Origin of the sequence: Herminiimonas fonticola (assembly GCF_003293745.1) — a bacterium.
Lineage (GTDB): Bacteria > Pseudomonadota > Gammaproteobacteria > Burkholderiales > Burkholderiaceae_D > Oxalicibacterium > Oxalicibacterium fonticola.
This window is the reverse complement of record NZ_PTLZ01000001.1, coordinates 688023-803365: the sequence shown is the minus strand read 5'-3', so window position 1 is coordinate 803365 and position 115343 is coordinate 688023. Positions and strand designations below refer to the sequence as shown.

Below are 115343 nucleotides of genomic sequence, written 5' to 3'. Positions count from 1 at the left end.
ATCAAGGCGGCTGGCGGCGGCGGCGGACGCGGCATGCGCGTAGTGCATACCGAAGCGGCATTGTTGAATGCAGTAACCATGACAAAAACGGAAGCCGGCGCTGCATTCGGTAATCCAGAAGTCTATATGGAGAAGTACCTGGAAAATCCGCGTCACGTGGAAATTCAGATTCTGGCTGACGAACACAAGAACGCAGTATGGCTGGGTGAGCGCGATTGCTCCATGCAACGTCGCCATCAAAAAGTACTGGAAGAAGCACCAGCGCCAGGCATTCCACGCAAAACCATAGAACGCATAGGCGATCGTTGCGCCGAAGCCTGCCGCAAAATGGGTTATCGCGGCGCAGGTACGTTTGAATTCCTGTACGAAAACGGCGAGTTCTATTTCATCGAAATGAATACCCGCGTACAGGTTGAACATCCGGTCACAGAAATGATTACCGGCATCGATATCGTGCAAGAACAGATACGCATCGCCGCCGGCGAAAAATTGCGCTATCGCCAACGCGATATCGTATTGAACGGCCATGCAATCGAATGCCGTATCAATGCCGAAGATCCATTCAAGTTCACGCCATCACCAGGCAAGATCGTTTCATGGCATGCGCCAGGTGGCCCAGGCATACGCGTCGACTCGCACGCTTACGCTGGTTACTACGTACCGCCAAACTACGACTCGATGGTAGGCAAAGTTATTTCTTATGGCGCGACGCGCGAACAAGCAATCAAGCGCATGCAAATTGCCTTGTCTGAAATGGTGGTCGAGGGCATTCTCACCAACATTCCTTTGCATCGCGAATTGATGGTGGATGCACGCTTCATCGAAGGCGGCACCAACATTCACTACCTTGAACAAAAACTGGCGGAAAAACCGGACTTGTCGAAAAAAGGATAATCGACGGACGCAAGCTCCTCGATTTCACTTAAGGTAATACGCCGGACTGGGGCCGTAACGACAGCGAATCTGTTGTTACGGCCCACATCAATTACAATCCATCATCCCGCCGAGTCAGGCATCCAGCCAATATAATAGGCTGGCCAAGTAATTCATTGAGGTATTCATGAGCTGGACCGAAATTGTCATCGAAGTCGCCCGTACGCATGCGGAATCCTTGTCCGATGCATTGATGGACGCCGGTGCATTATCGGTCTCGGTAGAAGATGCCGATTTCGGCACGGACGCTGAACAACCGCTGTTTGGCGAACCCGGTATGGAACCCAAAGAAGCCGCGTGGGAAAACAGCCGCGTCGTCGCATTAACCTCAGCCGACGCAGATCAAACCGCAATCGTCGCTGCTGCCGCCAGTACTGTTGGACTGACAGCGAGCGATGTGAAATTCACCTTGCGAAAGGTCGAAGATCAGGATTGGGTACGCTTGACCCAATCGCAGTTCGAACCTATTCATATCGGCAAAAATATCTGGGTTGTACCTAGCTGGCATGACGCCCCCGATCCAGATGCACTAGTGCTGGAACTCGACCCTGGCCTCGCCTTCGGCACCGGCAGCCATCCGACTACGCGCCTATGCATGGAATGGCTGGAAGCGAATGCGCCTGTAGATTTGACCGTGCTCGATTATGGTTGCGGCTCTGGCATTCTGGCAATGGTTGCCAAAAAACTGGGCGCAGAAAAAGTCATAGGCATAGACATCGATCCGCAAGCAATTGAATCCGCCGTATTCAATACGGAACGCAATCATTGCGATGTCGCATATTATGTACCGGATGAATTTGCAGAATCCGGTCACGCGCACACTTTCGATGTCGTCGTCGCCAACATCCTCGCCAACCCATTAAAACTGATGGCGCCTATGCTGGCCGGACGCGTCAATCCTGGCGGACAACTGGTCTTATCCGGCGTACTGGCCACACAAGTTGACGAAGTCGCCGCAGCTTACGCGCCTTTCATAGCATTGACGGTGTGGGCAGAGCACGAAGGCTGGGTTGCATTGGCAGGTCGTTCATCTGCCGCACAATCGTCAGACAGCAACTAGCAAACGCCATGGCACTCGCGACGCAATGTCCCCACTGCCAAACGACGTTCCGCGTCGTACATGACCAATTGAAGTTGCGCGCAGGCTTGGTACGCTGTGGCCACTGCAAGGAAATCTTCAACGGCATCGAACATTTGCTGCCGCCACCGGATGCAGAGTCGACCGAAAAAATTTCAAGCGCGGTTGAGCCTGCTGTCGTCGCCACTCATCCCAATGAATTCGTCGCTGAACAAACAGTAGAAGAGCCTTCGCTTGCTACCGCTGCAGACGAACCAACATCATCTGCAGCCACCGTAGTTGTAGAAGATGACATTGAGGCAGAGGCGAACCGCACTCCTAGTGACCAGATTGACTTCGACATTCCCGATTCATTCGAACCCGAAATCGATAGTGAACCGCAGCAGTCGGTGGAACCAGAAACAAGTAAACGCGAAGATCCTTTACAGCGCATGACGCTGGTCGATTTCACGCGTGAATATCCGGAAGAAAACGACAGCACCGAACAAAAAAATACAGGCGAGCGGGAACTCAGCAACGCAGAAGATAGACCAACTTTCGATCCGCACAGCAAGGATGAGCTGGACGAGGCTATCGAAGACTTGCAACGCAAACCCTGGCGCAGCAACAAAAAATCGGCCAAGGCAAAAACCAGACGCATTCAAGCAGAGCCAGAATCGATTGAAGACGATGAGCCCACCTTCGTCAAACGCGGTCGCCGCATACAACGGCTGGACAAAAAGCTGCGCATCGCAATCGGCATCGCCTGCTTTATTCTCTTGATTGCCGCGCTGGTACAAGCCACATATTTATTCCGCAATCAGATCGCCGGCATGTTCCCGCAAGCCAAACCATTCCTCACTCAGCTGTGTGATGCGCTTGCCTGCAGCATAGAATTGCCGACGCAAATTACTGCGGTTTCGATCGAATCCAGCGAGTTGCAAACTCTTGCCGAAAACAAGGATACGTTTGTACTCACTACACTGCTGCGCAATTACAGTGACACTCTACAAGCATGGCCGCATATAGAACTGACTCTGAACGATGCAAACGAAAAGCCGCTCTTGCGCCGCGTCTTCAAACCTGGCGATTATCTGACCGAGAGTGAAGTACGCAAGGGATTTGCCGCAAGTAGCGAACACAGCGTCAAACTGTCTTTTGAACTGGCGCAAATCAAGGCATCTGGTTATCGCGTCTACTTGTTTTATCCTTGAGCATCCAATCTGCTTGCAGATATGAGCGCTAATGCAAGATCACTTTTCATATTTTGGCCCACGCCAACGATCACCGTGCCAATCAGGCGCAGTGTATGATTGCGACCAATTTCCCATTCCCATTTACTTCTATAAATTAAGTCCATGAAATCACTCATCTGCGGCTCCCTCGCCTTCGATACAATCATGTCGTTCCAAAGCCGTTTTTCTGAAGCCTTGCTGGCGGACCAACTGCATAAAATCAATGTGTGCTTTTTTGTGCCGGAAATGCGCCGTGAGTTTGGCGGCTGTGCCGGCAATATCGCGTATAACCTGAAGCTGCTCGGCGGCGACCCAGTCATCATGGCGACCATCGGTCAGGATGGAGCAAGCTATCGCGCACATCTGGAAAAACTGCAGATTTCGCAGCAATGTATCAAAACGATCGATACTTCCTATACCGGCCAGGCCTTCATCACGACCGATACTGACAGCAACCAGATCACGGCGTTTCACCCAGGCGCGATGACATTCGCGCACGAGAATACGGTTGCACAAGCTGGTGAGGTCGCAATCGCCATCATTGCACCGGATGGCCGCGATGGCATGCTGCAGCATGCACAACAATGCGCAGACTTGAACGTGCCGTTCATCTTCGACCCGGGCCAGGGTTTGCCTATGTTTAACGGCGACGAACTGAAACAGTTCATTGACCTGGCAACCTATGTTGCTGTGAATGATTACGAAGCAGAGTTATTGACCGAGCGCACCGGCTTGTCGCTGGCACAAATTGCAGAACGCGTCACCGCACTGGTGGTCACGCGTGGTGAACAAGGTGCAGACATTTTCACCGGTGGTGAACACCTCGCGATTCCATGCGTAAAAGTAGGTAAGGTTGTGGATCCAACCGGTTGCGGCGATGCATTCCGCGCCGGCATGTTGTTCGGCTTGACGAACAATCTGGATTGGGCGACGACTGGACGTTTGGCAAGTTTGATGGGCTCAATCAAGATTACCCATCAGGGCCCGCAAAATCACGTCTTTTCACGCGTCGAAATTGAAGACCGTTTCCACCAAGCCTTCGGCTATCGCTTCTAAGATTGGTTCTAGGATGTCATCCTGCTGGCGGCACTCAGCCGTCAGCAGAGACCCTCGAAATTCTTACAGCAGTGACGCAACGATAGTCGTCACTAGTTCAATCGCAATTCGCAGCAATATCAAGGCTACCAGCGGCGACAAATCGATAGTTCCCAGCAGCGGTACTATCCGGCGCAAAGGCCGCATCAGCGGATCATTCAGGGCACGTACAAACGGTGCCAATGGTGCATGTGGATTGACCCAGCTGAAAATTACTTCTATCAGCAACAAGCCTATCAAACCGTACAACGCCCACTGACAAATACGCAGAACCGTCAACAGCAAAATCGCATGCGGCGCAAAAGCACCGCGCAACCAAACTTCAAATGCCGTGGCGACCAATGCCACCAGGAACGCGCCTATCAAACTGGCCCAATCGTAACCGCCTGCGCCCGGCAATATGCGTCGTAGCGGCCGTACCAGCCAATCCGTCAATTGATACGTAAATTGCGCAATCTCCATCGGAGGACGCACGCGGACCGCCTGCATCCAGAATCTGAGTAACAAGGCGCCCGCCAGCACGATGGCGACGGTATCGATAATCAGTGCAAATATACTGTCCAGCACAAAGACTCCTTCAAAAAAAAAACCGCTGTGCGACGTAAGCCACACAGCGGATTGTGCCCGAATTTAATCAGGCTCACCCAAGCGAACCTGGATTTACGGACGTGTGCCCGTTGGAAACGGCCAAGCCGCTGCCGGGTTCAATACCGTTTTTACCGCAGGTGCTGCGACTGCTGCAGGTTTAGCTGCAGGCTTTTTAGGCGCTGCTTTTTTAGCGGCAGGCTTCTTAGCTACTGCTTTTTTAGCAACCGGCTTTTTAGGCGCTGCTTTTTTAGCTGCAGGCTTCTTGGCTGCTGCTTTTTTAGCGACGACCTTCTTTACCGCTTTTTTAGCTGCAGGGTTTTTGGCTGCTGCTTTTTTGGCGGCAGGTTTTTTAGCTGCTGCTTTTTTTACGACTTTTTTTACCGCTTTTTTAGCGACCGGTTTTTTAGCGACGACTTTCTTTACCGCTTTTTTAGCAACTGCTTTTTTTACCGCTTTTTTAACTACTTTTTTAGCGACGACTTTCTTTACCGCTTTTTTAGCAACTGCTTTTTTTACCGCTTTTTTAGCGACGACTTTCTTTACCGCTTTTTTAGCAACTGCTTTTTTCGCTACTGGCTTCTTGGCGACTGCCTTTTTAGCCACTGGCTTTTTAGCTGCTGCTTTTTTAGCGACAGGTTTTTTAGCTACTGCTTTTTTGGCGGCCGGTTTCTTGGCTGCTGGTTTTTTTGCTGCTGTTGCCATTTTGTTTCTCCTTCACGTGATGGAAAAAATCAAGCTTCTATTGGAAACCCGCCGACCCCATCGCGATGGGACTGGCGGATTATTCATCGGCACAAGCGTACTCTTGCTTGCGCTAATGAATTTGGCACCAGCTGAACTGCTGCATCCCCTCACTTATGCAGCACTTCAGCCTTACATGGCTAGGTATTTCCCGTAGCACTGCTACGGCTATAGCCAAAAAAAACGCCAGCACTCGTGCCGGCATTGGAATTCTGTTTCAGAAAAAACAAACCTTTTTTAAAAGAAAAAGCCGCCACACCTGACTGAATCAGGTGGTGCGGCTTGAGCAGATGAGATCTTATAGGTCTTCTACTGTTCATTAAATTTGGTTGTTGCCTTTCCTGTTTTTGCAGTCTGGTGATTCATATTTATGCGACTGCACATTTAAGGTTCTGCTCAACTTGCTTATTCCCAGTTGAGCGCGCCACCTGTCTGGTATTCGATGACACGTGTCTCAAAAAAGTTGCGCTCTTTTTTCAGATCGATCATTTCGCTCATCCAAGGGAAAGGGTTTTCCTCTTGTTCGAACATCGGTTCCAAACCGATTTGTTGCGCACGACGATTTGCGATAAATCTCAAATAGCCTTTGAACATCGGAGCATTCAGTCCAAGCACTCCACGCGGCATTGTATCCTCTGCGTAACGATATTCCAACTCTACTGCGCGTAAAAACAACGCTTTGATCTCTTCGCGAAATTGCGGCGTCCACAAATGCGGATTTTCGAGCTTGATTGTGTTGATCAAATCGATCCCGAAATTGCAGTGCATCGATTCATCGCGCAGGATGTATTGATACTGTTCTGCTGCACCCATCATTTTATTTTGACGACCGAGCGCGAGGATTTGCGCGAAGCCGACATAGAAGAACAAGCCTTCCATCAAGCACGCAAATACGATCAGCGAACGCAATAATGTTTGATCAGTCTCAACTGTGCCGGTTTTAAATTGCGGATCGGTCAGGACTTCGATAAACGGAATCAGGAATTGATCCTTGTCGCGTATCGATTCGATTTCGTTGTAGGCGTTGAAGATCTCACCTTCGTCCAGACCCAGCGACTCGACGATGTACTGGTATGCATGCGTGTGAATCGCTTCTTCAAATGCCTGGCGCAACAGGTACTGGCGGCATTCAGGCGCAGTAATGTGGCGGTAAGTACCGAGCACGATATTGTTGGCAGCCAGAGAATCGGCGGTGACGAAAAAGCCCAGATTGCGCTTCACCAGACGACGTTCGTCTTCGGTCAGGCCGTTCGGATTTTTCCACAGCTCGATGTCGCGCTGCATGTTGATCTCTTGCGGCATCCAGTGGTTTGCGCAACCGGCCAGATATTTGTCCCATGCCCATTTGTATTTAAACGGCACCAGCTGATTAACGTCTGTCTGGCCATTGATGATGCGCTTGTCAGCCGCATCCATGCGGCGTGTTGGATCAATTGCAGCGGCTGGCTTTGCCATCAACGCAGGATTCAGGGCGACATCTTGATGTGCCTGTACGCGTTGCGCTGCTGCGTCGCGAACTTGTTGCAGTGCTGGTTGCAATGCCGGCTGCGGTGCTACTGGCTTTGCTTCTTCATCCCAACTTAGCATGATGTATTTCCTTAATATTTATATATGGCGATAGTGCAGATGTTGCCGAAAACTTTAATGCCGACAAAACCTTATACAGCTTTGTCAGCATTATGCAATTCAAGTTCAGTGCAACATCGTGAATGTCATTTGTAGCTAGTGTATGCCAATGTCTGAATAGACGATTATTGGCAGGCTTCGCACTCTTCGAATCCGGCATCACCTGGACGCAGCATGCAAGCTGGGCCGTCCGTTTCAGCTGCAGATGCACTTGCAGCATTGCCTGCTCCCGAATCCACTGCATTCAGTGCACCTGTTTTGGAGGTCGATTTCTCGGTATGCGTTGCACCCATGGTACGCAGGTAGTACGTGGTTTTCAAACCGCGCAACCATGCCAGCTTGTAGGTATCGTCGAGTTTTTTGCCTGATGCACCTGCCATGTAAATGTTCAGCGATTGTGCCTGATCTATCCATTTTTGACGGCGTGACGCGGCTTCCACCAACCACGAAGGTTCAACTTCGAACGCCGTTGCATAGATATCACGCAGATCTTGTGGAATACGATCGATCTTTGCCAGGCTGCCATCGAAGTATTTCAGATCGGAGATCATGACTTCGTCCCACAAGCCACGTGCTTTCAAATCACGGACCAGATATTCATTGATCTCGGTAAATTCGCCGGACAGGTTCGATTTGACGTACAGATTCTGGTAAGTCGGTTCGATACAAGCCGAGACGCCGATAATGTTGGAAATCGTCGCGGTCGGTGCGATTGCTACGCAGTTGGAATTGCGCATGCCGAATTCCTTGATGCGCGCGCGCAACGGTGCCCAGTCAAAGGTTTCACTGTAATCCGCTTCCAGATATTTGGCGCCACGTTCTTCAGCCAGCAACTTCAGCGAATCTTGCGGCAGGATGCCACGGTCCCACAAGGAACCTTTGTACGAGCTGTAACGGCCGCGCTCTTCCGCCAGTTCTGTCGATGCGTAGTAAGCATAGTAGCAAACTGCTTCCATCGAATTATCGGCAAATTGCACTGCATCGTTCGATGCATATGGAATGCGCATCATGTGCAGACAATCCTGGAAGCCCATGATACCAAGGCCGACTGGACGGTGACGCAGGTTCGAGTCACGCGCTTTTTTGACGGCGTAATAGTTGATGTCAATCACGTTATCCAGCATGCGCATCGCGGTGCGGATGGTTTTTTGCAGCTTGACGTGATCCAGCTTGCCGTCTTTCATATGGGCAGGCATGTTGATCGAACCCAGATTGCAGACTGCGATTTCCGAATCGTTGGTGTTGAGTGTGATCTCGGTGCACAGATTCGAGCTGTGAACGACGCCGACGTGTTGTTGCGGTGAACGGATATTGCAAGGATCTTTGAATGTGATCCATGGATGGCCGGTTTCGAACAACATCGACAGCATTTTGCGCCACAGATCCAGCGCTTGTACTTTCTTGAACAGCTTCAATTCGCCGCGCGCTGCCTTGGCTTCGTAGCCGGTGTACGCTTCTTCAAATGCCTTGCCGACTTTGTCATGCAAGTCTGGCGCATCGGATGGCGAGAACAAGGTCCACTCGCCTTTTTCCATCACGCGCTTCATGAACAGATCAGGAATCCAGTTTGCGGTGTTCATGTCATGCGTACGACGGCGATCATCGCCAGTGTTTTTACGCAGATCGAGGAATTCCTCGATGTCCATATGCCAGGTTTCCAGGTAGGCGCAAACTGCACCTTTGCGTTTGCCGCCTTGATTAACCGCAACTGCGGTGTCGTTGACGACTTTCAGGAAAGGCACTACGCCTTGCGAACGACCGTTGGTGCCTTTGATATGTGCGCCCAGCGAACGAACTGGGGTCCAGTCATTGCCCAGACCGCCGGCGTATTTCGCCAGCAATGCGTTTTCCTTGATCGCTTCATAGATACCGTCCAGATCATCGGCCACCGTCGTCAAATAGCATGACGACAATTGCGAACGCAAGGTACCGGAGTTGAACAAGGTCGGGGTCGAGCTCATGAAGTCAAACGAGGACAACAGGTTGTAGAACTCGATCGCACGTTCTTCGCGGTTGATTTCACCCAGCGCCAACCCCATCGCGACGCGCATGTAAAACGCTTGCGGCATTTCGATACGGGTATCGCTGATGTGCAGGAAGTAGCGGTCATACAGAGTTTGCAAGCCAAGGTAGCCGAATTGCAGATCGCGCTCAGGTACCAGCGCTTCGCCGAGTTTTTTCAGATCGAATTGACCGAGCTTGGCATCCAGCAGATCTGCCTGAATACCTTTTTTGATGAATTTCGGGAAGTATTCCAGATACGCTTCAGGCGCATCGGCTTGTGCAACTTCCTTGCCAAATACTTCTTTACGGATGGTGTGCATCAGCAAACGCGCGGTCACTGTTGTATACGCAGGATCTTTTTCCATCAGCGCGCGCGCAGCCAGGATGGCGGACTTGTGCAATTCTTCAACCGGCACACCGTCGTACAGATTCTTGACTGTTTCACGCAGGATCGCTTCAGAATCAACGTGCTTTTCAAAACCGATACATGCCGCACCGATCAAATCACGCACCTGATTCATATCCAGCGGACGACGTTGACCATCTTCGATCACGTGCAATTGGTTAGACTCAACGACAGGCTTGGCGGCTTGCTGCTGCGCACGCTCTTCCATACGTTTGGCGCGATACAACACATAAGCGCGCGCAACATCGTGTTCGCCCGAACGCATCAGGGACAGCTCAACCTGATCCTGAATATCTTCAATGTGGAAGGTGCCGCCAGCTGGCTGGCGACGTACCAAAGCGTTCACCACGTTTGCGGTTAACTGTTCAACCAGTTCGCGCACACGTGCAGATGCTGCGCCTTGGCCACCGTTAACTGCCAAAAATGCCTTGGTAACAGCGATGGAGATTTTCGATGGTTCGAAGCTGACCACTGCGCCGTTGCGGCGGATGATGCGGTGATCACTCAGACCGACCGCGTGAGTGCCGGAAGTCGATGGAGCAACCGCGAGAGGCGCGATGTTGCCGATTTCTGTAGCCGATTTAGCCGAAATTTCTTGCGTAGAGAGCATTACAACTCCTTTAAAAACTATTGCAGGCGGTTTTGCCGTGCTGGTTGTAAGAGGTAAACCTGTTATTACTGGTTTTGCGTAAGGTATTTTTTATGGAAGGCATCTGCCCAACGCAGATATCTACGTTACGTCTGCACCGACTCTATTTATTTATGTTGAAAGACATCTGCTCAGGGCTCCCTATTAATATGTATATACGGACAAATTATGGTGAAGCAACAACTGAACAGATTTAAGGGGCGGATCGACAAAACCCACTACATCTAGTGCGGAAATTTTGATCTACACTAATTCTAGTGCGGGATAGTCAGGGATGCAATCACTTTCGTGAGAGTTTCAGATATATTTTTTTATATGAATATATGGGATTGCAATGGTGCATTTTTTAACCTAAATAGAACTGCAAATCACCATCAGTGCTCACTGTTTGCACTGATTCCGAGCGCACTTTATGGTAGCGCTCCTGATAATCTGCCCAGTTAAAAAATGGACCTGGATCGGTTTTTCGACCAGGAGCAATCTGCTCATGACCGGCCACATGCCGCAAGGGATAAGCCTGCTTCAAGGCATTGGTCAGCAAGGCAAGAGCCGCATATTGGGCAGGTTCGAACGGTTCAAAGTCGCTACCTTCCAACTCAATCCCGATCGAAAAATCATTGCAACGTTCTTGTCCGCAAAACGAAGAAGCGCCAGCGTGCCATGCTCTATCGTTGGCTGACACAAATTGCATCACCATGCCATCGCGCCGAATCAGAAAATGCGCCGACACCCGCAAAGGCCTCAATTGATCGAAATACGGATCCGCATCGTAATCCAGCTGATTCAAAAACAGGTCGGCGATAAATGGACCGCCAAACTGTCCAGGCGGCAGACTGATGTTATGAATTACCAACAAGGCAATTTCTGTTTCCTCAGCTCGCAGATCGAAATTGGGTGACGGCATGCGCACGACATCCGATGCCCAGCCGTTTGCAGCTATCTGAAACGGCGAGCTTGTGATGTCAGAAGTTTTGTTATTCCGGTGCATTGATGTCCAGCCGCTGCATACGGTAGCGCAGTTGACGGAAGCTGATGCCCAGCAATTCTGCGGCTTGCGTCCGGTTGAATCGGGTTTTTGCCAATGCGCGCCGAATGATTTCGCGCTCCACATCGTCGAGGTGATCGGGCAGGGATTGCGGTAACTCATCTGCCAGTGGCGGCAGAATCATTTCTTCAGTTTCTATAAGAACCGGCACCATCAAGGTCTCTTCCGCAGGCGGCGATGGCGCAAAAATCTTGATCGATGGTGATGCTTTCAGCGCCAGATCAGTCACTTCAATCACGCCATCGTTGGCAAATGCCAATGCACGCTCAAGGATGTTTTCCAGTTCACGTACATTGCCGGGGAATGAATAACTGCGTAGCGCATCCAGAGCCGCGGGTGCCAACACCGTCTGCTGCCCACCGCCGAGTCGCGTCAGAATCGCCTGCGCCAGCAAACCGATATCATCCAGTCGTTCGCGCAAGGGCGGTAAACTCAACTCGATGACATTCAATCGATAATACAAATCCTGACGGAACGTTCCCTTGCCTACGCAATCGTGCAAATTCTGATGCGTCGCACTAATAATACGAACGTCGACCTGTTCTTCGACCGTTGCACCGACTTTACGTACGCGCCGTTCCTGGATAGCCCGCAGCAATTTGACTTGCATCGCGAAGGGCAAATCGGCCACCTCATCCAGTAATAAAGTGCCGCCATTGGCCGCCTGGAAAAAACCATCTCTATCATCCACAGCGCCAGTAAATGCCCCTTTGCGATAACCGAAAAATTCCGCTTCCATCAAGGCTTCCGGAATGGCACCGCAATTGACAGCAACAAAAGGTTTGTCGTTACGCGCGCTCTGCGCATGAATGTCACGGGCGGCCAATTCCTTGCCGCTACCTGATTCGCCGCTGATTGCGACTGGTGCCATGCTGCGGGCCAGCCGGGTAATTTGTGCGCGCAAATCCTGCATGGCTTCCGACTGCCCCATCAGACGCAAGGCTGTCGGAACTATCGCTTTTTGACTGGATTTGTCGCTGCTGTCGTTTTGACTGATGCGCAAGGCCGAACGTACCATTACACGCAGTTGTTCCAGCCCGACCGGTTTGGATAGGTAATCGAAAGCACCCGCCTTCAATGCCACGACCGCATTGTCGGCGCTGCCGAAAGCAGTAATCACGGCAATCGGAGTGTTCTTGTACTGTGCCGTCACTTCGTGCACCAACTCTATCCCCAATCCATCCGGCAAGCGCATGTCTGTCAATACCAATGCATATTTTGTCTTGGCCAGATAATCGCGCGCGACTGCCAGTGTCGGCGCGCTATCAATATCCAGTCCCATCTTGACGAGCGTAATCTCCAGCAGTTCCCGCAGGTCTGCTTCATCGTCAACAATCAAAATACGAGGAGAACTCATAGCACGCGGATTTTAGGATTCATGGACGGTCAAATGCAATCAAATGTTTTCATTATTAGCAAAGGTAATGACGAAGCGTCCGGCTGGCGCACCCTTCTCATCATCGCTTCGATATTCATAATTCAGCAAAGCGCCATTATTCAAGCATAATTCACGCGCCAGATAGAGCCCCAGGCCGGTCCCCTTACTGGATGTCGTGTAGAACGGCTCAAACAAATGGGCCCGCACGGCAGACGTAATTTGCGGACCGTCGTCCTGTACGTGCAACTCAGGTCTATGTCCGATTCCGGACACGATATAAACACGAATGCTACCTGGCATACCGCTCGCGTAGCGTAACGCATTTGTCAGCAAGTTCAAGACGATTTCGCGCAAATGCAGGGGATCGAAACGCACTTTGTATGGCTTCACATTGCCGATCGCGATCATGCCTGACTGCACGGCGTGCATCTCCTGCAATTCGCTCAAAACGTCATCAAACAATACGCCCAAACAAAGCGGCTCGTGATATTGATGCGCCTTGCGCGACAACTTCAAGATATCCTCAATCATGCGATTCAGGCGTGCCACGTTATCGCTGATGATGGCGAGCAAACGCTGCTGACTTGCATCCGGTGCGTCTTCACTCAACAGTGAGGCAGCGTGCCCGATCGCCGATAAGGGATTACGCACTTCATGCGCAATGCTGGCGGTCAACCGTCCCATGGATGCCAGCTTGAGCTGCTGCGCACGATTTTCAATTTCGGTTACATCCTGCAGGAAGATCACAACCCGCTCTTCCTGCACACCTTCCGCATCGACTTTTGCGAAACGCAATTTCAAATGCGTAATCAACTCGCGACGTCCACCCAAAATCGTCGTACTGCCTTGCAAGGTCAAATCATCGCCCTGCTTGATCAAAACAAAGGTCGGCATATTCGCCTGTGTCGGCGTCCGCAAATCGTCATGTCCAGCCCACGTCTGATAGGCGTCCGCTATCGGTCGCAACCACGCCATGTCGGATAATTTTCCATAAGCTTTTTCATGGGGAAAAGTCAGTCCGAGCATATGCGCCGCAGCAGGATTACTGATTAATACACGTCCCTTGCGGTCGACTACGAGGATGCCATCTTCCATATCCGCAATGATGAGACGATTGATCGACTGCTGAATATGCAAGGCTTTGCCCCGCCCCAGCGCCAGCGATTCCTGCTTGATCAAACGGGCGGCAAGGCGGTTGATTGCAAAAATAATGATGAAAAATGCTGCGCCGTACAGACCGACTTGCGAGGACGACACATCCGAATTTTCATTCAGTAGCTGATAGCCACTGTCCAGCAGCAAGATAAAAGTTACGACGGAAACAAAAAACAGCGAGAGGATCAGCGGCGCAAGAATTGCCCCGCCTGCCAATGGGAATAGATACAGAATCGCCAAACCGCTTTTGATCCCACCGGCGGATAAATACAGAAACGAGATCGCACTTATATCAACCGATATTTGTACCACCAACTGCATCATGAAACGGCGGCGCCAGTACAGCGATAGCAGGACAAATATGAATGCCGTGATTAAATAGGCAATACAGATTTCCCAGAATTGCTGTTTGTGAGGTAATAGCTTCGCCGCAGTTAAACCAAAGTAAGCCAGCAAAACCGCCACGATCAAGGTTCGTGTAAACGCGAACGTCTGCAGCGTGCGCCAGAACGTTGCTTGCGCGCTGTCAAAAACCGCCTTGGTTTGCTTCATGAATTAACGAACAACATGCTGAGCGCGATGCTCGATACTGCAAAACGCCGTATTTGAAGAATCATATACGGCCTCGGAGGCTGGAAAATAAGTCTTGCAATGAGCGCAACTCAACATTGCTTCTGCACTTTCAAGCGGTGCTTGAGGGGTCTTTGGAGAATCCACTTTGGTCGAAGATTTTTTACTGCGGAGTATCCAGATGACCGCAAAGATAATGCCGGCCCACAACAACAGTTTCATGCAAGTCCTCTATGCAAGACCACTTCCAGCACGAAGCGACTGCCTACGTATGCAAGCAACAAGGTCGCGAAGCCGGTCAGCGTAAAACTAAGGGCCGTCTTGCCGCGCCAGCCACGCCATTTACGTCCAGCCAGCAAGATGCCAAACAAGAGCCAGGACAACATCGTGAAGATGGTTTTATGCTCCCACTTGAACGCTTGCCCAAACAATTCTTCGGAAAAAATGACACCGGATAAAACGGTCAAAGTCAACAGGAAGAACCCAAACCCGATCAGACGAAACAGTAATTTTTCCATCGTCAGCAAAGCCGGCAGGCGATCAATCGCCATGGCAAACAAACCGGTTTTTTGTACATTCAGCCGCGTATGCAGTTTGGATTCTTGCAGCGCCATCAAAATCGCATGAAAGGCAGCAATCGTCAGCGTGCTGTATGCCAACATCGCAATCGCAATATGCCACGGGAAAAGTATCGAGCGACCATTCAGCTCAATCACGCTACCAGGAAAAACCATAGGTAGCAAAACGCTAACCGCAGCACATGGCAGCACCAAAATGCGCAGGCCATCCAGCGTAAAGTTGCGATTTTCCAGCCAGTAGGCCGCGACAGAAATCCACAAAGTCCCCGACAGCATGATCGCAAAACCCATGCGCAAAGAGTTAGATGTAACCGCATCGGCCCACAAGGCACCGCCGTGCAACAGCCATCCAATCAAGGTGCCGATCGAAATTGCCATGCGCTTTTTCGATGGCAAACACGCGCACACCGCATAGAACAAGGCCGCCAGAATAAAAAGATATATATACATCGTTTAAGTTTACACCATGTAATTCGGGCTTCCCACCGCGGAAATCAGCATCGCTGCTTTCTATTTAGCTAGCAATCCAGATGTGCTTTGCGTCACGGATTTTGCCGAATTTCAATCGAATCTCGATCAGCATCTTGCCATTCGGCAGAAAATTATTCCTGCGACATTACCATTAGCCGGAGAAAAACGCTTATAGAAGATGTGCGTACGGATATTTATGCTAAAACCCATTTCCCAGAACAAGCGTGAGAGCACGGTCATCTGGCACAGCATCGGTTAAAATGAGGCCTGTCTGCGCCATCCGTTGCAGGTGCGTCACTTTCACCGCAACCAGTTTTCACCATACATTCAAAATACCCATGCTCGACAATCTCACACAACGCCTAGCCAAAGCCGTCAAAACCATGCGCGGAGAAGCGCGCCTGACGGAAGCGAATACCGCAGAAATGCTGCGCGAAGTTCGTCTGGCCCTGCTCGAAGCCGACGTTGCGCTCCCTGCCGTGCGCGAGTTCATCAGTCGCGTCAAAGAAAAAGCGATGGGCGAAGATGTCATCGGTTCACTCTCGCCAGGTCAGGCGCTGGTCGGTGTTGTACAACGCGAACTGGCTGCCATTATGGGCGCCGATCTCGGCCCTGAAGCCTCTCAACTCAACTTCGCGACCCAGCCACCGGCAATTATCTTGATGGCAGGCTTGCAAGGCGCGGGTAAAACCACCACCGTCGGTAAGCTGGCGAAGTATCTGCGCGAACAAAAGAAGAAAAAAGTCCTGACTGTTTCCGCCGACGTCTATCGTCCGGCCGCGATTGGCCAGTTGAAAACGGTTACCGAACAAGTCGGTGCAGACTTCTTCCCTACCGAGCCGACCGACAAACCGGTCGACATTGCACTGGCCGCACTGGATTACGCCAAGCGGCATTATCACGACGTCCTGATCATCGATACGGCAGGTCGTCTCGGCATCGATGAAGCAATGATGCAGGAAATTTCGGCCATCCACGCTGCGGTCAAGCCTATAGAAACCCTGTTCGTCGTCGATGCGATGCTCGGGCAGGATGCAATCAACACCGCCAAAGCTTTCAGCGATGCGCTGCCGCTGACCGGTATCGTTCTGACCAAACTGGACGGCGATTCACGCGGCGGTGCGGCGTTATCGGTACGTCACATCACCGGCAAACCGATCAAGTTCGCCGGCGTCGCAGAGAAACTGGATGGCCTCGAAGCCTTTGATCCAGTCCGCATGGCCGATCGTATTCTCGGCATGGGCGACATCCTGGCGCTGGTCGAAGAAGCCCGCAAAGGCGTCGACATGGAAGCGGCCGAGGGGCTGGCGAAAAAAATCAAGGTCGGCGGAAAATTCGACTTGAACGACTTCAAATCGCAGCTCGCGCAAATGAAAAAAATGGGCGGCATGTCCAATCTGATGGACAAACTGCCGGCGCAACTGCAACAGGCAGCCAATGGTGCCAACATGGGTATGGCCGACAAACAGGTGATCCGCATGGAAGGCATTATCAACTCGATGACACCTCAGGAACGTGCCAAACCCGAGTTGATTAAAGCATCGCGCAAGCGCCGCATCGCTACCGGCGCCGGTGTTCATGTGCAAGAAGTCAACCGCATGCTGGCCCAATTCGACCAAATGCAAACCATGATGAAGAAGCTTAAAGGCGGCAACATGATGAAAATGATGCGCGGCATGAAGGGCATGATGCCCGGCATGCGCTGATTTTCAGCCGCATCAAATAAAAGCCCGGCTGATGCCGGGCTTTTTCATTGTGCGGCACTTCAATGGTGCAGATCATTTACGGCCGCATTCAAAACAAGAAAGAAAAATCCATTTTCTGGACTTCGACTTGTGAAAAATCGCATGCATTTGCAGACCAAATGCGATTCGAATTTGAAGCGATAGAACGCAATAAAGCATTTGCCGTTTTCCCTCTGTGATGCCTGCGTGGCGCGCAACCTACAAATACCGCATGAAACACTCAAAAAACACTTGCACAGCAAGAAAAACCACACCACTATTAGCGGTGCGTGAAGTGGCGCAATTTCCCAACACAATGTGAAGGAGGTTTGACGATGGCAACAGCCAAAAAACCAGCAGCCAAAAAACCGGCCGCTAAGAAACCAGTAGCAAAAAAAGTAGTCGCGAAAAAAGCAGCGCCAGCTAAAAAAGCAGCGCCAGCAAAAAAAGTAGCCGCTAAAAAACCAGCAGCGAAAAAAGTCGCAGTAAAAAAACCGGCAGCAAAAAAAGTAGCCGCTAAAAAACCAGCGACTGCACGCAAGCCTAACGCTGCGTTCATGAAACCAGTAACACCGTCCGCAGTTCTGGCCGCTGTTATCGGTGCATCGCCAGCACCTCGCACTGAAGTAACTAAAAAAGTGTGGGAATACATCAAGAAGTTCAAACTGCAAAACCCAGAAAACAAACGCATGATCGATGCGGATGACAAACTGAAAGCAGTCTTTGGTGGGAAGAAACAAGTATCGATGTTTGAGATGACAAAACTCATCTCCGGTCACTTGAAATAATTTTTTCAGGTACCAAACAAAAACGCCCGCATCGCGCGGGCGTTTTTGTTTCTGCTGCAAGTAGTCGTTTGGGATTTTGCTTCTATCTTGTTGACGCCTTAATTTCAAACACCCTACTGCGATTTCATCCTGAGCCAAACTTATGGATCAGGGATGATGCTCCCAATTTTTCCAGGATGCCAATACAGAATTCGGATATTCGGCACGACCACGACTGCCGTTGTATCTACCCAGAGCAAGAAATAAATCGCCCTTCTCCATATCCAGATACATACGCAAGATGGAACAGCCAAAACGTAAATTGGTTTGCATATGGAACAGCTTGCTGCGATCGCCATCGCCAATCACACGCGTCCAGAATGGCATGACCTGCATATAGCCATGCGCACCTACAGGCGACACTGCATATTTGCGAAAAGCTGATTCGACTTGTATCAAGCCCAACACCAGAGCTGGATCGAGCCCGGCACGCCGCGCTTCATACCAGACTGTACGCAGAAACTCGATACGCACCTGTCTGTCTGAAATACGCTTGGCAAGTCGATCCGACATATCACCCAGCCATTGCAGATAAGCGAGACGTTCCTTGATATCGACAAATTGGGGAATCGGTGGTCGCGGATCGGAAATCGCACGCGATAAAGCCATGCGCACCGAATCTGCCATTGCCTCTTCTTTTTGATTGCCGGCAAAAACCGTCGGAGCATTCGTCAACAAAAACACACTGGCTATCAATAGGCAACCAAACGACAAGGATGCGAACAACGAAGTTTGTCGCTTCCTCATCTCGACGCCAGGCGGTCGAACGACAATATTTTGCATCGCCAGCGGCATCAAAACAATCACGCAGCTAATTTCGCTTTGACGAAGGCCAACATTTCATCCAGCGCCACTGCAGTTGCTTCCGTATCGCGACGACCTTGGTATTCCAGTTTGCCTTCCTTCAATCCGCGGTCACCGATCACGATGCGATGCGGCGCACCAATCAGCTCCCAATCGGCAAACATTGCACCTGGACGTTCACCGCGATCATCCAGGATCACGTCAACGCCGGCTGCCTGCAAGGCTTCATACAACTTCTCGGTTTCGACCTTGACGCTTTCGCTGCGGTCGTAACCCATAGGACACAACACCACTTCAAACGGTGCCAGCGCAGCCGGCCAGATGATGCCCTTGTCGTCAAAATTCTGTTCGATCGCAGCGCCGACTATCCGCGTTACACCGATGCCATAGCAACCCATTTGTATCAATTGCGGCTTGCCGTTTTCATCGAGATAAGTCGCTTTCATCGACTCGGAATAAGCCGTGCCCAATTGGAACACGTGGCCGACTTCAATCCCGCGCTGAATTGCCAGCACGCCTTTGCCATCCGGCGACGCATCACCTTCGACCACATTACGAATATCGAGGACGGTTGCTTCCGGCAAGTCACGTCCCCAATTCACTCCGGTGAAATGGAAGTCGACTTCATTCGCACCGCAGACAAAATCACTCATGGCCGCAACGGTACGATCTACAACTACCGTGACCGGCTTCTTGGTATTGACAGGGCCAAGGTAACCTGGCGTTGCACCGAACCATTCAACGATTTCTGCTTCGTTGGCAAAACGATAGTCGGTCAGGCCTGGAATTTTTGCGGTTTTTACTTCGTTCAATTCATGATCGCCGCGCAACAACAATAACCAGACTTCTTTATTGACTACGCCCTTCTCTTCTTTTTCTACCGTCAACACGATGGACTTGACGGTTTGCGTCAATGGCAATTTCAGCAAGTCTGCCACGTCTTCGCATTTGGATTTCCCCGGCGTCGCTGTCTTGGTCAAGGCTTGCGTCGCTGCACCGCGTGGCGTCGCTGGCGCTATCGCTTCTGCCGCTTCCATATTGGCCGCATAGTCAGACGTTGGGCAGTAGACAATTGCATCCTCGCCGGTATCGGCAATCACGTGGAATTCGTGTGAACCGGAACCGCCAATGGCACCGTTATCCGCCGCTACCGCACGGAACTGCAAGCCGAAACGATTGAAAATCTTGACGTAGGCATCGAACATGATTTGATACGAACGCTTCAAACCTTCCACATCGCGATCGAAAGAGTAGGCATCCTTCATCGTGAATTCACGGCCGCGCATCAAACCGAAGCGCGGACGGCGTTCGTCACGGAACTTAGTCTGGATATGATAAAAATTAAGGGGCAACTGACGGTAGGATTTGATCTCGGTACGCACCACGTCGGTCACGACTTCTTCCGATGTAGGTTGAATCGCATAGTCGCGACCGTGGCGGTCTTTGACGCGCATCAGTTCCGGTCCCATCTTGTCCCAACGACCAGTCTCTTGCCAGAGCTCGGCAGGTTGCACGAGTGGCATCAATAATTCAATGCCGTTGGCGCGGTTCATTTCTTCCCGCACGATCGCTTCCACCTTGCGGATCACGCGCAAACCGATAGGCATGTAAGTGTAGATGCCAGAACCGAGGCGCTTGATCATGCCGGCGCGCATCATCAGTTTATGGCTGACGATTTCTGCGTCGGAAGGGGCTTCTTTAAGAGTGGAAATGAAAAAACGGGATGCGCGCATGACGATGAATTCTTTTTAAAAAGAGAGAAGGTTATAATCAACTCAATTTTAAAGGATTAGCTGGCTGATGCACTCACTCTTCGCACAATTGATTACTGTCTCCGTTGTTCGCACGCCATCGTGCGCACGACGGTATGAGGCCGTATAAAACCAATTCTCGATTGAGGGTAGCTTAGCCGCAGAAAGTTTGAGGTGCACTATGCTGGATCGTGAAGGCTTTCGCCCAAACGTCGGCATTATTTTGATCAACGCCCAAAATGAAGTGTGGTGGGGCAAACGGGTGCGCGAGCACTCGTGGCAATTCCCACAGGGCGGAATCAAATTCGGCGAAACACCCGAACAGGCAATGTTCCGCGAGCTGGAAGAAGAAGTCGGCTTGCGGGCGGAGCACGTCAAAATTATCGGCCGCACGCGCGACTGGTTGCGCTATGAAGTCCCGGATCATTTTATCAAACGGGAAATTCGGGGCCATTACAAAGGCCAGAAGCAAATCTGGTTTTTGCTGCGCATGGTCGGCCGCGATTGCGACGTCAATTTACGCATGACTGAACATCCTGAATTCGACGCGTGGCGCTGGCATGACTATTGGGTCCCGCTCGATGTCGTTATCGAATTCAAACGCGATGTCTATCAACGTGCGCTGCAAGAGCTTTCCCGCTTCTTGTCACGCCCGGCACATCCCGGCCCCATCCATAATACGGCTCGCTACCTGCGCCAAACGCATTCATCGCGCAAATCAGACGAACCACTTACCGAAAAGATCAAGTCTGACAATGAATAAGTCCTCTCTTCTCTCACACAAACTCACGCAAATGCTGCTCGGGCTAACCCTGTTAGCTATGGCGCAGATTTCTATTGCGCAACAATTGGAGTGGAATAAAAACTTCAATGATGAGGAAGTCAAACCATGGGAAGAAATCCAGGCAGAATTACCACCCGCCCCCAAGGATGAAAATCTGCTGCCTTTCTACGTCGGGCCAACTGCGACGCAGAAATTTGCAATAGATGCCAAATCACTGTCTATAGGTAAAGATGGCGTAGTCCGCTACACGCTGGTCGCGGTCAGTCCGGGCGGCGCAAAAAACATTAGTTATGAAGGTATACGCTGCGCGTCGTTTGAAAAGAAAATCTATGCGCTTGGACGCGACGATGGCACGTGGGCTCGCTCACGCCGTGATCAGTGGGAAGGCATCGTGCGCAGCAAAGTGAATCGCCAGCATGCCGCGCTGTCGCAGGATTATTTCTGCAGCAATCTGACTATCATGGGGAATGAGAAGGACATGTTGCAGCGTATCAAGTCTGGGAAAACCCTGACAGACGATCTGCTGCACGAATAGGCAAGAATCTATTCTGGAAAAACAAAATTAGCCGACTGCAGATAAAACCGCCTGGCATCCTTGCGTCACGGAACGTGGCGCAAGATTTACAGCAAAACCAGATTGTCGCGGTGTATCAGTTCCGGCTCCTCAACAAAACCCAGAATAGATAAAATATCCGTCGACGGCTTGCGCATGATGCGGCGCGCTTCCGAACTTGTGTAGTTGGTAATGCCGCGTGCGATTGCATGGCCCGATGGATCGACACAGGTAATCACATCGCCGCGCCCGAAACTGCCAGACACCTCGATCACGCCGATAGGCAACAGCGATTTTCCTTCTGTCGTTAATTTCAGCACGGCCCCCTGATCAAGCACGATCTTGCCTGCCGTGTGCAAATGATCCGCCATCCATTGCTTGCGTGCTGTCAGTTGCGCGGTTTGCGCAGTCAATTGTGTGCCTATCGCTTCGCCTGCAGCCAGTCGCGTCAACACCTGTTCTTCACGTCCCCATGCAATGATCGTATGTGCACCAGACAATGCCGCCCGCTTGGCAGCCAGTATTTTCGTCAGCATGCCACCACGGCCAAGGCTGCTACCAGCGCCACCTGCCATCGCTTCCAGCGCGACATCGCCGGCCTGCGCTTCATGAATGAAAGTAGCATGCGGATCTTTGCGCGGATCGGCGCTGAACAAGCCGCGTTGATCAGTCAGAATGACCAAAACATCGGCTTCAATCAGATTAGCCACCAATGCACCCAGCGTATCGTTATCGCCGAACTTGATTTCATCGGTGACGACAGTATCATTTTCATTGATGATCGGTACTACGCCTAGCTGCAGCAGTGTAAACAAGGTCGAACGTGCATTCAGATAGCGCTCACGATCCGCCAGATCAGCGTGCGTCAGCAGAATTTGTGCAGTTTGCACCTGATGCTGACGGAAGCTGGTTTCGTAAATTTGTGCGAGGCCCATTTGCCCTACCGCAGCGCAAGCTTGCAACTCATGAATGCCGGTCGGCCGCTTGTCAAAGCCAAGGCGTTGCATGCCTTCGGCAATCGCACCTGAACTGACCAGCACTACTTCCTTGCCTAGCGCTCGTAATTGAACGATCTGCTCTGCCCATTTTTGAATCGCAGCAGTATCTAGCCCCTTGCCGTCATTGGTGACGAGCGAAGAACCGACCTTGATGATGATGCGTTTGGCTGATTGAATGGCAGAGCTCATGCTTTGTAATCCGGCATTGTTTTGGTTTTTGATGCCGGATTGCCGCTGCCGGCAATCCGTTTAACTCTATTGCTTCAGTCTATGATTTTGAAACGCGGATCATCTGGATCGATCGAATCGATCAGGCGCGCTTCTTCGCTGATATCCGTTTCTTCTGCACGCTGCTCTGCCTGGCGCTGCACCGCGATGTAATCATAAATCTCGGTGACCATCTCAGAACAACCGTCACGCGTCAGGGCAGAAATCTCAAATACCGGGCCTTTCCAGCCGAAGCGTTTAATAAAATCTTTGACGCGTTTGACGCGCTCCTCATCAGGAACCATGTCGAGCTTGTTCAAGACCAGCCAACGCGGCTTGTCGAACAGTGACTCATCGTATTTTTTCAACTCCTTGACGATGGCCTTGGCTTCTTTTACCGGGTCGACATTATCGAACGGCGCCAGATCAACGATATGCAGCAACAAACGTGTGCGCTGCAGATGGCGCAGGAATTGAATTCCCAAACCCGCACCATCGGATGCACCTTCGATCAAACCAGGAATATCAGCAATCACGAAACTCTTTTCGTGACTGACGCGTACCACGCCCAAATTTGGATGCAACGTCGTAAATGGGTAATCGGCAATTTTCGGCCGCGCATTTGAAACAGCAGAAATGAAGGTGGATTTACCCGCATTCGGCATGCCGAGTAAACCGATATCGGCGAGCACTTTCAGCTCAAGCCGCAGTTCACGTCGTTCGCCTTCTTTGCCTTCGGATTTCTGCCGTGGCGCACGATTGGTCGACGATTTGAAATGAATATTGCCCCAGCCGCCTTCACCGCCTTTGGCGATCAAGACTTCTTGACCGTGTTCGGTCAAATCGGCAATCAGTTCACCATCATTGTTATCAATGATTAATGTACCAACCGGCATGCGTAACTTGATATCGTCTGCGCCTTTGCCGTAGCAATCAGCACCGCGACCGTTTTCACCGTCTTTTGCCTTGTGCATTTTTGAATAGCGAAAATCCACCAGCGTGTTGATGTTGCGATCAGCCACGGCCCAGATGCTGCCGCCCTTGCCGCCATCACCGCCGTCAGGTCCGCCGAACGGCCTGAATTTTTCCCGACAAAAGGAGGCGACGCCGTTGCCGCCGTCACCAGCAATGACTTCGATTTTTGCTTCGTCGATAAACTTCATAATTGTGCCGCCATAAAACTAAAAAGGCTCTACCTGGGGCAGAGCCTTTCGATTGAAGGCTTTCGCCTTACCTTGCTTGCTTAAAAACTTAAGCAGGTACTACTGTAACGTAATGACGTTGCAATGCGCCTTTGGTAACGAATGCAACTTTGCCATCTGTCAGTGCGAACAAGGTGTGATCCTTGCCGATGCCGACGTTTTCGCCCGGGTGCATTTTGGTACCACGTTGGCGAACAATGATGCCGCCTGCGTTGATAGTCTGACCACCGTAGACTTTAACGCCCAGTCGTTTTGACTCTGAGTCACGACCATTTCGCGTAGTGCCGCCGCCTTTTTTATGTGCCATTTCTGACTCCTTGTATCTGTTTAGTCCGAATCAGCGGCTTAGCCGTTGATCGAAACGATCTGCAATTCGGTGTAATTTTGGCGATGGCCTTGGTGCTTCTGATAATGCTTACGGCGACGCATCTTGAAAATCGTGACCTTTTCGTGACGACCATGGGAGACAACCGTAGCAAGGACCGTAGCACCTTCAACCAGCGGAGCACCAAACTTAATGGTTTCTCCTGCGCCCAATGCGAGCACCTGATCAAGGGTGATTTCGGATCCAATGTCTGCCGGTATCTGTTCTACTTTAAATTTTTCACCAGCGACAACTTTATATTGTTTGCCACCGGTTTTTATGACCGCGTACATGTGAAACCTCATCAAATGATTTAAGGACTTTTCTCTCTTCGATTCGCCGGAGTTACTCAGACGGAATCGGGAAAACCTCCAATTATACATGGACTTACCACATCGGTCAAAGCGCTTAATCGTGCCCGTTTTACGCGCCCAAAAACATGTCTTTTAAGAAATAACCCGTTCCCTCGTTGCAACACGCGCTCGCTCGCTGCATTTGTCGTCGTATAATTCCCGCTCGTTCATGCTCATTCATCAGGCTTACACTTGGCTTCCGCTTCTACTTCTTCCGCACAAAACCTGCTCATACAACCTATCGCCGCAGATCTGAACGCAGTCGATACGGTAATACGCCAAAAACTCCACTCGGAAGTGGCACTGGTTAACCAGATTGCGGAATACATTATTAGCGCAGGCGGAAAACGCATACGTCCGGTGCTGGTTTTGCTGATAGCAAACGCTTACAGCTATCGCGGCACCGATCATCATCAATTGGCCGCAGTCGTGGAATTTATCCATACCGCCACTCTGTTGCATGACGATGTCGTCGATGAATCATCACTACGTCGCGGCCGCAAAACCGCCAATGCACTGTTCGGCAATGCTGCATCCGTGCTGGTGGGCGACTTCCTCTATTCGCGCGCTTTCCAGATGATGGTCTCGGTTGGCGACATTCGCATCATGCAGATTCTGGCGGATGCCACCAATGTGATTGCCGAAGGCGAAGTGCTGCAGTTGTTGAATATGCACGACCCAGATGTATCGGAAGAACGTTATACCCAAGTCATACGCTCCAAAACGGCCAAATTATTTGAAGCTGCAGCCCAATTAGGCGCATTGATTGCCGGCGCGTCCGATGAAGAAATCGAAGCCGCTGCAGAATATGGCCGCTCGCTCGGTACTGCATTCCAACTAATTGACGATGTACTGGATTACTCAGGTCAAGCCGACGATATCGGCAAAAATGTCGGTGACGATTTACGCGAAGGCAAAGCTACCCTGCCGCTGATTTACCTGATGGAACATGGCACCGCAGAACAGCGCGAACTGGTTCGCAATTGCATCGAAAATGGCGACGAACAGCATTTCGACGCGGTTCTGTTTGCCGTCACCACATCCGGCGCTCTGGATTACACCAAGCGCAAAGCCGAAGAAGCCGCAGCACGAGCAAGCGCATCCATCATTACTCTTCCCGACAGCCAGTTTAAAGATGCGCTGCTCAAACTGAGCACTTTTGCGGTTCATCGAAATCACTAACCCGCACTAATATTGCAAGCACAGACGTTTCCCGGACAAGGCGAACCTGAACCCGATACCAGTTTACGCTCTTAAAATGCTCATTTACGGCACCAACACATTCGCAATCGGAGTGCGACTCCTCCGCACTTAAGCCAAATGTTGCATTTTGTTGCTTAGAGAAGTAACAAGTCCTCCGATATCTTTACAAAACAGATGCTTAGAGGCATTATCTAACGCACCTTCGATGTTTCAATCGATCAATTCGACATAAATATAATGGCGGCAGTCCTCCCTAGTTCGGCGTCAAATAATGCGATGTCAGGTCTTGCGCGCGCATTGCTGCAGGCTGGTCAAATCACGCCACAGCAAGCCGACGCCACAGTCAAGCAAGCCGCTAGCGAAAAAATTGCATTCATAGACGCGCTACTCAAAGGCGAGATCATGAATCCTGCCAGACTGGCAGCATTTTGCTCCCAGACATTTGGCTATCCACTGCTCGATCTCGCAGCCTTCAATAGCGGTAATTTGCCTGACAAGATTATTGACATGAAGCTGATGCAAAGTCAGCGGGTCATTGCACTTGCCAAGCGTGGCAACAAGGTATTGATTGCGATTTCAGATCCGACCAATTCCCAGGCACTGGACCAAATCAAATTCCAGACCCAACTGACAGTCGAACCTATCATCGTAGATCACTCGACATTACTCAAATTAATAGAGAAACTCGGACACAGTGCTGAACAGGACTTGACCGAACTGATAGGCGATGACCTGGAAATCGATTTCGTTGAAGAAGATCTGGCGACCCCGACTGAAGGCGGCACCACCGATATCGATGATGCTCCGGTCGTTAAATTTCTTCAAAAAATCCTGGTCGATGCGATCAACCTTGGTGCTTCAGATCTTCACTTCGAACCCTTCGAAAAGTTCTATCGCATCCGTTTCCGCGTTGATGGCGTGTTGCGCGATATCGCACAACCGCCATTGGCCATCAAGGAAAAACTGGCATCTCGTATCAAGGTAATTTCAAAGCTGGACATCTCAGAAAAACGTGTGCCGCAAGATGGTCGCATGAAGCTCGTGATGTCGAAAACACGCTCCATCGATTTCCGTGTCAGCACCCTGCCTACGCTGTTCGGCGAAAAAATTGTCATGCGGATTCTGGACGGTTCGCAAGCCACAATGGGCATCGAGGCGCTAGGCTATGATCCGGATCAGAAGGAAACGCTGATGAATGCCATTCAGCGTCCGTACGGCATGGTGCTAGTCACTGGCCCAACCGGCTCCGGCAAAACCGTTTCTCTCTACACTTGTCTGAACATTCTGAACAAGCCGGGCATCAATATTTCAACGGCAGAAGATCCTGCCGAGATCAACCTGCCCGGTGTCAACCAAGTCAATGTGAACGACCGTGCAGGGCTTACTTTTCCGGTCGCATTGAAAGCTTTCCTGCGACAGGATCCAGACATCATCATGGTCGGCGAGATTCGCGACCTGGAAACCGCCGACATCGCAATCAAGGCGGCGCAAACCGGCCACATGGTCTTCTCGACCCTGCACACCAACGATGCACCAGCAACGCTTACACGCTTGATGAATATGGGCGTCGCCCCTTTCAATATTGCATCATCAGTCATATTGATTACAGCACAGCGCTTGGCTCGACGTCTATGCTCATGCAAACAGACTACGGTCATTCCGGACGAAGCCTTGCTGGAAGCGGGTTTTCACGAAGACGATCTGGATGGAACATGGCTGCCCTACAAACCTGTCGGCTGCGAACGTTGCAGCGGCAGCGGTTACAAAGGTAGGCTGGGCATCTATCAGATCATGCCGATCAGTGAAGAAATTGAACATATTATTTTGAGTCACGGCACATCACTGGAAATTGAAGCACAGGCAAAAAAAGATGGTGTTCTTACCTTGCGTGAATCAGGTCTGAGAAAAGTTAAACAGGGAATGACCAGTCTGGAAGAAATTCTGGGCTGTACCAACGAATAATAAAGAGGTCTAGGGATGGCAACTTCAGCACGTAAGGTTGGAAGCAGCACACTTGCCAAAGAGGCTGTTTTTGCTTGGGAAGGCAAGGACAAAGCAGGAAAAATCGTGCGCGGCGAATTGCGTGCCGGTGGCGAATCTGTAGTCAATGCAACGCTGCGTCGCCAAGGCGTACTGGTTACCAAAGTTAAAAAGAAAACCTATCGCAGCGGGAAAAAAGTCTCCGACAAGGACATCACCCTCTTCACTCGCCAACTGGCAACCATGATGAAGGCCGGTGTACCGCTGCTGCAATCTTTCGATATTGTTGCAAAAGGTAATGACAATCCATCCGTCTCTAAATTGATTCAGGACATTCGTGCGGATGTAGAAACAGGCACCAGCTTGAACCAGGCATTTAGGAAGTTTCCCTTATATTTCGATCCACTTTTTTGCAATCTGGTCGGTGCCGGTGAACAAGCCGGCATTCTGGAAGACTTGTTGACGCGACTTGCCATATACAAGGAAAAAACGCTCGCGATCAAGGCCAAGATCAAATCAGCAATGTTTTACCCGGTCGCTATTATGGCTGTCGCGTTTATCGTCACCGCCGTCATCATGATCTGGGTGGTACCTGCATTTAAGGAAGTATTCAAAAGTTTCGGTGCCGATCTGCCGGCACCGACCTTGATGGTGATGGCGATTTCCGACTTTTTCGTCTCGTATTGGTATCTTATTTTCGGACTGCTGTTTGCCGGCCTCTATCTGTTTTTCCAATCGTGGAAACGCTCATTGAAAATGCAGCGCACCATGGACAGACTGCTGCTGAAAGCACCTGTCTTCGGTGCAGTGATACGCAAGGCAACGATTGCACGCTGGACACGTACGCTCGCGACCATGTTCGCGGCAGGTGTGCCCTTGGTTGAATCTCTAGACTCTGTCGGTGGCGCTGCAGGCAATGCCGTGTATCTGGATGCCACGAAAAAAATTCAGAACGACGTCAGCACTGGTGTCAGCCTGACAGTTGCAATGCAAAATGCCGACGTATTCCCGAATATGGTCACGCAGATGGTGTCGATAGGCGAAGAATCAGGCTCGCTCGACAATATGCTCGGCAAGGTCGCAGATTTTTATGAAGATGAAGTTGATGAAGCTGTGGCTTCGCTGTCCAGCCTGATGGAGCCACTGATCATGGTAATTCTGGGCGTGCTGATCGGCGGTTTGGTCATCGCAATGTACCTGCCTATTTTCAAACTGGGTTCCGTGGTCTGATGATGGATTTACTTTGGTCTGCGCCTGCGGGTAGCGTATTGCCCACAATCGTTGCTGGCGTATTCGGATTGTTGATAGGTAGTTTTCTCAACGTTGTGATCCATCGCATCCCGAAAATGATGCAGCGCGAATCGGATAACTACGTTGCCCACGAAAGTGGAAAACCTTTGCCGCATGAAGATCGCTACGATTTGGTAATGCCGCGCTCGGCTTGCCCACAGTGTGGACACCAGATTACTGCGAAAGAAAATATTCCAGTCTTCAGCTATGCATTTTTGCGTGGGAAATGCATAGCGTGCAAAACTTATATCTCGATTCGCTACCCAATAGTTGAATTATTGACTGGCGTGTTGTCGGCTTTGCTGATCTGGCATTTCGGTAGCGGCTTGCTCGGCCTGTCTACTCTGATGTTCACTTATCTTCTGATCGCAATGACGTTTATCGATGCGGACACACAATTGCTGCCGGATGATTTGACCTTGCCTTTGTTGTGGCTAGGTTTGCTCATCAACCTGAACGGCACTTTCGTGCCCTTGCACGAAGCTGTGATTGGTGCAGCGGCAGGTTATTTGAGTTTGTGGGCGATTTACTGGCTGTTCAAGCTGGCAACGGGCAAAGAAGGCATGGGCTACGGCGATTTCAAGCTACTAGCCGCACTGGGTGCATGGCTGGGCTGGAAGATGTTGCCGGTCATCGTTTTACTATCCTCACTAGTCGGCGCAGTGATCGGGATTGCCTTGATCATGCTGGCAAAACGTGGCCGCGACATCCCGATTCCATTCGGCCCTTATCTCGCAGCGGCCGGCCTGCTGACTTTGTTTTACGGTAAACCGCTGGCACAAATGTATTTAGGCTTTTACTGAGAAGATGGTGGCTCAAGCATCTCAGCATCGATTTTCCATAGGCCTGACCGGCGGCATAGGTAGCGGCAAAAGCACGGTCGCCGACTTGTTTGCTGCGCACGGTGCTGCCGTGATCGATACCGATCTGATTGCACATCAACTGACAGCAGCAGAAGGCAGGGCAATCGAGCCGATCCGGCTTGCGTTCGGCGCCTCGTTCATTGCGCCTGACGGTGCCATGGATAGAGCCAAAATGCGTGCAACTGTCTTTGCCAATCCAGCCGAAAAAAAACGACTCGAAGCTATTCTTCACCCTTTGATCCGTACAGAAACCGAACATGCTGCAGCGCAAGCAGAAGGTGCTTATCTCTTGTTCGTCGTACCGTTGCTGGTCGAATCCGGCTTGTGGAAGCAAAGAGTATCGCGCGTCCTGACAATTGACTGCTCGGAAGAGACACAAATTCACCGTGTGATGCAGCGCAGTAATCTGACAGAACAACAAGTGCGCACCATCATGGCAGCGCAGGTATCACGTGCGACCAGACTTGCCGCGGCAGATGACATCATCGTCAACGATGGCGATACCGCAGCACTGATTCCGCAAGTACAGCGCCTGCATGATTTATATGTTTCATTGGCGCGCAGTGGTTGAACATCCACCGATGCGCACGGTCTATGATCATTAATATTCGCTGAAATTGCAGGAAATCCAGGCTTGCCAAAGCAGAGAGGCAAAACAAAATTGCACCTGTATTTGTAATTTGCCTCGGCTTCGTTCAGAATCACACAATTAGCTCGTATTGCCCGCTTTAAACTTTAAAGGGATGCCACTTTGATTGTCTACGAATACCCTTTCAACGAGCGTATTCGCACGTTGTTGCGGTTAGAAGACCTGTACGAGAAATTCGCTTTCTTCGTCGGTCACGAGCATCCGCAGCACCATCACGTCGCCCTCTCCACAATTTTCGAAATGCTGGAAGTAGCTGGTCGCGCCGATCTCAAATCAGATCTGCTGCAAGAACTGGAACGCCAGAAACAAACCCTGCTCGGATTCAAATCCAATCCCAATGTCGAAGCAGAGATGCTGGACGCGATCCTGTTCGACATCGAACGCATCAGTACGGCACTAGTAGCATCGCAAGGAAAAACCGGCCAGCACATCCGTGAAAATGAATGGTTGATGAGCATACGCGGCCGCACCATTATTCCAGGTGGCGCTTGTGAGTTCGACCTCCCATCCTATTACGCGTGGCAAAACGATAGCGCTGAACAGCGTCTGGCTGACATACACAAATGGTTTACACCGCTGGCACCATTGTTCGATGCGATCGGCATGATCTTGCGCCTGCTGCGCGAGTCCGGTCACCCGGTAAAAATGATTGCGCAAGCTGGCAGTTACCAGCAAATGTTGCAAGGCAAGGCTTACCAGATGCTGCGTCTGAATATCGATGAAAGTCTGGGTGCAATTCCCGAGATATCCGCCAACAAGTACATGTTGTGGATACGCTTTACATCCCAGGATGGCGATATGAAACCGAAAGCGTTTGAAGGCGATGTGCCGTTCGAACTGAGTTTGTGCAGTTTTTGATCAGATAGTTTTTATGGTTACGATAGTCAATTGCCCTACATGCGGCACCAAAGTGGAATGGTCGGAAATAAGCAAGTTCAGGCCTTTCTGTTCCAATCGTTGCAAGCAAATCGACTTGGGTGCCTGGGCTGAAGAGAAGTATGTGATCCCGGTCGTCAATCCGTTGGATGACCTCGACGAAGATGCACCATCACCGCCGCAACCCTGATAGCTTAGGCTAAATAAGCGCGACTAAACTGATGCAGTTGGATAACGCAATTTATCCAGCCATTCAATCAGGGGGATCGTAGCCGGCAACAATGGTTCGACGCCCACACTTCCCTGCCACGCAAACGCCTGATTTTCCAGACTTTGCGGCTCGCCCAGCCAATGCTGGCTGATGTAAAAATGCAGACGTACATGCGCATGTGGATAAACATGTTCGATACCACACCACGGTTCTGCAGAAACGACTTCTACGCCTAACTCTTCGACAAATTCGCGCTTCAGCGCATCGATGATGGCTTCCCCCGCTTCGACCTTGCCGCCCGGGAACTCCCAATAGCCGGCATAAGGCTTGCCATCCGGCCGCTGGCCGAGCAAGACATCGCCGTTCGGCTTCATCAAGATACCGACGGCGACATCAATAGGTGTGGATAGTGTTTCGGACATGCGGACAACCTAAACGAATGAGGGGATGGAGCAGATTAAAACGGCGCGCATGCAAACACCTTGCGCGCCATGTACATCACTTCGGCATTTTCCCGGCATGATCCTTGGCGAATTGCCATGCCACACGACCGGAGCGCGAGCCACGCTGCAAAGCCCACTGTAAAGCCTCGGTTCTGGCTTCTTCAATCTGCTGCGGATTGCAGCCGAAATATGTCAACCAATGCGCTGCGATATCCAGATAGTCATCCTGCTTAAACGGATAGAAGGTCACCCACAATCCAAAACGTTCGGACAGCGAGATTTTTTCTTCCACCGTTTCACCCGGATGCAGATCGCCGTTGTCGTCTGTTTTGTAGCCTGCATTGTCCGACATACGCTCCGGCAACAGATGACGACGATTCGACGTTGCATAGATCAGTACATTATCTGATTGCGCGGAAATACTACCGTCCAGTGCTACCTTCAAGGCCTTGTAGCCACCCTCGCCTTCTTCAAACGACAGATCGTCACAAAAAATGATGAAGCGCTCAGGCCGCCCGGAAACCAGATCCACGATATCCGCCAGATCACCCAGATCGTCCTTGTCGACTTCAATCAGGCGCAAACCTTGGTCTGCGAATTGGTTCAGGCAAGCCTTGATCAGGGATGATTTTCCGGTACCGCGTGCGCCGGTCAGCAGTACATTGTTTGCAGGTACACCATCAACGAACTGCTTGGTATTCTGTTCGATCTGCTGCTTTTGCAGTCCGATGTTATGCAGATCCGTCAACGCGATAGGCGATAAATGCGCAACCGGTTGCAAATAGCCACGACCGTCTTTCCCGCTGGATTTGCGCCAACGGAAGGCGATGCCGGCCTTCCAGTCCGGCGTAGCAACTGCAGGAGGCAAGATCGATTCCAGGCGACCGAGCAAGGCTTCGGCACGTGTTAAAAACTGTTCGAGTTGTGTCATTGTTATTCAGTGTAATTAATTTGATTTACCGCATGATTCATCAGCGTGGTTCAGCAGCGCACGCGCTGCGCATATCAAGATCGGTAATCGGCATTGATCGTTACATATTCATGCGACAGATCGCAGGTCCAGATGGTGGCGTCTGCATTGCCGCGACCGAGTTTGACGCGTACGGTAATTTCACTTTGCTTCATCACGCGCTGGCCGTCTTCTTCCTTGTAATCCGGATTGCGTCCACCGTTCTTGGCGACCCAGACATCATCCAGATACAGATTCAATTTGCTGACATCCAGATCGTCGACACCGGCATAACCGATAGCCGCGAGGATACGACCAAGATTTGGATCAGATGCAAAGAAAGCGGTTTTCACCAATGGCGAATGCGCGATCGAATAAGCAATCTTGCGACACTCTTCCACATCCTTGCCATCTTCCACCGTCACGGTAATGAATTTGGTCGCGCCTTCGCCATCGCGCACGATCATTTGCGCCAGCTCCTGCGACAGCCCAAGAACTGCTGCGGCCAGTGCCGTATATTCGGGAGTATCGATCGCATTGATTTCCAGCGGTGAGGTACCGGTGGCGATCACGATAAACGAATCGTTGGTCGATGTATCTCCATCGATAGTAATGCAGTTGAAAGAACGGTCCGCGACTTGCTTGACCATATGATCCAGCACCGGCTGCGCGACTTTGGCATCGGTTGCCATGAAGCCCAGCATGGTCGCCATATTCGGCTTGATCATGCCGGCGCCTTTACTCACGCCGGTCAGCGTAATCGTGTGGCCATTGATATTTACCTGGCGCGACGCCGCTTTCGGCTGCGTATCGGTGGTCATGATGGACAAGGCCGCGTTGTGCCAGTTATCCGATTTTAAATTCGAGATTGCTTGCGGCAAACCGGCTACCAAACGATCAACCGGCAACGGCTCGAGGATCACGCCCGTAGAAAACGGCAGGATTTGCGACGCATCGCAATCCAGCAATTTTGCCAATGCAGCGCAAGTGGCATTGGCATCTGCCAAGCCGGTTTCACCTGTGCCTGCATTTGCATTGCCGGTATTGATAACCAGTGCGCGTATCGGCGCTCCGGCTTTGCGATTGGCCAAATGTTCTTTGCAGACTTGAACCGGCGCAGCGCAAAAACGATTCTTCGTGAAGACACCCGTCACGGTGGCCGTTGGTGCCAGCTTCATTACCAGCACATCCTTGCGATTGGCCTTGCGTATCCCCGCTTCGGCATGACCGAGCTCGATACCGGCAACTGCAGTCAGATTTTCAGGAATGGGAAGAGGAAGATTGACGGCCATGGCAATTATTCTATGTAAGTTAAAGGGTGTTAAAAAATACTGTAAAGGTATGCTTGAAACAACACTGGAAAATCAGACGGATATTGTAAACGCTTGATGAGCATCCGATCAGATCGCCAGCTATCCTTTGCGAAAAAGCAAAAGGGCGGGGAATAACTCACCCCGCCCTTCATTTTTCAGTGCTTGATCACAGCTTAAGCGAGACGTCCATGACACTGCTTGTACTTCTTGCCGCTACCGCAAGGGCATGGATCATTACGGCCGACCTTGGGCACTTCATTCACTCGCGGATGCGCGCCAGCATCGCTAGCCTGTGCGGTTGGTGCCAGCAACTCTTCCGGTGCCGCATCAGGATCAAAATCCGCATGTTGGTAATGTACATTTTCAACTTGTGATTGCGACAGTTTTTCTTCTGCTGCGTCGATTTCTTCACGTGATTGAATACGCACTGTCATGACGGTCTTGACGACTTCGTCCTTGATCAAATTCAGCATTTGACCAAACAGCTCAAAGGCTTCGCGCTTGTATTCCTGCTTAGGATTTTTCTGTGCATAGCCGCGCAGATGAATACCCTGACGCAAATGATCCAGCGCAGCCAGATGTTCACGCCAGTGCGAATCAACTCCTTGCAGCATGACGCCGCGCTCAAAGCCGCCGAACGATTCCTTGCCGACGATGCCGACTTTCGCATCGTAGACAGCATCGGTCGCCTTCAGCAGACGCTCCAGCAACTCTTCGTCGGTAATATTTGGCTCTGCTTCCAGCGCCGCAACCAACGAGAAATCAACCTGCCACTCATTGCGTAACACATCGTCGAGTGCTTTCAAATCCCACTGCTCTTCCATCGATTGCTCAGGCACATAGGTGCGGAACAAATCGTTGAATACGCCTTGGCGCAAGGATGTGATCAACTCGGATACATCTTGCGTTGCCAGCAATTCATTACGCTGCTGATAGATTACTTTGCGCTGATCATTGGCGACGTCATCGTATTCCAGCAATTGCTTGCGAATATCGAAGTTGCGCGCTTCAACCTTCCGTTGCGCCGATTCGATGGAACGCGACACGATACCCGCTTCAATTGGTTCGCCTTCCGGCATTTTCAAACGGTCCATGATCGCTCGTACGCGGTCGCCGGCAAAAATGCGCAGCAAGGCATCATCCAGCGACAAGTAAAAACGTGACGAACCTGGATCGCCCTGACGACCAGAACGACCGCGCAATTGATTATCGACGCGACGCGATTCATGACGTTCGGTACCGATGATATGCAAACCGCCAGCAGTAACCACGTGATCGTGCAGCGACTGCCATTCATCGCGCAGTTTTTGCGCTTGTGCAGTCTTGTCGGCATCCGACAAATCGGGATTCGCTTCGATGATCTGTACTTGTTTGGCAACGTTGCCGCCCAAAACAATATCGGTACCACGACCGGCCATATTGGTTGCGATCGTGATCGCTTTAGGACGACCTGCTTGCGCAATGATTTCCGCTTCGCGTGCATGCTGCTTCGCGTTCAACACGTTATGCGGCAATTTGGCTTTATTTAAAATGCCGGACAACAATTCGGAATTTTCAATCGAGGTGGTACCAACCAATACCGGCTGACCGCGCTCGTAGCAATCCTGAATGTCCTTCAGCATCGCGCCGTATTTTTCGTCCGATGATTTATAGACTTGATCTTGGCGGTCTTTGCGCTGGTTCGGACGGTTCTGTGGAATGACGACGGTTTCCAGACCGTAGATTTCCTGGAATTCGTACGCTTCGGTATCTGCGGTACCGGTCATGCCGGACAGCTTGCTGTACATGCGGAAGTAGTTCTGGAATGTAATCGACGCCAGGGTCTGATTTTCATTCTGAATACGTACGCGTTCCTTGGCTTCCACCGCCTGATGCAAACCGTCAGACCAGCGACGACCCGTCATCAAGCGACCGGTAAACTCATCGACGATGACAACTTCATCGTTCTGCACCACGTAATGCTGATCCTTGTGGTACAGCGTATGCGCGCGCAATGCAGCGTACAAATGATGAATCAATGTGATGTTGGCGGCGTCGTACAGCGAAGCGCCTTCCGGCAGCAAACCCATGCGCGTCAGGATTTGTTCGGCTTTTTCATGACCAGCTTCGGTCAACAACACCTGATGGGATTTTTCATCCTTGGTGTAATCGCCAGGAACTTCTACCGTGCCTTTGCCATCTGGTGTTTCTTCACCAATTTGCAGAGTCAGCAGCGGCGGCACTTCATTGATCTTGTGATACAGCTCGGTGTGATTTTCTGCCTGGCCGGAAATGATCAGCGGCGTACGCGCTTCATCGATCAGGATCGAATCGACTTCATCGACGACGGCAAAGTGCAAATCGCGCTGCACCCGATCGGCCATGTCGTAGACCATATTGTCACGCAGATAATCGAACCCGAATTCGTTATTGGTGCCGTAGGTGATATCGGAATTGTAGGCTGCCTGCTTCGTGTCGTGATCCATCTGCGACAGGTTGATACCGGTGCTCAGGCCAAGCCAGCCGTACAAGGTGCCCATCCATTCGGCATCGCGCTGCGCCAGATAATCATTGACCGTCACGACGTGCACGCCTTTGCCGACCAGCGCATTCAGATAAGTCGGCAAGGTAGCCATCAGGGTTTTACCTTCGCCTGTGCCCATCTCTGCGATTTTTCCGTAATGTAGCGTCATACCGCCTATCAGCTGAACATCGAAGTGACGCATCTTCAAGACACGCTTACTCGCTTCGCGGCAAACAGCAAAAGCTTCCGGCAAAATGTCATCGATGTTTTCGCCCTTGGCGAGACGCTCCTTGAATTCCGGCGTCTTGGCTTGCAAAGCCTGATCCGATAATTGTTCCAGCGCCGGCTCGAAGGCATTGATTTCGCGAACGGTTTTTTGGTATTGCTTGAGTAAGCGCTGATTGCGGCTACCGAAAATCTGAGTCAGTAATGACATGCTTGGATTCTAAAAAAGGCGCCTTGAAACAATCAGATACAGCAACCACCACTTGGGCTGCATCAAATTGGGCTTGGGCTAAATTGTGGATTTTATCATGTGCTTTCCGGCATATTGGGCTTATCAGTCCGGAAACAATAGCTAGTTCATGAAAGCGGTACCAGATCTTGCAGGGCTATGACCTTTGTAATGCAAATTTGTTCTGGGGCAGACCTGTGCACCGCCCTATTCATCGAGAATAAAACGGGTACCGTTTCATGTTTCATTTATTTGCGTTACTTGCTTGCCAGCCTGGCCTGATTCGCGCCTGCCAGCAAGAACTTGTGTGGATCCTGCGCCACGCCTTTGATACGCACCTCAAAATGCAGATGAGGTCCGGTCGAACGACCAGTCGTTCCAATATCGGCAATATGCTGACCGCGTCGTACGATATCACCGACATGCATCAATAAACGCGAGGTATGCGCATAACGCGTAATCATGTCATTGCCGTGATCGATCTCCATCATATTGCCGTATTGGGGGTGAAATTCCGCCACCGTCACAACGCCACCCGCCGCCGCCATGATGGGCGTACCTATAGGTGCTGCAAAATCTATCCCCTCGTGCATCGTGCTGCGGCCCGAGAATGGATCAAGCCGGCGACCAAAAGTCGAGGCGTTATAACTGACGTTGACTGGCTGACTGGTAGGCAAAAGTTTGGATTTGATCTTGTCGCTCATCAGCGTGGACTCAACGACATTCATATAATCGGCTCGGCGCTCTACATCATGCGACATCGCATCGAGCAGCGCCTTGAATTCGGACATGGTCAGATCGCGGCTGCTGGTGCTATCCATAGGCTCGACACCGCCGCGCCCCGGCATTTCCTTGAAATTGAATTCAGTAGGTTTGACGCCAGCCAAACCTTGCACACGTTCGCCCAAGGCGTCCAAACGCATCAATTGCGCCTGCATTTCACCCACGCGGCGCGCCATCAAGGCGAGGTTTTCTTTCAGAAATTTGTCTTTTTGTGCGTCATCGCCTTGCGCCGCACTCGCGAACATTTCGCGGAATGGGGATGGCAGACTCGCTGCATTGCTGGATATAAAGTAGAACAACAGGGACGTGGTCAGCAGAACCGCCACGATAAAAGCGACGCCCCCCAGCATCAGATGCCGATGCGTCAAGGTGACGGATTTGGCATGGGTAAAACGTGGGTGCAACAAAATAATCTGCATCGCGACTCCCTTGCCTCGCCGGTTGACGACGAGGTGTGATAAGGTTTCATGACGATGCGTGCACCTTCATTTACCCCTTTCAAGCAAAGCTCTCCTTTCACTAAAACTGCGAAAGGTGCTGCGGAATTCTTACGTTCCCACGACAAGATGGCTGCACTTCTGCCATCCATCACTCGCATGGCCGCACTGCAAAAAGATTGTGCAGCGGCGCTTCCTACCATGTTTACGCACTGCGCCGTACTGCAGTTCGAGGCGGACCAGCTGGTTCTATCAGTACCGAACGCGGCGCTGGCTGCGAGACTGAAGCAACAATGTCCAAAACTACAAGAGCAATTGTTGCAGCGGGGATGGCAGGTTAATGCAATCCGCCTCAAAGTGCAAGTCAGCAAAATGCTTGTAAAATCAACAGCTTCCAAGCAATTGGTGCTGCCAACGGAAGCTGTTTCTGCGTTTAGCGAACTCAGCGATGCACTGGAAAACTCGCCGCGCAACGAGGCGCTGAAAAATGCACTCGGTGCATTGATGCAGCGTCGACGTACGGAAAAGTAAGCTTCGCGAGTCTGGTCAAATGAACCACACTCTTCGCGTTCAAATCTGACTTAGTTCAGGACCCATTCCAGATCAGCCTGACGCACATAATCTTTAGGTGCCGATTCGACCTTGTCGAAGGTAACGATCTCATAAGCATCCGGCTGTTCAAGCAAAGCGCGTACCAAAAGATTGTTCAGCATGTGACCTGATTTGTGGGCGTTATAACTGGCAATCAGCGGATAACCAACCAGATACAAATCACCAATTGCATCAAGTATCTTGTGTCGGACAAACTCATTGTCGTAACGCAAGCCATCGGTGTTAAGTATCCGATATTCATCCATCACGATCGCATTTTCCAGCGAACCGCCACGGATCAAACCCATGCCACGCAAGGTTTCCATATCCTGCATGAAACCGAAGGTGCGGGCACGCGCCACATCTTTGACATAGGACTCAAAACTAAAATCGATCTCGGTGGTCTGGCCCGTAGCATCGACGGCGGGATGATTGAATTCGATGAAGAACTTGAGTTTGAAGCCTTCGTACGGCTCAAGGCGCGCCCAGATTTCGCGGTCGCCACTGCCGTGACGTACTTCCACAGGCTTCTTGATGCGTATGAATTTTTTGGCCGCTTCCTGCTCCTGCAAACCGGCTTGTTGCAACAAGAAAACGAAGGAAGATGCAGAACCATCCATGATGGGCACTTCTTCGGCTGTCAGATCGACATATAGATTGTCGATACCAAGACCGGCGCAGGCCGACATTAGGTGCTCTACCGTTGAGACCTTGGCATCGCCCACCTGCAAGGTGGAAGCCATGCGAGTATCGCCGACTCGCAGCGCTTGCGCTGGCAGTTCCACCACAGGATCGAGATCGACGCGATAGAACACGATGCCGGTATCGATAGGGGCTGGGCGCAGCGTCAATTCCACTTTGGTGCCGGAATGCAGACCGACACCGACAGACTTGACTGTTTGTTGGATGGTACGTTGTTTTAACATCTGAGGATTATAGCAATCACGGAGAGAATTCGCGTGGCTATGGTGCTGGGGTTGCATTGAAAACAACAGGGAATTTTCCGGATGAGCGCGCAAGGAATGCTGCTCTGATACCGCGCTCCCTTCGATGAGTCTCAGCACGAAAAAATACCCATCAACCCAAAACCAAACCCATAAACAGCAAATGCCGCCCGGTCTCTCAACCAAGCGGCATTTTCTGAAACAGAAAAATTTAGATCTGTTCCAGCAATTTTTCTGCTGTCGATACTTCCAAGTGACCGCTGTCTTCAACGTTCAATTGTTTGACGACGCCGTCTTCAACCAGCATCGAATAACGTTGCGAACGCACACCCAGGCCGCCTTTGGTCAGATCGAATTCCAAACCCAAAGCCTTGGTGAATGTGCCGCTGCCGTCAGCGATGAAACGTACTTTGCCAGCTGCTTTTTGTTCACGGCCCCATGCACCCATGACGAAAGCATCGTTTACCGAGATGCACCAGATTTCATCAACGCCTTTGGCTTTGAACTGGTCCGCTGCCTTGATGTAGCCAGGAGCGTGCGTTTCGGAGCAGGTTGGCGTGAATGCGCCAGGAACTGCGAAAATTGCGATTTTTTTGCCTTTGGTTGCTTCGTGCACCATGACTTTGCTTGGGCCTACGGAGCAAGCTTCGCTTGCTACGTCGACGTATTCTGCGAGCCGCGCTTCTGGCAGCTGATCACCAATTTTGATTGTCATTGCGAATTCCTTTGATTGATTTTAACGGCAGTGCCGATTAGAAAACGCCGCGCACGTGGCGCGGCGTAGAAACCGAAGTATGCCTTGTTCTGTCCGTTTTTGCAGGTGGTTTGACAACTTTCGTCATGCCACCTGCAGATGGCGGTACAAAATCAGAGCATTAATTAATCGGCTTGTTTGCGGAGAAATGCAGGAATGTCGTAGGTTTCCATGCCGTTCTTTTCTAAAGCGCGCACCGTATCGGAAGCCGATTCACGACGCCATACTGCCGGCGCTTTCAAACCGTCAAACGCTGGTTGAGCGCTACCGTGGGTCATGCCCGCAGCCATACCGGTATTCGCCATCATAGGTTCATTGTGTGTGCCGGTACGCAACATTGGTGTTTGTACCAGTTGCACGCCTTTACGCGCACGACCCAAACCAGTCGCAACTACGGTAACGCGGATATCGTCGCCCATTTCATCGTCGTACGCGATACCTTGCGCAATCGATGCATCAGGTGCCGCGAACGCACGCACGGTTGCCATGACTTCCTTGATTTCTTTACCTTTGAGGCTGCGGCTGGCTGTAACGTTAACCAGTACGCCGCGCGCGCCGGACAAATCGATACCGTCGAGCAATGGCGAAGCAACTGCTTGTTCCGCTGCAATGCGTGCACGATCAACGCCATGCGCTGTTGCCGTACCCATCATGGCCTTGCCTTGTTCACCCATGATGGTTTTCACGTCATTGAAATCGACGTTGATATGACCAGGGACATTGATGATTTCTGCAATACCGGCAACGGCGTTGTTCAACACGTCGTCGGCGTGTTGCAGCCATTCGATCATGCTGTCGTCTTCATAGATCTCTTCCAGTTTTTCATTCAAGATGATGATCAACGAATCGACGTGCTGACCCAACGCTTCCAGACCTTCGTCGGCGATGTCCATGCATTTTTTGCCTTCGTACGAGAATGGCTTGGAAACCACAGCCACCGTCAACGCGCCTTGTTCACGCGCAATTTGCGCAATGATAGGTGCAGCACCGGTACCGGTACCGCCGCCCATGCCAGCTGCGATAAAGACCATGTGCGCGCCGCGCAATGCGTCTTCAATACGTGGGCGGGTTTCTTCCGCCAATTGACGACCAACTGCAGGCTTCATACCAGCGCCCAAACCAGTTTCACCGATTTGAATGACGTTATGCGCCTTCGACAATTGCAATGCTTGCGCGTCAGTATTGGCGACGATAAATTCAACACCGCTAACACCACGGTTGATCATGTGTTGTACAGCGTTGCCACCAGCACCACCAACGCCAACCACTTTGATCACGGTACCTTGCGTTACATTCTCGAGCATATCGATTTCCATGATTATTTCCTTAAAGAAGTTGCAGTTTCCAGTTGATAGGCATCACGCGGTGTGACGACTAGCAACTGCCAACTGCTGGTTAATACATAAATTAAATACGAAATTAAATAAACAAAACCAAATACAAAACTAAAAAACAAATACTTGAAGTTAAAACTGAGTTTAAAAATTACCCAGGAACCATTCCTTCATGCGACGGACAATAGCTGTCGCCGATCCATCCTGACGCGTGACGATGTGTCCGCGTAAATACTGCTTCTTCGCTTCCAACAACAAACCCAACACCGTTGCATAACGCGGACTACGTACTACATCTGCCAGTTGACCGTTGTATTCGGGCGTACCCAAACGCGCAGGCTTCAGGAAAATATCTTCTGCCAATTCCACCATGCCGGGCATCATCGCGGTACCGCCGGTCAAGACGATGCCGGATGACAGCACCTCTTCGTAACCGGATTCGCGCACGACTTGATGCACCAGAGAAAACAATTCTTCTATGCGCGGTTCGATCACCGCTGCCAGTGCCTGACGCGACAAGGTGCGCGTGCCGCGATCGCCCAAGCCTGGCACTTCCAGCGTTTCGCCCGGATCAGCCAGTACCTGCTTGGCCATGCCGTAGCGCAGCTTGATTTCTTCCGCTTCGGCAGTCGGTGTGCGCACAGCCATCGCGATATCGTTGGTGATCTGGTCGCCAGCGATAGGAATCACCGCCGTATGACGAATCGCCCCTTCGGTAAAGATCGCAACATCGGTAGTCCCGCCGCCGATATCGATCAAGACCACACCCAGTTCTTTTTCATCCGGCGTCAACACCGCATCGGCGGAAGCCATCGGCTGCAAAATCAGATCGGATACTTCCAGACCGCAGCGACGTATGCATTTAACGATGTTCTGCACTGCTGAAACTGCACCAGTGACGATGTGAACTTTCACCTCCAGTCGGATGCCGCTCATGCCGATTGGTTCGCGCACATCTTCCTGATTGTCGACAATAAATTCCTGCGGCACGGTATGCAGCAATTGCTGATCGGTCGGAATGTTGACTGCCTTCGCAGTTTCAATCACGCGTGCAACATCGGTTGCAGTAACTTCCTTGTCCTTGATCGCCACCATGCCGCTGGAATTGAAGCTGCGTATGTGATTGCCGGCGATGCCGGTATACACATTGCGTATCTTACAGTCGGCCATCAATTCGGCTTCTTCCAGTGCGCGCTGTATCGATTCGACTGTTGCCTCGATGTTGACGACCACGCCTTTTTTCAATCCCTTGGATTCGTGCTGGCCCAGGCCGATTACTTCATGGCGACCGTTAGGCATTACTTCCGCCACTACTGCCACCACTTTCGAGGTGCCGATGTCGAGGCCAACGATCAGATTTTTTGCGTCTTTTGTCATATTGTTCCGCTTACTTTTTTTTACTTTCTGATCCAGCAGTCAAACCTTGCGCCTTCAAGGCCAGACCGTTTGGATAACGCATGTCGATACTTTCAATCCTGTTCTGCAAACGTGCGACCAGTTGCGGATAAATCCCCACCAATCGATCGACACGTTCTTTTAACGTCGTACTGCTTTTTTCCCTGCCTAATTCCACCGTCACGCCATTACTCAACTTCACCGTCCACGCATAACGTCCGGACAGGTACAGCGCTTCGGCCGTTACATCCATAGGCGCAAACCATGTATTCAAATCATTCAAGCGCGCGATCACTTCTTTCTCGCTGCCCAAGGGGCCGTTGAAGGCCATCAGATCGGCATCTTCTTCCGCCTCAGCCAGATTGGCGGTGAATACATCGCCTTTGGTTGACAACAAACGTCCATCTTCACCCCAGGTACCAAGTGGAGAATGCTCTTCCAGCGTTACCGTCAACTGATTCGGCCACTCGCGACGCACGGTTGCCTTGCGTACCCAAGGTACCGATTCAAATGTCTGGCGAACGGTATCCAGGTTCGCAGTAAAAAAATTACCCTTGATGCGCGCCAATGCAGCGCTACGCACGGTTAAAGGATTGATATGGCGCAATTGCGCTTGCTCTGCACCTTCAATCCGTATCACTTTCAACGTGAAGTAAGGTCGCTGTGCGACCCACCACAAGCAGGCAGAAATCAGCGCGAGCGCAACCAGGCCGAATAAGGCATTGGCAGTTGCGTTCAACATTTTGATGTCTTGCCACATAGGTCTTCTATCGTCCTTACTTCTGCAACGGTTTGTGTTGCGATGGCTTCAATTCAAGTTTTGCCAAACGCAAAATCTCGATACACAAATCTTCATATTCAGTGCCGGCAACCTTGGCCGACATCGGCACCAGCGAATGGCTGGTCATGCCAGGTGACGTGTTTATTTCCAGCAGGAACAGCTCATTGTCTGATTCGCGAATCATGAAGTCGACGCGCGACCAGCCGGTGCAACCGACCGCATTGAACGCATTTACTGCCAATGCCTGGATCCTCTTGGTGAACGCATCATCCAGTGGTGCCGGACACAGGTATTGCGTGTCGTTGCTGAAATATTTGTGCTGATAATCGTAATTGCCTTGCGGTGCGCGAATTTCGACGATAGGCAAAGCGCGTGCATGGCGACCACTGCCAATTACCGGCACCGTCAGCTCGCGACCTTTTACAAACTGTTCGACCAGTACGACACGGTCATACTTGGCGCACAAATCGAAACCGGCTTGCATACCATTGGCGTCTTCCACCTTGGCGATACCAATCGTCGAACCTTCGTGCGGCGCTTTCAACATCAAAGGCAAACCAAACTCTTTTGCAATCGCCTGCAGCTGCTCGGCAGTGGTCGTTTCCGAATCAAGTACGGCAAACTTGGGCGTCGGCACATCGTGGCTCAGGCAGATACGCTTGGTCATGACCTTGTCCATCGCAATTGCAGATGCCATCACGCCAGGACCGGTATATGGAATGCCCAGTTGTTCCAGTGCGCCCTGCAAGGTACCGTCTTCACCATAGCTGCCGTGCAACGCGATAAAGACGCAGTCAAATTTTTCAGCAGCCAATTCCGCTAGGCTACGTTCAGCAGGATCGAAAGGATGCGCATCCACGCCTTTGCTTTGCAGCGCAGCCAATACGCCCTTGCCCGACATCAAGGACACTTCGCGCTCGGCAGAACGTCCGCCGAACAAGACGCCAACCTTACCGAATTCTGATTTCAAATTTGTCGTCATGATTAAACCTGATCCTGCAATTGCTTCAACTTGGCTGGTACGCCGCTGATCGATCCCGCACCCATCGTGATGACAACATCACGATCCCTGATGACATTCATGATCGTCGATGGCATATCAACGATTTCTTCTACAAACACTGGATCGACTTTGCCGGCCACGCGCAGGGCATGTGCCAAGGTTCGGCCGTCAGCAGCAACGATAGGTTGTTCGCCGGCTGCATAGACTTCGGCTAATACCAGCATGTCGGTCGTCGATAAAACCTTGACGAAGTCTTCGAACAAATCACGAGTACGCGTATAACGATGCGGCTGAAATGCCAGCACCAAACGACGTCCTGGATAAGCGCCGCGTGCGGCTGATATCGTCGCAGCTGTTTCTACTGGGTGATGACCGTAATCGTCCACCAGAGCAAACGAACCAGCAGGCTTACCGTTGACGTCCTGAATATTTATTTCGCCATAGCGTGTGAAGCGACGGCCCACACCGTTGAATTCAGTCAGCGCTTTTTGCGTCGCCTTGTCGCCCACACCGAGTTCACGTGCAATCGCAATCGCGGCGCAAGCGTTCTGCACGTTGTGCATGCCAGGTTGATTCAAACTCACATTCATAGGCGCGTAGCCGTCTTGAATTACCGTGAACTGCATGTGACCGTCGACTGCCTTCGCATCGATCGCGCGTACTTCTGCATCTTCGTGAAAACCGTAAGTCGTGATCAGCTTGGAAATACGCGGCATGATGGAGCGCACATTGGCATCATCGATACACAGCACGGCAACGCCGTAGAACGGCAGGCGCTGGGTAAACTCAACGAAGGCCGTTTTCAGTTTTTCAAAGTCGTGCTCATACGTTTCCATATGATCGGCATCGATATTGGTAATGACTTCGATCACTGGCGACAAATTCAGGAAGGACGCATCCGACTCGTCCGCTTCGGCGACGATGAATTCACCAGTACCCAACTTGGCGTTGGCACCCGCGCTATTCAACAAACCGCCGATGACGAAGGTTGGATCAAGACCGCCTTCGGCCAGTACGCTGGCAACCAGACTGGTCGTTGTGGTCTTGCCGTGCGTGCCGGCAATCGCAATACCGCGCTTCAAACGCATCAACTCTGCCAGCATCACGGCACGTGGCACGATAGGAATATGTTTTTCGCGCGCGGCGATTACTTCCGGATTGTCAGCCTGGACTGCGGTCGACGTAACGATCGCATCCGCATTTGCAATATTTTCTGCCGCATGACCGAGCGTGACTTTTGCGCCAAACTCAATCAGGCGTCGGGTCGCGGCATTGCTGCCCAGATCGGAACCCGAGATCGTATAACCAAGGTTCAGCAACACTTCGGCAATGCCGCTCATGCCGCTGCCGCCGATTCCCACGAAATGGATATTTTTGACTTTATGTTTCATACAATCTTCACTAACTTTTCAAGTACATCGGCGATCGCAGCATTCGCATCGCGTCGGCCGTTGGCATACGCCGCTTCAGCCATCTGTGTGCATTTCTCACGCGTCATGCTTTGCAGCAAGGTCGCCAAACCTTGCGCTGTCAATTCGCTTTGCGGCAAATGAATCGCCGCCTGTTGTTGTTCCATCCAAAGTGCATTGTCGCGTTGGTGCGTCGTCGTCGATACCAATAGAGGAACCAATACACTGGCCACACCAGCCGCCGTCAACTCGGAAACCGTAATCGCGCCAGCACGGCAAATCACCAGATCAGCCTCCGCATAGCGACGTGGCATATCGTTGATGAAATCGACCACTTCGGCGTCCACGTTTGCATGCGCATAGTTGCTGCGCAATGTATCGATATTCTTTTTGCCCGACTGATGCGTAACAACTGGACGCTGCTCCGCAGGAATCAGGGCCAATGCAGCCGGCAACGCATCGTTCAGTGCCTGCGCACCGAGACTGCCGCCGACTACCAATATTTTCAAAGCACCGCTGTGTTGCGCATAGCGTTCGGCTGGCGGTGCCAACGCAGTGATTTCCTTGCGTACAGGATTTCCGGTCACGACAGCCTTGTTCGCAGCACTACCAAAATCGGCAGGAAAACCAAACAACACACGCTCCGCAATTGGCGTCAGCGTTTTGTTCGACAACAACAATGCCGCATCAGCATTCAACAACACCAGTGGCACGCCGCGCAGTTTTGCCGTCCAGCCTCCAGGTACCGTCACATAACCGCCCATACCCAAAACGATGCCGGGATTGCGGCGCGCCAGAATCGAATAGCAGGTTTTAAAACTTGCCAGCATCCGCAACACGCCAGTCACCGTATGTTTCAAACCCTTGCCGCGCAAACCTGCAAAGGAAATCGTATCCATCGCAATGCCGGCCTTAGGCACCAGATCGCGTTCCATGCCGTGTTCGGTACCCAGCCATGTAACTTCCCAGCCGCGCGCCTGCATTGTTTCGGCAATCGCCAAACCCGGGAAAATATGACCGCCGGTGCCCGCTGCCATGATCAGAAGTCGCTTCATGCTCATATGCGACCTCCGCGCATCAGCACACGATTTTCATAATCGATGCGCAGTAGAATCGCGAGACCTATACAATTAATCAGCACGCCCGAACCGCCGTAACTCATCAGCGGCAAGGTCAAACCTTTGGTTGGCAGCAAACCAAGGTTCACGCCCATATTGATAAACGTCTGTACGGCAATCCAGATGCCAATACCTTTTGCCGTCAAACCGGCAAACGTCAAATCCATCGCAATCGCCTGGCGACCAATTTCAAAGGAGCGCTTGATGATCCAGTAGAACAAGGCCACGACGACAAACACGCCAACAAATCCAAGTTCTTCACCAATTACCGCCAGCAGAAAATCGGTATGCGCTTCCGGCAGATAATGCAATTTTTCTACGCTGCCACCCAGGCCGACACCGAACAATTCACCGCGACCAAATGCAATCAGCGAATGGGACAACTGATATGCCTTGCCCAATGCATTTTCTTCTTCCCACGGATTCAGATAAGCAAAAATCCGTTCGCGACGCCAAGGCGACAGCAAAATCACCATGCTGAAAATACCGACCAGCGTTGCACCTATGCCGCCAAACCAGATACCGTTGATGCCGCCCAAAAACAGAATGCCCATCGCGATGCAAACGATCACGCCGAAAGCGCCCAAATCAGGTTCCAGCAATAACAGCAAACCGACAAAACCAATCGCTAAGGTCATCGGCATGAAACCCTTGGTCAACTTATGCATCACTTGTTGTTTGCGCACTGTGTAGTCAGCGGCATACAACACGACAAACAATTTCATCAATTCGGATGGCTGGATATTGAACACCTTGAACGACAACCAGCGACGTGCGCCATTGACGCCTTTACCAACACCGGGAATCAGCACCAGCACCAGCAAAATCAAGGTCGCAACAAACAGGTAGGGAGCAAGTTTTTGCCAGGTTTCGATACGCACGCGGAATGCGAGCAAGCCGGCAATCAGCGATACGCTGATAAACATCGCCTGGCGTGTCAGGAAATGCGCATTGTCGTAACGCGCATATTTAGGAGAATCCGGCAGCGAGATAGAAGCCGAGTACACCATCACCATGCCGAACAGCATAAGCAACACGACGACCCAAACCAAAGGCTGGTCGTACGCCATCATCTTCGACCGCTGGTCGAGACTGGTCATCGGCTTTTGAGCCGCTGCACCAGAAAATGATGGGAAGGCGAATTTCATGCGGATACCTCACCGCGCGACAAACCGATTTCACGTACCGCATCGACAAACACTTGTGCGCGGTGCGCATAATTTTTGAACATATCAAGACTGGCACAGGCTGGCGACAGCAAGACTGCATCGCCGGCTTGCGCGATGGTTGCGGCTTTTTCAGTAGCCTCTTCCAATGTTGCGCAATCGATCAATTCAACACCTGTCGCTTGCACCGCTGCGCGTATCGCTGCAGCGTCCTTGCCTATCAATAAAATGGCGCGTGCGTATTTCGCGACAGGGTCAGCTAATGGCGAAAAATCCTGACCTTTGCCATCACCGCCGGCGATCAGCACCAAATGTTTGGACGCACCATCCAGACTGACGCCCAAACCATTCAATGCTGCGACGGTTGCACCAACGTTGGTGCCTTTGCTGTCGTCGTAATAATCAACACCAGCTATGTTCATTACATGTTCGACGCGATGTGGCTCACCGTGATAATCACGCAAGCCGTGCAGCAATTGCGCAAAAGGCAGATCGATCGCACGGCATAGAGCGAGTGCCGATAAAGCATTGATCGCGTTGTGCTGACCGCGGATTTTCAATGCATCGACAGGCATCAGTTTTTTGGTGGTGATTTCGAGTTCGACGAGATCTTTCTTGCGGCGCTTTTGCGGTAACTCTTCTTCGCTCACCGCAACCGACAACCAGCGCATGCCGTTTTCATCGACCAGACCAAAGCAATCTGCCTGCTCCGCCTCATCGGCACCGAAGGTAATGACGGGTGCAGATGGCAATGCCATTTGCATGACCAAAGCATCGTCACGATTCAACACACGTATCGTGTTGCTGCCGAATATGCGCGCCTTCGCATCTGCATAGCCAGCCATATCGCCATGCCAGTCGAGATGATCCTGCGTCAGGTTCAGCACAGTCGCGACATCGGCCTGCAGACTGTAAGTCGTATATAACTGGAAGCTGGACAATTCCAGCACCCACACTTGCGGCAATGTGTCTTCAGCGACCGCTTTGTACAAACAATCGAGCGCGGCCGGGCTGATATTGCCAGCCACTTGCACAGTCAATCCAGCGCGCTGGCACAACAAGCCAACCAGGCTGGTCACCGTGGTTTTGCCATTGGTACCGGTAATCGCGATGACTTTTGGCGCGTATGCTTTTTCTTCTTTCAGTGCTGCCAGTGCCTGCGCGAACAACTCGATTTCGCCCCAGACAGGAATTTCTTTTTCCTGCGCGGCCGGGATGATCGCAGCCAGTTCACGCTCAGGCATCAAGCCCGGGCTGACTGCAACGAAATCGATACCGGCGAGCAAATCGGCACTGAAGGCGCCACCGATAAACTCGATATCCGCTGCGATCTCGCGCAATTGCGGCAAACGATCCGGTTGTTCGCGCGTATCCGCCACGCGCAAGGACGCACCGCAGCGAACCAGCCACTGCGCCATCGCCAGCCCGGATTCACCGAGGCCTAAAACCAGAACATGTTTACCTGCGTAGTTCATCTTATGTTCTTAGCGTAATTTCAAAGTGGACAAACCAAACAACACCAGAATCATCGTGATAATCCAGAAACGCACAACGACTTGTGTTTCTTTCCAGCCTTTTTGTTCGAAGTGATGGTGCAAAGGTGCCATCAGCAAAACCCGCTTGCCGGTACCGGTGCGCATCTTCGTATATTTAAAATAAGCAACCTGGATCATGACCGACAGGGTTTCCACCACGAACACGCCACCCATGATGAAGAGCACGACTTCCTGACGTACGATCACAGCGATCGTCCCGAGCGCGCCGCCCAATGCCAGTGCGCCTACATCGCCCATGAACACTTGTGCCGGATGTGCGTTAAACCAGAGAAAAGCCAAACCCGCACCCGCCATCGCACCGCAAAAAATGATCAACTCGCCAGCGCCGGGAATATGCGGAATAAACAGATATTTTGCGTAAGTGACGCTACCAGTCAGGTAGGCAAACAGACCAAGTGCAGTACCGACCATCACGGTAGGCATGATCGCCAAACCATCCAGGCCATCAGTGAGGTTGACTGCGTTGCTGGTACCGACGATGACAAAGTAAGTCAGCGCGATAAAGCCCCACACACCGAGCGGATAGCTGATGGTTTTGAAAAACGGTACGATCAAATCGGCTTTAGGCGGCAAATCCATGCTGAAACCGGACTGCACCCAGGCGACAAATAAATCCAGAAACTGTGAATTGCTCGGAGCAGAAACAGAGAACGCCAGATACACCGCAGCGAACAAACCGATGATCGATTGCCACATGTATTTTTCACGCGATGCCATGCCTTTAGGATCTTTGTAGACCACCTTACGATAGTCATCGACCCAGCCGACTGCGCCAAAACCCAGCGTCACGATCAGCACGACCCAGACGAAGCGATTGCTCAGATCTGTCCACAACAAAGTGGAAATGCCAATCGACAGCAAAATCAGGACGCCGCCCATGGTCGGTGTACCGCTTTTGATCAAATGTGTTTGCGGACCATCGGTGCGCACAGCCTGCCCGACCTTCAGGCGTTGCAGCATGCGTATCACCATCGGGCCAAAAAACAAACCGATGGCAAGTGCCGTCAAGGTCGCAAACACCGCGCGGAAGGTAATGAAGTTGAAGACGCGCAATGGTCCGATTTCATCTTGAAAAAATTGTGCCAGCCAGAGCAGCATATTAGTGAGCTTCCTGAATTTGTTGATTGAGTAAATGCTGTACCACGCGTTCCATTTTCATGAAGCGCGACCCCTTTACCAACACCGTTGCATGCGCATGGACAATTGCAGCGAGCGCATCGTTCAAGGTTTCAAGATTCTCGTAATGATGAGCACCCGCACCGAAAGCGCTGACCGTGTAACGCGCCAGATCACCCAGTGTAAGTACATGTTCTATGCTGTTCGCACGCGCGTACGCGCCGATTTCTTCATGGTATTGGCGACCGTCGTTACCGACTTCGCCCATATCGCCCAGCACCAAAATACGCGGTGCAGCGGCTTGCGCCAATACATCTATCGCAGCACGTACAGAATCCGGATTGGCGTTATAAGTGTCGTCGATGACCAATGCACCATTCGCGGCGATTTTGCGTTGCAGACGTCCATTGACAGGAGAGAATGCTTGCAAGCCACGCACAATCGCATCCTGCGCGATGCCGATTGCCAAGGTGCACGCGATGGCGGCCAGTGCATTGCGTACGTTGTGCACGCCAGCGGCAGCCAAAGTGATAGCGAACTTTTGACGACCGCTAACAACTGATAGTTCGCTGCCGAAATTGTTGGCCTTGTATGTGCAACTTACATCTGCATCATCCGAGAAACCGAAAGTCAGGGTCTTGCGTAACCCTGCATATTCGCGCCACAGACTGGTGTAAGTATCGTCAGCCGGGAAAACCGCAATACCGTCTGCTGGAAGGTGCGCAAATACCGCGCCGTTTTCGCGCGCGACTGCTTCCACGCTTTCCATGAATTCCTGATGTTCGCGCTGCGCGTTGTTCACCAAACCAACAGTCGGTTGCGCAATTGCTGACAAGATGGCGATTTCACCCGGGTGATTCATGCCCAGTTCAATGACTGCAGCCTTGCAAGCCGAATTCAAACGCAGCAAGGTCAAAGGCACGCCGATGTCATTATTGAAGTTGCCGCGTGTCGCCAGATATTGATCAGTACCACAAGCCGCATCGAGAATCGCCGCGATCATTTCCTTGACCGTGGTTTTACCGTTACTACCGGTAACGCCTATCAAAGGCAGCGTGAATTGCTGACGCCAGTAATGTGCGATCTGACCCAAGGCGATGCGGGTATCCGGCACCACCAACGCAGGTACATTCAAATCAGCCGGCATTTTTTCGACGACGACTGCCGCAACTTTGCGTTCTGCAACCTGATGCAAAAATTCGTGTGCGTCGAAACGATCGCCGCGCAAGGCGACGAACAGATTACCGGCTGCGACGTTGCGACTGTCTGTAGAAACACCGTCGAACGATGCATCCATCGTCACCGTCGATAGACTGACTGCAGCTTGAAGAGTGGCCAATGTCGATTTCATCAACTCACTCCCTGCATCACACGTGACGACAAAGCCAGTGCGGCGTGGTCAGCGTCGAGGAAGGCTTGTTTTTTGCCCTTCACTTCTTGATATGCTTCGTGCCCCTTGCCTGCCAACAAAATGACGTCCTGCTTTGCCGCATGTTTGCCGGCCCACAAAATTGCGGTGCCACGATCTTCAATAATTTGCGGCGCGTTCTTCGTCTCACCAATACCAGCCACGATCTGCGCAATGATGTCGGCAGGTTCTTCATGACGCGGATTGTCGCTGGTCACGATGATGTGATCGGCAGCCATTGCAACCGCGCCCATTTGCGGACGCTTGCCGGCATCACGATCGCCGCCGCAACCGAACACACACCACAATTCGCCGCCACGTTCTGTCGCGACATCGCGCAATGATGACAATGCTTTTTCCAGCGCGTCCGGAGTATGTGCGTAATCGATGACGACCAATGGCGCTTCGCCACCGCCCAATTGCTGCATGCGGCCAGGGATTGCTGTCAGCATTTCAACCGCTGTGAGCGCCTTGCCCCAATCGATACCTTTTGCCAGCATCGCGCCGATAACGGCCAACACATTGCTGATATTGAACTGCCCGACCAATTGCGTTTTGACGTGCGTGTTGCCAAAGCTGCTGGCGAACTGGAACGAGGTGCCGTTTTGCGTACTGTGAATTTCGGTCGCGCGCAAAACTTCCATGCCGGGAAATTCATTATTGGTCAGTGTGTAACCGGTAATGGCCGTATCAGGATTGTTGCGCTTGATGCGCTCGACCAGACGCAAGCCCATCACATCGTCCAGATTGATGATCGCGTGACGCAAGCCCGGCCAGTCGAACAGAATATTTTTTGCTTCTTCATACGCAGCCATGTCGCCGTGATAATCGAGATGATCGCGTGTGAAGTTGGTAAACAGTGCGATATCGAAATGCATGCCGGACAAACGCCCCTGATGCAGACCAATAGACGATGCTTCAATCGCCAAGGTCGTCACACCGTGCTTGCGCATTTCCGCCAAAGTGCGTTGCAGCAAAACTGCATCCGGCGTGGTGTAACCGGTTGCAGTCAAATTACCTGCCGCGCCATTACGGAACACGCCTACGCCCAAGGTGCCAACCACAGCCGTTGGCTCACCCAGACGCGACAAGGCGTGACCCAGCCATTGCGAGCATGATGTCTTGCCGTTGGTTCCCGTCACTGCGATGGTCGACATCGCCAGATCGGGCTGACCGTAAAAATGTGCGGCGATATCGCCTGCGTGAATTTTCAAATCTTCGACCGCCAGATGTGGCACACCCCACTCTGCGCGCCATGTGCAATCGGCAGTTTCATAAAGCACCGCACCCGCACCGCGTTCGATCGCATCGAGTATGAACGAGCGACCATCCGCTTCATCACCAGGATAAGCAACGAATACATCACCGGCACGCACACTGCGGGAATCGGCAGTCAGCTCTGCGTTAGGCGCAGTGGCTTTCAGCCAATCGAGAACTTCGGCGATGTTAAGCAAGGAGGACATTACATATTCTCCATGGCAGCGTCAGCCGGAATGATGATGTTGGTGATGCTGGAGTCAGGCGCCACATTCATTGCGCGCAATGCGCTCGCAGTAACAGCAGAAAAAATCGGCGCCGCCACCTGACCGCCGTAATGCTTGCCGGCCGATGGCTCATCGATCATCACGGCAACGATGATGCGCGGATCGGAAACCGGCGCAAAGCCGACAAATGAGGCTACGTATTTTTTAACATACTGACCTTTTTCAATCTTGTATGCAGTGCCGGTTTTTCCTGCAACGCGGTACCCAGGCACTTGCGCCTGCGGTGCGGTGCCGGTTGGGCCAGCCGCCATTTCCAGCATGCCGCGCGTTGCGCGTGCAGTTTTTTCGCTAATCACGCGTTGTGCAATCGGTTGATCGCTGGAACGCTGAAAGGTTACCGGGATGATTTCGCCATCGCGTGCAAAGATCATGTAGGCATGCGCGATCTGCAACAAGGACACGGAAATACCGTGGCCGTAACTCATCGTTGCCTGCTCGATCGGACGCCATGATTTATATGGCCGCACACGACCGGCAACCGCGCCAGGAAAACCAACCTTAGGTTGCTGACCGAAACCGACTGAAGTAAACATGTCCCACATTTCATGTGGCTCCATCTGCAGCGCAATTTTTGCAGTGCCGACGTTGGACGATTTTTCAATCACTTGTGCCACGGACAGCAAACCGGATGCATGCGCATCGCCAATCGTCGCGGTACCGATCTTCAGCTTGCCCGGCGCGGTTTGTATCATCGTGGCTGGCGTGATGTATTTATTTTCCAGCGCCAATGCAATCGTGAAAGGCTTGAGCGTCGAACCCGGTTCAAACGTATCGGTCATCACACGATTGCGCAATTGCGCACCGGTCAGCACCGAGCGATTGTTCGGGTTGTAGGTTGGCAGATTCGCAAGTGCCAGTACTTCGCCGGTTTTCGCATCGAGCACGACGATGCCGCCGGCTTTTGCTTTGTGCAGTTCAACTGCATCTTTCAATGCCGAGAATGCGATGTACTGAATCTTGCTGTCGATGGATAAAGTCAGATCTTTGCCGTCGTGCGGCTCACGCACCGATTCGATATCTTCGACGATGCGGCCCAGTCTGTCCTTGATGACGCGACGGTTGCCGGTAACGCCAACCAGGGTTTTCTGGAATGCCAGTTCCATGCCGTCCTGCCCCTTGTCTTCGACACTGGTAAAGCCGACGACGTGCGCCATGACTTCACCTTCAGGGTAGTAGCGTTTGTATTCCTTGCGCGTATCGATGCCGGCAATGCCGAGCTTGAGAATTTTATCGACAGTATCGAGTTCGACTTGGCGCTTTAGATACACAAAACCGCGATCCGAATCCAGCTTGCTGCGCAGATCGCGCTCATTCATGTCGAGTAACTTGGCCAGCGCCTGGATTTTTTCTTTTGGTGCTTGCAGCACATCGTCAGGAATCGCCCACACTGCGCGCACCGGAATCGAAGAAGCCAGAACCGAACCGTTGCGATCAGTAATCTTGCCGCGTGTCGCCGGCAATTCCAGCGTGCGCGCGTAACGCGAAGCGCCCTGTTTTTGCAGGAAGTCGGTCGACATGCCTTGCAACCACAATGCACGACCAGCCAAGGTTAAAAACGCAGCAAAGATCAGGAACAGCACGACACGCGAACGCCACGCAGGCAGCTTTGTTGCCAGCACCGGGCTGGCAACAAAAGGCACGCCTTTTCCGGCGGCTGTGCGAGAGTTACGTGACGTACCGCGCGTCATTTATCCCCCGTCGTCAGGTACTGCGTGCTGGCGGATGACACCGACACCATGCGCAAATCACGACGCGCATTGAGTTCGATACGCGAATGTTTGCCCAGGGTCGATTGATCGAGTTGCGACTGCGCCCACTCGATATCGAGTTGCCGCGCCTGCGCCTGGGCGCGTTCGAGTTCAATGAATAAGCGACGGAACTGATAGTGCGCATTCACAACCGACAAGGCGCACACCACCAGGATGCAAGTGATCAGAAAGCTGATACGCCCGCTCATTGCGCAACTCCGGGAGTTGGCAAGCGTTCTGCAACGCGCATGACGGCGGAACGGGAGCGTGGATTGGCGCTGATTTCTTCGGCGGACGGCTTGATGCGGGAAATCAATTTCATTTCAGGCTGCGGCAGATCGACAGCACGAATCGGCAGGCGACGGTCCGGCTGTGGCACATTGGCTTTGCCTGCCATGAACTGCTTGACGATCCGATCTTCCAGCGAATGAAAGCTGATCACAACCAATCTCCCGTGAGGAGCCAAATGTCGATACGCTTCGCTTAAAACTACTTCGAGTTCTTCAAGCTCTTTATTGATGAAAATCCGGATAGCCTGAAAGGTGCGAGTGGCCGGGTCCTTGCCTTTCTCGCGGGTTTTAACGGTGCGTGCCACGATCTCGGCAAGCTGTCGTGTGCTTGAAATTGGTTCGACTGCCCTGCGAGCAGCAATCGCCTTTGCAATCTGAAAAGCAAACCGTTCTTCCCCATATTCACGTATCACTTTCTCGATTTTTTGTTCGGTTTCTGTTGCCAGCCACTCTGCTGCTGAAATGCCTCGCGTCGTATCCATACGCATGTCGAGAGGCCCGTCTGTACGAAAGCTGAAACCACGTGCAGCATCATCAACTTGCGGTGACGAAATTCCCAGATCCAGCAACACCCCATTCACCTGCTTGATACCGCGACTTGCCAGTGCATCACCCAAGGTTGCAAAACTATCGTGAGCAATATCGAAGCGCGCATCATTGATCGTCGCTGCGTTCGCAATCGCCTGCGTATCCTTGTCGAATGCCAGCAAACGACCACCAGCACCCAAACGCTGCAGAATCAAACGGCTATGACCACCACGCCCGAAGGTACCGTCGACGTAGATACCATCTGCTCGCTCGCCGTTCAGCGCCAGCGCGTCCACCGCCTCATCCAGCAACACGGTCCGGTGCTGGTATTGCTGCACCGCTTCTACATTCATCACGGCGTCAGAAAGAAAAATCGTTTAATACATCGGGCATGCCCGCAGCGATCGCATTCGACTCGCTCTCGCCCAGCTTGGCCGCGTCCCAGATTTCAAAATGGCTACCCATGCCCATCATCATCACGTCACGCGTCAGGCCGGCTGCAGTACGCAGCTCAGGCGCGATCAGGATGCGACCGGCACTGTCGAAGTCGACATCGAAAGCATTACCGAGAAAGATGCGCTGCCAGGCGCGCGCGGAAATCGGCCATTTGGCAATCTCTTCGCGGCGCATTTCCCACACGGGACGCGGGAAGAGAAGCAAACAACCGTCAGGATGTTTGGTCAGGGTGATGCGGCCCTCGCACTGCAAAAGCACTGCGTCACGATGCCGGGCTGGAATAGTCATCCGGCCTTTAGCATCGAGATTGAGAGAAGACGCGCCTTGAAACACCCTGAATTTCCTTTTTTAGTATGCGTTGCATGGTGATTTGCGTTTTATTTGCAATTAAAAATTCCCACAAATAAACACTTTTTCACACTGACGCCCACTTTAGAGGATGCACCAAGGTCGGTCAAGCGAAATTCAGGGGCGAAAACACTAATTTTTTCAATGAAGTCAATGACTTAGCGCATTACATTGATGCAACACGTTTGTTAAATAACCCTAAGAATTAAGCACTTATGATTGATAGTGAAAGTGGCACATCAGATAAACACATGTGTTTATGCAGTAAAACGAATTTTTACTGTATTTAAAATTTGTGGGATTCGACATAGGTCTGACTTTGTATATGGGTACTTCTGACCTTTTGATGGCCACATACACAAGCGACCTTGTTCTGGATGAGCGTCTCTGCGACAACGCTATCGTTACAAGACAAGACACGGATGGTGATAAATCAACTGATGGCAGAGTACGGGATGGGCTTATGGCTTCCCGCAAGAAGCACGATATCTCTACGTTGGATGCGAGGAGCGCGCTTTAAACAAAAGAAAGTCTCATCTGTTGAGTCGCATCAAAAACCGAACAAGGGCCAAACAGTTGGCTTTTGATGTCTATCAATCATTAAATTGAGACGCGACTCAAAACCTCTTTGCTCGAAGACGGTTTCTCAATCGACAATTGAGCAGGCTCTGTGATCAATTTGAAGCTAACTGTCACCATGAGTCCACCCAATTTTCCATCGCCCAGTTCTATCTTTGCCCGATGCTGATCGGCTATGGTTTTTGCAATAAAGAGGCCAAGTCCGCTACCCATTTCTCCCGTACCCTCGCGACGATAAAATCTATCAAATACGCGCGCTCGATCTGAAACTGGAATACCAGGACCATCGTCCGAGATTGTTATCTGGCCGATATTTCCATCTGCATGAAAGGCAACATCAACCCGCCCTCCTTCAGGGGTATAGCGCACGGCATTATCCACAAGGTTGCCTAGCATGATCCGCAAGCTATCTTCATCGCCAGCAATATATTGCAAGTGATCGTTATTTCCACTTAAAACACCAAGATCAATTCCCTTGTTTTCAGCCTGCAGAGCATGGTCAGAAACTACATCAACTATCAATTTTTCCGGATCAAGTTTCTTTAAACCACATAGAGGATTCAATTTCTCATGCAGCGCCAACGTCAACAATTGCTCAACCACATGCGTAGCGCGATTTAAACGCTCATGCAGTTTTTTAAATCCAATCGCCATCATTTCGTTGTCGCCTTCCTTCTCGACCAAACGGAGTTGAAGCTTTAAAGCTGTAAGCGGGGTTCGTAATTCATGCGCGGCATCAGCAATAAAGGCGCGTTGAATCTCAAGTGTCTGACCCAGACGCGCCAGAAGTGAATTCAAGGCCGTCACTATGGGATGCAATTCCGGAGAATAGCGATCATCAGGCAAGGCATCCAGCAAATCTGGAGATCTACTTTCGACAGCAAGGGCAAGACTGCGAAGCGGCTGCATGCTTCTACCGACAACATACCAAATCAAAAAAGTCAGGATGGGTATCAAAAGGATAAACGGAATTAACGCCTTGATAGCCATGGCAGTAGCCAGCTCTCTGCGAACTACTTTTGGCTGTGCAATTTGAATCGTGCGGCCATGATCGTTTTCCGTATAGAGTCGCCACCCTACCCCATCGACCGCAATCGATATAAAACCAAGTTGTCTTGTGTACGGGACATTCGCTGTCGGCCCGGATGTAAAAAGAAGCTTGCCGTTCTTATCCCAAACCTGAACAGCAACTTCTTCATCGGCCTCGTCACCAACGGGTAAATTATGCCCAGCTTCAATTTCGTCTGGAAGCGCTGCTGCAATTTGCCTTAGCTGATAGTCGAAAAGCTCATTAGTTTCGATACGGACTTCGATGTAAGTAGCAATACTCGCAATAATCGTCGCGGACACCATACCGCCGAACAAGTAGATTAAAAGCTGCTGTCGTATTGTTCTCACCGGCCGCCTCCGATCATGTACCCAACGCCCCGGACATTCTTTATAAAGTCTGTACCGAGCTTTTTACGAAGATTATGTACATACACCTCGACTGTATTACTCTCGATTTCCTCTGCCCATCCATATAAGCGCTCTTCCAATTGCATTTTGGACAGAACACGGCCGGGTGTGGCCAATAAGGCCATCAGCAAAGAGAACTCTCTTGCAGAAAGATTGATTGAATTTCCGTTGAACACTGCTTGATGGGTCGCAGGGTTAATTGATAAGCCTTGATGATTTAGTTCTGCGGCTGCGCGCCCAGACCGACGTCTTGCGATCGCCCGAATTCTGGCAAACAGTTCATCCAGCTCGAAAGGCTTGGCTAAATAATCATCTGCCCCGCTGTCCAAGCCATTGACGCGATCATTTTTTTCATTCCGGGCACTGATGATGAGAACCGCGGCATCGCCACCTCTTCGCCGATAATTTGACAATACGTCCAGACCTGGTTTGCCAGGCAAACCCAAGTCCAACAACAAGATTTCATAATCGTGATTAAGAATGGCGACCTCCGCCATTTTCCCGTCGCGCACCCAATCGACGGCATGATGTTCCTTGCGCAAGCCTTCTTCCAGGCTTTCACCTACCATCGGATCATCTTCAATCAACAGAACTCGCATGCATCACTTTCTTGCCACCACAAATGTGATGAAATCAAGCAGAGAATTTATGTGACGCAGCGTTAAGAAGAAGTGAAGGCTTATGGGTAGCAAAACTGGCGTTTTGGGACTTTTAAAGAGATGTATCGAATAAGGCCATCCAGTACAAAACAGAGTGCCCATACCAGCCATAAGGTCCACAAGTTATGCGAAAGAAAATGTGCTCCTCTAACTATCTGTACGAAGCCCATCACGAAGCCAAATACCAAGCCAGTGATCAAGAACATGCGTGCCCAGGCAGGCCTGTCTTCTTTAAAAGAAAAATAACCGGCAACGAGGGCAAAACCGCCCGATGCATGCCCGCCTGGCCAGCAATGTCCAGGGACAATATGTGTCGTGAGTTGAGTAAACAAAGGAAGCCAGGGCAGATGCCCCCCGTACATCTCAATATCCCAAGGGCATGCGTGAATACTGGTAGCTTTTAAAAAGGAAATGAACAGTGCTGACGCACCTGCCATTACACAGAAGCTGATCAATGGCCTTCGCAAAGAACGCAGAGAAGAGTTCCAGAAACCAAGAATCGACAGCACTATTCCAATTATCAAGAAAAAAGCTGTCAAATCCTTAAGAAAGGTATGGCCGATATTTTCAAGAAGCGATGAATTTTCAAATGGAAAAATATGATTTTTGACATCAAAAAAATGTCCCGTAATCCAAAAATCAAGGGCGCCGTCGCGTGCCAGCCAGATGAAAATTACGCCAGAGATCGATAAGGCTATAACGTTCAGAATGAAAAAATCGCGATACGTTTTTGTCTTCACTTTATATCTGACGTTAAAGTTGAGGATATTACATTGATCTGCCGACATTCCGGACTGACTATGCAAAACACTCATTAATTTCGACTTTCCAAGACCAAAGAATGTCTGGTACCGTGAAAGTAAATCTTATTGCTACCGACACTACTATTATCAACAACTTCAAAGATACGGTCGTTGCCGGCATTTTGTGGCGCATCCTTTGATTGATCAGGTTGGTAAGTGAAGTTTCCATGCGTATAGAAGCTCGATGAATACCAGGGCTTCGTTCGATACACAAGAGGTGTCACACCGTTCGTTTGCTTATTGAATGTAGATACCAGCTCTCGGTCAGAATTGCCGTTCACATTTTTAATGATCAGTGAGCCACACAGCACCGAAACGATGGCGAATGCAAACACTCCCATACTTGCAAATCGAAACGTCTTGCTTGACGCATTTTCCATCCAGCGCACGACGAGAACGGCAAACGGCACTATTGATGTCAAACCGTATGTCCAAATAATATTGTGCGCAAAAGTGAAGAACACCAATGGCGTTAATGTGGCACACCAGAGGAAGCGCTCAAGTGCATCGATATTTGCCGACTTTTTACGCAAATAAGCAAAAAGCTGCGACACAAATACACCCAACCAGGGAAATATGGCCGCTATCCAGAAAATCCATATCGTCCCTAATGGCTGGACGTGTGCGATTCCGTAGCGATCGCCCTTCCACGCCGGAACCAGAAATCTGGAAAAGTGTTCGCCGACGATGAAATAATTCAGAAAACCGGGATTGTAATATTCCGCAGCAGCGTACCAAGGCATGAAAATGCAGACCGCAATAGCGAGACCTAACCAGTCAAAAATCTGCTTGAACATTTCAACCGGCTTGCGCGCGATCACAGCATACGCAATCAATGGCATACCGATTAGCGCCCAATTAGCCAACCCCTTGCAAAGCGCACCAAGGCCAACCATAGTCCAAAATGCGAGCCTCCAACGGCGACGAGCATCTCGATTTGCTTCTGTTTCAGGTTCAATTACGCGCCATGCAAAATAGAGCGCAGCGCTGATCACACACATTTGTATGGCATCTGTCATGACGGCACCCGCACTGATAAAGAAGAGCGGACAACTCGCCATGACAGGAAATACCAACCAGGTCTTTTTGATTTTGAAAGCAGATGCAAATGCTACTGCAGTCCATGCAGCAACGATAGCGGCCAACAGTGAAGGTAGGCGCGCTGCAAATTCTGTGGCGCCAAAGATGAACATGGAGACTGATGCCGCCCAAGTCGACAAGGGTGGTTTTGCGAAAAACGGCGTGTCCATGTCGATATGCGGCATTAGCCAAAAGCCATGCGTCAACGTCAATCTGGCAATCTCACCATATCGTGCTTCCGTAGTGTCTGCGAGTGGAAGTATCCACATCAAAAACAGGCGATACAGTAACAGCAGGACTGCGGCAACAACAAAAGTCAAAAGGAAAAAATCCTGAGATGTGGCAGTAGTCACTTCCAATCTGGATAGAGGCAACCCTCCAATGCTGACCGTGCTCATTTGCTTGGTATTCAAATCGCTCTCCCCATCCCTAAGGCGGGTTCAGCTTTCTTGAAGATCAAAGCAAGCATGCACACCCAGGCCATCGCCAGAGCCCATCCAGCCAAAATATCAGTCGGGAAATGCAGCCCTAGATACATACGAGAAAACGCCACCACGATAATGAACAATGCGCCGGCTAAAATTTGTACGAGTCTGTGAGGCCGAGAATAAAAAATGACGATCAAGGCAAGGACAAGCGCCATGGATTGCGTCGCATGACCACTAGGAAAAGCGAACGATGTTTGATGTGAAATGACATCCCACAGTTGAGGACGACTATGGTGAAAAAAAACTTTAGCAATGCGCGTAATTACTTCAACGCCGGCGGTACTTGCCAGCAAGAAAGCAGTCACACGCCAGGAACGGCGATAAATCAGATAGACCAGTATGGCAACGCTTGCGACCGCTACAGACGCTGAAATTAATACCGCGAGTCTGTCGAGAGATGATGTGGCGTAAGCATGAAGATAAAGAAGTATTGAAGATTCAAAACTCCAAGGCCTGTTCACGTTCGTGAGGGCAACAAGGAGAAAAAACACACCAAGAGAAGCCAGTATTCCCCACACATATCGCGCGTTAAACAGCCGTAAGCCATACTCTCGCCAAAAATTATGCGAGACGTCACGACGGTGTATTAAAGAATGAGGGAATTCTGCTCTTGCTAAGTTCTTCATCTCCAGCCCATCAATATGGTTAATGGGCACAGGGTAATGATTGATTCTTAAGTCTTCCTTAAGATAGGGGATAGTTTGCGCTACGGGTCTTTAGCGGCGCATCAAGCTGCTGCTCCACCTTTAAACGGATTGTATAAGTCGTTGATTAAAAAAGATTATCCAATCTAGATCTCGGCTAAACCCACAAAAATTGATCCAGACACAGTCAATACGCCGCCCCCCTCAAGAATCGAGGGATGGGATGGAGAAGTGAAAAAGACTTTTGAGTATCAGTTCAAAGAAAACCGGGAAAATCGAAGGCGAACAATACGTTCATCGATTGATGCGATCCGGCAATTCACCCGGCGCACTGCATTGGCTCGAAGGATCGGCGACGGGCGTGCAGTATTTGTAGGCTTCTTCCCGCGTACCGCCTTCGACCCGCATGAAAGGAGCGAAGCATTCCTGGCTTTCCCGGTATGCGCGCATCAATTGCTCGCAATCGGCGGTCTTGCTGTCGATTACGGGAGCTGCACTTTTTGGTTCCAAAGGCTGCTCAGCAGCCTTTGCAGCAGCGGCAGCAGCAGCCCTCGCCCTGTTGGCCGCCTCCACTTGTTTTTTCTCTCTGGCGACACGCTCCAGCGCTTCCTGTCTCTGCTTTTCACTCACGTGCGACGCACTGGTATCCACCTTGGTTGCGACATCCTTGTAGCGTGTCGGCACCGTATCAGAAATCTGCGTGCGTCCGCTTTCATCAACCCACTGATAAATAATCGTGGCATACGCTGTCGAAAACAGCATGCTGCTCACAAACAAAAACGCCATTTTGGTAGTCATGATTGCCTCACTTCTCTAGAGATGCGGTCAACATAATCAGAACCATCGCACGCCGAACAGATACCTTGCGTTACCTCAAAAACGAATTCCGAATATCCCGATCAAGCCGATGGCGATCAAATAAATCGCAACGATAAGATTCAACAGGCGCGGCATCAACAGAATCAAAACACCAGCAATCAGGGAAATCAGCGGGGCCAAGGTAATGTGCAAATTCATGAAATTCCTTTTATTAAAAATCATGCATAGTATCTGCATGTCGATCTAGCTTACATCATCTGCATATGATGTTGCATGCAAACCCGGATATTCGCAGCCACAAGGCGAGACACCCATTAAAATGATATTTCCCTTCTGAAGTGATCGCAAACAATGATGAAACTGGATTCCCTGGACCACCTGGTGCTGACCGTCAAAGACGTGGAAGCCACGGTCGGTTTTTACCAAAAAGTGTTGGGCATGAGTACCGTTACTTTCGGTGAAGGAAGAAAAGCGCTGGCCTTCGGCTCGCAAAAAATCAATCTGCATCAGTACGGCAAGGAATTTGAACCCAAGGCTGAACGACCTACCCCAGGCTCTGCAGACCTTTGCTTCATTACTTCGGTTAAGTTAGATGAAGTTGCTAGGCATTTTGCCAATTGCAATGTCTCCATAGAAGAAGGCCCGATACGCCGCACTGGCGCAACGGGCCCGATTTTGTCGCTCTACATACGCGATCCGGACTTCAACCTGATTGAAGTTTCGAATCAGTTACCCACTTAAAAGTCGGCATTCCGCAAATCAACCAAGAGCCTCCTGCCGTGTTGCGCCGGCAGACATTCATCGTTCGTCATCTTTTTCCAGCAAGGCCTGCAAAACCGTTTCCAGCGTTACCTCGCCTTTACGAACAGGCACCCCATCGTTTTCAAATTCAATCCAGCCCTCGTTAAAACCATCTAGCATTTGCATGCGTGGCGTTGGATTCTTCATCCCCTGCGACGTGAAAAGACTCTCCCATGTTTGACGCGGCACGGCATCGATCTGAACCGTATGACCCAATACTTTCGAGAATGCCTCTGCAATCTCAAGCGGTTTGATGCGGCGCGGCCCTTCCAGATTGACGACGCGATGTCCACTCCAGGTTTGCTGCAATAACTCGGCAGCGACGCGGCCAACATCAGCGGTTGCCACCATAGGCACCAATTTATCCAGTGGCTGCAAAAAACTGGAAATCAAGCGGTCTACGCGTGCAGGGGCGATATCCCACGCAGCATTTTCCAGAAACCAGGCTGCACGCAGAAATGAAACGGGAATAGACAAAGTACCGAGCTCTTGCTCGAGAATCCCCAGCTGACTAAGCAAATTGGTTTGTGTTGCATGTGCGCCTATGGTCGACAGGCACACCACTTTGGCCGGCTGTGCCGCTTTCAAGGCGGTACGTATCGCCGCAATCGTTTGCCGCGATTCAGGAAAACCGGGAGTCGGATCAAAGTTAGAGGGCAACATGACAAACACGCCTTCCACATCGGAAAACGCCTTTTGCAATGCGTCCACATCATTCATTTCCGCAATCGCAACATCACATCCGCGCGCAGCCCAATCCGCACCTTTTTGTGCATTGCGTACGACGGCGCGTACATCCTTGCCAGCCGCCAGCAAGCTGCGTGCAAGTACGCTTCCAACCTGACCGGTAATACCTGTAACTGCAAACATTTCAATCTCCTGATAAAGCGACACCGCGCCGCGTTGGGAGAATTCTCTGCTCATCCAATTAATTTCGCGATAGCATGTAAGTCATTTAATAAATGACACAGGAGCATTAATCGTGGCGTTTGATGAAAGAATATTGAATGGCATGGGCGTGCTGTCCGCCATTATCGATAGCGGCAGCTTTGCCGCAGCAGGCGAAGTACTGGACATGTCGCAATCGGGTGTCAGCCGCTCAGTCGCAAGACTGGAAGCGCGACTGGGGATAAGACTGTTCGACCGCACGACACGTTCGGTGACGCTCACCGATGAGGGGCGTCGCTTTTGCGAACAGATCATGCCGCTACTGGCAGGATTGGAAGAAGCCGCGTCAATCGCAGCCGAAGGAACAACTGCGGTGCGCGGACGCCTGCGAGTAAATGTCGATCCATTCTTTTCACGTCTGGTACTTGGTCCACGCCTGGGTGCTTTTATCGAGAAATATCCCGAGCTGCAACTGGAGCTGGTCACGCGTGATCAACTCGGCGACATGGTTGCAGATGGTTTTGATCTGGCAGTGCGCTTCGGCCAACCGCGCTCTTCAACACTGATCGCGCGCAAGCTTTTGGAAACGCGCATCCTGACTGTTGCGGCACCTGCCTATTTGAAACGCCATGGCCGCCCCGCAACGCCAAACGATCTGAATGACGGCACACACGTCTGCCTGCAATTTCGTGATGCTACTAGCGGTCGTGCCTTCGACTGGGAGTTCCATCGAGGCAGAAAAAAACAGGTGATCCGAACGAAGGGCAGGCTGATGGTGAACGATGCCGGTACCTTGCACAGTGTCTGTCTGGCCGGTCACGCGATTGCGCAAATGTTTGCATTAGGCAGCGAACATCTGCTGGCCGATGGCCGCCTGATTGACCTGTTCCCCGACTGGCCGGATGAGCACTACCCTTTGTATGCACTCTATCCGTCGCGTCATCATATGCCGGCAAAAACGCGTGTCTTTTTGGACTTTATATCTTCGCTAAGTCAGTAAAGCTCAACAGCAATCTAAACAGACCAACAACATAGCCGGTAATGGATATTTACTTTGTCCTTCGCGCTTAACAAACGTATTACACAAAGAAAAAGGCGATGCGAATCATCGCACCGCCTTGAATAAAGTTGAAGCAAGCCGATAGGCCGGATTCTGTTACGGCGCATGAGCAAGCCCATGCGCTATGACAACCATTCCTCTAGGCCGTGAATTACTCCACGGCTCAAGCTTTCTACCCGCACGCTCCGCGAGCAACGTCAACGCGTGCCTATTTGAAATTGCTCCAGGTGGAGGTTACCGCGTTTCACCGTAACTTAATACGCTCGTCTCTGTGGCCCTATTCCTCGCCTCACGGCGGACGGCCATTAACCGTCACCCTGCTCTATGGAGTCCGGACCTTCCTCCCGCCATCACCGAAATGACAGCCAGCGGTTGTCTTGGCCTGCTTCAGCCGACATTGTAGCCGCTCACGCAGGGAAAGACCCGGATAATGTCTTATCATGCGTCTGCCTCTACCGAGTTTTCCACTACGCATCTCACTTCCCTCTAACAAGACAAGCCGCATGAAACTGTATGAAACGCTGGCCGCCGAACTCGCACAATCCATACAGGATGGCGTATTGCGGCTGGGCGACAGGCTTCCTTCGGTGCGGCAAGCCAGTTCCAGCCGCGAAGTCAGCCCGTCTACCGTATTCCAAGCGTATTACTTATTAGAAGCGCGCGGCTTGATACGCGCACGCGAACGTTCCGGTTATTACGTAGCGATCGGTGCACAAACCCTGCCGCCAGAACCGCAGCAAGCGTCGCAACCGAATGAAGATTCGGCGACTGTCGATATCAGCGAACTTGTCTTTGAAGTATTGGAATCGGCCAAGATGCGCGAGGTCGTACCGCTCGGCTCCGCTTTCCCCAGTCCGCTTTTATTTCCAATGGCACGTCTTGCAAAAGTGATGGCATCCAGCGTGCAGCAACTCGATCCCTGGAGTTCGGTGGACGATCTGACGCCGGGTAATCCGCAACTGCGGCGGCAAATTGCATTGCGCTATCTGGCCGACGGCCTGCATGTGCAACCGGATGAAATCGTCATCACCAATGGCGCGCTCGACGCCCTCAATCTTTGTCTGATGGCCGTCACGCGTCCCGGCGATGCAGTATTGGTCGAGTCGCCGACTTTTTACGCCGCGCTGCAATCGCTGGAACGCAACGGCTTGCGTGCGATTGAAGTGCCTACACATCCGCGTGAAGGGATAGATCTCACCGCATTGGCACGCGTGCTGGAAAAACATCAACCCAAAGCATGCTGGCTGATGACCAATTTCCAGAATCCGCTGGGCAGCCTGATGTCGGATGAAAAGAAACGCGACCTGGTCGAACTGCTGGGTCGTCATGACATCCCATTGATAGAAGACGATGTGTATGGCGAACTGTATTTCGGTGACAAGCGACCGGCACCGGCCAAGGCCTTCGACACCAAAGGCTTGGTGATGCACTGCTCGTCTTTTTCCAAATGCCTGGCACCTGGATATCGCGTTGGCTGGGCCGTGCCGGGACGCTACACACGCGCTGTCGCACGCCATAAATTGACAACGACGCTGGCCGCATCCGCACCGGCGCAAGCGGCGCTGGTCGCCTATCTGGAAAAAGGTGGATACGATAGACACCTGCGACAGTTGCGCCACACCCTTGCGGTGCAGCAAACGCAATTCATGGAAGCGATCGCGCGCTACTTCCCTGCCGGTACGCAAGCAACGCGGCCGAAAGGCGGTTACTTCCTGTGGGTGGAATTACCGAATAATATCGATGCCTTGAGCTTGCATAAGCAGGCACTGGCGCAAGGTATCAGTATTGCGCCGGGACCGATTTTCTCTGCGCATCACGGCTTCACGAATTGCATACGTCTGAATTACGGCCATACATGGGATGCACGTACCGAAGCCGCGCTGGCAACCTTGGGGCAGCTGGTCGCACAAAATCTTTGATGATTCGAGATGGTGTTGCCATCCAGTTCGCAACAATCCGTTGTCGCGCCTGTAAATCCCCCAACTGCTACGGTCTTTTCTCCAGCTTCTGATTCTTGATAAAGCGCCGGTCTGCACCTACCCTTGCAGTATCATTGCTGAAGCTGCAATTCGTTGCGCTCTATCGCAGGTAATCACGACCGCATTTTCAGCCGTTAAATTTGTCGCGACGGAACCATCAGCGCCGACAGTATTTGCCACGAGACCATAGAAAAATGAGTGAGCCATTCACCATGCGTACCTATCGCTACCCGCTTGCCAGATCCGCACTCGGCACTATGTTGATTGCGGGCATTGCAATCTTCTTATTCAGCAGCAAATTTGCCAGCGCCGAAGAAGCCAGGGTTCCCGATACGATTGCGCAGCGCGTCGCCGCTTGCGTGGTTTGTCACGGCAAGGAAGGCCGTGCCGGTAGCGATGGTTACTACCCGCGCATCGCCGGTAAGCCGGCGGGCTATCTGTACAACCAGCTAATCAATTTCCGCGATGGCAAGCGTACTTATCCGGTCATGACGGCCATGCTGGAAAACATGTCGGATGCTTACCTGCGTGAGATCGCACAATATTTTTCCGACCAGCATCCACCTTATCCTGCACCGCAACCGTCCCAATCGAATCCGACTGAGCTGGAACGTGGACGTGTATTGGTGCATGACGGCGACAAGGCCAAAGGTATTCCGGCTTGCGTGGCCTGCCATAGCGCAAAAATGACAGGTACCGCGCCGGCGATTCCTGGCCTGATAGGCTTGCCACGCGATTATTTACTCGGTCAGATAGGCGCGTGGAAGATAGGCACGCGCAAGGCAGCGACGCCGGATTGCATGGCGCACATCGTGCAGAAAATGGACGCTGCCGACATCAGCGCAGTGACTGCATGGTTATCCGAGCAACGTGTACCGGCAAATGCATCGCCTGCCCCTGCGCTAAAGGTCAAGCTGCCGCTGGAATGCGGCAAGCTGTCGCCTTGAGCCGGATCACAAACTCACGCCATCAAGTCGCACTTAAGTAAGCAAAGCCGAAAATAAAGATCAAGCAAATGATGAAACGAAAAATCTTGTGGAACATCCTTGCGCTATTGCTGGCAATTATTGCGGCCGCAGTGATCTGGTTAGTGCTGGCTAATCGCAACCCAGATCTAAATCAACCGTCAGTACCGCCCGCCAATCTGGCTGAGCAAATCAAGCAGGGTGAATACCTCGCACGCGTCGGCAATTGCATGAGCTGTCACACTGCGCGCGGCAGTGAAAAATATGCCGGCGGTCGCGCCGTGCCTACACCTTTCGGCAATATCTATACATCGAATCTAACGCCGGATGCAGAAACCGGCATAGGCAAATGGAACAATGGCGATTTCTGGCAAGCCATGCATAACGGCAAATCGAAAGATGGCAGCCTGCTCTATCCGGCTTTCCCGTACACAAACTACACCAAGGTGACGCGTGCTGATTCGGATGCGATCTTCGCCTATCTGCAAACGCTGCAGGCTGTTACGCAAAAAAATATCGCGCCAGAATTGCGCTTCCCCTACGACAATCGCGCACTCTTGTATGTGTGGCGTGCCTTGTACTTCCGCCCAGGCCAGTACGCGAACGACGACAAGCAATCTGTCGAATGGAATCGTGGGGCTTACCTCGCGCAAGGCCTGGGCCATTGCAGCGCCTGTCACTCGCCGCGCGATTCTTTCGGTGGCATCAATCTGAAAGCTGAACTTGGTGGCGGCATGATTCCGGTTTTGAACTGGTACGCACCGCCATTAAACGGCGATAAAGAAAACGGCTTGGGCAATTGGGAAGCTGCACATCTGGCCGCATTCCTGAAAACCGGCGTCGCACCCAATCGTTCCGTCAGCGGACCGATGGCAGAAGTGGTCGCAGGCAGCTCGCAGCATATGAACGATGCTGACATCAACGCATTAAGCGGTTATCTGAAATCATTGCCGCAACAGATCGCAGCGCCACCTATCAACGCCGAGAATATGAGCCCTGAAGATAAAAAGGCAATGATCACCGCCGGTGCCAAACTGTATGAAAACCAATGCGCGACCTGCCATCAGGCATCGGGCAAAGGCGTGCCATCGGTTTATCCGGCATTGGCCGGCAGTTCCGCAATCAACACACCGATCGCGACCAATGCCATCAGGATGGTCTTGCATGGCGGCTACGCTCCTAGTACAGTCGGGAACCCGCGTCCTTATGGCATGCCGCCATTTGGCCAATCCATGTCGGATGAAGAAGTCGCAAACGTGCTGACCTATGTAAGAAACTCATGGGGCAATCAGGGCAATGCCATCTTATCCAACGACGTTAACCGCTATCGCTCACGCCATTGAAGATGAACCAAAGCCTTACAACAAAACACAGGAACAAAACGCTGACCACGCTATTGGCTGTTTTTCTCGGCGGAGTCGGGGCTCATCGCTTTTATTTGTATGGCTCCAGAGATTTCTGGGCATGGAATTATGTGATGGCATTCATCCTGTTTGCATCCGCAGTATTCCTCGCGCAATCGCCGCACACACTGCCGATCAGCATCATTGCATTGTTTCCTGTCTCGATTTTTGCTGGTTGGATAGAAGCGGTCGTCACTGGTTTAACTGCCGATGCAAAATGGGATGCAAGACAAAATGCGAACTCGCCCCGCAAATCGGCATCCGGCTGGCCACTCATCGTCTTGCTGGTGCTAACGTTTGCACTGGGTGTCACGACCTTCATTTTCTGCGTCGCCCGCGCTACTGATTTATTCCTGACTGGCGGCGCTTTCGGTTGAACGTGATTTCAGCATGCTCTAGAAATATCCGAGCAGTTTCAGCACTAGCGGCAACAACAAGGCGGTGAGGATGCCGGACATCCCCATCGCCAATCCGGAAAACGCACCCATCTCTTGACTCACTTGAAACGCACGTGCGGTTCCTACCCCGTGCGCGGTTGCACCCAATGCAAAACCGCAGGTCAGGTCATCTTCTATCTTCATCAGCTTGAAAACGTAGTGCGCAATGCCGGCACCGAAAATTCCTGTGAACATGACCATGACAACGGTCAAGGTCGGCAAGCCGCCGATTTTTTCAGTGACACCCATCGCAATCGGGATCGTCACCGACTTCGGTGCCATAGACAATATCGTCAATGGCGATGCACCCAATGCCCAGGCCACACTCATCGCGCAAGCGATCGCAGCTATTCCACCTATCAATGCACCAGCCAGCAAGGCAAACCAGTTGCGCTTCAATTTTTCCATCTGCTGATACAACGGAATCGCCAACGCAACCGTCACCGGCCCCAACAGAAAATGCACAAATTGCGCGCCGTCAAAATAGGTTTTGTAAGGTGTGCCACTGATGTATAAAACCAGCACCAGAATCGCAACCGATATACCGACCGGATTCGCCAAGGGGCTGCGATGGGTTCTTTCATAAATCATGATGGAGATCCGATACGCAAGCAGCGTCGCGGTCAGCCACAGCAAGGGTGAGCCGGCCAGATAAACCCACACGGTATTCAGATGCGGCATCATTCAGGCACCTTGCGCTTGAGCTTGCTGATCACCAGTGCCGTCACCACGATGGATACCACGGTACTGATTACCAGCGCCACAACGATAGGCAGCCATTCCTCCGCAATACGATGCACATGCACGCTGATGCCTACACACGCCGGCACAAACAATAAAGCCATATTCGACAGCAATTGCGAAGTCGAAGGTGCCAGTTGCGCCGCCACGCCTTTCTTCATGATCAGAAATACCAGCAGCAAAAGCATGCCAATCACAGGACCGGGAATCGGCAACGAGAACAGATAAACCAGCCCTTCACCCATGGTCTGGAAAATGAGCAGAATCAATAGTGTATTCAGCATGGCGGAATCGAAAGTAAGGAGAGGGCTTGCATGACGATAAAAACACGAACGTCGAAGCTGGAATGTACCTGCTCCGGTATTTTTCGTATCGTATCAGCCGTCGCCAAATTTTACGGTGCAGAATAGATGAAATATTTTCAGCGATTGTTGCGAGCTTCCACCTCAGTCCACATTACCTCCTCTGTCCTTCTTCACTGCTGTCAGACGTAGCTATCATCGTCCAGCAGCATGTCTTCAAAAAAGGCACCGAATTGTTTCTCAGGATGACGGATATGGATTTCCAGTATCCAGCGCATCGCCGATGGTGGCAAATCGTAGTCAGCCAGCGAACCGGTGTGGAGTGCCGCATGCGGAAAGTCGGATACGCGATGACCAGGCAAATCGAAATTCAATTCCCAGCCCATGCTTTTGGCTTTCTGATCGGCGTAGCGATACAAGTCATGGCCGCTTAATTTTTCCGCCTGCCACAGTGCACGTACATCGTGGAATAGTGTTTCTGCATCGGCGGCGCAACGCGCATATTCTTCGTTACTGCCTACCGTGAAAGATGCGCCGCCATCGCCTTCCCATGACTGAAAACGCGGTGCCATGTCGATGAAGAAAATATCGTTTTCTTTCAAGACTATGCCCGGTTCGGACGCCTGCTTCATCGCTTTCATCGTATTGCTGCCGAAGCGCACGCGCGTCGGATGCCAGGTCAGATCCAGACCGGACGCGAGCAAGGTACGCTTCGCCATATCGACTGCATCTTCTTCCAGCATGCCGGGTTTGACCAGTGCAGAGATGGCACGGATCGCATCGCGTGTTGCTGCCCTTGCCTGCAACATGCCATCTACCGAGAATGCCGGGCCTACGCGCTCTGCATTGGTAAGGCAATTCTTGATTACAGATTCATTCATCATTCATTCTCCACATTTACATGAGGGCGACATGCCTTCACGTCTTGGGATAAATTATGGTGAACAAGCGTAGCGAACCATAGCGCCGCATGGCGCTGCAAACTGACAACGATGGTGGAAATTCTGCCAAGGCGATTTGAATCACTTATGCGAAACGTCTATACCTCTATATCCTGATGTGATCGTTGTATGCATGGCGATTCAATTCGTACAAGACAGCAAGGAGCAATCGTGCCCACAGTTGCAATACTCGTTTTTCCCGGTGTACAGGCACTCGATGTATCGGGGCCAATGGATGTTTTCGCAGAAGCGAATCGCTTTCTGCCACGGGAGCAACACTATCAACTCGAAGTGTTGGGAACGAAACGTGGGCCGATACCTTGTTCAAACGGCTTGCCCATCATGGCGCATAGACATTACAGCGAAGCGACAGAAGGCTTCGATCTGCTGCTGGTGGCTGGCGGACCTGAGTTGCCGCGCATGCCGCGCGATGAAAAATTGCTGGGCTGGTTACGCGATACCACAACGCGTTCGGGAAAATTCGGTTCTATCTGCAATGGCGCTTTTCTATTGGCGCATGCCGGCCTGCTGGACGACAGGCAAGTCACCACACACTGGAACGATGCGCCTGGACTGGCGGTGATGTTCCCCAAGATCAAAGTCGATGCCGACCGCATCTTTCTGCAAGACGGCAATCTGTACACATCGGCTGGTGTGACTGCCGGCATCGATCTGTCGCTGTACTTGCTGTCGAATGATGTCGGTCCTGAAGTCTCATTGAATGTCGCGAAGCGACTGATCGTCTTCATGCAACGACGCGGCGGACAATCGCAGTTCAGTCCTTACCTGACACCGTATGTAGCAGAAACGTCACCCGCCAGCATTGCGCAACAATACGTCTTGGCGCATCTGGCGGAAGAATTGAACGTCGAAAATCTGGCAACTGTCGTGGCCATGAGCCCGCGTAACTTCGCACGCGTATTCGTCCGTGATACAAAAATTACGCCGGCAGATTTCATTGAGAGTGCGCGAGTCGATGCTGCACGCGCACTATTGGAAGCAAGCAGCGATCCACTAAAGCGCGTCGCCTATCGCTGCGGCTTCAGTAATGCGAATCAGATGCGTCAGGTATTCGTGAAGCGACTCGGTGTCACCGCGATGCAATATCGCGCCAACTTTGCAGGATTTCAAAAAGCATGAACCTCTGCTTCATCTGATTTTCGCTCTCTTCTTATGCTGCATTTTTCGAAATTCCCCTCATTTGAAGCCATGGCCGTTGCAAGCCTTCTGTCCGATTCAAGCCACTTCCACAATTGTCCGTTTAACGAAATTCAAGCAAATAAAGACAGACGTGCATGCATGCGCCGACGCATCCGTGCCTATGCCAGCCAAGTCAAAAATAGACGTGGAAATGACAAAAAAGCCTAGGCAGAATCATTTCGAACCTGCTGAAAACGGCCTTGTACCGGCCACGCAATGTTGTTGGAAGCGGGTGACATTTCTACCGCAAAAAAGCTGTTTCAAACCATTTTCAGACAAGCTGAAAGCAGCCAATACGGACATAGTTAACGAAGAAACGAAGGAACATCAATCATGAGCAAAGCATTAGACGGCATCAAGATTATCGATTTCACCCACGTGCAAGCCGGCCCTTCCTGCACGCAACAACTCGCATGGTTCGGTGCCGACGTCACCAAGGTTGAACGCCCAGGCTCCGGCGATGCGACACGCACATCACTGCAAGACATTCCAGGTGCTGACGCGCTGTACTTCACCATGTTGAACTGCAACAAGAAATCATTGACGCTGGACACCAAGAAACCAGAAGGCAAGGAAGTACTGGAGAAGTTGATCAAGCAATCCGACATCATGGTCGAGAACTTTGCACCTGGCGCACTCGATCGCATGGGCTTCACCTGGGAAACGATCCAGAAGTTGAATCCACGTTTGATTCTGGCATCGGTCAAAGGCTTCAACGACGGCCATTTTTATGAAGACTTGAAAGTCTATGACAACGTCGCGCAGGCAGCAGGTGGTGCAGCCAGCACCACCGGTTTTTGGGACGGCCCACCAACAGTCAGCGGCGCAGCACTCGGCGACAGTAATACCGGCATGCATTTGACGATAGGTATTTTGGCAGCGCTACAGCAACGCCACACTACCGGTCTCGGCCAAAAGGTTGCGGTATCCATGCAAGACGCTGTACTCAATCTGTGCCGCGTCAAACTGCGCGATCAGCAACGTCTGGATCGCACCGGCGTGCTGGAAGAATATCCGCAATATCCACACGGCACCTTTACCGATGTCGTACCACGCGGCGGTAACGCCGGCGGTGGCGGCAACCCAGGCTGGATCCTGAAATGCAAAGGCTGGGAAAAAGATCCTAACGCCTACATTTACTTCACGATCCAGGGCACCGCATGGCCACAAACCTGCCGCGCCATCGATAAGGAAGAATGGATAGACGATCCTGCCTACATGACTGCACGTGCACGTCAGGACAAGATTTTCGACATCTTCGCTTATATCGAAACATGGTTGCAGGACAAAACCAAATTCGAAGCGATTGAAATATTCCGTAAATTCGACATTCCATGCGGCCCGGTTTTGTCGATGAAGGAAATCGCCAACGATCCATCGCTGCGCAGAAGTGAAACCATCGTCGAAGTCGATCACAAGGTACGCGGAAAATATTTGACCGTCGGCAGCCCGATCAAGATGTCCGCCAACAAAGTGGAAATCACGCAGTCGCCATTGCTCGGTGAACACACGGATGAAGTGTTGGCCAAGCTCGGCTATAACGCGCAGCAAATCGCAGCCTTGCACGCAGCAGAAGCCGTTTGATGTTGATGTAAGGCCGACTGATAAAAGAGCGCCAGACGGCGCTCTTTTACTTCCGACCTTCATTTATTCCGCATTCTTATCGGCTGAAATTAACGTTTTTAATGGCAATTCCTCAATGACGCACAACTTGATATGATCGATGCACAATTCAATCTGTATTCATTACCATCGCGACCCATATCAACCATGCGCAAAATTACCGTCGCCCTGCTGGTTTTCCCTCGCTTCCAGATGCTGGATATCGCGGCTCCCAGCGATGCGTTTGCAGAAGTGAAGGTGCTCAGCAATGGCGAATGCGAATATGAAATCCTGACCATCGCAACCACCCGTGGGCCGATCCAATCATCGAGTGGATTGACGATTACGCCAGATCGCACGATCTTCGACCCCGCTCCGCATTTCGACACACTGATCGTGCCGGGTGGACTGGGTGTTTTCGATCTGCTGGAAGACACACCGCTGATCGACTGGTTGCTGCAACAAGGCGAGAATTGCCGTCGCGTAGGCGCGATCTGCAATGGTGTGTTCGCACTCGGCGCGGCCGGCATGATCAATGGCAAAACTGTCACCACACACTGGATGGATGCGGCGCGCCTGAGCAGCATGTTCCGCAAAGCCATCGTTGAGCCGGACCGCATCTACGTCAAGGACGACGCGCTGTACACGACGGCTGGCGTCACCGCCGGCATCGATTTGTCATTGGCCTTGATTGAAGAAGATTTTGGCAAGAAGATGGCGCTGGATGTCGCCAAGTATTTGATCGTTTATTTGCGTCGCGCTGGCGGGCAATCGCAGTTCAGCCCTTTGCTGGAACTGCAGGCAGAAACCGATTCACCAGTAGGCGCAATCCAGAGTTACGTGCTTGCAAATCTGGATGTAGAACATACACTGCCATCCATCGCAGAAAAAATGCAGATGAGCGAACGCCATCTGTCTCGCATCTTCAAGCAGGAATGTGGCATGACGCTGATGACCTTCGTCAACGATGCGCGCATCGATGCAGTGCGACGTCATCTGGAAGCTACCGATATCAGCCTGACGGAAATTGCCAAGCGCTGCGGCTTTACCAATGCGGCGACCTTGCGTCGCGTGTTCGCAAAACGCCTGGGCATCGGCCCTGTAGATTATCGCGAACGATTCAAAACCGACGATGCTACGCAGAAGAAATCAACAGTAGAAAAATTTTGATAGACCTAATTTAGATTCCTGCAATCTTGCGTACTTCACGCGTAATCGCACCATCTACCACGGCCAGTTCATTCAGGATAAGAAAGGAAGCGGCCGCGCATGAAGGCCGGTATCGCACTGATACAAACGCGCATCGCATGTATGCGCAATGATGAACGAAGTATTCCTTCCGCTTTCGCATATGATGTGCGCCTTCCCGCAAGCGGCATCAGGCGCGCATGCAGGCAATTAACTTTTGGCGCGTGTAAAAGAAAATGACGATCATAGAACTACCATTTCGAGCAACAACGGAACAAGCGTGTGGCTGGCTGGCGCAGCAGACCGACACGCCGTGGACTTTGGCGCGCATGCTGGAGCATGGCTTGACGCCTTACGTCTGGCTGGATTATGACGCCGACTATCCCGCGCTGTTCGGCGATGCGAACGGTGGCTATGCAGCGCCGATTTTTTTCGGGGACGACACGCGACGACTTGCCGCAGGCAGCGAAGACGTACTCATCACGATCACGAAAGACGCCTACAAGATAGTGACGCAATTACCGCCACCGGGCTTTCGCAGGGCTTTGCATGAGTTGCGTTTCCTGAAAAAGGATCTGGAGCACCTGGTAAAAAAACTCAAGCGCGAGGCTGAGCCAGTCAAAGTCGAGGAAGCCAGGGAATCACAGACTGGCATCAATAAAGAGGAAGTGTTGATCGCATTTTCCAGCCTGGTAAAAATTGATCTGGAACAGGCCTTGGCCAGCGGTGGTGGCATATTTGGCGACGAGGGCGCGAGGATTAAGGGCAGTGGAAAAAAGGCCAGGAACAAGGCCTTGTGGAATCCGGTCACGCTGGCGCTGGGATTGAATGATGCGTATCGGGTACCGATGTCACACTTGAAAAGAGCTTTCAATACGCATGCGTTCTTGTACGCATGGACTGCGGAATGGGAACATACGCTGGCGCTGCTGGGGAAATAACAGGTGCTTGCAAGATGCGAGAGATAAGCATGCAGGCTGAGAAAGCTGGCCTGCATGCACTCTGCCACTATACCTTCAAATTACATGCGTTCGAAAATCCCGGCTGCACCCATGCCTGTACCCACGCACATCGTGACCATGCCGTATTTCAGATTTTTACGACGTAAGGCATGCACCACTGTCGCGGAACGAATCGCACCGGTCGCACCGAGTGGATGACCAAGTGCAATCGCACCACCCATAGGATTGACCTTGACAGGATCGAGACCCAGATCCTGAATCACCGCCAGCGCTTGCGCAGCAAAGGCTTCATTCAGTTCTATCCAGTCCATCTGATCCTGCTTCAAACCAGCGGCGCGCAAGGCAGCAGGGATTGCCTCCTTAGGTCCTATGCCCATGATTTCCGGCGGTACACCGCGTACTGCAAATGAAACGAAGCGCGCCAATGGCGTCAGATTGAATTGCTTGAGGATTTTTTCACTGACCAGAATCAATGCGCCTGCACCGTCGGAAGTTTGCGAACTATTGCCGGCGGTGACCGAACCTTTGGGTGAAAACACCGGACGCAACTTTGCCAACACTTCGAGACTGGTATCGGCACGCGCACCTTCATCCATATTCACCATGCGAGTGGCAATATCGATTTCACCATTGAACAGATTCGGGAAGCGCTCAACGATATCGACAGACGTCATCTCATTGCTGAACTCGCCGCTCTGTTGCGCTGCCAGCGCCTTCAAATGCGAGTTCAATGCAAACTGATCCTGCGCTTCACGTGATACCTTCCATTGCGCGGCGACTTTTTCAGCAGTCAAACCCATGCCGTAAGCCATGCCGATATTTTCATCCTTGAAGATGCCCATATTCATCGAAGGATGATGACCCATCATAGGCACCATCGACATGGACTCGGCACCGGCGGCGATCATCACATCCGCTTCGCCGACGCGGATACGATCAGCCGCCATCGCAATCGCGGTCAAACCGGATGCGCAATAACGATTGACGGTAACACCGCCCACTGTCTTCGGCAAACCGGCCAGCAGCACGCCCATGCGCGCCATATTCAAACCCTGTTCTGCTTCGGGAAAAGAACAACCGACTATCGCATCCTCGATCAGATTCGGATCGAGCTCAGGTACTTGCGTCAAAGCTGACTGCAACACGCGCACCAGCAAATCATCAGGGCGCGTGTTCTTGAACATCCCGCGCGGCGCTTTGCCTATCGGTGTACGGGTCGCTGCAACGATGTAGGCATCTTGAAGTTGTTTGCTCATCTTGTGCTCCTGAGAGAACTTAATTATTAGATCAGGAAGGGGTAAGAAAGCGTAGCGAGCAAGCCAAGGTCGGTGCGAGAAGCGCAGTCGTACGCAAGTACGGCGAGCATCACAGCGCTGAGATTGGATCGCGCAGTAGCTTTATTACTCCTTACTTAGTTGCGGACTGGTTTGCCGGTCTGCATCATGCCCATGATGCGTTCCTGCGTTTTCGGATTGTTCAACAATTCCATAAATGCCTTGCGCTCATGATCGAGCAGCCATTGCTCGTCAACCAGCGAACCTTGTTCGATATCGCCACCACTCACAATCTCGGCGATCATCGTGCCCAGCTTGTAATCATGCGCAGAGATGAAACCACCATCACGCATATTGATGAGCTGCGCACCTATCGTTGCCAGACCGTATTTACCGGTAACCGGCACCAGTGTTTGACGTGGCGCGCGATAACCGGCATCGAACATCGCACGCGCCTGCACCTTCGCGATATGCAGCAACTCATATGGATTGAAGACGATCACGTCATCGCTCTTCAGATAACCCAAGGTTTGCGCTTCCAGTGCGGATTTGGAAACCGTCGCCGTCGCCGCACTCATGTAATAGTGTTTGAGAAATTGCAGGATGTCGTTGCCTTTGGCTTCATTCGCGGCGCGCACTGCTGCCTCTTTCAAACCGCCGCCGGCTGGAATCAAGCCGACGCCGACTTCCACCAGACCGATATACGATTCGATAGATGCGACACGCTTGGCTGCGTGCAACAGCAATTCGCAACCACCGCCCAAGGCCAAACCTGCGACCGCTGCGACGACCGGCACATTCGCATATTTCAAAGCCTGATGCGCTTGCTGCAGCTTGACGACTTCTGGCTCGATTGCCTTGACGCCGCCTGACATGAACAGTGGCAGCATCGATTGCAAATCGGCACCGGCCGAGAACGCGCCGCCTTCAGCCGCATCCCCATGCCAGATCACCAAACCTTTGTAATTTTTTTCCGCTTCGGCGATAGCCTTCGCGATACCGGCAGTCACGCCGGCACCAATCACATGCATCTTGGTTTTGAATGACAGGATCAATACTTCGTCGTCCTGATGCCAGATGCGTACCGACTCATCTTCGAATACAGTAGTGCCGGCAGTGCTGCCGTTGGCAGACTTGTCACCAAAGACGCTCGCGCGGAATGCCTGGCGCTGATAAACAGCCAGGCTGGAACGCGGCACATTCTTTTTCTGCGCTGGTGACCATGAACCATCTGCCGCGTGCACACCAGCATTTTTCGCAACCGGGCCATCGAAGACCCATGCTGGCATAGCTGCCGTGCTGAGTGCTTTACCTGCGTCTATGTCTTCCTTGACCCAGCTTGCAATTTGTTCCCAGCCTGCGGCTTGCCATGTTTCAAATGGGCCGTTGGTCCAGCCGAAACCCCAGCGTAAGGCGAAATCAATATCGCGTGCATTGTCGGCTACCGATTCCAGATGCACGGCGATGTAATGGAACATGTCGCGATAAATCGCCCACAGGAATTGCGCCTGTGGATTGGTCGAATCGTGCAAAGCCTTCATGCGCTTTGCCGGATCTTTTTCTTTCAGGATGCGCGCAACCAGATCATCGGCCTTGCCGCCACCGGCGACGTAATCTGCTTTGGCCGGATCAATCCGAAGAATATCCTTACCGACTTTCTTGTAAAAACCGGCACCGGCTTTCGCACCCAAGGCGCCGCCGCCTATCAGCTTGGTCAAGATTTCCGGCGTTTGATAAATCGGGAAGAAAGGATCGTTTTGCAGAGTGTTTTGCATCGTCGTGATGACGTGCGCCATCGTGTCCAGCCCGACCACATCGGCGGTGCGGAAGGTACCGGATTTGGCGCGACCGAGTTTGCTGCCGGTCAGATCGTCAACGACGTCAACCGTCAAACCGAATTTCTCAGCCTCATGCATCGTCGCCAGCATGCCGAAGATGCCAACGCGATTGGCGATGAAGTTGGGTGTATCGAATGCGCGGACTACGCCCTTGCCCAAAGTCGAGGTCAGGAAACCTTCCAGCTGATCGAGAATTTCCGGCTTGGTGGCAGCCGTAGGAATCAATTCCACCAGATGCATATAGCGCGGCGGATTGAAGAAATGCACGCCGCAGAATCGCGATTTCAGATCAGCATCAAATCCTTCCGACAAAGCCGTGATCGACAAGCCGGATGTGTTGGATGCAAAGATCGTGTTGCGGCCTATATGCGGCGCGACCTTTTTATACAGGTCGTGTTTCCAGTCCATGCGTTCGGCAATCGCTTCGATGATCAGATCGCAATCCTGCAATAACTCCAGATGATCTTCGTAGTTCGCGACTTCTATCAAGGCTGCGTAATCAGGATTGGCGAGCGGCGCGGGATTGAGTTTTTTCAGATTCTCGATGGCGCGCAATACGACGCCATTCTTGACCACACTTTTGTTCTCATCCTTGGCTGGCAGATCGAACAAGATGACCGGCACTTTGGCATTCACGCAATGTGCTGCGATCTGAGCCCCCATCACGCCGGCGCCAAGTACTGCTACTTTTTTGACGATGAAATTTGACATGCTTTAACCTCTCGATAAACTCTTGATGAATGGTACGCAATCAACGCTTAGTAAATAGCGCACCGTTTCAATCGCAATAATATTAGGGCTAGATTTAAAACAGTTCGGCATCCAGTGCCATCAGATTGGCCGAGCCGGAACGCGCCTGGCGAATCAGCATCGCGGTTTCCGGCAGCAGGCGGCCGAAATAGAAACGCGCTGTTGCCAGTTTCGATTTGTAGAAGTTATCGCCGCCATCCTGTTTCGCCAAGGCGATCTTTGCCATTTGCGCAAAGAAGTAGGCGTAGATCAGATGACCGACCACACGCAGATATGGCACAGCTGCGGCGCCGACTTCATCCGGATTCTGGAAAGCCTTCATACCGATTTCCATAGTCAGCTTTTGCACTTTTTCTGCGAGGTCAGCGAGCGGTGTGATGAACTCCGACATCGCTTCATCGGTGCCGTTTTCTTCAATGAAGGCACGAATTTTTTCACCGAACTTGCGCAGCTTGTTGCCGTTATCCAGCAGGATTTTGCGGCCCAGCAAATCCAGCGACTGGATCGTATTAGTGCCTTCATAAATCATGTTGATGCGCGAGTCGCGCACGTATTGCTCCATGCCCCATTCGGAGATAAAGCCGTGACCACCGTACACCTGCATCGCTTCCGAGGTAGAGATCCAGCCATTGTCGGTGAGGAAGGCCTTGATGATAGGAGTCAACAACGCCACTTCATCAACCGCTTCGGCACGGATCGCTTCATCCGGATGATTCAGTTCCTTGTCGATCTGCAGTGCGACATACGAGCTGAATGCCCGGCCACCTTCGGCATATGCTTTTGCCGTCAGCAACATGCGACGCACATCGGGATGCACAATGATAGGGTCGGCTGGCTTGCTGGCTTCTTTTGCTCCGGTCAGGCTGCGCATTTGCAATCTATCCTTCGCGTAGATCAAGGCGTTTTGATACGCGACTTCGGTCAAACCCAAAGATTGCATGCCAACGCCCAGGCGCGCCGCATTCATCATCACGAACATCGCGTTCAAACCCTTGTTCGGCTCGCCTATCATCCAGCCTATAGCGCCATCGATATTCATCTGGCAGGTTGCGTTGCCGTGTATGCCCATCTTCTCTTCCAGCGCACCGCAGAAAATCGGATTGCGTGCACCTATGCTGCCATCTGCATTCGGCAAGAATTTCGGCACGATGAAGAGTGAAATACCTTTGGTGCCAGCAGGCGCATCCGGCAGACGCGCCAGCACCAGATGCAAAATGTTTTGCGCCATGTCGTGCTCACCGGCCGAGATGAAAATCTTGCTGCCGGTGATTTTGTATGAGCCATCGCCCTGCGGCTCGGCCTTGGAACGCAGCAAGCCGAGATCGGTACCGCAATGCGCTTCTGTCAGACACATGGTGCCTGTCCATTCGCCGGAAACCAGCTTCGGCAGATACAGCGCTTTCTGTTCATCGGTGCCGTGTTCATGCAGGCATTCGTACGCGCCGTGCGACAGGCCCGGGTACATGGTCCACGCCTGATTCGATGCGTTCAACATTTCGTAAAACGAGTTTTGCACGACCATAGGCAAGCCCTGGCCACCGTATTCCGGATCGCAAGTCAGTGATGGCCAGCCGGCTGCCACGTATTGTTCATACGCCGCTTTGAAACCTTTTGGTGGAGTAACTTCATGCGTGTTCGTGTCCAGCTTGCAGCCTTCACGATCGCCTGAATGATTGAGTGGGAACAGTACTTCTGAAGTGAACTTGCCACCCTCTTCCAGCACCTGATTGATGATATCGGCATCGATGTCGGCATGCTTAGGTAATTGCTTCAATTCATCTGCAACGTGCAGCAGTTCGTGCAGCACAAATTGCATATCGCGCAGAGGCGCAACGTATTGACCCATGAATGTCTCCTGGCAGCTGTTTTGGTTTGAATGCTATTGAATACTATCATCTGAAATCGATTACTGATTCGTCTTGTCGAGCAGACGTCGATCGCGTTTGGTCGGTCGTCCCTTTAGCGCCAATCCCGGCTCCTTGAAGAATTTTCTTTTCTCCGCCTCCTGCTGGCGCTTGACTATGCTTTGCTCTGTTTCGGCATAAAGCTTCTGCGCCATTTCTGCCGAACCGCGCACATCAGACAAGGCCATCACAGTCACTTCCCATTCAGTCGCGCCATTATCAATGTGCAGAATCTCGCCAACCTTGACGTTGCGTGCGGGCTTGATGCGATCCCTGTCCAGTTTGACTTTGCCATTATCGACAGCATCGGCAGCCAGCGTTCGCGTTTTGAAAAATCGCGCAGCCCACAACCATTTATCGATGCGTACGTTTTCTGTTGCCATTGTGAATGCTAATTGATACTTTTCTAAAACCCCATTGTAGCGACCCCGACAGGAAATCGCTTCGCAAAAAAATGACTCTTTCCGCTGAAGTGAAAGTACGTATTTCCAGTTCCTGGCAGGTGTTGCCCGCTTCTGAAATATTGATTAGCCGATTCAAGGCTTTCTAAACGACAACGGCGTCACGAACAAACGTGAAAAGCTCGCAATGCTGCCGGCAACGGCAAAACCAGCGCCCAGCATCAATGCATACAACTCGCCGTTGTTACTCGAAATAGTAAAACAAAACGCCACCAGCGCTGCCCCCGATGCCTGCCCGATCAAACGCGACGTCGCGATGATGCCGCTGGCACCGCCGCTGCGTTCCGGCGGCGCACTGTGCATGATGGCCTTCAGATTGGGTGCCTGAAAAAAACCGAAGCCGATTCCGCACACTGCCATACGCCAGCAAATCGCGAATGTCGACGGATTCTCAGGCATCAGAATCAGTGAAACCATCCCGCCCGACAATACCGCCAAACCGATGCCACCCAGCAGCCCCGGCGGATAATGGTCGCTCAAACGGCCGGCAATCGGCGCCATGATGCCGACCAGCACTGCCCATGGCGTAATCAGAAAACCTGTTTCCACGGCTGAACGACCGAGTACCATCTGGAAGTAAAACGGCAGCGAAACGAAGGCCAGGCTTTGGGCCGCAAACGTACACACGGCCGTCAATGAAGAAAGCGCAAACAACGGTCGGCGAAACAAGTCCACCGGCAACATCGGCGCCTGATGCCCGCCCTGCCGACGCAACAGCAGGATGAAGAACGCAGCGGTGACCACTACTTCAATGACCAGTCTTCTCCATTCCACCAAATGTGCGGCGTCGCCTATGGTCAGAATCAGCATTCCGAAAGCACCTACGTTATAGATTGCCGTCAGCGCGTCGAACTTGTGCGCGGCCTGCCGGGTCACTGGCAAAACCTTGCGCGCCAGCAGCAAGGCAATCACACCGAGTGGCACATTGATGGCAAACAGCCATGGCCAGGACCAGGCCGACAGTATCAACGATGCCACACTCGGGCCTGCCGTAAACGCCACTGCAACCACCAGCGCGTTGGTACCGAGGCCGCGCCCGAGAATGCGTGCCGGATAGATCGCGCGCAGCATCGCCGTGTTGACGCCCATGATCGCACTCGCACCCACGCCCTGAAACAGGCGCGCAACGAGCAGCGTTGGCAGGTTCCACGCGCAGGCGCAGGCCAGCGACGCCAGCGTAAACAAAAACAATCCAAAGATACTGACGCGGCGGTAACCGAGTATTTCGCCCAGCGCGGCAAATGGCAACAGAGTTGCTACCATCGCCAGTTGGTAAGCATTGACGATCCAGACCGAATCGGCGGCCGTCGCTTGCAACTGGCTGGCCATTGCCGGCAAGGCGGTATTGGCGATCGCCGTGTCCAGTGAAGACATCGCCACGCCGATGGAGACTGCGACTATCGCCCAGCGGCGCTGCTCCAGCGGCAAGCCGTCCTGTTCGCTGATTTCAATATGATTACCGGGCTGTTGCTTCAGAATTTTCTCCACACTTGCCAATCAGACTTGAAAATAACAATGACGCCAGCATGCCGGCGTCATGAAGAGTTGATTAGTGTAATTGGATTTTTTATTGCGCGTCAGCGAGCATTCATTTACTGGCAACGCAACCAGACATAGACAAAAACATTCATGCGAAAGCGTAATGTCTTTCACTCATCGATACACGATGCAGTCATTCAGCAGACCTGCCCCAGGTAATCAGCCGCAGCAGGTTTTTATAAATAAAATAAGCAAAATGATAAAACGCCCTCTTGTACCAAGGGATCTTGTCGAACTCCGACAAGTCGACTGCCACGCCATCCGCTACGCCCCGCTCGATATGCGCACGTAATTGCTCTGCAAAACCGGCGTCGATCACGACCACGTTCGCCTCCTGATTCACAAACAGGCTGAAGCCGTCATAATTGCTGGAGCCGACCGTCGCCCATTGATCATCGACCACTGCGACCTTGCCGTGCAATTGCGTTTTTTTGTATTCCACAATCTTGACGCCAGCCTTCAATAATTTCGGATAGAAGGAGCGTGCAATGACATCCTGAAAACGATATTGACCTACGCCCAATAGCAAGGTCACATCGACGCCACGCAATGCTGCTGACGATAAGGCTTTGCGCAATTTTCGACCGGGAGCGAAATACGGATTCGCCAGCAAGGCCGACTCGCGCGCACCACCCAGCGCTTTTAAATAGGCATTTTGTATCGTGCGGCGATTCCGCAAATTGTCACGTACCACCAAGCCAGCCACGATAGGTTCGCGCGCATCCGTAGACTTGCGCGATTGCTGTTCCCTGAATGTCGCCCAGCGCGTACGCAGACTGAGATTGCCGAGGCGCGCCCAGCTCACGGCCATTTCCCAATGAATAGTCGCGACTAGCGGCCCGACTATGCGCACGCCGAAATCCCAACGCGGTGCCGGCAAAGTAATGCCGTGATCGTCATCGCCATGCATGTCGTCAACGATATTCACACCGCCGAGAAACGCCACCGTTCTATCCACCACACACAGCTTTTTATGCATGCGAGCGATACCGCGCACGAACCACGGATTGAAACTGCGATGTTCCACACCAGTCGCATCAAACTCGCGTTGCAGTGTGCGCGATGCCTGATTGCCTGTGCCTATCCAGTCTGTAGTGACATTGACCATCACGCCGCGCTGTACTGCGCGCACCAGCGCTGCCTTGATTTTCTCCGCAGTTTCATCCGCAGAAAAAATATACGTTTCCAGATAAATTTCTGATTGTGCAGCGTCGAACGCCTCGATCATTGCGGGGAAATATTCTTCACCGCAATGCAAGAGCTGGATATCGTTTAGACCGATAAAGCTAACCGAGCGCATAAGTTTAGGCTGCCTTGCAATGAATGATGAGCCGCATAAGCGCGACTGATCTGTGCCGATTTTTCGGGGCGCACAGAATGCATACGCCCACTTTCTATTAATGGCCGTTCAGGCCATCGTTTATTTCAGCGTCAAATTTGCGACGATGGGAGCATGATCAGACAACTTCGCCCATATTGCCCCGTGCAGGACTTCGGCTGATTCTACTTTGAATCCGCGCACATAAATCCGATCAAGCTGCAGGAAAGGCATCGCCGCCGGAAAAGTACGTGCAGGCTGAATCTTGATACCGCGACCGCTCAACTGACGCAGGTAACTGCCGAAGCCGCGCTTGGAAAGATTTGCATCGAAGACTTCTGCCACATCCAACTGTGCACGCAACTCCTCGCTCAGATGATTACCCCAATCGTTGAAATCGCCAGCGATGATCAATGGCGCATCAGGAGGTGCCGAGCTGGAGACTGCATCTATCAAGGCTTCCGTCTGGCGTTTTCTACTACCTGCAAACAAGCCCAGATGAATCACAAAGCAATGTACCTCGGCTTCCGGCGTTCGCACCACGCAATGCAGGATGCCGCGCGACTCATACTTGTGATCGGAAATATTCTGATTGCGAGACGACAGAATCGGATAGCAGCTCAACAAGGCATTGCCATGATGGCCATGATCATAGATTGCATTCATGCCATACGCAGATTGATGCGAATCGCCGGCAAGAAAATCCTGTTGCGACAACTCCGGCCAATCGGTCGCATGTTTTAGCGCATGTAAATCGTGACGCCCCTGCACTTCCTGCAGAAAAAGGACGTCCGATTGCATGGCATTGATGGCTTGTTTTAGTGCGTGTACGCGCGGTCTGGCGCCGAACGACGACACGCCCTTGTGTATGTTGTAAGTCGTAATGCGTAGTTTCATGCAGTTTATACCTGGCTAATTAAATTGACGCTACGATCGAATGAATCTGCTCCAGGGTATGCAATTGCAAGTGTTCTTTACGGACCTTATCCCTTGGCGTCGACATACTTGGGCAACATTAAAATTGCCTCGGCATTCGATGCGGAAAAACATTTATCGGCAGCTTCGCGGTAAGGGAGCCACATGAAGTTCAAATGCTCGCGCGGTGCCAACACAACCGGAATGTCGCGTGGCACCAGCAAACCAAAAACATGCTCGGTATTGCGTGTCACATCCGGTCCATAACGATGTTGCCATACAGGATAGATGTCATAGACATTGGAAAGTTGCCAATCCTTGAGATTTTCCAATGCAACATGCGCGCTCACTGACGTAATCTCTGAAGCAACTTCTGAGGCCCGCTCTGGTTCTTCAGGCAAATTTCGTACCGCTATACCTGTTTCCTCTTCAACTTCACGCACGGCCGTTTCCAGAAAAAGCTCATCCACGCTGTCTTTGGAACCTGTCACCGACTGCCAGAAACCAGGCCTGTCGGCGCGCTCAATCAACAGCACTTCCAGTTTGGCAGTATGGATGACCACCAAAACGGACTCAGGAATTTTGTAAGGCCGGTTCATACCAATCGTGTCTTTCAAAGTGCATAGAAGCAAAGCATAGGAACGGAAAAAGGTGCGAAAAAAAGGCGCGGAATTCCGCGCCTTTTTATTATGCCGTAAAAGCACCAAGCCTAGAGACTTAGCCTTTTACTACTGGCTCCACATTGCGCAAACGAATGTGCAATTCGCGCAATTGCTTCTCGTCGACTTCCGACGGCGCTTGCGTCAACAGACATTGCGCGCGCTGTGTTTTCGGGAAAGCGATCACGTCGCGGATAGATTCGGCACCGGTCATCATGGTGACGATACGATCCAGACCGAATGCCAGACCACCATGCGGAGGCGCGCCATATTGCAAGGCGTCCAGCAAGAAACCGAACTTCAGTTGCGCTTCTTCTGCACCGATTTTCAAGGCGCGGAACACTTTGCTTTGCACGTCGGCACGATGGATACGGACCGAACCGCCGCCCAGTTCCCAACCATTCAAAACCATATCGTAGGCTTTGGAAAGACATTTACCCGGATTGGTTTCCATCAAGTCTTCATGACCGTCTTTAGGTGCGGTGAATGGATGGTGGGTTGCCGACCAGCGCTGGTTGTCTTCGTCGAATTCAAACATAGGGAAGTCGACTACCCACAATGGACGCCATACATCGTCGAACAAACCGTTTTTCTTGCCGAAATCGCTGTGACCGACTTTGACGCGCAAAGCACCGATCGCATCGTTAACTACTTTTGCTTTGTCAGCACCGAAGAAAATCAGGTCGCCGTCTTCTGCGCCGGTTGCTTCGATAATTTTTGCCAGCGCTTCGTCGTGTATGTTTTTCACGATAGGCGATTGCAAGCCATCGCGGCCCTTGGCTTTTTCATTGACCTTGATGTAAGCCAGGCCTTTGGCGCCGTAGATCGCGACGAACTGGGTGTACGCATCGATCTCGGAACGTGGCATCGCGCCGCCACCCGGGACGCGCAAGCCGACTACACGGCCGTTTTCCATATTCGCCGCGCCCGAGAACACCTTGAATTCCACCTCTTTCATGATCTCGGTCAAATCGGTGAACGAGAGCTTGACGCGCATGTCCGGTTTGTCGGAACCGTACAAGCCCATCGCAGTTGCGTAATCCATTACCGGGAATGGATTTGGCAAATCGACATTCAGGCAGTTTTTGAAGACCAGACGAATCATGCCTTCGAACAGATCGCGAATTTCCTGTTCATTCATGAACGAAGTTTCGCAATCGATCTGCGTAAATTCAGGCTGACGATCGGCACGCAAATCTTCATCGCGGAAGCATTTGGTGATTTGGTAATAGCGATCGAAGTTGGCAACCATCAGCAATTGCTTGAACAATTGCGGCGATTGCGGCAACGCGAAGAAGTGACCGGCGTTGACACGTGATGGCACCAGATAATCGCGCGCGCCTTCCGGTGTCGACTTGGTCAACATCGGCGTTTCGATATCGATGAAGCCTTGCGCATCGAGGAACTTGCGCACTTCCATCGTGACCTTGTAACGCAGGCGCAGATTGTTTTGCATTTGCGGACGGCGCAGATCCAGCACGCGATGTGTCAGGCGTGTGGTTTCCGACAGGTTGTCGTCGTCCAGCTGGAACGGTGGCGTGACGGAAGCATTCAATACTTCCAGTTCATGCGCCAGCACTTCGATCTTGCCCGAAGTCAGATTGCTGTTGGTGGTGCCGTCAGGACGATTACGCACGACGCCGGTGATGCGCAGGCAGAATTCGTTACGTACAGCTTCCGCTGCCTTGAATACGTCGACGCGATCCGGATCACAAACGATTTGCACCAGACCTTCGCGATCGCGCAGATCGATGAAGATGACGCCGCCATGATCGCGACGACGATGGACCCAGCCGCACAGGCTGACGGTTTGATCGAGCAGCGCTTCAGAAGTAAGGCCGCAGTAGTGAGTTCGCATAGACATATTCAAATTCCAGTTTCAGGTTCTTTGTTTGCTATCGCTAAAAAACGGCGATCGCTACTTAATTATTAAATTGCTGCAGGTACGTAAATCTGATTACGTAATATCCGATCCCGATTTATTCGGATCGATAATCTGTGTCTTGTCAAAAAATTCGGGAGTAACGACGCCCATGGAAACGATGTACTTCAATGCCTCATCGACATTCATGTCGAGTTCTATCGTATCCGCGCGCGGCACCATCAGGAAAAAACCCGAGGTAGGATTCGGCGTCGTTGGCACATACACGCTGACATAATCGCCAACCAAATGATTGCGTACATCGCCGCCCGGCACACCAGTCATGAATGCAATCGTCCACGAACCTTTGCGTGGATACTCCACCAGCAGTGCTTTACGGAATGCGTTACCCGATGACGAGAACAAGGTGTCCGATACTTGCTTGACGCTGGAATAAATCGTGTTGAACACGGGAATCCGCTGCAATACCGCTTCCCACAAAGCGACGACGCGATTACCGATGAAGTTGCGTGTAGCCAGACCTGTCAGGAAAATAATCAGCAGAGTCAGGATGGTGCCGAGACCGGGAATTGCAAAACCAAACAAGGCTTCCGGCCGCCAGCTCATAGGCAGCAGCAACAGGGACTTGTCCATCGTGCCGACGATCAGATTCAACACCCACAAGGTAATCGCGAGAGGAACAAGGATCAACAAACCGGTAATGAAGTATTTACGCATGATGATTTACCGTAAAAAAATCGGCCGGACTTTTCCGGCGCGATGCAGTGTCATGAATCGGATTTCGCACTCGAAGCAGCCGATGTTGCTGCTGCGGCGACAGGAACTGGCGTTGCCGCCGACGCAGCTGCATCGGACTTTGCAGCCGATGATGTATCGCCAGCCGTGTTCGCCACTGCAGGGGCTGTCGTACCGCCCTGACCACCACGAAAATCAGTGACATACCAACCGGTACCCTTGAGTTGAAATCCTGCTGCGGTCAACTGCTTCTTGAAAGTCGACTTGCCGCATTGCGGGCAATCAGTCAGGACTGGATCGGATATTTTTTGCAACGCATCTTTGGCAAAAGCACAGGCTTCACAACGGTACGCATAAATTGGCATGACAAATTCCCGCGAAAATCTTACAAAACCCTGAATTATAAAGGTTTTCAGCCCCGATTTACTGCGGATTTGGGTGGCACCATATTTACTGCCAGGCGAAAAAAGCCCGATTGATTACAGTGGCAAGCCTGCCGCCAGCTGCATTAGAGTGTTTTCTTGCGAAGATGACATCAAAATCTTCACCTTCGCAGGGAAATGACACTTCATTATTTGGCGCGAATTTCCGTCCAGATACGATTCAGCGCACGACGCTGCTTGCTGTTCAAGTCTTTCAGCATCTCCAGTTTTGCCGCATTGGCAGCATCAGGAAAGATCGCAGGGTTCTTCGAAATCTCAGGCTTGATGTAAGCCAGCGCAGCACTGTTCGGATTGCCGGTGCCTATCATATTGGTCAGCTCGGCCGAGTTTTTGCCATCCAGCACCAAATTGATGAATTGATGCGCCAGATCCGCACGCGGCGCATCTTTTGGAATCACCAGACTATCCAGTGACATCGCCGCGCCCTCTTTTGGCAAGGCATGGCGAATACGGAATTTGCGACCGGCTTTTTGCGCATCGATATCAGCCTGGAAAATATCGCTGGAGTAACCGTGCACCAGCCAGATATCGCCCACCGTCAAACCCTTGATGTAACTGGTGCCATTGAACGCAGCCCAGTACGGCTTGGCTTTCAGGATCACGTTCTTGGCTTCCTGCCAGTGTTTTTCATCAGTGTCATTGACCGAGTAACCGAGGTATTTCAATGCCGCTGCCATCAATTCGTTGGCTGAATCAAGAACAGTCACCTTGCCTTTGATCTTGGCCAGAATCGCCGGATCGAAAATCGCAGCCCAGCTATCGACAGGCACGCCCAGCTCTTTCATCTTTTGCTCGTTGTAGCCCAGCAGCGTGATCGTGTACGCATACGGCACCGAGTACTGATTGCCCTTGTCGAAATCAGTATTCAGATATTGCGGATTCAGGTTCTTGAAGTTGCTCAGCTTGCTCTTGTCGATAGGCTTCAAGGCGTTTTGCTTGATCAGCGATTGCAAGGCATTCCCGGTCGGCACGATCAGGTCGTAACCTTTGGCACCGGCGGCCAGCTTGGCCAGCATTTCTTCGTTATCGCCGTAGTAGCTTTGTACCAGTTGGCATTTGCATGCCGCTTCAAAGCGCTGCACGGTTTCTGCTGCAAGGTAGTTATTCCAGTTGTACAAATGCAGCTTGTTTTGCGCCTGCGCAGAACTGGCGGTAGAAACGGCAAGCAACATCAGCGAAGCAATGGCGAATAATTTTTTCATGGCGAGTCCAGAGAAAAGAATCAGGAACGGAATGCGTTAGGCGACAGTTTTGAAGCTACAACAATCAGAAGCAAAGTCAATGCCATCAACAAGGTCGAAACAGCATTCACTTCCGGCGTGACGGCAATCTTGATCATCGAATAAATCTGCAATGGCAAGGTTGAAGTATTCGCGCCGGCAGTAAAGAAGGTAATCACGAAATCGTCGATCGACAAGGTGAACGCCATCAGCGCACCCGCCACTACGCCCGGCATGATCAGCGGCAAAGTCACGCGTTTGAACGCCTGCCAAGGTGTCGCACCACAATCGCGCGCAGCTTCGGTCAGGCTTTCATCCATGCCACTCAAGCGCGACCGTACCACAATTGCGACGAAGCCCAGGCTGAAAGCAATATGCGCCAATGTCACCGACAGCATGCCCAAGGTCAGATTCAACATCACAAAGAAAATCAACAGCGACACGCCGACCAGAATTTCCGGAATCGCAATCGGCGTCAGCACCAGTATCTGCAGCGCGCGGATTTTGTACCTATGCAGCGCAAAACCCGCCATCGTTCCCAATACGGTCGACACCGCGCTCGATACCAGAGCGATGATCAGCGAATTGCCCGCCGCGCGCAGCATCTCGTCATCGGCAAACAAGGTGCGATACCAGTCCAGCGTAAAGCCCACCCACTCCGCATTCAAACGTGAATCGTTAAACGAATACACAACCACAATCACCAGCGGCAGATACAGGAATGCGTAGACCAGCACCGCTGTCATGGTCAGCCAGAGCGATTGTCGCTTGGTGGTGAGCTTAGCCATTTGCCCTCCTGCGAGGTCTTGCCAGCAAGGCCGCCAAACCGGCCGCCGCCAGCGCTGCTACCGTCAACATGATGGACAGCACACTACCAAACGGCCAGTCACGTGAGTCGAGGAATTGCTGCTTGATGACGTTGCCTATCATGATGCCGCCGGTACCGCCCAGTAGATCCGATACCGCGAAAATCCCGAGTGCAGGAATGAAAACCAAAGCCGCGCCCGCATACACGCCAGGCAAGGACAAGGGGAAAGTCACACGCCAAAAGCGTTGCCACGCATTCGCGCCCAAATCCTGCGCTGCATCCAGCAGGGCCGGATCGTGTTTTTCCAGATTGGCATACAGCGGCAACACCATGAACGGCAAATGCACATACACAAGGCCGACGATCACGGCAAACGCGCTGTACAGCAAAGTCACAGGCTCAAAACCGAACACACCCAGCACCGCATTCACACCACGCGTCAATGCCGATTGCGGGCCGAGAATAATAATCCACGCATAAATACGAATCAGGAAGTTGCTCCAGAACGGCAGTATCACCAGCAGCACCAGCAGGCTGCGCCACTTCTGCGGGCTGCGTGCAATCAGCAGCGCCAGCGGATACGCCATCAACAAACAAACCAGCGTCGTGATAATCGCGAACAGGAAGGACTTCAGGAAGATCGCGGTATAGACGAAATCGGAGAAAAACGGCGTGAAGCTTTCCAGCGTCAGATCGAGCGCACCGCTCTCGTCGAACAAGGGCGCGAGTCCACCGTAATCGCCGGGATAACGGAAAGCGGCAAACGCCATGATCAGCGTCGGCACTGCGAAGAAGAAAATCAGATACAGCAACGGCGGCCCGCTGATCAACCAGCGCGCCAGGGATTGCTTGCCACTGGCAGGGTTGCTGACTGTTTTTGCCACCACTTTAGACATGAACAGTTTCAGCCAGGAAGTGACCGGCATCGACACGCCATGCGACGTCGACGGTATCACCGACTTCAAAGAAGCGCGGACGTCCAATCGCAGAATTGGCGAGCATGGTTTCGATACGCACACCGCCTTCGGTCTCGACGATATAGACGGTGACGCCGCCCATGTAGAGCAATTCTTTTACATAACCGTCGAAGTGATTTTCATCCGGCACGCCGCTCACAATCTCGGCGCTGACCTCGATTTTTTCCGGCCGCAATGCAATCGTGCCCTTGCTGCCGACTTGCACACCGGCCACCGCCAGCGCCTTCACAGCACCCATGCCGGGCACGTCCAGCGACATCATATTGCCGGCTATGTGCGTCACGGTGCCGTCGAACAAATTGCAGGTGCCGATAAAGTCTGCAACGAAGCGGCTGCGTGGATAACTGTAAATACGGGTTGGCTCATCCAGTTGCTCGACCTGCCCTTTGTTCATCACCGCAATGCGATGCGACAGCGCCAGCGCTTCGGCCTGATCATGCGTTACATAGACAAAGGTAATGCCGACTTCCTTCTGCAGATTGATCAACTCGATCTGCATCTGCTCGCGCAATTGTGCATCCAGCGCAGACAGCGGCTCATCCAGCAGCAGCAATTTGGGACGCGTTACCAGCGCACGCGCGATCGATACACGTTGGCGCTGACCGCCGGACAACTCATGCGGATAGCGCGCAGCAAAACCGCTGAGGCGCACATCTTCCAGCGCTTCATCGACTTTTTGCTTGATTTCGGATTTCGGCGTATTCGCCATTTCCAACGGAAACGCGATATTGCCTGCCACCGTCATGTGCGGGAACAAGGCGTAATTCTGGAACACGGTACGCACCGCGCGCTGCTCGGGCGGCACGCCGGTCAGATCAACGCCATCCAGCAGAATTTGTCCCGCATCCGGTTCGTCAAAGCCGGCAATCATGCGCAGCAGCGTCGTCTTGCCGCAGCCCGAAGGACCCAGCAGCGTAAAGAACTCGCCAGCCTCAATCGAAAGACTGATGTTGTCGACTACGGTGTTATCGCCGAAACGGCGAGTGAGATTGCGAATTTCGAGGAGCGCCATCTTGTCCTGGGCCGGGCTGCAAGGGATTACGGGGAATGAAAAAACCGGGGCAATTGTAGCAAATTGCAGAGATGTCTAACGAACGAAGGATCGATCAATTAGCGATGCATATGAACATCCGATAAGCAAGAAACGATGCGTATCCGAACATAACGTATGAAACCAAAACAAAAATCACTGCCCCAATGTGCCCAGCTAAACCCATAGTGCGAGAATATTTACCAAACTCATTGCCATATCCTGCTTGGGAAAAATATGTAAGCCCCGTTGCGACGGCCGCGACTAGAACACCAAAAACGTAAAAAACTAATGCTTCAGCTGTTCCAATGACAACTGAAGATTTATTGCTTGACACCATATTGCCTATGAACGCAAGTAAAGCTACTGCTGCAGCACCGTTGATTAGTAGAGAGCTTTTCAATGCAGCCTGCCCTGCAACAATGACTGATCTCAACATTTCCAAATTCCACGCATGCAAATGTTGTTTATCGCCGATCCATGCAGTCAACTCTGCTTTGTAACGTTCCATTTGCACTTCTGGAAGCGCCTGTTCAGAAGGAGAATTCTGAACGAGCCGTTTTATTTCAAGGGAAAAAGCTTCCAATCTTTCGATAGGCACACTTGAGGCTCCCGCTTCTTTAGCGGTGCGTAAACTATCACTTAATAGTTCTACGACGTCATTTGCATTCATGATTATCAGCTAAATTTCAATGGAAAAAGAATCACGTATCAGTGACTTAGTTATTTTCAGTTTTCAATGGTAAAAGCTCACCGCATTCCCACTCACGGGACATGATCATTAACCACCAAAAGTAAAAAACACCAAAGTCAACAAACCACCGCCGATCAAGCCACCGCCAAAATAAATCGCAATCCCCAGCAGCAAATTCGTACGCTTCTGCTCTTCCAGCAAGCGCCTGATCAACTCGGTATTGTCTTGCCGTGGCTCAGATGCTTGTGTCAACGCCTGATGCGCGAGGCGTGGCAATTGAGGTAGCAGTTTGCTGTAGCGCGGCGCTTCTGCTTTCAGATTTTCCAGGAAGCCGCGCCAACCGACTTGCTCGTTCATCCAGTTTTCCAGATACGGTTTTGCGGTCTTCCATAGATCCAGTTCAGGATCGAGCTGGCGACCCAGACCTTCCACGTTTAGCAGCGTCTTTTGCAGCAGCACCAGTTGCGGTTGCACTTCTACATTGAAGCGGCGTGAAGTCTGGAACAGGCGCAGCAAGACCTGACCGAATGAAATTTCACTCAATGGTCTGTCGAAGATAGGTTCGCAGCAGGCGCGCACTGCGGATTCCAGCTCGTCTACGCGCGTTTCTTTCGGTGCCCAGCCGGATTCTATGTGCGCTTCGGCGACGCGTTTGTAATCGCGGCGGAAGAAGGCGAGGAAGTTTTGCGACAGATAGTCTTTGTCGAAATCATTCAGTGTGCCGACGATGCCGAAATCGAGTGCGATGTAGCGGCCAAAGGTCTCCGGCGCGACCGAGACCTGGATATTCCCCGGATGCATGTCGGCGTGGAAGAAGCCGTCGCGGAATACCTGCGTGAAGAAAATCTCTACACCATCGCGCGACAGTTTTTTCAGATCGATGCCAGCCGCTATCAATCGATCGGTTTGCGAAATCGGGATGCCTATCATGCGTTCCATCACGATGACCGAGGTCGAGCAAAAATCCCAGTACATTTCCGGCACGACCAGCAAATCGGATTTGGCAAAGTTGCGGCGCAACTGGCTACCGTTGGCGGCTTCGCGCATCAAGTCCAGTTCGTCGTGCAGATACTTGTCGAACTCGGCGACGACTTCTTTCGGCTTCAGTCGTTTGCCATCGGCCCATAATTTTTCCACCAAGCCGGCCACAATATGCATCAAGGCCACATCGTCATCGATCGATTTTTTGACGCCGGGACGCAGCACTTTGACAGCGACGTCCTTACCGTTTTTCAATCGCGCGAAATGGACTTGCGCAATCGATGCAGAAGCCACAGGCTCAGGCTCGAAATGCGCAAACAGTACATCCGGATGCGCGCCCAGCGACTTGATGATTTGCGCAATCGCCAGCTCGGATGAAAACGGCGGCACGCGATCCTGCAGGCGTGCCAGTTCGTCAGCTACATCGATAGGCATCAGGTCGCGACGCGTCGACAAGACCTGACCGAACTTGACGAAAATCGGGCCCAGGTCTTCCAGCGCACGACGCAAACGCACGCCGCGCGGCTCGGACAGATCGCGCCAGAACATGATTTGATTGAGCAGTTTGGTCGTACGTGGAATTCTCAGGCCGGACATCGCGATGTCATCGAGGCCATAGCGGATCGCAACCCGCAGGATTTTAAGAACACGGAGGAATTTCAATATCATTGCTTACTGCCCTTCAGCTTTTCTATCCGCTTGGCCAAGCGTGCGACGTCGTCGCGCAATCTGGTCACGTCGGCGGTAAATTCGGTTACTGCTTGCGGACGAATCAACATGGGCTTTTCTTCCAGAAAATACTCGGCCATGTTTTCGCTCACGGATTGATGCAGCGCTTTGGCGTTATTCAAGGCAGAGCGCACTCCACCTACAATTCTGTTGGCTGCGATATCGCCTACGAACTTGCTCAGATCGTCTTCTGCTTCCCAACGCAAACCATTACTCAATTGCGAAATCGCATTCGCGAAATCGGCATCGCCATCTATCTTCACGTACGAGAATGCGCGCTCACGATTTTGCATAATGACAGGCAGATCGGATAAAGCAACGCGTATGGTGACTGTCGCCACATCATCGGCCGCAGCGGCTTCCAGCATGCCGTCGGCTGTCACTTTCAAGCGTGTTGCCAGCACACCGCCATCGAACACGGCGATCTTGCCTGCATGCGGCATCAGTTTGGCGCGCGCCCATGCTTCCTGCGCAAGCAGGTGATTGATGGCAGCCGGGAAAACGTTGGCGGGGGAAAAAGAAGTCATGGAAAAAATGGTGATGCAAAAAATGGCGCCGCAAAAAACAAAGCCGCCAGTGACTATTCACGGGCGGCTTCAAGTTTAGCAGTTTGCCGTAAGGCGGGCTAACTATCTACATAGCGGCAAATCTCGAATTACAACTGTTGAATACCAGCCAGCACCCAACCGCCGTTGCCATTGACTGGCTTGGACAGGTTCCACGCTTCGCTGAATGGTTCTGTCGGCGCGCCGGCACCTTCATTGATGAGGCCGGTGAACTTGATGCTGGCGATGTAATCGTCGCCTACGGTTTCTACGCCGTAGAACACGCCTTCCAGCGAGATGACATCAGTATGGTTTTCCGAAGCGCCGCGTTCCAGCAATTGCGCTTTCAACTCGCCAAACATTTCTGGTGTGGTGAATTCGCGGATGTCATTGACATCAGCTTTGTCCCACGCTGCTTGCAGACGGATGAAATAGGTTTTTGCATTGCGGATAAACGATTGCACGTCGAAATCTGGCGGCAAATCACTGGCGGCATCATTGCCTGTACCAAACGCCGAACCGGATGCCAGAGGCGCTGCTGATTGCAGAGCCGAAGGTTGACCGTAAGACTGGTCGAGACGCGAACCGATTTCAGGTGTGCTGCTTTTTTCCGAGAAGTTATTCGGGTACGAAGGCTGCATGCCGGATTGGTTGCCAGCTTGATTGCCAGCGCTCTTGTTCTTGATCATGCGATAGATGAACATCGCGGCGAATGCGAACAAGCCAACCATCAACATGGTGCTGATCATGCTGGCCATTGCGCCACCCAAACCAAGGTGAGACAACAATGCGCCCAGACCCAAGCCCAGCAATGCGCCACCGAGGATGTTGCGCATCATGCTAGGTTTAGCCGCGGCTGCCGCACCTGTTGCGCCAGCGGCGGCTGGTGCAGCTGCCGGTTTGGCAGTGTTGGTTGGCGATGATTGCGCTGGTGCTGCGCGCTGGTAGCTTTGGGATTGCTTACCCATAGAGCCGCCGCCACCCATGCGTTTAGCTTGCACTTCGGTCGCGACGAAAGTCATCGAGCTGACCAAAACTGCCGCTACCAATAATAATTTCTTCATGCTGTCTCCTAAAGTTTTATGCCGGTGTGCAATGCAGCTACACCGGCCGTCAAATTGAAATACTCAACTCTTTCGAGTCCTGCATCCTGCATCATTTTTTTCAGTGTTTCCTGATCGGGGTGCATGCGTATCGATTCGGCCAGATAGCGATAACTATCGGCGTCGCCTGCAATGCGTTGACCCAACCACGGCAACACGGAAAACGAATAAACGTCGTACGGCTTTTTCAAAGGTTCCCAAACCTTGGAAAACTCCAGCACCAGCAACTTGCCACCGGGCTTTAAAACACGCCGCATTTCTGCCAGCGCTGCATCTTTATGCGTCATGTTGCGCAAACCAAAAGCCACGCTCACACGATCAAAATAGTTATCGGGGAATGGCAATTTCTCCGCATCGCACAAGGATGTTGGGATGATCATGCCATTATTCAACAGCCGGTCGCGCCCGACGCGCAACATCGACTCATTAATATCCGTCAGCCAGACTTCACCTGTCGGTCCGGCCTTTTTGGCAAATGCCTTGGCCAGATCACCGGTACCGCCTGCAATATCCAGCACCTTGAAGCCAGGACGTATGCCAGCCTGCGCAATCGTGAAAGTCTTCCACAAGCGATGCAGTCCGGCCGACATGACATCGTTCATCACGTCGTACTTTGCTGCCACCGAATGAAACACTTCAGCGACCTTGTGAACCTTCTCTTCTTCAGCGACGGTTTGATAACCGAAATGTGTTGAATTTGTCATGTCTGGCAGCTCAATTAACTAAGATTATACATGCGTTAAGAAAATGTGAAATAAGCGTGAATTTTATTTTTTGACTGGGCAAAAAAGTTGTCAAAATTAATGGCTGCCGCAACCGCTGCCGCTCACGATGGCTTTGTTCATGGGTGCGTCGCGCCCACTGTCACGCGTGAAGCCGGCGGCTTCCAGGCGGCGCAGATAATCTTCCCACAAGGCATCTTTATCACTACCCAAGTAGTGCAGGTATTCCCACGAAAAAATGCCGGTATCGTGACCATCGGAGAACACTGGTTTGATTGCGTAATTACCGACTGGTTCGACTGCGGTGATTTCTACATTGCGCTGGCCGGTTTGCAAGGTTTCCTGCCCCGGGCCGTGGCCGCGCACTTCTGCCGATGGCGACCAGACACGCAGCAATTCAAATGGCAGCGAAAAACTTTTGCCATCATCGAACTCGATTTCCAGCACGCGCGATTGCTTGCGTACTGTCAGTCCGATTGGTTGTGGCGCTGGAGGTGTTTGTTTGGAACCAGTCATGATTGTCTCTCGTTCGAATTGCGCAGATGCATGTTTGCATCTGCAATTGAAATCAGCGGCTCAGCCTATGCAAGATGCGTTGCGTATGACCGCAGCGCGCAAGGCTGGCAACAAGGCGCGTCTGTGCGACAGTATATCGTCGGCAGTCTGGCGTACCACTGGTGCCCAGATAGGATTGGGGAAATGTGCATCGTCGGTAAAGCGTGGAATCAAATGCCAGTGCAAATGCGGCACCATATTGCCGAGGCAAGCCAGGTTGATTTTTTCCGGCTGCAAGACTTCGCGCAACGCCGCCTCAACCTGACATACCGCACGCATCAAGGCCGATCTATCTTCTACCGCCAGATCAGTCATTTCCTTGACGTGTGCATTCCAGATCACGCGGCAGAAGCCGGGGTAATTCGCATCGGCGATCAAGACGACGCGCAACTGTTCATTGCAGAAAAGAATTTCTCCGCCGGACTCTTCGCACAACTCACAGGCTGCGGCCATGCTTACACCAGCACCCGTTCGATGCCGCCATTGTTGGCGCGTGCGACGTAGTCCGGCAACCAGTCTGGCCCGAGCAAATGCTTGGCCATTTCGACCACGATGTAGTCAGCCGTGGTTTCAGAATCATCGTTGTAGCGCGACAAACCTTGCAGGCATGATGGGCATGAAGTCAAAATCTTGACCTCGCCGGCAAAGCCGTCCGTGCGCAACTTGTCTGCGCCCTTGATCATTTCTTCTTCCTTGCGGAAACGCACTTGCGTTGAAATGTCTGGCCGCGTCACAGCCAGGGTGCCGGATTCGCCGCAGCAACGGTCGTTCTTCTCTATCTTTTGATCGTCAACGGTGGTGATCAAGGCATTCACCGTTTTCAGCGGGTCCTGCAATTTCATCGGAGTATGGCAAGGGTCGTGATACATGTAACGCACGCCGTTCACGCCTTCCAGCTTTACGCCTTTTTCCATCAGATATTCGTGGATATCGATGATGCGGCAACCCGGGAAAATCTTCTCGAATTCATAGCCCTGCAACTGATCGTAGCAAGTACCGCAAGAGACGATGACTGTTTTGATATCCAGATAATTCAGCGTATTGGCCATGCGATGGAACAGCACGCGATTATCAGTGATGATTTTTTCGGCTTTTTCGTAATTGCCGGTGCCGCGTTGCGGATAACCGCAGCATAGATAGCCCGGCGGCAAGACAGTTTGCACACCTACATTCCACAACATCGCCTGCGTTGCCAGACCGACTTGCGAGAACAGGCGCTCGGAACCGCAACCAGGGAAGTAAAACACCGCTTCCGTGTCCATCGTGGTGGTCTTGGGATCACGAATGATAGGCACAACTTTATCGTCTTCAATATCCAGCAAGGCGCGCGCGGTTTTCTTCGGCAGATTGCCAGGCATCTTCTTGTTGATGAAGTGAATTACCTGTTCCTTGATGGCCGGCTTGCCGACAGTCGCACGTGGTGCTGCGGTTTGTTTCTTCGCCAGTTTTTTCAGTACATCGTGACCGAAGCGCTGTGCCTTGTAGCCCCAGTCGATCATGACTTTGCGCGTTGCATTGATTGTCGCCGGATCGGTCGCGCCCAGGAAGAACATCGATGCAGCCGTACCCGGATTGAACGATTTTTTATCCATCTTGCGCAGCAGGTTGCGCATATTCATCGACACATCGCCAAAGTCGATATCGACCGGGCAAGGCGTCAGACACTTATGGCAAACCGTGCAATGATCGGCGACATCTTCGAATTCTTCCCAATGCTTGATTGAGATACCGCGCCGCGTTTGTTCTTCGTACAGGAAGGCCTCAACCAGCAGCGAAGTCGCGAGGATCTTGTTGCGCGGCGAGTACAGCAGATTCGCGCGTGGCACATGCGTCGCACATACCGGCTTGCATTTACCGCAGCGCAAACAATCCTTGACGCTATTGGCAATCGCGCCGATATCGCTTTGCTGCATGATCAGCGATTCGTGGCCCATCAAGCCGAACGATGGCGTGTACGCATTACGCAGATCGGCGCTCAACTCCGGCGCATCCATCAGCTTGCCCTTGTTGAAGCGGCCTTCCGGATCGATGCGTTTTTTGTATGAACGGAAATCAGCCAATTCTTCGTTGGTCAGAAATTCCAGCTTGGTGATACCGATTCCATGTTCGCCGGAAATCACGCCATCCAGCGAACGCGCCAGTTTCATGATGCGCGCGACTGCTGCGTGCGCGTCCTGCAACATCTGATAGTGATCGGAGTTGACCGGAATATTGGTATGCACATTGCCGTCACCCGCATGCATGTGCAGCGCGACAAATACGCGACCACGCAAAATGCGTTTGTGAATAGCGTTGGCTTCTTCAAGAATCAGACGGAATGCCGCGCCGCTGAAGATCTGACGCAAAGGCACGCGCGCTTCCGCTTTCCACGAGATGCGCACAGTGCGGTCCTGCACCACGTCGAACACGGTGGCGTTAGGTTGCACTTGCAAACGCTCGTTGAAGACAGGCGCGAGTTTTTCCATGCCCAAGGCAAGCAATTCATCTTTTGCCGCGCGCAAAGGTTGGTCCAGATTAGCCAGTACATACGACCAGCGCGCTTGCGTAGCAGCGATCAACTCTTCAGCCTGATGTACGCGATCTTCCAGCAATTCAGCTGCGGGAATATCGTCGCCTTCTGCATCATCGCCCTTGCCCAAAGGCAGATTGTCTTTAGTGAAAAATGCGTGCAGCTCATCCAGGAACTGCAATTTATTCTTGATCGACAGTTCAACGTTGATGCGTTCGATACCGTCCGAATATTCGCCCATGCGATCCAGCGGAATCACCACGTCTTCATTGATCTTGAATGCATTGGTGTGCTTGGAAATCGCTGCAGTGCGGGCTCTATCGAGCCAGAATTTCTTGCGTGCTTCCGGGCTGACGGCAATGAAGCCTTCGCCTACGCGGGTGTTCGCGATACGCACGACTTCGGATGCTGCTTGCGCGACGGCGTTTTCATCGTCGCCGACGATATCGCCGAACAAAGCCATTTTCGGCAAGATGCCGCGCTTGGATTTGGTCGCATAACCGACCGCGCGCAGATAGCGTTCGTCCAGATGTTCGAGGCCGGCCAGAATCGCGCCGCCTTTTTTGGTTTCGGCGTCGAGGAAATCCTTGATTTCAACTATCGATGGAATTGCATCGCGCGAATGGCCAAAGAATTCCAGGCAAACCGTGCGCGTATGTTTTGGCATCTTGTGCAAGATCCAGCGCGCCGATGTGATCAAACCATCGCAGCCTTCTTTTTGCACGCCGGGCAAACCGGACAGGAATTTATCGGTAACGTCCTTGCCCAAACCTTCCTTGCGGAAGGTGCGGCCGACGATTTCCAGCGTTTCTGTTTTGAAGGGCTGGTTGGTCTTGCCCTTCTCGCTCGGATGCGTCCATTCCAGTTTGAACTTGGCGATTGGCGCATCGTGTATCTTGCCGAGGTTGTGTTCCAGACGCGTGACTTCCAGCCAGTCACCATTCGGATCAACCATACGCCAGCTCGCCAGATTGTCGAGCGCAGTGCCCCACAACACGGCCTTCTTGCCGCCGGCGTTCATCGCGATATTGCCGCCTATGCACGACGCTTCAGCAGAAGTTGGATCGACGGCGAATACGAAACCGGCTTTTTCAGCCGCATCGGAAACGCGTTTGGTGACCACACCGGCACCGGAATAAATCGTCGCGTATTCGCGGTCGACACCGGGCAGCATCGTCATTTCGACAGCGCCCAGACCTTCCAGTTTTTCAGTGTTGATGACGGCCGACATAGGCGTCAGCGGAATTGCGCCGCCGGTGTAACCGGTGCCGCCGCCGCGCGGGATGATGGTCAAACCGAGTTCGATACAGCCCTTGACCAGGCCAGCCATTTCATCTTCGCTATCCGGTGTCAAGACGACAAATGGGTATTCAACGCGCCAGTCGGTTGCGTCCGTCACATGTGAGACACGCGACAGACCGTCGAACTTGATATTGTCTTTCGCGGTGTAACGGCCCAGCACCTTGTTCGTACGCTTGCGCAAATCATAGGTCTTGCGGAATTCTTCGCCGAAGTCGGCCACCGCCTTGATCGCCGATTGCACCAGGGCTTCGACTGCTTCCGCCCTATGCTCTGCATTGGCATCGCCGGAAGCGGCCAGATCGTTCTTGCGGCGCTTGTCGACTTCACTCAAGCGATGATTTAACGCATCGATCAAGGCCTGACGACGCTTCGGATTGTCCAGCATGTCATCTTGCAAATACGGATTGCGCTGCACCACCCATATATCGCCCAGCACTTCATACAGCATGCGGGCTGAACGGCCGGTCTGGCGCTCGGAACGCAACTCGGAGAGTCGGCTCCACGCATCTTCGCCCAACAGACGCATGACAATTTCACGGTCGGAAAACGAAGTGTAGTTATAGGGAATTTCACGCAAGCGCGTAGGCACAGCGCCGCCGGGAGCATCGGCAAGAAGAGTCTGAATTTGTACTGGGGCGTTCATCAGTGGGTCAATTGAATTAACGCTAAATACACATTTTAGCTGATTGCAGTGCAACACGCCCGAACTGCGTGCAGGGAAAACCGCAGTGAAAATGGCAAAAGTGGTACAGCCTTATCCCATCAATACGCGGCGCAATCACGCATGAACCGGCGATTGCCACACATTCTCGATACGCTCAAAACAATTTGATCATGTATTGCCAAAAACCATCCGGCACATATAAGAGCAACCAGCTTATGGTCACATAGCGCAAGAACTTGCCTATCGCCATGTAAACCACGCAAGGCCAGAATGGTAATTTCAACCAGCCACCCAGCAGGCAGATCGGATCGCCGATGCCCGGCAACCAGGCCAGCAACATGGTTTTTGCGCCAAAACGCTGCAACCAGCTGAACCAGCGCGTTTGTCGTTCTTCTGCGAACATCTTCTTTGCCCCGGCACCCAGCCAGTAATTAATCACACCGCCCAAGGTATTGCCAGCGGTGGCAACCAGAATTACCGGCCAAAACAAAGCCGCATTGGCTTTGATGACGGCAAAAACCGCCGGCTCGGAGCCCATAGGCAACAAAGTGGCCGATATCAGACTGATGATGAACACCGAAGACAGCCCGACCTCAGACCCAGCCAGAACCGTCAACAACCATTGCATGCTGGTTTCAATCATGTTTTCGCAAGTGTATGTTTCAAATCAGCTATCCCGGCCAGTGATCGCTATTTAAGAAGAAAGCTGCAGGAATGCGGCATCACAAAAAGCCGTCCATTATAATGAGCGGCTGCACAAGGTCGTTTCAAATTTATGACTGTGCCAATCACATCGATCGCTATGACTACCGACTACCTGAAGAAAATCCTCACCGCGCGCGTTTATGACGTTGCCGTGGAATCCCCACTTGAACTGGCACCAACGCTGTCGCAGCGTTTCGGCAACCAGATTTATTTCAAGCGTGAAGATATTCAAAGCGTATTCAGTTTCAAGCTGCGCGGCGCATACAACAAGATGGCCAATCTGCCACCGACACAAATGAAACGCGGCGTGATTTGCGCCTCGGCCGGCAATCATGCACAAGGCGTTGCCCTGTCTGCCGCCAAACTTGGATGCCGCGCCGTAATCGTGATGCCAACCACCACGCCTTCGGTCAAGATCGATGCAGTGAAAGCGCGTGGCGGTGAAGTCGTGCTGTTCGGCGACTCCTACTCGGACGCCTACCAACACGCACTGACACTGGAGAAAAAACTCAAGCTGACCTTCGTCCATCCGTTCGACGATCCGGACGTCATCGCCGGCCAGGGCACGATAGCCATGGAAATCCTGCGCCAGCATTCCGGTCCTATCCATGCGATTTTCGTTCCCATCGGCGGCGGCGGCCTGATCGCCGGCGTTGCGGCCTACGTCAAGGCAGTACGACCGGAGATCAAGATCATCGGCGTGCAAACCGTCGATTCCGATGCGATGGCGCGCAGCCTTCAAAGCAATCGTCGCGTGACGATGACAGACGTCGGCCTGTTCGCGGACGGCACCGCCGTCAAGCTGGTCGGAGAAGAAACTTTCCGTCTGGCCAAACTATATGTCGACGACATCATTCTGGTCAGCACCGATGAAGTGTGCAGCGCAATCAAGGACGTTTTTCAGGATACGCGCAGCATTCTGGAGCCTTCCGGCGCGCTTTCCGTCGCCGGTGCAAAAGCGTATATAGAACGTGCGCAGACAGACAAGAAGCCACTCAAGAATGAAACCCTGGTCACCATCGCCAGCGGCGCCAACATGAACTTCGACCGCCTGCGCTTTGTCGCTGAAATGGCCGATGTCGGTGCTGCGCGCGAAGGCGTGTTTGCCGTAACCATTCCCGAAGAACGTGGCAGCTTCAAGCGGTTTTGCGAACTGGTCGGTCCACGCAACGTGACCGAATTCAATTATCGCCTCAGCGATGCCATGCAGGCGCACATCTTCGTCGGCCTGCAAATCGCCGATCGCGACGAAGCGGGCAAGATCGCGAAGCGTTTCGAAAAACACGGATTCAAAACACTGGATCTGACGCATGACGAACTCGCCAAAGGGCATATCCGTCATCTGGTCGGCGGCAAGAGTGATCTGACCCAGAATGAACTGCTGTATCGCTTTGAATTTCCGGAGCGCCCGGGTGCTTTGATACGCTTCCTCGACAGCGTGGCGCCGCACTGGAATATCAGCCTGTTCCACTACCGCAATGAAGGTGGCGATGTCAGCCGCATTCTGGTCGGCATACAAGTACCGAAAAAAGAAATGAAAACCTTCCGCGCCTCGCTTGCCGGATTGGGCTATCGTCACTGGGATGAAACCGACAATCCCGCCTACAAACTGTTTCTGTAAACATCTGCGCCATGACTGCACCATTCAAACCAGATGAATCACCGCTCGGCAGGCCAACGACTTACCAGGCGCATTACGATCCGTCCTTGCTGTTTGCAATTCCGCGCCAGTACAAGCGCGATGAACTCGGCTTGAGCAACGGCACCTTGCCATTTTTCGGCGTTGATATCTGGAACGCGTATGAAATGTCATGGCTGAATATGCGCGGCAAACCGCAAGTGGCGATGGCGAAAATCATTGTGCCGGCAGATTCGCCGAATATCGTCGAATCGAAGTCCTTCAAGCTTTATTTGAATTCACTGAATCAAACCAAGCTAGGCGGCACCGAAGCATTACTTGAATTGCTGCGCGAGGATCTGAGCAACGGTTTCGGCGCGCCCGTACAAATCTCGCTGACGCTGCCGGAGAATTTTTCCAAAGTACCTATGGGAGAACTCGATGGAATGTTGCTGGATAGACTGGATATCGAAGTAAGCGAATATTCACCGAATGTGTCCTTGCTATCGTCGGCCAAAGACGAACCGGCAATTGAAGAAACTCTGGTGTCGCACTTGTTGAAATCGAATTGCCTGGTCACCGGCCAACCGGATTGGGCCAGCGTTCAGATCAAATATGTAGGCGGCGCGATCGATCAAGCCGGCTTGCTGCAGTATCTGATCGGCTTTCGCGAACACAATGAATTTCATGAACAATGTGTAGAACGCATTTTCATGGACATCATGCGTCAGTGCAAACCACAGAAGCTGGCGGTCTACGCGCGCTATACACGCAGGGGTGGTTTGGACATCAATCCGTGGCGCAGCAATTTCAGCACAGGCCAGCCATCCAACGCGCGTAACGCTCGGCAGTAGAACAGGAATTTGCTTGCTGCATGTGCGTCCACCCTGGCAAATCCGCAACTTATTAGAATTTTCACACTCTATTACCTATCCGCGGCACACGACCCGATATTCTCGGCATGGTGCGATGAGCAACATGCCCGCCAGACTTGTGCGACCGTTTTTTAGCCAGAGCCGGCATTCGATCCATATATAATCAGCGCCGGTTCAAAATTACTGAAGATGAGCAATTAAATGTCTAACCCGATCACGACTATTTCCACCGACACCAGCAACGACACATTCACACTGGAAGTCGCAAAACTGATTGTGCATGCACTCAATCTCGATCTTGATCCCGCGACTATCAGCCCTGATGAGCCTCTTTATGGCGACGGCCTCGGCCTCGACTCGATCGATATTCTCGAGGTTGCATTGGTCGTGTCAAAAAACTACGGCATCCAGTTGCGCGCCGATCATGAAGACAACCAGAAAATTTTCAGCTCCCTGCGCTCTCTGGTTGAGCATATTGCCGCCAACAAAAAACAATGACATGCGTGGTCGCGTATTGGCCATGCCGACATTAAAGGATGCGCGTCCTTGACTTCATTTATTCCACTATTAGGTCATACGTCTCCTGACAGAATCATTGCATGGTGCGATGGCATCGCCGTCACCGCTGCAGAGTTCCTGAATGATGTCTGCAACCTGATTTCGACCTTGCCTGATAACCGGCATATTCTGAACGACTGTCACGATCGTTATCATTTTCTCGTCACCCTGTGCGCTAGCATGGTCGCCGGCAAAGTCAGCCTGTTGCCATCCACCCGCACAGCGGAAACGATCCGGCAATTGCAAGCCTTTGCGCCGGATGCTACCTGCCTGACCGATCAGGCAGATTGTGCAATTGCCCTGCCACAAACGCCCTATCCGCCTGCTGCATTTTTCTCTCGCGCTGAAAGGCACGTGTTTTCGATTCCTCGCATAGCCGAAACGCAACTTGTTGCCTATGTTTTTACGTCCGGCTCCACCGGTGTGCCGATTGCCCATCGCAAAACCTGGGGCGCACTGGTACGTAATGTCCAAATGGAAGCGGTACAGCTTGGCTTGCAGGCCGATATAAATTACAGCATTGTCGGTACCGTACCCGCACAGCATATGTACGGCTTCGAGTCGACTGTGTTGCTGCCGCTGATAAACGGATTTTCGCTGACGAGCGGGCCATCGTTTTATGCGGCCGATATTTGCAATTCTCTGGCGCAGGTACCGGAACCGCGCGTCCTCATCACGACGCCCATCCACCTGCGATCGCTGCTCGGTGCGTCATTGCCATTACCGAAAATTGAAATGATGGTTTCCGCCACCGCGCCACTCTCACCCCAACTGGCGCGTGAAGCCGAACAGGCATTTAATGCGCCGTTACGTGAAATTTATGGCAGCACTGAAACCGGACAAATCGCCACAAGACGGCCTACAGAATCGGCGGAATGGTCGCTATATCCAAATCTTAAAATGGCACGCGGACTGCAAGCTGACGAGTCCGATCAACGCATGTGGATCTCAGGCGGTCATGTAGAAACCGCCATGCCGATGAACGATGCAATTGAAATGACGGGCAATGGACGCTTTCTGCTGCATGGCCGCCTCAGCGACCTGATCAATATTGCTGGCAAGCGCAGTTCCTTGGCGTATCTGAATCATCACTTGAATTCGATCCCAGGTGTAGAAGACGGCGCGTTCTACATGCCGCCGGAAAAAATCTCCGGCGAAGTCGCGCGACTGACAGCTTTCGTCGTTGCACCAACGCTGAAAATCAGCGAGATCACTGCAATCCTGCGTGAAAAAATCGATCCCGCCTTCATGCCTCGTCCCATCCACAAGGTTGCACATCTTCCGCGTAACGATACGGGAAAACTACCGCATGCCGTACTTGCCGAGCTCATGCAGAAGCTGAATATCACGGCATCATCGGACGTCGCATGAACACACTGACACTTCATATTCCACCCGATCATCCTTCATTTGCCGGCCATTTCCCCGGCATGCCGATTACCCCCGGCGTCGTGTTGCTCGATCTGGCGCTGCATGCAATTGCCGCTCAGCTGCAACTGGATCTGCAGCATTGTCAGATCAGGAATCTGAAATTTTTAAACCCGGTACTTCCCGATACGCATCTGATTCTGCACTACGAAATGAATGCCAGCGGCACCGTTCAATTCGACATCATGGATCAACAGCGTGTTGCGGCCACAGGAGTTTTTCATGCATGACGCAATCGCTGTAAATAGCCGCCTCGGGCTTGGGCATACGATAGGCATTCTTTTTCTCGCACTAGCATGCAACACCGGCCATGCAGCCGAATGGACCATGGATCAGTTGATGGCGGCGCTGGCCCAGGCCAAACCAGCCAAGGTCAACTTTACTGAAAAAAAATATATCGCCGCACTGGATAGACCAGTCGAATCATCGGGAGAAATGATTTACACGCCACCCGACCGGCTTGAGAAACGCACCCTCAAACCCAAGCCGGAAAGCATGCTGCTTGATCGCAATACGCTAGTGCTGGAGCGCGGCCGCAACAAATACTCAATGCAACTCGATGACTCGCCGGAACTCGCTGCATTGATCGAAAGCGTGCGCGCTACGCTGGCCGGCGATCGCAGATCGCTTGAGTTCAATTACATCGTGGCATTGCAGGGATCGCGCGAAAAATGGACACTGTCGCTGACACCAAGCACCTCACAGGTTTTGCAAAAGGTGACACGCATCCGTTTGAGCGGCGCCAATGGCGCTGTGAAGGAAATCGAAGTATTGCAGGCTGATGGTGATCGCTCGGTAACGACGATCGAAAAAATCACGCCATGACTCCTGAAGAAAGCAAGTCTGCCCCAGATCCGGCACCAGTGACGCCTCATCGTTCCTGGCGCGCAATAGTCATCTGGCTGTTGCTGGTCCTGACAGGAACCGGTCTGTTGTTCCGCACATCATTTACCGCCGATCTATCCGCCTTTTTACCGCGCAATCCGACCCAGGAACAGCAAATGCTGGTCGAGCAACTACGCGACGGCATGGTATCGCGCTTGATTCTGGCTGGCATTGAAGGCGGCGATGCGCGCACCCATGCCGCGCTGTCGAAGTCGCTGGCAAAAAAGATGCGCAGCAATGACGACTTCATTTCCGTCAATAACGGTGAACCGGTTAATCAGGAAAAGGATCGCGCCTACCTGTTCAACAACCGCTATCTGCTAAGTCCGGCAATCACTCCGGAACGATTTACCGTCGCAGGTTTGCGCACGGCGTTGAACGACACACTGGATCTGCTGGCGTCGCCAGCCGGCTTGTTCGTCAAGGATGTACTGCCGCAAGACCCGACCGGCGAGATGGCGACGCTTCTGGGCCAATTCAATGGTGGCCGCCAACCGAATAAAATGCATGGCGTCTGGGCCGCGCAGGATGGCAAACGCGCATTACTGATTGCACAGACGCATGCGCTAGGCTCCGATACCGATGGCCAGGAAACAGCCATCAAGCACATCCGGGAAAAATTCGAAGCAGCCAAAACCGAACTCGCAGCGACAGAACCGCAAGCTGTCAATACGCGCATCGTCCTGACCGGACCCGGCGTGTTCGGCGTCAATGCGCGCAATACGATCGCCGATGAAGCCTTGCTGTTTTCAATCATCAGTGCGTCCTTGATCATGGCAATCTTGTTCGCCGTCTATCGTTCTGGCGTCGCAGTGATGCTGGGGCTGATGCCGGTACTGAGCGGCGTTCTCGCCGGTACGATTGCCGTCAGCATGGGATTCGGCACCGTGCATGGCATTACCTTGGGCTTCGGCACCACGCTGATTGGCGAGGCCATCGACTATTCCATCTATCTGTTCATCCAGTCCGGTAGCGCCAGAAACAGCGCAGACTGGGCGAAAAAATCCTGGCCGACGATACGCCTCGGAGTACTGACTTCGATGGCTGGTTTCGGTTGTCTGCTTTTTTCGGGCTTCCCCGGACTTGCGCAGTTAGGTTTGTTTACGATTGCTGGCCTTACCTCCGCCGCATTCGTCACGCGCTTCGTGCTGCCTTCTTTGCTACCCGTCAATTTTATGGTGCGGGACCTGACCCATATCGGCTTGTTCGCACAAAAAATCCTGCACCACTTGCAACGCCTGCGCAAACTTTTGTTCGTCATCGTACTGATGTCTTGCACGATTCTTTGGGTAAACCGCGATCACCTGTGGCAACCTGAGTTGAGCGCCTTGAGTCCGGTCAGCAAAGCCGCGCAGCAACTGGACGCAGATTTGCGCAAGGATATAGGCGCACCCGACGTGCGTTACCTGGTTGTCGTCAAGGGACGCACGGTAGAAGACGTCTTGCAAGCCGCCGAAAAAGTTTCCGTTCAACTTGACACCCTGGTCGAACAACATGTGCTCACCGCATTTGAAACGCCCACCCGCTATCTGCCCAGTCTGGCCACGCAAAACGCTCGTATTGCCAGTCTGCCGGATGCTGCGACGCTGAAACAGCGACTCGATCAGGCGACTCTGGGCTTGCCGTTCAAGCCTGCGTTGCTGGCACCGTTCCTCACATCCATTGACAAGCTTGCCGGCACGGCGGCACAAGATGAAAGTCGCAATACCCGATTGTTGACGCGCAAGGATCTGGCAGGAACATCGATGGCGCTGGCGACCGACTCATTGTTGATCGAACAGCGTGACGTAGCGAGTGGCTTACTGCCACTGACCGCTGCCAGCGAGCAAGTGCTAGACGCGGAGCAGATTCAAGCAGCCCTGCAAAAGTCCGGCGTGCAGCAGGCTTACTTCATCGATCTGAAAACCGAAACCAACAAGCTGTATCGCGGCTATATGCACGAAGCCATTTTGCTGGCTCTGTGCGGCCTGTCGGCAATGATCGTGCTGCTCGCCTTCAATTTGCGTTCTGCAGCCCGACTGGCGCGTGTCATGGTGCCACTGATTGGCGCGGTGCTGACCGTCGCGGCAATTCTTGCCATCAGCGGACAGCGCATGACGATACTGCATCTGATAGGTTTGCTGCTGATTGTTGCAGTCGGCTCCAACTACGCACTATTCTTTGCGCAACCGGCTACA

Annotated in this window: 106 protein-coding genes and 1 other RNA gene (2 of these 107 cut by a window edge); 33 read left to right on the top strand and 74 right to left on the bottom strand. The window is 52.1% G+C overall.

The annotated features are described in order from the left end of the window. The 3 genes from accC to Hfont_RS04015 all read left to right on the top strand — a co-directional run. Positions 1-894, top strand: the 3' portion of a protein-coding gene (gene accC / locus Hfont_RS04025) for an acetyl-CoA carboxylase biotin carboxylase subunit (protein ID WP_112990910.1). The gene continues 471 nt to the left of window position 1, outside the view; the window shows 894 of its 1365 coding nt (coding positions 472-1365); its start codon lies beyond the left edge, outside the window; it ends in the stop codon at positions 892-894. A gap of 166 nt (positions 895-1060) precedes the next feature. Further along, positions 1061-1993: a 50S ribosomal protein L11 methyltransferase gene (prmA, locus tag Hfont_RS04020; protein WP_112990909.1), complete on the top strand. Its 933-nt coding sequence runs from the start codon at positions 1061-1063 to the stop codon at positions 1991-1993. 8 nt (positions 1994-2001) lie between these two features. Then, entirely contained in the window at positions 2002-3204 is a 1203-nt protein-coding gene (locus tag Hfont_RS04015) for a DUF3426 domain-containing protein (protein WP_112990908.1), read from the top strand. On the opposite strand, the gene Hfont_RS15040 is transcribed toward Hfont_RS04015, so the two are convergent. After that, positions 3195-3362, bottom strand: coding sequence for a hypothetical protein (locus Hfont_RS15040; RefSeq protein ID WP_162845859.1), 168 nt, complete (start codon positions 3360-3362; stop codon positions 3195-3197). The genes Hfont_RS04015 and Hfont_RS15040 overlap by 10 nt on opposite strands. Between Hfont_RS15040 and Hfont_RS04010 the strand changes: the two genes are divergently transcribed. Then, positions 3349-4281 (top strand): carbohydrate kinase family protein, encoded by a 933-nt coding sequence (locus tag Hfont_RS04010; protein WP_112990907.1) that lies wholly within the window; start codon positions 3349-3351, stop codon positions 4279-4281. The genes Hfont_RS15040 and Hfont_RS04010 overlap by 14 nt on opposite strands. A gap of 63 nt (positions 4282-4344) precedes the next feature. Here the strand turns inward: Hfont_RS04010 and Hfont_RS04005 are convergent, their stop codons facing one another. From Hfont_RS04005 to Hfont_RS03965, 9 genes are all read right to left on the bottom strand, one after another. Next, positions 4345-4887 (bottom strand): YggT family protein, encoded by a 543-nt coding sequence (locus Hfont_RS04005; RefSeq protein ID WP_112991697.1) that lies wholly within the window; start codon positions 4885-4887, stop codon positions 4345-4347. 93 nt (positions 4888-4980) lie between these two features. Then, positions 4981-5610 carry a histone H1-like repetitive region-containing protein gene (locus Hfont_RS04000; RefSeq protein ID WP_112990906.1) on the bottom strand — a complete coding sequence of 210 codons (630 nt, stop codon included), beginning with the start codon at positions 5608-5610 and terminating at the stop codon, positions 4981-4983. 444 nt (positions 5611-6054) lie between these two features. Next, positions 6055-7236 (bottom strand): ribonucleotide-diphosphate reductase subunit beta, encoded by a 1182-nt coding sequence (locus Hfont_RS03995; RefSeq protein WP_112990905.1) that lies wholly within the window; start codon positions 7234-7236, stop codon positions 6055-6057. A gap of 164 nt (positions 7237-7400) precedes the next feature. Beyond that, positions 7401-10295, bottom strand: coding sequence for a ribonucleoside-diphosphate reductase subunit alpha (locus Hfont_RS03990; protein WP_112990904.1), 2895 nt, complete (start codon positions 10293-10295; stop codon positions 7401-7403). 385 nt (positions 10296-10680) lie between these two features. After that, positions 10681-11322 (bottom strand): 1,6-anhydro-N-acetylmuramyl-L-alanine amidase AmpD, encoded by a 642-nt coding sequence (gene ampD / locus Hfont_RS03985; protein WP_112990903.1) that lies wholly within the window; start codon positions 11320-11322, stop codon positions 10681-10683. Next, the gene (locus Hfont_RS03980) at positions 11309-12736 is read right to left on the bottom strand and encodes a sigma-54-dependent transcriptional regulator (protein WP_112990902.1); all 1428 of its coding nucleotides are present in this window, start codon (positions 12734-12736) and stop codon (positions 11309-11311) included. The genes ampD and Hfont_RS03980 overlap by 14 nt, the downstream gene beginning before the upstream one ends. Before the next feature lie 39 nt (positions 12737-12775). Further along, positions 12776-14464 carry a sensor histidine kinase gene (locus Hfont_RS03975; RefSeq protein ID WP_162845858.1) on the bottom strand — a complete coding sequence of 563 codons (1689 nt, stop codon included), beginning with the start codon at positions 14462-14464 and terminating at the stop codon, positions 12776-12778. 3 nt (positions 14465-14467) lie between these two features. Continuing rightward, positions 14468-14704, bottom strand: coding sequence for a PP0621 family protein (locus tag Hfont_RS03970; protein ID WP_112990901.1), 237 nt, complete (start codon positions 14702-14704; stop codon positions 14468-14470). Next, complete coding sequence (locus Hfont_RS03965) at positions 14701-15510, bottom strand: cytochrome C assembly family protein (RefSeq protein ID WP_112990900.1); 810 nt, start codon at positions 15508-15510, stop codon at positions 14701-14703. Before Hfont_RS03965 ends, Hfont_RS03970 begins: the two co-directional genes overlap by 4 nt. 359 nt (positions 15511-15869) lie before the next feature. Between Hfont_RS03965 and ffh the strand changes: the two genes are divergently transcribed. Beyond that, positions 15870-17237, top strand: coding sequence for a signal recognition particle protein (ffh, locus tag Hfont_RS03960; RefSeq protein ID WP_112990899.1), 1368 nt, complete (start codon positions 15870-15872; stop codon positions 17235-17237). Between the two features lie 353 nt (positions 17238-17590). Beyond that, entirely contained in the window at positions 17591-18043 is a 453-nt protein-coding gene (locus Hfont_RS03955; protein WP_112990898.1) for an SWIB/MDM2 domain-containing protein, read from the top strand. Between the two features lie 147 nt (positions 18044-18190). Here Hfont_RS03955 and Hfont_RS03950 read toward each other — a convergent pair whose 3' ends face one another. Together Hfont_RS03950 and Hfont_RS03945 are read right to left on the bottom strand one after the other, a co-directional pair. Beyond that, on the bottom strand, positions 18191-18865 hold the full coding sequence (locus Hfont_RS03950; RefSeq protein ID WP_241523002.1) for a lytic transglycosylase domain-containing protein: 675 nt from the start codon (positions 18863-18865) through the stop codon (positions 18191-18193). Between the two features lie 20 nt (positions 18866-18885). Beyond that, a complete protein-coding gene (locus Hfont_RS03945) occupies positions 18886-20619 on the bottom strand; it encodes a proline--tRNA ligase (RefSeq protein WP_112990897.1) in 1734 nt (577 codons plus the stop codon). A 199-nt stretch (positions 20620-20818) separates the two neighbouring features. Between Hfont_RS03945 and Hfont_RS03940 the strand changes: the two genes are divergently transcribed. After that, positions 20819-21400: an RNA pyrophosphohydrolase gene (locus Hfont_RS03940; protein WP_112990896.1), complete on the top strand. Its 582-nt coding sequence runs from the start codon at positions 20819-20821 to the stop codon at positions 21398-21400. Beyond that, the gene (locus Hfont_RS03935) at positions 21393-21956 is read left to right on the top strand and encodes a CNP1-like family protein (protein WP_112990895.1); all 564 of its coding nucleotides are present in this window, start codon (positions 21393-21395) and stop codon (positions 21954-21956) included. Before Hfont_RS03940 ends, Hfont_RS03935 begins: the two co-directional genes overlap by 8 nt. Positions 21957-22042: 86 nt before the next feature. On the opposite strand, the gene proB is transcribed toward Hfont_RS03935, so the two are convergent. The 4 genes from proB to rplU all read right to left on the bottom strand — a co-directional run bounded on the left by proB (position 22043) and on the right by rplU (position 25038). Further along, on the bottom strand, positions 22043-23161 hold the full coding sequence (gene proB, locus Hfont_RS03930) for a glutamate 5-kinase (RefSeq protein ID WP_112990894.1): 1119 nt from the start codon (positions 23159-23161) through the stop codon (positions 22043-22045). Positions 23162-23235: 74 nt separating this feature from the next. Then, on the bottom strand, positions 23236-24342 hold the full coding sequence (gene cgtA / locus Hfont_RS03925) for an Obg family GTPase CgtA (protein WP_112990893.1): 1107 nt from the start codon (positions 24340-24342) through the stop codon (positions 23236-23238). A gap of 88 nt (positions 24343-24430) precedes the next feature. After that, complete coding sequence (gene rpmA / locus Hfont_RS03920; RefSeq protein ID WP_112990892.1) at positions 24431-24688, bottom strand: 50S ribosomal protein L27; 258 nt, start codon at positions 24686-24688, stop codon at positions 24431-24433. Positions 24689-24726: 38 nt separating this feature from the next. Continuing rightward, positions 24727-25038: a 50S ribosomal protein L21 gene (gene rplU / locus Hfont_RS03915; protein ID WP_112990891.1), complete on the bottom strand. Its 312-nt coding sequence runs from the start codon at positions 25036-25038 to the stop codon at positions 24727-24729. Between the two features lie 252 nt (positions 25039-25290). On the opposite strand from rplU, the gene ispB reads away from it, so the two are divergent. The 7 genes from ispB to yacG all read left to right on the top strand — a co-directional run bounded on the left by ispB (position 25291) and on the right by yacG (position 32149). After that, positions 25291-26280 carry an octaprenyl diphosphate synthase gene (ispB, locus tag Hfont_RS03910; RefSeq protein ID WP_112990890.1) on the top strand — a complete coding sequence of 330 codons (990 nt, stop codon included), beginning with the start codon at positions 25291-25293 and terminating at the stop codon, positions 26278-26280. A gap of 258 nt (positions 26281-26538) precedes the next feature. Continuing rightward, positions 26539-28263 (top strand): type IV-A pilus assembly ATPase PilB, encoded by a 1725-nt coding sequence (gene pilB / locus Hfont_RS03905; RefSeq protein ID WP_112990889.1) that lies wholly within the window; start codon positions 26539-26541, stop codon positions 28261-28263. Positions 28264-28278: 15 nt separating this feature from the next. Beyond that, a complete protein-coding gene (locus Hfont_RS03900) occupies positions 28279-29511 on the top strand; it encodes a type II secretion system F family protein (protein WP_112990888.1) in 1233 nt (410 codons plus the stop codon). Next, positions 29511-30374, top strand: coding sequence for a prepilin peptidase (locus Hfont_RS03895; RefSeq protein WP_162845857.1), 864 nt, complete (start codon positions 29511-29513; stop codon positions 30372-30374). The genes Hfont_RS03900 and Hfont_RS03895 overlap by 1 nt, the downstream gene beginning before the upstream one ends. A 4-nt stretch (positions 30375-30378) precedes the next feature. Beyond that, entirely contained in the window at positions 30379-31005 is a 627-nt protein-coding gene (coaE, locus tag Hfont_RS03890; protein WP_112990887.1) for a dephospho-CoA kinase, read from the top strand. A gap of 180 nt (positions 31006-31185) precedes the next feature. After that, the gene (gene zapD / locus Hfont_RS03885) at positions 31186-31941 is read left to right on the top strand and encodes a cell division protein ZapD (RefSeq protein WP_112990886.1); all 756 of its coding nucleotides are present in this window, start codon (positions 31186-31188) and stop codon (positions 31939-31941) included. Between the two features lie 13 nt (positions 31942-31954). After that, a complete protein-coding gene (gene yacG, locus Hfont_RS03880) occupies positions 31955-32149 on the top strand; it encodes a DNA gyrase inhibitor YacG (protein ID WP_112990885.1) in 195 nt (64 codons plus the stop codon). A 23-nt stretch (positions 32150-32172) separates the two neighbouring features. Here yacG and Hfont_RS03875 read toward each other — a convergent pair whose 3' ends face one another. From Hfont_RS03875 to Hfont_RS03855, 5 genes are all read right to left on the bottom strand, one after another. Further along, complete coding sequence (locus tag Hfont_RS03875; protein WP_112990884.1) at positions 32173-32592, bottom strand: NUDIX domain-containing protein; 420 nt, start codon at positions 32590-32592, stop codon at positions 32173-32175. Between the two features lie 76 nt (positions 32593-32668). After that, positions 32669-33544 (bottom strand): ATP-binding protein, encoded by an 876-nt coding sequence (locus Hfont_RS03870; protein ID WP_112990883.1) that lies wholly within the window; start codon positions 33542-33544, stop codon positions 32669-32671. 74 nt (positions 33545-33618) lie between these two features. Then, positions 33619-34854: a bifunctional glutamate N-acetyltransferase/amino-acid acetyltransferase ArgJ gene (gene argJ, locus Hfont_RS03865; RefSeq protein WP_112990882.1), complete on the bottom strand. Its 1236-nt coding sequence runs from the start codon at positions 34852-34854 to the stop codon at positions 33619-33621. Between the two features lie 194 nt (positions 34855-35048). Beyond that, positions 35049-37814 (bottom strand): preprotein translocase subunit SecA, encoded by a 2766-nt coding sequence (gene secA / locus Hfont_RS03860; protein ID WP_112990881.1) that lies wholly within the window; start codon positions 37812-37814, stop codon positions 35049-35051. Positions 37815-38089: 275 nt separating this feature from the next. After that, entirely contained in the window at positions 38090-39034 is a 945-nt protein-coding gene (locus Hfont_RS03855; protein ID WP_112990880.1) for a M23 family metallopeptidase, read from the bottom strand. A gap of 48 nt (positions 39035-39082) precedes the next feature. On the opposite strand from Hfont_RS03855, the gene Hfont_RS03850 reads away from it, so the two are divergent. Beyond that, complete coding sequence (locus tag Hfont_RS03850; protein ID WP_112990879.1) at positions 39083-39583, top strand: DciA family protein; 501 nt, start codon at positions 39083-39085, stop codon at positions 39581-39583. A 50-nt stretch (positions 39584-39633) separates the two neighbouring features. On the opposite strand, the gene lpxC is transcribed toward Hfont_RS03850, so the two are convergent. From lpxC to Hfont_RS03725, 24 genes are all read right to left on the bottom strand, one after another. Continuing rightward, entirely contained in the window at positions 39634-40569 is a 936-nt protein-coding gene (lpxC, locus tag Hfont_RS03845; RefSeq protein ID WP_112990878.1) for a UDP-3-O-acyl-N-acetylglucosamine deacetylase, read from the bottom strand. Between the two features lie 229 nt (positions 40570-40798). Next, complete coding sequence (locus Hfont_RS03840) at positions 40799-41302, bottom strand: peroxiredoxin (RefSeq protein ID WP_112990877.1); 504 nt, start codon at positions 41300-41302, stop codon at positions 40799-40801. 164 nt (positions 41303-41466) lie between these two features. Then, positions 41467-42657: a cell division protein FtsZ gene (gene ftsZ, locus Hfont_RS03835; RefSeq protein WP_112990876.1), complete on the bottom strand. Its 1191-nt coding sequence runs from the start codon at positions 42655-42657 to the stop codon at positions 41467-41469. Between the two features lie 162 nt (positions 42658-42819). After that, complete coding sequence (ftsA, locus tag Hfont_RS03830) at positions 42820-44052, bottom strand: cell division protein FtsA (protein ID WP_112990875.1); 1233 nt, start codon at positions 44050-44052, stop codon at positions 42820-42822. A gap of 10 nt (positions 44053-44062) precedes the next feature. Beyond that, the gene (locus tag Hfont_RS03825; protein ID WP_112990874.1) at positions 44063-44830 is read right to left on the bottom strand and encodes a cell division protein FtsQ/DivIB; all 768 of its coding nucleotides are present in this window, start codon (positions 44828-44830) and stop codon (positions 44063-44065) included. 16 nt (positions 44831-44846) lie between these two features. Further along, complete coding sequence (locus Hfont_RS03820; RefSeq protein ID WP_112990873.1) at positions 44847-45833, bottom strand: D-alanine--D-alanine ligase; 987 nt, start codon at positions 45831-45833, stop codon at positions 44847-44849. Between the two features lie 2 nt (positions 45834-45835). Continuing rightward, positions 45836-47245: a UDP-N-acetylmuramate--L-alanine ligase gene (murC, locus tag Hfont_RS03815; protein WP_112990872.1), complete on the bottom strand. Its 1410-nt coding sequence runs from the start codon at positions 47243-47245 to the stop codon at positions 45836-45838. Then, on the bottom strand, positions 47242-48318 hold the full coding sequence (gene murG / locus Hfont_RS03810; protein ID WP_181666412.1) for an undecaprenyldiphospho-muramoylpentapeptide beta-N-acetylglucosaminyltransferase: 1077 nt from the start codon (positions 48316-48318) through the stop codon (positions 47242-47244). Before murG ends, murC begins: the two co-directional genes overlap by 4 nt. A 2-nt stretch (positions 48319-48320) precedes the next feature. Further along, positions 48321-49529, bottom strand: a complete 1209-nt coding sequence (gene ftsW, locus Hfont_RS03805) for a putative lipid II flippase FtsW (protein ID WP_112990870.1) — start codon at positions 49527-49529, stop codon at positions 48321-48323. Continuing rightward, entirely contained in the window at positions 49526-51022 is a 1497-nt protein-coding gene (murD, locus tag Hfont_RS03800) for a UDP-N-acetylmuramoyl-L-alanine--D-glutamate ligase (protein ID WP_112990869.1), read from the bottom strand. Before murD ends, ftsW begins: the two co-directional genes overlap by 4 nt. A gap of 9 nt (positions 51023-51031) precedes the next feature. Then, a complete protein-coding gene (mraY, locus tag Hfont_RS03795) occupies positions 51032-52201 on the bottom strand; it encodes a phospho-N-acetylmuramoyl-pentapeptide-transferase (RefSeq protein WP_112990868.1) in 1170 nt (389 codons plus the stop codon). A 1-nt stretch (position 52202) separates the two neighbouring features. Then, positions 52203-53570 carry a UDP-N-acetylmuramoyl-tripeptide--D-alanyl-D-alanine ligase gene (locus Hfont_RS03790; protein ID WP_112990867.1) on the bottom strand — a complete coding sequence of 456 codons (1368 nt, stop codon included), beginning with the start codon at positions 53568-53570 and terminating at the stop codon, positions 52203-52205. Further along, complete coding sequence (locus Hfont_RS03785) at positions 53570-55090, bottom strand: UDP-N-acetylmuramoyl-L-alanyl-D-glutamate--2,6-diaminopimelate ligase (protein WP_112990866.1); 1521 nt, start codon at positions 55088-55090, stop codon at positions 53570-53572. Before Hfont_RS03785 ends, Hfont_RS03790 begins: the two co-directional genes overlap by 1 nt. Continuing rightward, entirely contained in the window at positions 55090-56859 is a 1770-nt protein-coding gene (locus Hfont_RS03780) for a peptidoglycan D,D-transpeptidase FtsI family protein (protein WP_112990865.1), read from the bottom strand. The genes Hfont_RS03785 and Hfont_RS03780 overlap by 1 nt, the downstream gene beginning before the upstream one ends. Then, positions 56856-57128, bottom strand: a complete 273-nt coding sequence (gene ftsL / locus Hfont_RS03775; RefSeq protein WP_112990864.1) for a cell division protein FtsL — start codon at positions 57126-57128, stop codon at positions 56856-56858. The genes Hfont_RS03780 and ftsL overlap by 4 nt, the downstream gene beginning before the upstream one ends. Beyond that, a complete protein-coding gene (gene rsmH, locus Hfont_RS03770; protein ID WP_112990863.1) occupies positions 57125-58090 on the bottom strand; it encodes a 16S rRNA (cytosine(1402)-N(4))-methyltransferase RsmH in 966 nt (321 codons plus the stop codon). Before rsmH ends, ftsL begins: the two co-directional genes overlap by 4 nt. Positions 58091-58097: 7 nt before the next feature. Next, on the bottom strand, positions 58098-58526 hold the full coding sequence (gene mraZ, locus Hfont_RS03765) for a division/cell wall cluster transcriptional repressor MraZ (protein ID WP_112990862.1): 429 nt from the start codon (positions 58524-58526) through the stop codon (positions 58098-58100). 615 nt (positions 58527-59141) lie between these two features. Further along, positions 59142-60518, bottom strand: a complete 1377-nt coding sequence (locus Hfont_RS03755) for an ATP-binding protein (RefSeq protein WP_112990860.1) — start codon at positions 60516-60518, stop codon at positions 59142-59144. Then, on the bottom strand, positions 60515-61177 hold the full coding sequence (locus Hfont_RS03750) for a response regulator transcription factor (RefSeq protein ID WP_112990859.1): 663 nt from the start codon (positions 61175-61177) through the stop codon (positions 60515-60517). The genes Hfont_RS03755 and Hfont_RS03750 overlap by 4 nt, the downstream gene beginning before the upstream one ends. 80 nt (positions 61178-61257) lie before the next feature. Further along, positions 61258-62025 (bottom strand): phosphatase PAP2 family protein, encoded by a 768-nt coding sequence (locus tag Hfont_RS03745; RefSeq protein ID WP_112991693.1) that lies wholly within the window; start codon positions 62023-62025, stop codon positions 61258-61260. A gap of 26 nt (positions 62026-62051) precedes the next feature. Continuing rightward, complete coding sequence (locus Hfont_RS03740; protein WP_112990858.1) at positions 62052-63533, bottom strand: ArnT family glycosyltransferase; 1482 nt, start codon at positions 63531-63533, stop codon at positions 62052-62054. Beyond that, a complete protein-coding gene (locus tag Hfont_RS03735) occupies positions 63530-64234 on the bottom strand; it encodes a phosphatase PAP2 family protein (protein WP_133467265.1) in 705 nt (234 codons plus the stop codon). The genes Hfont_RS03740 and Hfont_RS03735 overlap by 4 nt, the downstream gene beginning before the upstream one ends. 312 nt (positions 64235-64546) lie before the next feature. After that, positions 64547-65050 carry a DUF4124 domain-containing protein gene (locus tag Hfont_RS03730; protein WP_112990856.1) on the bottom strand — a complete coding sequence of 168 codons (504 nt, stop codon included), beginning with the start codon at positions 65048-65050 and terminating at the stop codon, positions 64547-64549. Positions 65051-65125: 75 nt separating this feature from the next. Beyond that, a complete protein-coding gene (locus tag Hfont_RS03725) occupies positions 65126-65269 on the bottom strand; it encodes a DUF3096 domain-containing protein (RefSeq protein ID WP_112990855.1) in 144 nt (47 codons plus the stop codon). 153 nt (positions 65270-65422) lie between these two features. On the opposite strand from Hfont_RS03725, the gene Hfont_RS03720 reads away from it, so the two are divergent. After that, positions 65423-65812 (top strand): VOC family protein, encoded by a 390-nt coding sequence (locus Hfont_RS03720; protein WP_206604453.1) that lies wholly within the window; start codon positions 65423-65425, stop codon positions 65810-65812. A 57-nt stretch (positions 65813-65869) separates the two neighbouring features. Here Hfont_RS03720 and Hfont_RS03715 read toward each other — a convergent pair whose 3' ends face one another. Next, on the bottom strand, positions 65870-66742 hold the full coding sequence (locus Hfont_RS03715; protein ID WP_112990853.1) for an NmrA family NAD(P)-binding protein: 873 nt from the start codon (positions 66740-66742) through the stop codon (positions 65870-65872). Between the two features lie 112 nt (positions 66743-66854). Here Hfont_RS03715 and Hfont_RS03710 point away from each other — a divergent pair, with 112 nt between their 5' ends. After that, the gene (locus Hfont_RS03710) at positions 66855-67760 is read left to right on the top strand and encodes a LysR family transcriptional regulator (RefSeq protein ID WP_112990852.1); all 906 of its coding nucleotides are present in this window, start codon (positions 66855-66857) and stop codon (positions 67758-67760) included. A gap of 126 nt (positions 67761-67886) precedes the next feature. On the opposite strand, the gene rnpB is transcribed toward Hfont_RS03710, so the two are convergent. Then, positions 67887-68209, bottom strand: an RNA gene (gene rnpB, locus Hfont_RS03705) — RNase P RNA component class A. A 114-nt stretch (positions 68210-68323) separates the two neighbouring features. Between rnpB and Hfont_RS03700 the strand changes: the two genes are divergently transcribed. The 4 genes from Hfont_RS03700 to Hfont_RS03685 all read left to right on the top strand — a co-directional run bounded on the left by Hfont_RS03700 (position 68324) and on the right by Hfont_RS03685 (position 72544). Next, positions 68324-69739: an aminotransferase-like domain-containing protein gene (locus tag Hfont_RS03700; RefSeq protein WP_112990851.1), complete on the top strand. Its 1416-nt coding sequence runs from the start codon at positions 68324-68326 to the stop codon at positions 69737-69739. Positions 69740-69993: 254 nt separating this feature from the next. After that, entirely contained in the window at positions 69994-70746 is a 753-nt protein-coding gene (locus Hfont_RS03695) for a c-type cytochrome (protein ID WP_241523001.1), read from the top strand. Positions 70747-70817: 71 nt separating this feature from the next. Then, positions 70818-72107 carry a c-type cytochrome gene (locus tag Hfont_RS03690; RefSeq protein WP_112991691.1) on the top strand — a complete coding sequence of 430 codons (1290 nt, stop codon included), beginning with the start codon at positions 70818-70820 and terminating at the stop codon, positions 72105-72107. A 2-nt stretch (positions 72108-72109) separates the two neighbouring features. Continuing rightward, positions 72110-72544, top strand: coding sequence for an NINE protein (locus Hfont_RS03685; protein ID WP_112990850.1), 435 nt, complete (start codon positions 72110-72112; stop codon positions 72542-72544). 18 nt (positions 72545-72562) lie between these two features. Here the strand turns inward: Hfont_RS03685 and Hfont_RS03680 are convergent, their stop codons facing one another. The 3 genes from Hfont_RS03680 to Hfont_RS03670 all read right to left on the bottom strand — a co-directional run bounded on the left by Hfont_RS03680 (position 72563) and on the right by Hfont_RS03670 (position 74528). Then, positions 72563-73288 carry an LrgB family protein gene (locus Hfont_RS03680; RefSeq protein ID WP_112990849.1) on the bottom strand — a complete coding sequence of 242 codons (726 nt, stop codon included), beginning with the start codon at positions 73286-73288 and terminating at the stop codon, positions 72563-72565. Further along, the gene (locus Hfont_RS03675) at positions 73285-73629 is read right to left on the bottom strand and encodes a CidA/LrgA family protein (protein ID WP_112990848.1); all 345 of its coding nucleotides are present in this window, start codon (positions 73627-73629) and stop codon (positions 73285-73287) included. Before Hfont_RS03675 ends, Hfont_RS03680 begins: the two co-directional genes overlap by 4 nt. Before the next feature lie 200 nt (positions 73630-73829). Continuing rightward, positions 73830-74528, bottom strand: a complete 699-nt coding sequence (locus Hfont_RS03670) for a M24 family metallopeptidase (RefSeq protein ID WP_112991690.1) — start codon at positions 74526-74528, stop codon at positions 73830-73832. A gap of 231 nt (positions 74529-74759) precedes the next feature. Here Hfont_RS03670 and Hfont_RS03665 point away from each other — a divergent pair, with 231 nt between their 5' ends. The 4 genes from Hfont_RS03665 to Hfont_RS03645 all read left to right on the top strand — a co-directional run bounded on the left by Hfont_RS03665 (position 74760) and on the right by Hfont_RS03645 (position 79519). Further along, on the top strand, positions 74760-75728 hold the full coding sequence (locus Hfont_RS03665; RefSeq protein ID WP_206604452.1) for a GlxA family transcriptional regulator: 969 nt from the start codon (positions 74760-74762) through the stop codon (positions 75726-75728). A 393-nt stretch (positions 75729-76121) separates the two neighbouring features. Next, positions 76122-77372: a formyl-CoA transferase gene (frc, locus tag Hfont_RS03655; protein WP_112990846.1), complete on the top strand. Its 1251-nt coding sequence runs from the start codon at positions 76122-76124 to the stop codon at positions 77370-77372. Positions 77373-77558: 186 nt separating this feature from the next. Next, a complete protein-coding gene (locus Hfont_RS03650) occupies positions 77559-78560 on the top strand; it encodes a GlxA family transcriptional regulator (RefSeq protein WP_112991688.1) in 1002 nt (333 codons plus the stop codon). Positions 78561-78814: 254 nt separating this feature from the next. Then, positions 78815-79519: a hypothetical protein gene (locus tag Hfont_RS03645; protein ID WP_112990845.1), complete on the top strand. Its 705-nt coding sequence runs from the start codon at positions 78815-78817 to the stop codon at positions 79517-79519. 80 nt (positions 79520-79599) lie between these two features. On the opposite strand, the gene Hfont_RS03640 is transcribed toward Hfont_RS03645, so the two are convergent. The 24 genes from Hfont_RS03640 to Hfont_RS03525 all read right to left on the bottom strand — a co-directional run bounded on the left by Hfont_RS03640 (position 79600) and on the right by Hfont_RS03525 (position 107740). Beyond that, positions 79600-80796, bottom strand: a complete 1197-nt coding sequence (locus tag Hfont_RS03640) for an acetyl-CoA C-acyltransferase (protein WP_112990844.1) — start codon at positions 80794-80796, stop codon at positions 79600-79602. A gap of 155 nt (positions 80797-80951) precedes the next feature. Then, a complete protein-coding gene (locus tag Hfont_RS03635; RefSeq protein WP_112990843.1) occupies positions 80952-83363 on the bottom strand; it encodes a 3-hydroxyacyl-CoA dehydrogenase/enoyl-CoA hydratase family protein in 2412 nt (803 codons plus the stop codon). Between the two features lie 94 nt (positions 83364-83457). Further along, complete coding sequence (locus Hfont_RS03630; protein WP_112990842.1) at positions 83458-85248, bottom strand: acyl-CoA dehydrogenase C-terminal domain-containing protein; 1791 nt, start codon at positions 85246-85248, stop codon at positions 83458-83460. A gap of 60 nt (positions 85249-85308) precedes the next feature. Further along, a complete protein-coding gene (locus Hfont_RS03625; protein WP_112990841.1) occupies positions 85309-85689 on the bottom strand; it encodes an RNA-binding S4 domain-containing protein in 381 nt (126 codons plus the stop codon). A 153-nt stretch (positions 85690-85842) separates the two neighbouring features. Next, positions 85843-87246 carry an MFS transporter gene (locus Hfont_RS03620; protein ID WP_277740084.1) on the bottom strand — a complete coding sequence of 468 codons (1404 nt, stop codon included), beginning with the start codon at positions 87244-87246 and terminating at the stop codon, positions 85843-85845. Between the two features lie 193 nt (positions 87247-87439). Continuing rightward, entirely contained in the window at positions 87440-88606 is a 1167-nt protein-coding gene (locus Hfont_RS03615) for a phospholipase D-like domain-containing protein (RefSeq protein WP_112990840.1), read from the bottom strand. Positions 88607-88726: 120 nt separating this feature from the next. Then, complete coding sequence (locus tag Hfont_RS03610) at positions 88727-89521, bottom strand: endonuclease/exonuclease/phosphatase family protein (protein ID WP_112990839.1); 795 nt, start codon at positions 89519-89521, stop codon at positions 88727-88729. An 86-nt stretch (positions 89522-89607) separates the two neighbouring features. Then, positions 89608-90138, bottom strand: a complete 531-nt coding sequence (gene nudB / locus Hfont_RS03605) for a dihydroneopterin triphosphate diphosphatase (protein ID WP_181666411.1) — start codon at positions 90136-90138, stop codon at positions 89608-89610. Between the two features lie 118 nt (positions 90139-90256). Beyond that, the gene (gene aspS / locus Hfont_RS03600) at positions 90257-92062 is read right to left on the bottom strand and encodes an aspartate--tRNA ligase (RefSeq protein WP_112990838.1); all 1806 of its coding nucleotides are present in this window, start codon (positions 92060-92062) and stop codon (positions 90257-90259) included. A 93-nt stretch (positions 92063-92155) separates the two neighbouring features. Further along, on the bottom strand, positions 92156-92797 hold the full coding sequence (locus tag Hfont_RS03595) for a DUF502 domain-containing protein (RefSeq protein ID WP_112990837.1): 642 nt from the start codon (positions 92795-92797) through the stop codon (positions 92156-92158). Positions 92798-92847: 50 nt separating this feature from the next. Next, positions 92848-93180 carry an FmdB family zinc ribbon protein gene (locus tag Hfont_RS03590; RefSeq protein WP_112990836.1) on the bottom strand — a complete coding sequence of 111 codons (333 nt, stop codon included), beginning with the start codon at positions 93178-93180 and terminating at the stop codon, positions 92848-92850. A 206-nt stretch (positions 93181-93386) separates the two neighbouring features. Then, complete coding sequence (locus Hfont_RS03585; protein ID WP_112990835.1) at positions 93387-94460, bottom strand: ABC transporter substrate-binding protein; 1074 nt, start codon at positions 94458-94460, stop codon at positions 93387-93389. Positions 94461-94480: 20 nt separating this feature from the next. Continuing rightward, a complete protein-coding gene (locus Hfont_RS03580; protein WP_241522999.1) occupies positions 94481-95266 on the bottom strand; it encodes an ABC transporter permease in 786 nt (261 codons plus the stop codon). Further along, positions 95259-96212, bottom strand: coding sequence for an ABC transporter permease (locus tag Hfont_RS03575; RefSeq protein WP_241522998.1), 954 nt, complete (start codon positions 96210-96212; stop codon positions 95259-95261). Before Hfont_RS03575 ends, Hfont_RS03580 begins: the two co-directional genes overlap by 8 nt. Then, on the bottom strand, positions 96175-97275 hold the full coding sequence (locus Hfont_RS03570; RefSeq protein ID WP_112990834.1) for an ABC transporter ATP-binding protein: 1101 nt from the start codon (positions 97273-97275) through the stop codon (positions 96175-96177). Before Hfont_RS03570 ends, Hfont_RS03575 begins: the two co-directional genes overlap by 38 nt. A 94-nt stretch (positions 97276-97369) precedes the next feature. Continuing rightward, the gene (locus Hfont_RS03565; protein WP_112990833.1) at positions 97370-97966 is read right to left on the bottom strand and encodes a hypothetical protein; all 597 of its coding nucleotides are present in this window, start codon (positions 97964-97966) and stop codon (positions 97370-97372) included. Between the two features lie 108 nt (positions 97967-98074). After that, positions 98075-99637 carry a ubiquinone biosynthesis regulatory protein kinase UbiB gene (gene ubiB / locus Hfont_RS03560; protein ID WP_112990832.1) on the bottom strand — a complete coding sequence of 521 codons (1563 nt, stop codon included), beginning with the start codon at positions 99635-99637 and terminating at the stop codon, positions 98075-98077. Further along, positions 99634-100224, bottom strand: coding sequence for a ubiquinone biosynthesis accessory factor UbiJ (locus tag Hfont_RS03555; protein ID WP_112990831.1), 591 nt, complete (start codon positions 100222-100224; stop codon positions 99634-99636). Before Hfont_RS03555 ends, ubiB begins: the two co-directional genes overlap by 4 nt. Positions 100225-100352: 128 nt before the next feature. Beyond that, complete coding sequence (locus tag Hfont_RS03550; RefSeq protein WP_112990830.1) at positions 100353-101306, bottom strand: Tim44 domain-containing protein; 954 nt, start codon at positions 101304-101306, stop codon at positions 100353-100355. Between the two features lie 8 nt (positions 101307-101314). Beyond that, positions 101315-102049: a bifunctional demethylmenaquinone methyltransferase/2-methoxy-6-polyprenyl-1,4-benzoquinol methylase UbiE gene (ubiE, locus tag Hfont_RS03545; RefSeq protein ID WP_112990829.1), complete on the bottom strand. Its 735-nt coding sequence runs from the start codon at positions 102047-102049 to the stop codon at positions 101315-101317. A 96-nt stretch (positions 102050-102145) separates the two neighbouring features. After that, on the bottom strand, positions 102146-102583 hold the full coding sequence (locus tag Hfont_RS03540) for a gamma-butyrobetaine hydroxylase family protein (RefSeq protein ID WP_112990828.1): 438 nt from the start codon (positions 102581-102583) through the stop codon (positions 102146-102148). A 60-nt stretch (positions 102584-102643) separates the two neighbouring features. Continuing rightward, on the bottom strand, positions 102644-103075 hold the full coding sequence (locus Hfont_RS03535; protein WP_112990827.1) for an HIT family protein: 432 nt from the start codon (positions 103073-103075) through the stop codon (positions 102644-102646). A gap of 2 nt (positions 103076-103077) precedes the next feature. Next, positions 103078-107076 (bottom strand): DUF3683 domain-containing protein, encoded by a 3999-nt coding sequence (locus Hfont_RS03530; RefSeq protein ID WP_112990826.1) that lies wholly within the window; start codon positions 107074-107076, stop codon positions 103078-103080. A 175-nt stretch (positions 107077-107251) separates the two neighbouring features. Next, a complete protein-coding gene (locus Hfont_RS03525) occupies positions 107252-107740 on the bottom strand; it encodes a YqaA family protein (RefSeq protein ID WP_112990825.1) in 489 nt (162 codons plus the stop codon). Positions 107741-107872: 132 nt separating this feature from the next. Between Hfont_RS03525 and ilvA the strand changes: the two genes are divergently transcribed. The 7 genes from ilvA to Hfont_RS03495 form a co-directional block, all read left to right on the top strand. Further along, positions 107873-109423 carry a threonine ammonia-lyase, biosynthetic gene (gene ilvA / locus Hfont_RS03520; protein WP_112990824.1) on the top strand — a complete coding sequence of 517 codons (1551 nt, stop codon included), beginning with the start codon at positions 107873-107875 and terminating at the stop codon, positions 109421-109423. Between the two features lie 11 nt (positions 109424-109434). Continuing rightward, positions 109435-110274, top strand: coding sequence for an NADPH-dependent 7-cyano-7-deazaguanine reductase QueF (gene queF / locus Hfont_RS03515; RefSeq protein ID WP_112990823.1), 840 nt, complete (start codon positions 109435-109437; stop codon positions 110272-110274). Positions 110275-110496: 222 nt separating this feature from the next. Beyond that, positions 110497-110793 (top strand): phosphopantetheine-binding protein, encoded by a 297-nt coding sequence (locus Hfont_RS03510; protein WP_112990822.1) that lies wholly within the window; start codon positions 110497-110499, stop codon positions 110791-110793. A gap of 48 nt (positions 110794-110841) precedes the next feature. Next, a complete protein-coding gene (locus Hfont_RS03505) occupies positions 110842-112224 on the top strand; it encodes an AMP-binding protein (protein WP_241522996.1) in 1383 nt (460 codons plus the stop codon). Next, positions 112221-112511, top strand: a complete 291-nt coding sequence (locus Hfont_RS15175) for an ApeI family dehydratase (RefSeq protein ID WP_181666410.1) — start codon at positions 112221-112223, stop codon at positions 112509-112511. The genes Hfont_RS03505 and Hfont_RS15175 overlap by 4 nt, the downstream gene beginning before the upstream one ends. After that, positions 112504-113106, top strand: coding sequence for a LolA-related protein (locus Hfont_RS03500; RefSeq protein WP_112990821.1), 603 nt, complete (start codon positions 112504-112506; stop codon positions 113104-113106). Before Hfont_RS15175 ends, Hfont_RS03500 begins: the two co-directional genes overlap by 8 nt. After that, positions 113103-115343 carry the 5' portion of an MMPL family transporter gene (locus Hfont_RS03495; protein WP_112990820.1) on the top strand. The gene runs 252 nt beyond the window's last position, so the window shows 2241 of its 2493 coding nt (coding positions 1-2241); it begins with the start codon at positions 113103-113105; its stop codon lies off the right edge, out of view. Before Hfont_RS03500 ends, Hfont_RS03495 begins: the two co-directional genes overlap by 4 nt.

Excerpts from the sequence above, each read along its gene's own strand:
- prmA (WP_112990909.1), top strand. The coding sequence starts at position 1,061 with ATGAGCTGGACCGAAATTGTCATCGAAGTCGCCCGTACGCATGCGGAA.
- Hfont_RS04015 (WP_112990908.1), top strand. The coding sequence starts at position 2,002 with ATGGCACTCGCGACGCAATGTCCCCACTGCCAAACGACGTTCCGCGTC.
- Hfont_RS04010 (WP_112990907.1), top strand. The coding sequence starts at position 3,349 with ATGAAATCACTCATCTGCGGCTCCCTCGCCTTCGATACAATCATGTCG.
- Hfont_RS15040 (WP_162845859.1), bottom strand. The coding sequence starts at position 3,362 with ATGAGTGATTTCATGGACTTAATTTATAGAAGTAAATGGGAATGGGAA.
- Hfont_RS04000 (WP_112990906.1), bottom strand. The coding sequence starts at position 5,610 with ATGGCAACAGCAGCAAAAAAACCAGCAGCCAAGAAACCGGCCGCCAAA.
- Hfont_RS03995 (WP_112990905.1), bottom strand. The coding sequence starts at position 7,236 with ATGCTAAGTTGGGATGAAGAAGCAAAGCCAGTAGCACCGCAGCCGGCA.
- Hfont_RS03990 (WP_112990904.1), bottom strand. The coding sequence starts at position 10,295 with ATGCTCTCTACGCAAGAAATTTCGGCTAAATCGGCTACAGAAATCGGC.
- ampD (WP_112990903.1), bottom strand. The coding sequence starts at position 11,322 with ATGCACCGGAATAACAAAACTTCTGACATCACAAGCTCGCCGTTTCAG.
- Hfont_RS03980 (WP_112990902.1), bottom strand. The coding sequence starts at position 12,736 with ATGAGTTCTCCTCGTATTTTGATTGTTGACGATGAAGCAGACCTGCGG.
- Hfont_RS03975 (WP_162845858.1), bottom strand. The coding sequence starts at position 14,464 with ATGAAGCAAACCAAGGCGGTTTTTGACAGCGCGCAAGCAACGTTCTGG.
- Hfont_RS03970 (WP_112990901.1), bottom strand. The coding sequence starts at position 14,704 with ATGAAACTGTTGTTGTGGGCCGGCATTATCTTTGCGGTCATCTGGATA.
- Hfont_RS03965 (WP_112990900.1), bottom strand. The coding sequence starts at position 15,510 with ATGTATATATATCTTTTTATTCTGGCGGCCTTGTTCTATGCGGTGTGC.
- ffh (WP_112990899.1), top strand. The coding sequence starts at position 15,870 with ATGCTCGACAATCTCACACAACGCCTAGCCAAAGCCGTCAAAACCATG.
- Hfont_RS03955 (WP_112990898.1), top strand. The coding sequence starts at position 17,591 with ATGGCAACAGCCAAAAAACCAGCAGCCAAAAAACCGGCCGCTAAGAAA.
- Hfont_RS03950 (WP_241523002.1), bottom strand. The coding sequence starts at position 18,865 with ATGCAAAATATTGTCGTTCGACCGCCTGGCGTCGAGATGAGGAAGCGA.
- Hfont_RS03945 (WP_112990897.1), bottom strand. The coding sequence starts at position 20,619 with ATGCGCGCATCCCGTTTTTTCATTTCCACTCTTAAAGAAGCCCCTTCC.
- Hfont_RS03940 (WP_112990896.1), top strand. The coding sequence starts at position 20,819 with ATGCTGGATCGTGAAGGCTTTCGCCCAAACGTCGGCATTATTTTGATC.
- Hfont_RS03935 (WP_112990895.1), top strand. The coding sequence starts at position 21,393 with ATGAATAAGTCCTCTCTTCTCTCACACAAACTCACGCAAATGCTGCTC.
- proB (WP_112990894.1), bottom strand. The coding sequence starts at position 23,161 with ATGAGCTCTGCCATTCAATCAGCCAAACGCATCATCATCAAGGTCGGT.
- cgtA (WP_112990893.1), bottom strand. The coding sequence starts at position 24,342 with ATGAAGTTTATCGACGAAGCAAAAATCGAAGTCATTGCTGGTGACGGC.
- rpmA (WP_112990892.1), bottom strand. The coding sequence starts at position 24,688 with ATGGCACATAAAAAAGGCGGCGGCACTACGCGAAATGGTCGTGACTCA.
- rplU (WP_112990891.1), bottom strand. The coding sequence starts at position 25,038 with ATGTACGCGGTCATAAAAACCGGTGGCAAACAATATAAAGTTGTCGCT.
- pilB (WP_112990889.1), top strand. The coding sequence starts at position 26,539 with ATGGCGGCAGTCCTCCCTAGTTCGGCGTCAAATAATGCGATGTCAGGT.
- Hfont_RS03900 (WP_112990888.1), top strand. The coding sequence starts at position 28,279 with ATGGCAACTTCAGCACGTAAGGTTGGAAGCAGCACACTTGCCAAAGAG.
- Hfont_RS03895 (WP_162845857.1), top strand. The coding sequence starts at position 29,511 with ATGATGGATTTACTTTGGTCTGCGCCTGCGGGTAGCGTATTGCCCACA.
- coaE (WP_112990887.1), top strand. The coding sequence starts at position 30,379 with ATGGTGGCTCAAGCATCTCAGCATCGATTTTCCATAGGCCTGACCGGC.
- yacG (WP_112990885.1), top strand. The coding sequence starts at position 31,955 with ATGGTTACGATAGTCAATTGCCCTACATGCGGCACCAAAGTGGAATGG.
- Hfont_RS03875 (WP_112990884.1), bottom strand. The coding sequence starts at position 32,592 with ATGTCCGAAACACTATCCACACCTATTGATGTCGCCGTCGGTATCTTG.
- Hfont_RS03870 (WP_112990883.1), bottom strand. The coding sequence starts at position 33,544 with ATGACACAACTCGAACAGTTTTTAACACGTGCCGAAGCCTTGCTCGGT.
- argJ (WP_112990882.1), bottom strand. The coding sequence starts at position 34,854 with ATGGCCGTCAATCTTCCTCTTCCCATTCCTGAAAATCTGACTGCAGTT.
- secA (WP_112990881.1), bottom strand. The coding sequence starts at position 37,814 with ATGTCATTACTGACTCAGATTTTCGGTAGCCGCAATCAGCGCTTACTC.
- Hfont_RS03855 (WP_112990880.1), bottom strand. The coding sequence starts at position 39,034 with ATGCAGATTATTTTGTTGCACCCACGTTTTACCCATGCCAAATCCGTC.
- Hfont_RS03850 (WP_112990879.1), top strand. The coding sequence starts at position 39,083 with ATGACGATGCGTGCACCTTCATTTACCCCTTTCAAGCAAAGCTCTCCT.
- lpxC (WP_112990878.1), bottom strand. The coding sequence starts at position 40,569 with ATGTTAAAACAACGTACCATCCAACAAACAGTCAAGTCTGTCGGTGTC.
- Hfont_RS03840 (WP_112990877.1), bottom strand. The coding sequence starts at position 41,302 with ATGACAATCAAAATTGGTGATCAGCTGCCAGAAGCGCGGCTCGCAGAA.
- ftsZ (WP_112990876.1), bottom strand. The coding sequence starts at position 42,657 with ATGGAAATCGATATGCTCGAGAATGTAACGCAAGGTACCGTGATCAAA.
- ftsA (WP_112990875.1), bottom strand. The coding sequence starts at position 44,052 with ATGACAAAAGACGCAAAAAATCTGATCGTTGGCCTCGACATCGGCACC.
- Hfont_RS03825 (WP_112990874.1), bottom strand. The coding sequence starts at position 44,830 with ATGTGGCAAGACATCAAAATGTTGAACGCAACTGCCAATGCCTTATTC.
- Hfont_RS03820 (WP_112990873.1), bottom strand. The coding sequence starts at position 45,833 with ATGACGACAAATTTGAAATCAGAATTCGGTAAGGTTGGCGTCTTGTTC.
- murC (WP_112990872.1), bottom strand. The coding sequence starts at position 47,245 with ATGAAACATAAAGTCAAAAATATCCATTTCGTGGGAATCGGCGGCAGC.
- murG (WP_181666412.1), bottom strand. The coding sequence starts at position 48,318 with ATGAAGCGACTTCTGATCATGGCAGCGGGCACCGGCGGTCATATTTTC.
- ftsW (WP_112990870.1), bottom strand. The coding sequence starts at position 49,529 with ATGAAATTCGCCTTCCCATCATTTTCTGGTGCAGCGGCTCAAAAGCCG.
- murD (WP_112990869.1), bottom strand. The coding sequence starts at position 51,022 with ATGAACTACGCAGGTAAACATGTTCTGGTTTTAGGCCTCGGTGAATCC.
- mraY (WP_112990868.1), bottom strand. The coding sequence starts at position 52,201 with ATGCTGCTCTGGCTGGCACAATTTTTTCAAGATGAAATCGGACCATTG.
- Hfont_RS03790 (WP_112990867.1), bottom strand. The coding sequence starts at position 53,570 with ATGAAATCGACATTGGCCACTCTTCAAGCTGCAGTCAGTCTATCGACG.
- Hfont_RS03785 (WP_112990866.1), bottom strand. The coding sequence starts at position 55,090 with ATGTCCTCCTTGCTTAACATCGCCGAAGTTCTCGATTGGCTGAAAGCC.
- Hfont_RS03780 (WP_112990865.1), bottom strand. The coding sequence starts at position 56,859 with ATGACGCGCGGTACGTCACGTAACTCTCGCACAGCCGCCGGAAAAGGC.
- ftsL (WP_112990864.1), bottom strand. The coding sequence starts at position 57,128 with ATGAGCGGGCGTATCAGCTTTCTGATCACTTGCATCCTGGTGGTGTGC.
- rsmH (WP_112990863.1), bottom strand. The coding sequence starts at position 58,090 with ATGAATGTAGAAGCGGTGCAGCAATACCAGCACCGGACCGTGTTGCTG.
- Hfont_RS03750 (WP_112990859.1), bottom strand. The coding sequence starts at position 61,177 with ATGCGAGTTCTGTTGATTGAAGATGATCCGATGGTAGGTGAAAGCCTG.
- Hfont_RS03745 (WP_112991693.1), bottom strand. The coding sequence starts at position 62,025 with ATGTCGGCAGATCAATGTAATATCCTCAACTTTAACGTCAGATATAAA.
- Hfont_RS03735 (WP_133467265.1), bottom strand. The coding sequence starts at position 64,234 with ATGAAGAACTTAGCAAGAGCAGAATTCCCTCATTCTTTAATACACCGT.
- Hfont_RS03730 (WP_112990856.1), bottom strand. The coding sequence starts at position 65,050 with ATGACTACCAAAATGGCGTTTTTGTTTGTGAGCAGCATGCTGTTTTCG.
- Hfont_RS03725 (WP_112990855.1), bottom strand. The coding sequence starts at position 65,269 with ATGAATTTGCACATTACCTTGGCCCCGCTGATTTCCCTGATTGCTGGT.
- Hfont_RS03720 (WP_206604453.1), top strand. The coding sequence starts at position 65,423 with ATGATGAAACTGGATTCCCTGGACCACCTGGTGCTGACCGTCAAAGAC.
- Hfont_RS03715 (WP_112990853.1), bottom strand. The coding sequence starts at position 66,742 with ATGTTTGCAGTTACAGGTATTACCGGTCAGGTTGGAAGCGTACTTGCA.
- Hfont_RS03700 (WP_112990851.1), top strand. The coding sequence starts at position 68,324 with ATGAAACTGTATGAAACGCTGGCCGCCGAACTCGCACAATCCATACAG.
- Hfont_RS03695 (WP_241523001.1), top strand. The coding sequence starts at position 69,994 with ATGAGTGAGCCATTCACCATGCGTACCTATCGCTACCCGCTTGCCAGA.
- Hfont_RS03690 (WP_112991691.1), top strand. The coding sequence starts at position 70,818 with ATGAAACGAAAAATCTTGTGGAACATCCTTGCGCTATTGCTGGCAATT.
- Hfont_RS03685 (WP_112990850.1), top strand. The coding sequence starts at position 72,110 with ATGAACCAAAGCCTTACAACAAAACACAGGAACAAAACGCTGACCACG.
- Hfont_RS03680 (WP_112990849.1), bottom strand. The coding sequence starts at position 73,288 with ATGATGCCGCATCTGAATACCGTGTGGGTTTATCTGGCCGGCTCACCC.
- Hfont_RS03675 (WP_112990848.1), bottom strand. The coding sequence starts at position 73,629 with ATGCTGAATACACTATTGATTCTGCTCATTTTCCAGACCATGGGTGAA.
- Hfont_RS03670 (WP_112991690.1), bottom strand. The coding sequence starts at position 74,528 with ATGAATGAATCTGTAATCAAGAATTGCCTTACCAATGCAGAGCGCGTA.
- frc (WP_112990846.1), top strand. The coding sequence starts at position 76,122 with ATGAGCAAAGCATTAGACGGCATCAAGATTATCGATTTCACCCACGTG.
- Hfont_RS03650 (WP_112991688.1), top strand. The coding sequence starts at position 77,559 with ATGCGCAAAATTACCGTCGCCCTGCTGGTTTTCCCTCGCTTCCAGATG.
- Hfont_RS03645 (WP_112990845.1), top strand. The coding sequence starts at position 78,815 with ATGACGATCATAGAACTACCATTTCGAGCAACAACGGAACAAGCGTGT.
- Hfont_RS03640 (WP_112990844.1), bottom strand. The coding sequence starts at position 80,796 with ATGAGCAAACAACTTCAAGATGCCTACATCGTTGCAGCGACCCGTACA.
- Hfont_RS03635 (WP_112990843.1), bottom strand. The coding sequence starts at position 83,363 with ATGTCAAATTTCATCGTCAAAAAAGTAGCAGTACTTGGCGCCGGCGTG.
- Hfont_RS03630 (WP_112990842.1), bottom strand. The coding sequence starts at position 85,248 with ATGGGTCAATACGTTGCGCCTCTGCGCGATATGCAATTTGTGCTGCAC.
- Hfont_RS03625 (WP_112990841.1), bottom strand. The coding sequence starts at position 85,689 with ATGGCAACAGAAAACGTACGCATCGATAAATGGTTGTGGGCTGCGCGA.
- Hfont_RS03615 (WP_112990840.1), bottom strand. The coding sequence starts at position 88,606 with ATGCGCTCGGTTAGCTTTATCGGTCTAAACGATATCCAGCTCTTGCAT.
- Hfont_RS03610 (WP_112990839.1), bottom strand. The coding sequence starts at position 89,521 with ATGAAACTACGCATTACGACTTACAACATACACAAGGGCGTGTCGTCG.
- nudB (WP_181666411.1), bottom strand. The coding sequence starts at position 90,138 with ATGAACCGGCCTTACAAAATTCCTGAGTCCGTTTTGGTGGTCATCCAT.
- aspS (WP_112990838.1), bottom strand. The coding sequence starts at position 92,062 with ATGTCTATGCGAACTCACTACTGCGGCCTTACTTCTGAAGCGCTGCTC.
- Hfont_RS03595 (WP_112990837.1), bottom strand. The coding sequence starts at position 92,797 with ATGCGTAAATACTTCATTACCGGTTTGTTGATCCTTGTTCCTCTCGCG.
- Hfont_RS03590 (WP_112990836.1), bottom strand. The coding sequence starts at position 93,180 with ATGCCAATTTATGCGTACCGTTGTGAAGCCTGTGCTTTTGCCAAAGAT.
- Hfont_RS03585 (WP_112990835.1), bottom strand. The coding sequence starts at position 94,460 with ATGAAAAAATTATTCGCCATTGCTTCGCTGATGTTGCTTGCCGTTTCT.
- Hfont_RS03580 (WP_241522999.1), bottom strand. The coding sequence starts at position 95,266 with ATGGCTAAGCTCACCACCAAGCGACAATCGCTCTGGCTGACCATGACA.
- Hfont_RS03575 (WP_241522998.1), bottom strand. The coding sequence starts at position 96,212 with ATGCCGGTCACTTCCTGGCTGAAACTGTTCATGTCTAAAGTGGTGGCA.
- Hfont_RS03570 (WP_112990834.1), bottom strand. The coding sequence starts at position 97,275 with ATGGCGCTCCTCGAAATTCGCAATCTCACTCGCCGTTTCGGCGATAAC.
- Hfont_RS03565 (WP_112990833.1), bottom strand. The coding sequence starts at position 97,966 with ATGAATGCAAATGACGTCGTAGAACTATTAAGTGATAGTTTACGCACC.
- ubiB (WP_112990832.1), bottom strand. The coding sequence starts at position 99,637 with ATGATATTGAAATTCCTCCGTGTTCTTAAAATCCTGCGGGTTGCGATC.
- Hfont_RS03555 (WP_112990831.1), bottom strand. The coding sequence starts at position 100,224 with ATGACTTCTTTTTCCCCCGCCAACGTTTTCCCGGCTGCCATCAATCAC.
- Hfont_RS03550 (WP_112990830.1), bottom strand. The coding sequence starts at position 101,306 with ATGAAGAAATTATTATTGGTAGCGGCAGTTTTGGTCAGCTCGATGACT.
- ubiE (WP_112990829.1), bottom strand. The coding sequence starts at position 102,049 with ATGACAAATTCAACACATTTCGGTTATCAAACCGTCGCTGAAGAAGAG.
- Hfont_RS03540 (WP_112990828.1), bottom strand. The coding sequence starts at position 102,583 with ATGACTGGTTCCAAACAAACACCTCCAGCGCCACAACCAATCGGACTG.
- Hfont_RS03535 (WP_112990827.1), bottom strand. The coding sequence starts at position 103,075 with ATGGCCGCAGCCTGTGAGTTGTGCGAAGAGTCCGGCGGAGAAATTCTT.
- Hfont_RS03530 (WP_112990826.1), bottom strand. The coding sequence starts at position 107,076 with ATGAACGCCCCAGTACAAATTCAGACTCTTCTTGCCGATGCTCCCGGC.
- Hfont_RS03525 (WP_112990825.1), bottom strand. The coding sequence starts at position 107,740 with ATGATTGAAACCAGCATGCAATGGTTGTTGACGGTTCTGGCTGGGTCT.
- ilvA (WP_112990824.1), top strand. The coding sequence starts at position 107,873 with ATGACTGTGCCAATCACATCGATCGCTATGACTACCGACTACCTGAAG.
- queF (WP_112990823.1), top strand. The coding sequence starts at position 109,435 with ATGACTGCACCATTCAAACCAGATGAATCACCGCTCGGCAGGCCAACG.
- Hfont_RS03510 (WP_112990822.1), top strand. The coding sequence starts at position 110,497 with ATGTCTAACCCGATCACGACTATTTCCACCGACACCAGCAACGACACA.
- Hfont_RS15175 (WP_181666410.1), top strand. The coding sequence starts at position 112,221 with ATGAACACACTGACACTTCATATTCCACCCGATCATCCTTCATTTGCC.
- Hfont_RS03500 (WP_112990821.1), top strand. The coding sequence starts at position 112,504 with ATGCATGACGCAATCGCTGTAAATAGCCGCCTCGGGCTTGGGCATACG.